General features: G+C 68.4%; 75 protein-coding genes. 44 read left to right on the top strand and 31 right to left on the bottom strand.

The annotated features are described in order from the left end of the window. Positions 1-80 precede the first annotated feature (80 nt). The 4 genes from AAF604_10425 to thiO form a co-directional block, all read right to left on the bottom strand. Positions 81-1550: a S8 family serine peptidase gene (locus AAF604_10425; protein ID MEM7050068.1), complete on the bottom strand. Its 1470-nt coding sequence runs from the start codon at positions 1548-1550 to the stop codon at positions 81-83. Positions 1551-1873: 323 nt separating this feature from the next. After that, positions 1874-3343, bottom strand: coding sequence for a S8 family serine peptidase (locus AAF604_10420; protein ID MEM7050067.1), 1470 nt, complete (start codon positions 3341-3343; stop codon positions 1874-1876). A gap of 176 nt (positions 3344-3519) precedes the next feature. Next, entirely contained in the window at positions 3520-5916 is a 2397-nt protein-coding gene (locus AAF604_10415) for a penicillin acylase family protein (protein ID MEM7050066.1), read from the bottom strand. 202 nt (positions 5917-6118) lie between these two features. Beyond that, a complete protein-coding gene (gene thiO, locus AAF604_10410; GenBank protein ID MEM7050065.1) occupies positions 6119-7219 on the bottom strand; it encodes a glycine oxidase ThiO in 1101 nt (366 codons plus the stop codon). 149 nt (positions 7220-7368) lie between these two features. On the opposite strand from thiO, the gene AAF604_10405 reads away from it, so the two are divergent. The 4 genes from AAF604_10405 (at position 7369) to AAF604_10390 (ending at position 12019) form a co-directional block, all read left to right on the top strand. Further along, entirely contained in the window at positions 7369-8586 is a 1218-nt protein-coding gene (locus AAF604_10405) for a hypothetical protein (GenBank protein ID MEM7050064.1), read from the top strand. A gap of 31 nt (positions 8587-8617) precedes the next feature. Next, a complete protein-coding gene (locus AAF604_10400) occupies positions 8618-9835 on the top strand; it encodes an ATP-grasp domain-containing protein (GenBank protein MEM7050063.1) in 1218 nt (405 codons plus the stop codon). A 229-nt stretch (positions 9836-10064) separates the two neighbouring features. After that, positions 10065-11009, top strand: coding sequence for a LamG-like jellyroll fold domain-containing protein (locus tag AAF604_10395; GenBank protein MEM7050062.1), 945 nt, complete (start codon positions 10065-10067; stop codon positions 11007-11009). 107 nt (positions 11010-11116) lie between these two features. Next, entirely contained in the window at positions 11117-12019 is a 903-nt protein-coding gene (locus AAF604_10390; GenBank protein ID MEM7050061.1) for a hypothetical protein, read from the top strand. 2 nt (positions 12020-12021) lie between these two features. Here AAF604_10390 and AAF604_10385 read toward each other — a convergent pair whose 3' ends face one another. Next, on the bottom strand, positions 12022-13050 hold the full coding sequence (locus tag AAF604_10385) for an FAD binding domain-containing protein (protein MEM7050060.1): 1029 nt from the start codon (positions 13048-13050) through the stop codon (positions 12022-12024). A 78-nt stretch (positions 13051-13128) separates the two neighbouring features. Further along, on the bottom strand, positions 13129-13770 hold the full coding sequence (locus AAF604_10380; GenBank protein MEM7050059.1) for a 2-dehydro-3-deoxyphosphogluconate aldolase: 642 nt from the start codon (positions 13768-13770) through the stop codon (positions 13129-13131). A gap of 54 nt (positions 13771-13824) precedes the next feature. Between AAF604_10380 and AAF604_10375 the strand changes: the two genes are divergently transcribed. The 3 genes from AAF604_10375 (at position 13825) to AAF604_10365 (ending at position 16739) form a co-directional block, all read left to right on the top strand. Beyond that, complete coding sequence (locus tag AAF604_10375) at positions 13825-14517, top strand: PilZ domain-containing protein (GenBank protein MEM7050058.1); 693 nt, start codon at positions 13825-13827, stop codon at positions 14515-14517. A 62-nt stretch (positions 14518-14579) separates the two neighbouring features. Beyond that, the gene (locus tag AAF604_10370) at positions 14580-14843 is read left to right on the top strand and encodes a hypothetical protein (protein MEM7050057.1); all 264 of its coding nucleotides are present in this window, start codon (positions 14580-14582) and stop codon (positions 14841-14843) included. 1059 nt (positions 14844-15902) lie between these two features. Next, on the top strand, positions 15903-16739 hold the full coding sequence (locus tag AAF604_10365) for an alpha/beta fold hydrolase (protein MEM7050056.1): 837 nt from the start codon (positions 15903-15905) through the stop codon (positions 16737-16739). 25 nt (positions 16740-16764) lie between these two features. Here AAF604_10365 and AAF604_10360 read toward each other — a convergent pair whose 3' ends face one another. Continuing rightward, positions 16765-17226 carry a hypothetical protein gene (locus tag AAF604_10360; protein ID MEM7050055.1) on the bottom strand — a complete coding sequence of 154 codons (462 nt, stop codon included), beginning with the start codon at positions 17224-17226 and terminating at the stop codon, positions 16765-16767. Positions 17227-17511: 285 nt separating this feature from the next. Here AAF604_10360 and AAF604_10355 point away from each other — a divergent pair, with 285 nt between their 5' ends. The 9 genes from AAF604_10355 (at position 17512) to AAF604_10315 (ending at position 29004) form a co-directional block, all read left to right on the top strand. Beyond that, a complete protein-coding gene (locus AAF604_10355) occupies positions 17512-18216 on the top strand; it encodes a hypothetical protein (GenBank protein MEM7050054.1) in 705 nt (234 codons plus the stop codon). A 135-nt stretch (positions 18217-18351) separates the two neighbouring features. After that, positions 18352-19740, top strand: a complete 1389-nt coding sequence (mgtE, locus tag AAF604_10350; GenBank protein ID MEM7050053.1) for a magnesium transporter — start codon at positions 18352-18354, stop codon at positions 19738-19740. 7 nt (positions 19741-19747) lie between these two features. Further along, on the top strand, positions 19748-20524 hold the full coding sequence (gene recO / locus AAF604_10345) for a DNA repair protein RecO (protein MEM7050052.1): 777 nt from the start codon (positions 19748-19750) through the stop codon (positions 20522-20524). 48 nt (positions 20525-20572) lie between these two features. Further along, the gene (locus AAF604_10340; protein MEM7050051.1) at positions 20573-21478 is read left to right on the top strand and encodes a glycine--tRNA ligase subunit alpha; all 906 of its coding nucleotides are present in this window, start codon (positions 20573-20575) and stop codon (positions 21476-21478) included. Continuing rightward, entirely contained in the window at positions 21465-23585 is a 2121-nt protein-coding gene (gene glyS / locus AAF604_10335; GenBank protein ID MEM7050050.1) for a glycine--tRNA ligase subunit beta, read from the top strand. The genes AAF604_10340 and glyS overlap by 14 nt, the downstream gene beginning before the upstream one ends. A 125-nt stretch (positions 23586-23710) precedes the next feature. Further along, positions 23711-26413, top strand: coding sequence for a pyruvate, phosphate dikinase (ppdK, locus tag AAF604_10330; protein MEM7050049.1), 2703 nt, complete (start codon positions 23711-23713; stop codon positions 26411-26413). Between the two features lie 20 nt (positions 26414-26433). Next, positions 26434-27159 (top strand): GNAT family N-acetyltransferase, encoded by a 726-nt coding sequence (locus tag AAF604_10325; protein MEM7050048.1) that lies wholly within the window; start codon positions 26434-26436, stop codon positions 27157-27159. Next, positions 27156-28016, top strand: a complete 861-nt coding sequence (locus AAF604_10320) for a class I SAM-dependent methyltransferase (GenBank protein MEM7050047.1) — start codon at positions 27156-27158, stop codon at positions 28014-28016. Before AAF604_10325 ends, AAF604_10320 begins: the two co-directional genes overlap by 4 nt. A 106-nt stretch (positions 28017-28122) precedes the next feature. Next, positions 28123-29004 (top strand): tetratricopeptide repeat protein, encoded by an 882-nt coding sequence (locus AAF604_10315; protein ID MEM7050046.1) that lies wholly within the window; start codon positions 28123-28125, stop codon positions 29002-29004. Between the two features lie 191 nt (positions 29005-29195). Here the strand turns inward: AAF604_10315 and AAF604_10310 are convergent, their stop codons facing one another. Continuing rightward, entirely contained in the window at positions 29196-29366 is a 171-nt protein-coding gene (locus AAF604_10310) for a hypothetical protein (protein ID MEM7050045.1), read from the bottom strand. On the opposite strand from AAF604_10310, the gene AAF604_10305 reads away from it, so the two are divergent. Together AAF604_10305 and AAF604_10300 are read left to right on the top strand one after the other, a co-directional pair. Further along, positions 29334-32018, top strand: coding sequence for a tandem-95 repeat protein (locus AAF604_10305; GenBank protein ID MEM7050044.1), 2685 nt, complete (start codon positions 29334-29336; stop codon positions 32016-32018). The two genes, AAF604_10310 and AAF604_10305, sit on opposite strands and share 33 nt — an antisense overlap. 3 nt (positions 32019-32021) lie before the next feature. Continuing rightward, entirely contained in the window at positions 32022-37649 is a 5628-nt protein-coding gene (locus tag AAF604_10300; GenBank protein MEM7050043.1) for an RHS repeat-associated core domain-containing protein, read from the top strand. Positions 37650-37661: 12 nt separating this feature from the next. Here AAF604_10300 and AAF604_10295 read toward each other — a convergent pair whose 3' ends face one another. Together AAF604_10295 and AAF604_10290 are read right to left on the bottom strand one after the other, a co-directional pair. Next, on the bottom strand, positions 37662-40244 hold the full coding sequence (locus AAF604_10295) for a serine/threonine-protein kinase (GenBank protein ID MEM7050042.1): 2583 nt from the start codon (positions 40242-40244) through the stop codon (positions 37662-37664). Then, a complete protein-coding gene (locus AAF604_10290; GenBank protein ID MEM7050041.1) occupies positions 40244-40786 on the bottom strand; it encodes an ECF-type sigma factor in 543 nt (180 codons plus the stop codon). The genes AAF604_10295 and AAF604_10290 overlap by 1 nt, the downstream gene beginning before the upstream one ends. Before the next feature lie 139 nt (positions 40787-40925). Between AAF604_10290 and mutL the strand changes: the two genes are divergently transcribed. From mutL to AAF604_10250, 8 genes are all read left to right on the top strand, one after another. Then, entirely contained in the window at positions 40926-42794 is a 1869-nt protein-coding gene (gene mutL, locus AAF604_10285) for a DNA mismatch repair endonuclease MutL (protein ID MEM7050040.1), read from the top strand. Further along, positions 42791-43561 (top strand): ribonuclease III, encoded by a 771-nt coding sequence (gene rnc / locus AAF604_10280; GenBank protein ID MEM7050039.1) that lies wholly within the window; start codon positions 42791-42793, stop codon positions 43559-43561. The genes mutL and rnc overlap by 4 nt, the downstream gene beginning before the upstream one ends. A 155-nt stretch (positions 43562-43716) precedes the next feature. Beyond that, on the top strand, positions 43717-44145 hold the full coding sequence (locus tag AAF604_10275; GenBank protein ID MEM7050038.1) for a hypothetical protein: 429 nt from the start codon (positions 43717-43719) through the stop codon (positions 44143-44145). Positions 44146-44157: 12 nt separating this feature from the next. Further along, positions 44158-44574: a hypothetical protein gene (locus AAF604_10270; protein MEM7050037.1), complete on the top strand. Its 417-nt coding sequence runs from the start codon at positions 44158-44160 to the stop codon at positions 44572-44574. Between the two features lie 95 nt (positions 44575-44669). Next, positions 44670-45974, top strand: coding sequence for an asparagine--tRNA ligase (asnS, locus tag AAF604_10265; GenBank protein MEM7050036.1), 1305 nt, complete (start codon positions 44670-44672; stop codon positions 45972-45974). 47 nt (positions 45975-46021) lie between these two features. Beyond that, a complete protein-coding gene (locus AAF604_10260; protein MEM7050035.1) occupies positions 46022-46927 on the top strand; it encodes an EamA family transporter in 906 nt (301 codons plus the stop codon). 167 nt (positions 46928-47094) lie between these two features. After that, positions 47095-49020, top strand: a complete 1926-nt coding sequence (locus AAF604_10255) for an acyl-CoA dehydrogenase family protein (GenBank protein ID MEM7050034.1) — start codon at positions 47095-47097, stop codon at positions 49018-49020. Positions 49021-49162: 142 nt separating this feature from the next. Then, positions 49163-50629 (top strand): NCS1 family nucleobase:cation symporter-1, encoded by a 1467-nt coding sequence (locus AAF604_10250; GenBank protein ID MEM7050033.1) that lies wholly within the window; start codon positions 49163-49165, stop codon positions 50627-50629. 20 nt (positions 50630-50649) lie between these two features. Here the strand turns inward: AAF604_10250 and AAF604_10245 are convergent, their stop codons facing one another. Further along, positions 50650-52281, bottom strand: a complete 1632-nt coding sequence (locus AAF604_10245) for a formate--tetrahydrofolate ligase (protein ID MEM7050032.1) — start codon at positions 52279-52281, stop codon at positions 50650-50652. 114 nt (positions 52282-52395) lie between these two features. Here AAF604_10245 and AAF604_10240 point away from each other — a divergent pair, with 114 nt between their 5' ends. Next, entirely contained in the window at positions 52396-53379 is a 984-nt protein-coding gene (locus tag AAF604_10240; protein ID MEM7050031.1) for an NAD(P)H-quinone oxidoreductase, read from the top strand. A gap of 73 nt (positions 53380-53452) precedes the next feature. On the opposite strand, the gene AAF604_10235 is transcribed toward AAF604_10240, so the two are convergent. The 9 genes from AAF604_10235 to AAF604_10195 all read right to left on the bottom strand — a co-directional run bounded on the left by AAF604_10235 (position 53453) and on the right by AAF604_10195 (position 62772). After that, on the bottom strand, positions 53453-55372 hold the full coding sequence (locus AAF604_10235; protein ID MEM7050030.1) for a PA domain-containing protein: 1920 nt from the start codon (positions 55370-55372) through the stop codon (positions 53453-53455). Then, positions 55362-55841 (bottom strand): hypothetical protein, encoded by a 480-nt coding sequence (locus tag AAF604_10230; GenBank protein ID MEM7050029.1) that lies wholly within the window; start codon positions 55839-55841, stop codon positions 55362-55364. Before AAF604_10230 ends, AAF604_10235 begins: the two co-directional genes overlap by 11 nt. 195 nt (positions 55842-56036) lie before the next feature. Beyond that, the gene (locus tag AAF604_10225; GenBank protein MEM7050028.1) at positions 56037-56732 is read right to left on the bottom strand and encodes a hypothetical protein; all 696 of its coding nucleotides are present in this window, start codon (positions 56730-56732) and stop codon (positions 56037-56039) included. Between the two features lie 174 nt (positions 56733-56906). Then, entirely contained in the window at positions 56907-58328 is a 1422-nt protein-coding gene (locus tag AAF604_10220; protein ID MEM7050027.1) for a carotenoid oxygenase family protein, read from the bottom strand. After that, on the bottom strand, positions 58325-59188 hold the full coding sequence (locus AAF604_10215) for a hypothetical protein (GenBank protein ID MEM7050026.1): 864 nt from the start codon (positions 59186-59188) through the stop codon (positions 58325-58327). Before AAF604_10215 ends, AAF604_10220 begins: the two co-directional genes overlap by 4 nt. A gap of 85 nt (positions 59189-59273) precedes the next feature. Further along, positions 59274-60089, bottom strand: a complete 816-nt coding sequence (locus AAF604_10210; GenBank protein ID MEM7050025.1) for a tryptophan 7-halogenase — start codon at positions 60087-60089, stop codon at positions 59274-59276. Beyond that, positions 60086-61282, bottom strand: coding sequence for a beta-ketoacyl synthase N-terminal-like domain-containing protein (locus AAF604_10205; protein ID MEM7050024.1), 1197 nt, complete (start codon positions 61280-61282; stop codon positions 60086-60088). The genes AAF604_10210 and AAF604_10205 overlap by 4 nt, the downstream gene beginning before the upstream one ends. Beyond that, entirely contained in the window at positions 61279-62490 is a 1212-nt protein-coding gene (locus AAF604_10200; GenBank protein ID MEM7050023.1) for a beta-ketoacyl-[acyl-carrier-protein] synthase family protein, read from the bottom strand. The genes AAF604_10205 and AAF604_10200 overlap by 4 nt, the downstream gene beginning before the upstream one ends. Positions 62491-62496: 6 nt before the next feature. After that, complete coding sequence (locus AAF604_10195) at positions 62497-62772, bottom strand: phosphopantetheine-binding protein (protein ID MEM7050022.1); 276 nt, start codon at positions 62770-62772, stop codon at positions 62497-62499. 318 nt (positions 62773-63090) lie between these two features. On the opposite strand from AAF604_10195, the gene dacB reads away from it, so the two are divergent. After that, complete coding sequence (gene dacB, locus AAF604_10190) at positions 63091-64464, top strand: D-alanyl-D-alanine carboxypeptidase/D-alanyl-D-alanine-endopeptidase (GenBank protein ID MEM7050021.1); 1374 nt, start codon at positions 63091-63093, stop codon at positions 64462-64464. Then, positions 64461-65471 carry a putative sulfate exporter family transporter gene (locus tag AAF604_10185; GenBank protein ID MEM7050020.1) on the top strand — a complete coding sequence of 337 codons (1011 nt, stop codon included), beginning with the start codon at positions 64461-64463 and terminating at the stop codon, positions 65469-65471. Before dacB ends, AAF604_10185 begins: the two co-directional genes overlap by 4 nt. Positions 65472-65531: 60 nt before the next feature. Here the strand turns inward: AAF604_10185 and aroC are convergent, their stop codons facing one another. Further along, positions 65532-66719: a chorismate synthase gene (gene aroC / locus AAF604_10180; protein ID MEM7050019.1), complete on the bottom strand. Its 1188-nt coding sequence runs from the start codon at positions 66717-66719 to the stop codon at positions 65532-65534. Positions 66720-66923: 204 nt separating this feature from the next. Between aroC and AAF604_10175 the strand changes: the two genes are divergently transcribed. Together AAF604_10175 and AAF604_10170 are read left to right on the top strand one after the other, a co-directional pair. Then, on the top strand, positions 66924-67325 hold the full coding sequence (locus AAF604_10175; GenBank protein MEM7050018.1) for a DUF6572 domain-containing protein: 402 nt from the start codon (positions 66924-66926) through the stop codon (positions 67323-67325). A gap of 96 nt (positions 67326-67421) precedes the next feature. Next, complete coding sequence (locus tag AAF604_10170) at positions 67422-68351, top strand: hypothetical protein (protein ID MEM7050017.1); 930 nt, start codon at positions 67422-67424, stop codon at positions 68349-68351. Here AAF604_10170 and AAF604_10165 read toward each other — a convergent pair. Genes AAF604_10165 through AAF604_10155 form a run of 3 tightly spaced genes read right to left on the bottom strand, consistent with a single transcriptional unit; the run spans position 68296 to position 72103 of the window. Then, a complete protein-coding gene (locus tag AAF604_10165; GenBank protein ID MEM7050016.1) occupies positions 68296-70878 on the bottom strand; it encodes a CHAT domain-containing protein in 2583 nt (860 codons plus the stop codon). The two genes, AAF604_10170 and AAF604_10165, sit on opposite strands and share 56 nt — an antisense overlap. Beyond that, positions 70875-71306, bottom strand: a complete 432-nt coding sequence (locus tag AAF604_10160) for a thioesterase family protein (protein MEM7050015.1) — start codon at positions 71304-71306, stop codon at positions 70875-70877. The genes AAF604_10165 and AAF604_10160 overlap by 4 nt, the downstream gene beginning before the upstream one ends. Then, on the bottom strand, positions 71303-72103 hold the full coding sequence (locus tag AAF604_10155) for a glycosyltransferase family 2 protein (protein MEM7050014.1): 801 nt from the start codon (positions 72101-72103) through the stop codon (positions 71303-71305). Before AAF604_10155 ends, AAF604_10160 begins: the two co-directional genes overlap by 4 nt. Positions 72104-72111: 8 nt before the next feature. On the opposite strand from AAF604_10155, the gene AAF604_10150 reads away from it, so the two are divergent. The 7 genes from AAF604_10150 to AAF604_10120 all read left to right on the top strand — a co-directional run bounded on the left by AAF604_10150 (position 72112) and on the right by AAF604_10120 (position 79845). Then, entirely contained in the window at positions 72112-72642 is a 531-nt protein-coding gene (locus tag AAF604_10150; protein ID MEM7050013.1) for a gamma carbonic anhydrase family protein, read from the top strand. 162 nt (positions 72643-72804) lie between these two features. Then, the gene (hisS, locus tag AAF604_10145) at positions 72805-74064 is read left to right on the top strand and encodes a histidine--tRNA ligase (protein MEM7050012.1); all 1260 of its coding nucleotides are present in this window, start codon (positions 72805-72807) and stop codon (positions 74062-74064) included. Then, positions 74057-75139 carry a 3-dehydroquinate synthase family protein gene (locus tag AAF604_10140; GenBank protein ID MEM7050011.1) on the top strand — a complete coding sequence of 361 codons (1083 nt, stop codon included), beginning with the start codon at positions 74057-74059 and terminating at the stop codon, positions 75137-75139. The genes hisS and AAF604_10140 overlap by 8 nt, the downstream gene beginning before the upstream one ends. Positions 75140-75264: 125 nt before the next feature. Continuing rightward, complete coding sequence (locus tag AAF604_10135) at positions 75265-77127, top strand: HD domain-containing phosphohydrolase (protein MEM7050010.1); 1863 nt, start codon at positions 75265-75267, stop codon at positions 77125-77127. A 10-nt stretch (positions 77128-77137) separates the two neighbouring features. Next, a complete protein-coding gene (locus AAF604_10130) occupies positions 77138-77518 on the top strand; it encodes a hypothetical protein (protein MEM7050009.1) in 381 nt (126 codons plus the stop codon). Positions 77519-77599: 81 nt separating this feature from the next. After that, the gene (locus AAF604_10125) at positions 77600-78235 is read left to right on the top strand and encodes a hypothetical protein (GenBank protein ID MEM7050008.1); all 636 of its coding nucleotides are present in this window, start codon (positions 77600-77602) and stop codon (positions 78233-78235) included. 53 nt (positions 78236-78288) lie between these two features. Beyond that, complete coding sequence (locus AAF604_10120; GenBank protein ID MEM7050007.1) at positions 78289-79845, top strand: AbgT family transporter; 1557 nt, start codon at positions 78289-78291, stop codon at positions 79843-79845. Between the two features lie 216 nt (positions 79846-80061). Here the strand turns inward: AAF604_10120 and AAF604_10115 are convergent, their stop codons facing one another. Then, positions 80062-80886 (bottom strand): formate/nitrite transporter family protein, encoded by an 825-nt coding sequence (locus tag AAF604_10115; protein MEM7050006.1) that lies wholly within the window; start codon positions 80884-80886, stop codon positions 80062-80064. Positions 80887-81186: 300 nt separating this feature from the next. Here AAF604_10115 and AAF604_10110 point away from each other — a divergent pair, with 300 nt between their 5' ends. Continuing rightward, positions 81187-82308, top strand: coding sequence for a hypothetical protein (locus AAF604_10110; GenBank protein MEM7050005.1), 1122 nt, complete (start codon positions 81187-81189; stop codon positions 82306-82308). Here the strand turns inward: AAF604_10110 and AAF604_10105 are convergent. The 4 genes from AAF604_10105 to ccsA are packed head-to-tail and all read right to left on the bottom strand — an operon-like array spanning position 82222 to position 86016. Next, positions 82222-82986 (bottom strand): uroporphyrinogen-III synthase, encoded by a 765-nt coding sequence (locus AAF604_10105; GenBank protein MEM7050004.1) that lies wholly within the window; start codon positions 82984-82986, stop codon positions 82222-82224. The two genes, AAF604_10110 and AAF604_10105, sit on opposite strands and share 87 nt — an antisense overlap. Continuing rightward, positions 82983-83930, bottom strand: a complete 948-nt coding sequence (hemC, locus tag AAF604_10100; protein ID MEM7050003.1) for a hydroxymethylbilane synthase — start codon at positions 83928-83930, stop codon at positions 82983-82985. Before hemC ends, AAF604_10105 begins: the two co-directional genes overlap by 4 nt. Then, entirely contained in the window at positions 83917-85179 is a 1263-nt protein-coding gene (gene hemA / locus AAF604_10095; GenBank protein MEM7050002.1) for a glutamyl-tRNA reductase, read from the bottom strand. The genes hemC and hemA overlap by 14 nt, the downstream gene beginning before the upstream one ends. A 15-nt stretch (positions 85180-85194) precedes the next feature. Further along, entirely contained in the window at positions 85195-86016 is an 822-nt protein-coding gene (ccsA, locus tag AAF604_10090) for a cytochrome c biogenesis protein CcsA (GenBank protein MEM7050001.1), read from the bottom strand. Positions 86017-86178: 162 nt separating this feature from the next. Between ccsA and AAF604_10085 the strand changes: the two genes are divergently transcribed. Together AAF604_10085 and AAF604_10080 are read left to right on the top strand one after the other, a co-directional pair. Next, positions 86179-87519, top strand: a complete 1341-nt coding sequence (locus AAF604_10085; GenBank protein MEM7050000.1) for an adenylosuccinate synthase — start codon at positions 86179-86181, stop codon at positions 87517-87519. A 250-nt stretch (positions 87520-87769) separates the two neighbouring features. Next, positions 87770-88345, top strand: coding sequence for a hypothetical protein (locus AAF604_10080; GenBank protein ID MEM7049999.1), 576 nt, complete (start codon positions 87770-87772; stop codon positions 88343-88345). Positions 88346-88427: 82 nt separating this feature from the next. Here the strand turns inward: AAF604_10080 and AAF604_10075 are convergent, their stop codons facing one another. Both AAF604_10075 and AAF604_10070 read right to left on the bottom strand, forming a co-directional pair. Then, the gene (locus AAF604_10075) at positions 88428-89144 is read right to left on the bottom strand and encodes a hypothetical protein (GenBank protein ID MEM7049998.1); all 717 of its coding nucleotides are present in this window, start codon (positions 89142-89144) and stop codon (positions 88428-88430) included. A 1-nt stretch (position 89145) separates the two neighbouring features. Continuing rightward, a complete protein-coding gene (locus AAF604_10070; GenBank protein ID MEM7049997.1) occupies positions 89146-91554 on the bottom strand; it encodes a LysM peptidoglycan-binding domain-containing protein in 2409 nt (802 codons plus the stop codon). 357 nt (positions 91555-91911) lie between these two features. Here AAF604_10070 and AAF604_10065 point away from each other — a divergent pair, with 357 nt between their 5' ends. The 3 genes from AAF604_10065 (at position 91912) to AAF604_10055 (ending at position 95354) form a co-directional block, all read left to right on the top strand. Next, positions 91912-92988 (top strand): hypothetical protein, encoded by a 1077-nt coding sequence (locus AAF604_10065; GenBank protein ID MEM7049996.1) that lies wholly within the window; start codon positions 91912-91914, stop codon positions 92986-92988. 267 nt (positions 92989-93255) lie between these two features. Then, positions 93256-93882, top strand: a complete 627-nt coding sequence (locus tag AAF604_10060) for a hypothetical protein (protein ID MEM7049995.1) — start codon at positions 93256-93258, stop codon at positions 93880-93882. A 182-nt stretch (positions 93883-94064) separates the two neighbouring features. After that, positions 94065-95354, top strand: coding sequence for an alpha/beta hydrolase-fold protein (locus AAF604_10055; GenBank protein ID MEM7049994.1), 1290 nt, complete (start codon positions 94065-94067; stop codon positions 95352-95354). Positions 95355-95629: the final 275 nt, after the last annotated feature.

Below are 95629 nucleotides of genomic sequence, written 5' to 3'. Positions count from 1 at the left end.
GCGGGGGGGGGGGGGCTGGTGTGTTCTCACCCCCCCCCCCCGCCCGCGGCGGCGGGGGGGGGCCCCCTCGACTCGGGGGACTACTCGGTGACCGCCCGGCGGGCGTTCACGCGACCGACTCCGAAGAACTTGTCGAAGCCGGGCTCGCCGATGTCGTCGGCGGTGCGGAAGAGCTGGCGACGGATCTGCCAGCCGCGCAGGCGACCGCCGTGCTGCGAGTCGATCAGCGCCGCCACGCCGGAGGCGTTGGCGGTGGCACCGATCGAGCCGGCGATGGTCACCCAACCGGGCGGATCATCGACGCAGAACTGGATGCCCGGAAGCTGCGTGAAGCGGCTGCACGGTCCCCACACGCCGGTGGTGAAGAAGTCGGCGAAGGGGAACTCGCCACCCGGAGCGGCAATGTCCACCAGGGAGAATCCGAAGTTGTTGAAGTTGCCGAACTCGCCGCTGACGGCGGTTCCGGAGACCACCACGGTGCCGGCCTGGGCCGGCACGATGCGGTCGTTGCCGTCGGCGTCGGCGTCGATGCCCTCGCGGAACGGCGGATTGGGATCGACGCCGGCTTCGGCGAGCACGATGGCGCCGCGCAGCTTGGCCCACAGGACGGCGAGGCGCATCAGGCGGACGGCCCAGCGGTCCTCCGGGTTGTCGAGGGACAGGTGCGGGAAGAAGTGATAGGTGATGGTGACGACGTCGGCCCGAATGGCTCCGGCGTAGAGGATGCCGGCGATCATGCGACCGACGGTGCTCTGCAAGTCCTTGTCGACCACCTTGATGCCGACCAGCGTGGTGTTGGGGGCGACGCAGGCGTGGCCGAGGGCGTTGCAGGCGATGTTGCCGGCCGCCACCGTGCCATGGAAGTGGAGATCGGCGATCGGGTGGGCGTCCGGGAACATGGTCGCCACCAGGTCGTCTTCCTCGGGCACGAAGGACCGGCTGCGCTCGAGATCGACCTTGCCGTCGAGGTCGACGTGGGTGTAGTCGATGCCGGTGTCGATGACCGCGACCGTGACCTCGGGATCGCCGAGGGCACCGGCAGACCAGGCGCCTTCGGCGTCCATCTGCAGGAACGACCAGTTGAAGAAGCCGTAGAAGGCGGCGGCGGTCGGGTCGGTGACGGTGATCGCCTGGTTCGGCCCGGCGGCGCGCTGCATGGCTTCGGCACGCGCCATGATGCCCGCCGACTCGGCGGCGGTGGCGGTGCGAATCTGGGAGGCTGACACCGGTCCGCGGTAGTCGGCCGTGTCGGGCACGATCCAGATGTCCGGGGTTACCGCATCGACGGCTTTGTGGCCCTCCAGGCGGCTCTTGAAGTCGGGGTCGAGGGAGTGGGCCGCCATCAGCCCGATCTCGAGGTGGTTGCGCTGCACCGTGCCTCCGGCCTCCTCGATGATCCGGGTGGCCTCGCCGGCCTTGACGCTACCGGGTTCGAAGATGACCAGGTACTCGTGATCGCTGAGCACTTTGCGGCTGCCAGCGGCATCCGCCGACAGCGGAGTGAGCACCAGGGCCGTGAGCATCAAACAGCAAGCTAACTTCCGAAGCATGAGCTTTCTCCTTACAGGTTGCTCCATTCATCAACGGGGCACAGACCGCCACGTCTGCGTCCATTCGAAAGCATGTAGATACTTCTATGACTTTCTTTAAAGGCATATATGATTGTATGTATAAGTCATATGGAAGTAAAGGCCCTGAGCAGGAAAAGTGCTCATGATTCGCGGATTCGGGCCGGCCGTCGGACCGAACCGGAACTGCGGTTGTGAAGGCGCGAGGATTGCCGCCGAGGCGGTGGCAAAGGGGCCGGCTTCAGGGGGTACCGGCGGGGGAGGGGGCGCCGGTCGGCGCCCCCTCGATGGCACGACGACCGGTGCTACTCGGAAGTGGCCCGTCGGGCGTTGACCCGACCGACGCCGAAGAAGGGATCGACGCCCGGATCGCCGAGGTCGTCGGCGGTGCGGAAGAGCTGGCGGCGAATCTGCCAGCCGCGCAGGCGTCCACCGTGCTGCGAGTCGATCAGCGCCGCCACTCCGGAGGCGTTGGCGGTGGCGGCGATCGAGCCGGCGACGTTGACCCAGCCGGGGGCGTCGTCGACGCAGAAGCGAATCGCCTCGATGGTGGTGAAGGAGCTGCACGGCCCCCAGACGGCGGTGGTGAAGAAGTCGGCGAAGGGGAACTCGCCGCCGGGGGCGGCGATGTCGACCAGCGAGAAGCCGAAGTTGTTGAAGTTACCGAAGGCGTCGGCGACGCTGGTTCCGGAGACCACCACGGCGCCGGCCTGGGCCGGCACGATGCGGTCGTTGCCGTCGGCGTCGGCGTCGATGCCCTCGCGGAACGGCATGTTGGGGTCGACGCCGGCCTCGGCGAGGACGATGGCGCCGCGCAGCCGGGCCCACAGGATGGCCAGCTTCATCAGGCGCACCGCCCAGCGGTCTTCCGGGTTGTCGAGGGAGAGATGGGGGAAAAAGCTGTAGCTGATGTTGACGACGTCCGCCCGGATCGCTCCGGCGTAGAGGATGCCGGCGATCATGCGGCCGACGGTGCTCTGGTAGTCCTTGTCGACCACCTTGATGCCGACCAGGGTGACATTGGGGGCGACGCAGGCGTGGCCAAGGGCGTTGCAGGCGATGTTGCCGGCAGCGACGGTGCCGTGGAAGTTGAGATCGGCCACCGGATGGGCGCCGGGGAAGAGGTCCTCGAGGAGAGCATCGTCTTCGGGGACGAAGGAACGGCTGAGGTCGAGGTCGACCTTGCCGTCGAGGTCGATGTGGGTGTAGTCGATGCCGCTGTCGAGCACGGCCACCTTGACCTCGGGATCCCCGAGATTGCCGGCGGCCCAGGCGGCGGGCAGCTCCATCGGCAAGAAGGACCAGCCCAGGACATCGAAGAAGGCGGCCGCCGTCGGGTCCGTCACGGTGATCGCCTGGTCGGGGCCGGCGGCGCGTCGGAGCGCCTGAAAGCGACCGACGATGTCGGGAGCGTCCGGGGCGGTGATGGTGCGAACCTGGGCAGCCTCGACCGGGCTGCGGAAGCCGGCATCCTCGGGCAGCACCCAGAGGTCCGGCTGGACGGTGGCGACGGTGCGGTGCTCCGCCAGGCGGCTGGCGAAGTCGGGGTCGAAGGAATGGGCCGCCATCAAACCGATTTCGAGGTGGTCGCGCTGCACCGTTCCACCGGCTTCCTCGATCAGGCGCCGGGCCTCGCCGGCCTTGACGGCGCCGGGTTCGAAGACCACCAGATACTCGTGGTCGCTGGCGACCTTGCGGGCGCCGGACGCTTCGCTGGTCAACGGCACCAGCGCGACGAGAACGAGAAGACAACAACACAGGACGTTTCGAAGCATGTTTCTTTTCTCCTTTGAGATGAGTGAATTGCGGCGGTTGTTAAGGCTCGAAGGGAAACTCCGGTATGCCGGAGAGCAGTTGTTTATATAAACTCGTATTTTCGATAATGTGAAGATATGAGACGAAAGTCATCCCTCCCTGGTGGTGAATTCTCATCGCCTTGCGGGAGGAGGCCCTAGCGGGCCGGCTGGAGGGTCAGGGTGTGGGTCGTGGGGCCCGGCAGGAAGGATGTCGGGGTGCCTTCGACCCAAGCACGATTGGAGTCGCCGTAGTGTGGCGACAGGGGATGGCCGCTCTGGCCGCCGGGCATGTGGAAGATGCCCTCTTCCTCGCGCCCCGGGGCCACGGCCATACGCTGGGAAGCACCATAGCCCGGTTGCTGGACGCGCGGCATGTTGAAGTCGCCGGGAAGCTCGGCGACGGGCAGGTCGAGCCAGCGGCCGAGCTGGGGAACTGCGAGACTGATCGGGTGGCGTAGCTGGACGCGATTGAAGTTGCCCCAGGTCACGGCCTCGAGGTCGGCGCCGATCTGACCGTAGTAGGCGACCACCTGGTCGACGCCGGCGAGGAGCTGTGCCTCCCAGGACGAGTATTTCGGATTGAGCAGGTGCTCTGGTCGCTCCGTGACCAGAGCCCACAGCGGACCCTCGCTGCGCGGCAGCGCGTTGAGGTAGGCATAGGACGGATCGAGCTCGGCGCAGGGAGCGGTGAGGAACTGCAGCAGGTCCTGGAGCAGGAACTGGCGGGCCCCGCGCACCAGGCGGTAGGCCCGGGACGAGACCGACGCACGCCCTTCCCAATCCTCGATCAGGCGGCGGAAGTCGCCCCGCGCCGGGTTCTCGGCGAGGGCACCTTCGTCGAGCAGGTCGAGGAAGAGGTTGCGCCAGCGGTCGAGGAAGCGGGCGCTGTCGTCGAGCTGGATGCGCAGCATGTCCTCGACGGTGGCGGTCTCGAGCTCGAATAGACGGTCACGGATCAGGCCAGCGCGGGCGCCGGAGACGTAGCCGCCATCGCCGAGCAGGGCCAGCCAGTCGCCATCCACCAGGCGATTGTTGGCGGTCCACAGACGATGGTCGACGGGATCGACCAGGCGCGGAATCTCGCGGGCGTCGACCAAGCCATCCCAGCCGCGCGAGCCATTGGCCCAGGAGGTCGGCGTCTGGCCGTCGAAGCCGTAGCGCCGCGGCAGGCGGCCGGCGAGGGTCCAGCCGATCTGTCCGGCGGTGTCCGCGACCACGATGTTCTGGGTCGGCAAGCCGGCGCCGTTGGCGATGTCGAGAGCTTCGCTGGTGGAGCGGGCGCTTTCCAACGCGGCGAGCTCGAAGCCCACCGCATCGGGGTGATGAGCGACCCAGGCGAGGGCGCGAGGGTGGCCGTGGACGTCGTCGTCGATCACCGGTCCCCAAACGGTCGACAGCACCTCGAGGCTCTCCTCCTTGCCGCCCTTGGCGCGCAGCACCTCGAGCCGGCGGTCGAAGCGCCGCCAGCCGTCGGGCGTGAGGTAGGAGTCGGGGTCCTCGGGATGGATCTCCAGCAGGACGATGTCGCTGGTGTCGACGCGGCTGTTGGTGAAGCCCCAGGCGACGTGTCCATTGCTACCGATCACCACCAGTGGAGCGCCCGGCAAGGTGCCACCGGTGACCTCGTGGCCGGGCCATTCGAGGCGAGCCCGGTACCAGATGTTGGGGAGCGACAGGGGGAGGTGCATGTCGGTCGCCAGCAGGGCGCCACCGTGAGCGGTGAGGGCGCCGGCGACGGCCCAGTTGTTCGATCCCGGGACGGCGTGGGCGGCGGCGGTATCGAAGCTGCCCGGCGGTGGCGGGCGATGGGCGGCGACGGCGGTGGCCGGCGGCAGTGCCGCCGCCGCCGTCACCTGTCCGAGCAGGGGAGCGTCCCAGCCGTCTCCGGAGGCGGTCAAGAACTGGTAGAGGTCCGGCGTCAGCTCGGTGGAAAGCAAGCTCAGCCCTTCTTCCACCTGAATGCCGAAGCGCTGCAAGAGCTCGAACATGGCGTAGAGCGTCAGCACCGAGTCTTCCGGGCGCCAGGGCTCCGGCCCCTGGCGCAACAGCAGGTACTCGACGGGGCTGGCGTCGAGAGCGTCGAGGCCGGCGTTGACGCCGTCGGCGTAGGCGGTCAGCAGTCGCCGGGTGGAGCCGGGGCTCTGACCGAAGACCTGGGCCGCGAGCTGGCGAAAGCCGTGACGGCGGGCCCGGCGGTCGGCGCCGAAGGTGGCCGGTCCGAAGAGCTCCGAGAGCTCGCCGGCGGCCTGCCGGCGCTGCAGGTCCATCTGGAAGAAGCGCTCCTGGCCGTGGAGGAAGCCGAGGCCATAGGCGAGATCGACGCGGTGGGTGCCGCGCAGCGTCGGCACGCCGAGCTGGTCGCGGTCGATGGTGACCGCGGCCTCGATTCCCGCCACCGTGAGCTCGCCGCTGAGCTGGGGCAGGCTGGCGCGCAGCTGGCCGCGCAGCCAGAAGCCCCCGAGGGTCGCGACGATCAGCAGAGGCAGTCCGAGAATCAGCAGGGCGAGGCCGATCCCTCGCAACCATCGTCCAGCAAGGCTTCGTTTGGCCATGGCACTCACTCTGAAGAAGGGTCTTAAGGAGACGTTAGTTTACATAGACGATTCTGGATATGCAATTCTCTTCAAGTCAAGCTCATAGTGCACCCAGGGTCTCCATTGGGGACTACGGAAACCTCCTCCGAGAGCCGCCGTCGGGCGACAGGGCTGGCTTGGTGGGGGCTGGTCGGTGGGCCCGCCGGGCGTCCCCGACGGTCTAAAAACGGTCCGGGTGGAAGGCGTCGAGGTCGAGCGACGGTGCGCCGTCGAGGAGGAGCTCGGTCATCACCCGGGCGGTGCCGGCGGAGAGCTCGAAGCCGGCGCGGAAGTGGCCGCAGGCCAGGAACAGGTTGTCGCGGCCGGTGAAAGCGCCGAGCAGCGGCAGGCCGTCCGGGCTGCCCGGTCGCAGGCCGGCCCAGGCTGCCGCGAAGGGCAGCGCCTCGAGGCGCGGCGCGATGCGCCGGGCGAGGGCGATGAGGCCGGCGACGCCGGCCGCCGTCGGGCGCGAATCGAAGCCGGCGTCCTCTTCCGTCGAGCCGATCAGGACCTTGCCATCGGGCCGTGGTACGAGGTAGCGCGGACCGGCCCAGACGAGGTGCGAAAAGAGCGGCGACGGCGCCTCGAGGAGCACGATCTGGCCGCGCATGGGACGGCCCGGAAAGGCGGCGCTGCCGGCCGGCAGGAGATGCGGCGACCAGGCCCCGGCGGCGAGCACGAAGCGGTCCGCCGGCAGCGCCCCGGCGGTCGTCTGGGCGGCGGTGATGCGCCCCTGCGATATCTGCCAGCCGGACAGGGCGCAGTGGGTTCGCACCTCGACTCCACGGCGCCGGCAGGCGACGGCGAGGGCCCGAACGTGCCAGGGATTGCGGATCTGGGCTTCGCTGGGATAGCGGTAGGCGAGAGGGAAGCCACCGTCGAGGGCGGGCTCGAGGCTCTGCAGCTCACGATCCGAGACCGACTCCACGGCGACGCCCTGGGCCTGCAGGTCCGCGGCCTCGCGGCGCAGCGCCGGCACCATCTCCTCGTCCAGGGCGACGTGAAAGGAGCCACAGCGACGATAGCCGTTGTCGATGCCGGTCTCCTCCTGGAGGCGAGGCGACCAGTCGGCGATCATCGAGGTACTGAGGGCGCGCAGCCGATCGATCGGGCGGTCGGCGCCGTCGACGCTCGCCGGAGTGAGGATCCCGGCGCCGGCCCAGGAAGCCTCGCCCCCCACCTCGCCTTTGTCGATCAGGGTGACCCGGGCACCGCGGCCGGACAGCTCGTAGGCCAGCGAAAGGCCGATGACTCCACCACCGGCGATCAGGACGTCACTCATGACTCTCCTTCCAGGGATCGACCGTCGATCGGATCCGCGGCGACCCCGAGAGGGGCCTCGGCAGGCTGCGCAGAGTAGCACGCCGTAGGGCGCCCCGGCAGGGCTGCAGGGCGCTGTCGGCGAGAGCATCGTCTTGGTAGAGTCGCGCCATGCGGAAGGTCGTTTTCGTCGCCCCCTTCTTCCTCGAGACGACGCTGCGTTTCGTGCGCGCCGCGGCCCTGCCGGGGGTGCGCCTCGGGTTGGTCAGCCAGCAGCCCCTGGAGCAGCTGCCGGCGGCCGTGCGTCGCCGCCTGGCGGCCCATTGGCGAGTCGACAACGCCCTCGATGCGGAGCAGCTGGTGGGCGCCGTGCGGGGTCTTGGCCGCCAGCTTGGCGGGGTCGATCGACTGCTCGGGGTGCTGGAGCATTTGCAGGTGCCCCTGGCAGAGGTGCGCGAGGCCCTGTCCCTGCCTGGCGTCGGTGTGGCGGTGGCGGAGAACTTTCGCGACAAGAACCGCATGAAGACGGTGCTCGCCGAGGCGGGACTGCCTTGCGCCCGCCATCGGCTGGTGGAGTCGGCCGAAGCGGCGCGCGACTTCGCTCGGCGCACCGGATTTCCGCTGGTCGCCAAGCCGCCCGCCGGCGCCGGCGCCACCGGCACCTTCCGGGCCGACGATGACGCCGCCCTGGAGCAGGTGCTGGGCCTCTGCCGGCCGTCTCCTGCGAGGCCCCTGCTGCTCGAGCAGTTCCTGGTCGGTCGGGAGTACTCCTTCGACAGTGTGGTGATCGCTGGCCAGCCGGTCTGGCATTCGATCTCGCGCTACCTCCCGACCCCCCTGGAAGCGCTACGCAATCCCTGGATCCAGTGGTGCGTCCTGCTGCCGCGGGAGATCGAGGGGCCCGAGTTCGCGGACATCCGCGAGGTCGCCTTCGGCGCGCTTCAGGCCCTCGGCCTGGAAACCGGCCTGAGCCACATGGAGTGGTTCCGCCTCGGCGATGGCCGGGTGGCGGTTTCGGAGGTCGGCGCGCGCCCTCCCGGAGCCCAGATCACACCCTTGACCTCCTACGCCCATGACTTCGATCTCTATCGCGCCTGGGCGCGATTGATGATCTTCGACGAGTTCGAGCCGCCGGTGCGCCGCTTCGCCGCCGGGGCGGCCTTCTTGCGTGGTCAGGGTCGGGGGCGGGTGCATCGCATCGTCGGCCTCGAGCAGTTGCAGCAAGAGCTCGGGCCGCTGGTGGTGGAGAGCCACCTGCCGCGCCCCGGGCAGGCCCCTTCGACCTCCTACGAGGGCGAAGGCTTCGTGATCGTTCGCCACCGTCGAACGGAGGTGGTCGAGCGTGCTCTGCACCGCATCGTTTCGACTCTGCGGGTGGAGCTGAAATGAACCTCGATCGACGAGATGGAAGCGATTTTCCATGAACATCCTGTTCTTCTCTCCCGGCTTTCCGGGAGAAATGCCTTTCTTCACCGCCGCCCTGGCGGAGGTTGGTGCGCGCGTTTACGGCCTCGGGGACCAACCCGCGGCGGCCTTGCCGGAGCGCGCTCGGCATGCCCTTGCGGGCTACCTCCAGGTGCCCGATCTATGGGATGAGGGCGACCTCCTGCGTCGCGTCGGAGAGCTGCACCGGCAGGTCGGCCTGCAGGGCATCGAGTGCTTGTGGGAACCCGGCATGGTGCTGGCGGCGCAGCTGCGCGAAGGGCTCGGGCTGCCCGGCATGACCGTCGCCCAGACGGTGCCCTTCCGCGACAAGGAAGTGATGAAGACGGTCCTCGACCGGGCCGGCATCCGCACTCCCCGCCACTTCAAGGCCACCACCGTTCGCGGCTGTCGCGAGGCGGCGGAGCGGCTCGGTTTCCCGCTCATCCTCAAGCCGATCGCCGGGGCTGGATCGGCCGACACTTACCGCGTCGACGATGTCGGCGAGCTCGAAGAGGCTCTGCCGCGGTTGCAGCACGTCGCGGAGGTCAGTGTCGAAGAGTTCATCGATGGCGAGGAATTCACCTTCGACACCATCACCGCCGGTGGCGAGATCCAGTATTACAACATCGGCTGGTATCGCCCGCGACCCCTGGTGGCTCGCACCGTGCAGTGGATCAGCCCGCAGACGGTGGCCCTGCGCGACGTCCATCGGCCGGACCTCGCCGGCGGACGCCAGATGGGGCAAGCGGTGCTCTCGGCTCTCGGCTTCGAATCCGGCTTCACCCACATGGAGTGGTTCCTCAAGGCCGATGGCGAGGCCGTTTTCGGCGAGATCGGGGCGCGCCCGCCCGGCGCCCGCTCCGTCGAGACGATGAACTACGCCTGCGATATCGACGTCTTTCGCGGTTGGGCCGAGGCGGTCACCGGACGCGCCATGAGCCAGCCGGTGGAGCGGCGCTACAACAGCGTGGTGATCTTCAAGCGCGCCCAGGGAGAGGGGCGGATCCGCCGCATCGAAGGCCTCGCGGGACTGATGTCGCGCTTCGGTGAGCACGTTGTTTCCGTCGACCTGCTGCCGGTGGGGGCGCCGCGGCGCAACTGGAAGCAGTCCTTGCTCTCCGATGGCTGGGTGATGGTGCGCCATCCGGTACTCGGCCGGGCTCTCGAGATCGCCGATCGCTTCGGCACCGATCTCCAGATCTATGCCGGTTAGCAGGCTGCTGAAAAGTCCGCTGTGCGGATTTTCCAGCGCTGCTAGCTGTTTGTTTCAGGGGGCTGAGCGCCCCCTCGCCCGAAAAAGTGCGATTTTTCGGGCTCACCCCATCTCTTGGCTTCGCCGCCGAGCCCTCGCGGGCTCGGAAGCAGATTGCCGATGCCTTTTCCAGCAATCTGCTAGGTCGACGCTGGCGGCGGCGCTGCTGATCGGCCTGCTGTTTTCGGCGGTGCCGGCGGCGTCTCAGGGGTCCGACTATGCCCTGCGCTTTTTCGGCACCGGCGTCGGGCCTCCGGGACAGCAGGACCGGCTGCTGCTGCCGATCGACGACAACCTGCCCGGGGCCGCCAGTGAGCCGACCGACGTCGGTGGTGGCAGCTTCACTCTCGAGCTGTGGCTGCGCGGTCGCCTGGCGGACAATCCCACCGGTAATGCCGGCGGCGATATTGAGCTCTTCGACTATTCCTGGATCGAGGGCAACATCATCCTCGACCGCGATGTCTGGTGCGGCACCGCCAACGCCTTCGGCGTCAGCCTGGCCGGTGGCCTGGTGCGCTTCGGCGCCGACTCCGGCGACACCGGCTGCTGCAACGACACCATCGAGGGCAGCGTCAACGTGCTCGACGACGCCTGGCATCACGTCGCCGTGGTGCGCGATGCATCGGTCGGTGATCTCGCCATCTATGTCGACGGCGTCGAGGACTTTCGCGGCTCGGCGGGTCTGTCGACGGTCGACCTCTCCTATCCCGATGGCGGAGTGCCGGTGACCGGCGATTGCAACACCGGTCAGCGCACGCCCTACGGTTGGTACCTGGTGGTGGCGGCGGAGAAGCACGACGCCGGCTCCGCCTACCCCTCCTTTGCCGGTTGGGTGGATGAGCTGCGCATTTGGGACGTGGCCCGCCCCGGAGTGGCGATCGCGGCGGACCGCTTCGCGGTGCTGCCGGCCGCAACACCCGGTCTGGTCGGGTCCTATCGCTTCGAAGAGGGCAGCGGCACCGTCGTCAGGGACAGCAGCGGCCGGGGCTCGGCCGATGGCGAGCTGGTCGCCGGGACTGCCGGCAACGGCGAGTGGGTGAGCGGTCCCGGGGAGACGGCGCCGCTGGTGGCACCGTTGTTCGCCGACGGCTTCGAGTCGGGCAATCTCTCCGCCTGGTCGGCGGTGGTGCCCTGAAGGCCGCCGGCGCCCGGCTGTCGGTGGCGCCGTGGCGTCCGCCGGGGCTCGCGACCATCGGCGCCTGACCGCATCCAAAGACCACCCCTCCGGCGAAAGGGAGAGGTATGAAGAGACGGATCATCTTCTGCCTCGCCCTGGCCTTGTCGACCTTCGGCTGTGCCAGCTCCGCCATCCCGGCCTGGCCCGAGGACGACGACGCTTTGTCTTCAGGGCGCGATCTGCTCGAGCGCTCCGTGGCCGCCCATAGGGGTGACGTCTTCGCCGACTTGCAGGACCTGAGCGTGTCCTACGACGGGCGTTGGGGAAGGATCGTGCCGCGGCTCCAGCCGGTCTTGGTCGACCGGGGTTTTCGGGCCTCCTCGCAGGAGCGCTATCTCTTGCCCAGCGGCACCGTTTTCCAGCTCCACACTGGGCCACAAGGCGAGAAGACCGTGTTGCGCCGGCCGGACGATGTGTTGGTGAGCTATGCCGGCACCGCCGTGCCCGAGGTCGACGAGGAGCGCCAGGCGGCCTCGGCACTGGTCGCCGACGCCTATCTGATGATGATTACCGGTCCTTCCTATTTCCTGAGACCGGCGGCCGAGATCCGGAGCCTTCCCGCGGCGGTCGAGGACGGCCAGCGCTTCCTGCGCCTGAGAGCCCGCCTGCGCCCGGGCTTCGGCCTTTCGCCGGAGGACCGCGCAGTGCTGTGGATCGATCCGGAGACTTTCCTGCTGAGGCGGGTGGAGTTCTCGATCGAGGGCTTGGAAAGCACTCGCGGCGCCGAAGTCGACGTGACCTTTTCCGGCCACCGCGAAATGCACGGCAAGGTCTGGCCGACGCGCTTCGTCGAGCGCGTTCGGCGGCCGGTGTCGGTCTTCGCCCATCGCTGGAGCTTGGTCGGCTTGGACGTCGACCGCGGTCTGACCCTCGACGATCTGGCTCCGACGGCGATCACGGAGGTGGCGAAAGCCCCGGCTGGGGCGCCCTTGGTGGCGGTCTCCGACCGCCGGAGGACGGATCGATGAGCTCAGACCAGACGATGCTTCGGCGTTTGTCGCTCGGTGGGCAGGCCGACGCATTCGCGCAGCGCCGCCTCGACATACTTCTGGACCACCGCGCCGCGCCATTGGGCCTGGAAGTCGGTGTTGTCCATCGGAGTCGCGTTGCGCCGCGCCAGGGCCGCCGCGGCGGCGAGTACCTCGGCCGTTGCCGGCTCGCCGCGCAGCGCCTCGACGCTGGCCTCGGCCGCGACCGGCAAGGAAGCGACGGCGCCGAGGAAGATGCGGGCATCGCGGATGGTGCCATCGTCTTCGACATCGAGCGCGGCACCGACGGAGAGCACCGCGAAGTCGATCGAACCCCGTCGGCGAAGCTTCCAGAAGGCCGACCGCCAGCGCGCGGATTCCCGCGGTATCCGTATGGCCGTCACCAGCTCCTCCGGGGTCTTGGCGAGGTATTCCATCCCGTCGTCCCGGAATAGGCCTTCGACCGCCACCTGGCGTTCGCCCTGCGGTCCGACGACCGTCAACTGAGCGCCGAGGGCGGCGAGCATGGGGGCCGAGTCGGAGGCGCTGTGAGCCCAGCAGCGCGGCGAGCTCGGCGCCACCCAGCAGGTGCTGCCGGCCTCCTTCATGCAGTAGTCGATGGAGCGGCGCCACTCCTCCGTTTGGTTGTAGTAGGTGCAGCGCGTGTCGACGCAGAGATTGCCCCCCAGCGTTCCCATATTGCGTAGCGGCGGGGACGAGATCGAGGCCACCGCCCGGGCCAGAGCCGGGAAGCGGTGACGCACTTCGGTGTCGGTCTCAATCGTCGAGAGCGTGGTGTTGGCGCCGATCGTGAGGTCGCCGTTCGAGCGGATTCCGGTGAGGTCCGCGATGCCGGCGAGGGAAATCACCACATCGGCCCGCTGATGGCGGCGCTTCATGTTGGGCCACAGATCCGTGCCTCCGGCCACCGGCCGGGCGCGCCCTTCGCAGGCGCCTTCGGCCGCCAGCATGGCCACCGCCTCGGAAACGCTGGCGGCGCGGCGGAGCTGAAACTTGGGCAGTCGAAGCATCGCGGAAGGATCCTCGAGATGATGGTGTGACTTCAGCCTATCGCCAATCCTCGGCCGGAACCAGCTCGGTCGCAGCGCTCAGGCCGGCGGCGGCGCTGGCCGGGCGGCGAGAATTCGTTCAGCCCGCGCTTCGATCGCCGACCAGCGCCCAGCGGCCATGTCGCCAGCGTCGAACAGCGAGGCGACGAAACCGGCCGCCCAGGCGCCGGCGTCGAGCCAGCGGGCGAAATCGTGCTCGTCGACGCCATTGGTCGGAACCACCTTGAGGAAGGGCAGCGGACCGAGCACCGAGCGCAGCCACACTGGACCGCCGGCGGGACAGGGAAAGAGCTTGATCAGCGGAGCGCCGAAGTGATGAGCCTGGAGCATCTCCGTCGGCGTATGGGCTCCCGGCAAGGCGGCGACTCCCAGCTCGGCGGCGCAGCCGATGACCGTCTCATCGACCACCGGCGAGACCACGAAGCGGGCGCCGGCGTCGACGGCGCGACGGGCTTGCTCCGGATCGAGCACGGTGCCGGCTCCGACCACCGCGCCGGGGCGCTGCGAAAAATCGCGGATCAGCTCGTAGACGCCGGGGGTCGTGAGGGTGAACTCCAGAATCCGAAAACCGCCGCGATAGGCCGCTTCCATGGCCTCGGCGGCTTGCCCTTGGTCACCCCAACGCAGAATCGCGGTGGCCCGCTCGCGGCTCAGCAACTCGACGAACCGTTGGCTCTCCATGGTGCCAGTATAGAGCCATCCGGCAGTGCCCTTGTCGTGCTAAGTTTCGAGTTCATGAAGAGCTCGCAAGACCGCCGCGGTAGTCGTCGCTTCGAGGTCGCGGGAGTCCGCGGCCGGATGGAGGCGAAGGTGGCGGCGCGGGTGCTCAATCTCAGCCTCACCGGCATGTCGATCGAGACCGACGAGCCGCTGGTGGTGGGCAAGCCCTGTCAAGTCGAGCTGCACCACGAAGATCTCACCTTCGAGGCCGTCGGTACGGTGGTGTGGAGTCGCCCCCGGGAGCTGCCCGTCGAACCGCCACCCCCCGAGGTGCCGCCACGGAGCCGCGGCCCGTTCCACGCCGAGACCACCACCGTTTACGAAGCCGGCGTGCGATTCGACTCCGAGACCGCGGCCTTGGAAACGCTGCTCGGATCCTCGGCGGTGATCCTGTTCGAAGAGGATGGCCTCGCCGCCGAGCTGTCGTCGGAACGCCATCAGCGCGACTGCCGGTTGGTCGAGCTCGGCCCCGAGCGGCTGGTGGTGGTGGCCGCCGAAGGGCCTGCCGCCGAGCGCGTCCTGCTCACCCTCGAGGTCGATGGCGATTCTGTGCGATTGCCCGGGCGAGTTCAGGGCCAGCGCGAGATCGCGAGCCCGTCCGGCGGCTCCGCCACGCGAGTCGAGATCGCCCTCGAAGAGATCGAGCCGGCGGCGCGCCTCGCCCTGCAAAAGTTGATCGACGACCAGCTCTACGAGGACGAGCCCTGAGCCCGCCGAGCGGCTTCGAAGGCAGCGAATACGAGCCGGTCCAGGCCGGCGACGGTCTCGCCGTGCTCTCCTGGGTCTGCTTCGTCGCCGCCCTCGGCGCCCGCTGCCTCAGTGGCTGGGTGCCCGACGTCGGCCTGCCGCGAACCTTCGTACCCGCCCTCACCACTCCCGCCCTCGCCCTCCTCGGCGTCGTCGTCTCCGCCCTCGGCCTCCGCTTCGGCCGCCGCCGCTCCGCCTTGGTAAGGGTAGGACTATTCCTCAACGCCGCCGTCCTGCTCCTCAGCGGCCTAGCGGCCCTGATCTTCGTCTGGATCCTGGGGCGGTGATCGCGTGAAGAGACGGGCTGCCTGCGGAACCACCCCGGTGCGACGCGCCCAGAGCGCCCAGAAGGCGATGTCACGAAACAGAAGGCTGGCGGCATTCCGCCAGGTCCACGAGGCGGCGGTCGCGCCACGGAGGACGGAGGCGCCGAGCCGGTCGCGAGCCGCACAACACAAGCGGGCGGCCGAGGTAACCGCCGTTCTGAGCCTTGCTGATCAATGGGTGTCGGCTGCGCGACTTGAGATGGGAATGCGAAGACGTCCACGATCCTCACGCCAAGCGCGTGCAGCCGAGGTGCTTGCCGGTCAGAAGATTGCTGATCAGCGAGCGGCAGGGTGCTACCCAGCGCCCTGCCTCCGAGCGCGAAGGCGCGAGGCGGCTGCGATGCCGCCGAGGACGGCGGTGCCCTGGATTAGGTTGCAGGTGTGGGGACTGAGCGTTGCTGGTCAGCGAGCGGCAGGGTGCTACTCAGCGCCCTGCCTCCGAGCGCGAAGGCGCGAGGCGGCGGCTTTGCCGCCGAGGACGGGGGTGAGCCCGCACGACATGTGCGTGCGGGCGAGGGGGGCGCCCGAGGTCTCGGAGGCGCTGATCGCAGCAGGGAGTCGTCTGCTAGTCAGCAGGCGACTTCCGAGCGCCGAGGCGCGAGGCGGCGTCCGTTGGACGCCGAGGACGGGGGTGAAGGCGCGCGACATGCGCGCGCGCCTGAGGGGGGCGCCCAGCCCCCCTGAAACGAACGGAGCGGCCGCGTCGGAGCGCCGTCGCCCCCGGTGCTCCGACGCGGTACAGCCCCTGAACCGTGGACGGTTCGCTCGATTCCGCCAACGTGGCCCCGCGGGATCCAGCTCGCCGCTCGCAGGGCGAGCGGCGAAGAAGTCGGGCTGCCGATCCATCCCCATGGTGCGCTCGGAAGCCGGAGGCGTGACTTGATTCTTCAGCAAGGTCGTAAATGGTGGAGGAGCGAGCCTGGGCAGGTCGGCCGCGATTCCCGGCGGAGCCGGCTCGCAGATCGCCGGCTTCGGGCCTCGACGAGGGGCCGGAAAGGCCTGGGCGCGCTGGTCCTGCTGATGCTTCTCCAAGGCGGTTGCATCAGCCACTACATCATTCATCCGCGGCAACTGCCGCAAGATCTCGAAGCCTGGCAGGAAGAGCGCGAGGTGGCGGGCCTGATCATGCGCTTCGAGTGGGTCCTGCCGGCGGGCGAGGGCCCCTTGCCGACGGTGATCGTCCATCCCGAGGCCAACCACTTCGCCGACGAGATGCGCGGCATTCTCTACAGTCTGGCGCAGCGCGGCTACGCCGCCGTGGCGGCCGACTACCGTCGCGCCAACGGCGAAACGCTGTTTACCTGGAAGCGTCCGGAGGACGCGCGGGCGGTCTACGAGATCGTTCGTCAGCATCCGCGGGTGGATGGCGACCGATTGGGCTGGATGGGCTACTCCCAGGGCGGCATCTACAGCCTACTGATCGCCGCCCGTACCCCGGCAGCGGCGGTCGTGGCCTACTATCCGGTGACGGATTTCGAGACCTGGCTCGAAGACGCCGAAGGCCGTGGCCTGCGGCGCTTGGTGTTTCGCGCCATTCGTCGCTACTTCCGCAAGAAGAGCGGCGCCGAGTCGGAAGAGGAGTATCGCCGGCTGTTACGTCAGGCTTCGCCCTACCACCAGGCCGAGTCGATCACCGCGCCGGTGCTCCTGATCCACGGCGCCCGCGACCGCTCGGCGCGACTCTCCGAGTCCCGGCGTCTGGCGGAGCGCCTACGGGAGCTCGATCGCGAGGTTCGGCTGGTGGTGCTCGACGATGCCGGTCACGTGTTCAATTTTCGCAACCAGGACAAAGCGGCGCGGGCCTGGCAGGAGGCGACCGCCTGGCTCGATCGCCACCTGCGGGGCGAGGCCCCCTGATCGCGCCGTCCAGCCCGCGGCGGCCTCAGCCCTCGCGATGACCGCGCTCGGAGCGAGTCAGCCGGCGCAGCTCCGTGTCGAGGGCTTCTTCGACCAGGTTCTGAATCTGATCGAGGTCGACCGGTCCTGGATCGCGGCTGGCGCGCAGGGCCTGGTCGACGAGGGCACGAACCCGGCCGAGCTCGTGACGGCGTTCCGTCGACTCGGCCGCGACCCGCTGATCGACCAGACGCTCGAGCTCCAGGCTGTCGAGGTCGCGACCGCCGTAGAGGCGGGCGAAAAAGCGCTCGGGGGGATGGTCGAGGGCTGCGAGCAGATCGAGGACCCAGGAGACCTCGAGACCCGGTGGCCCCGGGCCGAGGGCGGCCGTCAGGCGTCCTGGGGGCCAACCGAGGCGCTGCTCGATCGCTTCCGGCGTCACCTCCGCTTCCTGCATCAGATCGCGGAGAAGGTCACACCAGCGTTCAATGGCGCCCTTCGAGCTCATCAGGAGATCATATCGAACGACCGGACGGACCTTTCTCGTCCAGGCTGCCGCGGTGTGATGGTCGGTTACCCGATCCCTCGCACCGCCGAGGGCTGCTCCCGGCGAGCAGGGATTCGATGGCGCCGAGCGCGGTGGATCACTCGCCATCGGGGGGCTCTGTGCGGCCGGGCTGGATTCTTCCGTCGATCTGACCGAAAATGACCTCCATCGGCGCTGCAGCCAGCGGGGGAGACCGGCGGTCGAGGTCTCTGTTTTTGATCAACTTCTGATTGCCGAGGGACCTCGATGACCTTCATTTTCGGAACGCTTTTCGTCTGCGCCATGCTGGCGGTATTCATCGGCGGGATCATGATCCTGATCGCCGCCTTCCGTCAGAGCGTGCTGTGGGGGCTCGGCACGCTGATCGTGCCCTTCGTCGGCCTGATCTTCGTCATCTTGCATTGGCAGGAGGCCAAGCGCGGCTTCCTCCTGACCCTCGGCGGCTACGCGGTTCTCTTCCTCTCGATCTTCGTCATCGGCGGCATGAGTAGCACCATGACGCCCGACGAGCAGGTGGTGACCTTCCCGGACGACAGCCCGCTGTCGGATCAGTTCGAAGCGCCGCCCCCCCGGGCCCGCGAGCCGGAAGTCGCGGAGCCGGTGGAGGTCGACGACGAGCCGGTCGACTTCGAAGAGATCATGGAGGAGGTCGAGGCGGTCAGCGACGAAGAAGCGGCGGCCGAGCCGATCGAGGCCCAGAGCCGGCTCGAGCGCCGTCCTTATGTGGCCCAGGCGGCCCCCGCCCGGCCAACGGTCCTGAGCCCCGATCGCTGGGGTGAGCTGGTGGGGCGGCGCATCGACGTCGTGCAGCGCAGCGGCCAGTTGGTGCAGGGAGTGACCTTGCTGGCGGTGCATTCGGATCGCCTGACCCTGCGTCGCAAGCTCGGCGGCGGCACGATGGATTTCGATCTCCCACGGCGCAAGATCGAGGAGATCCGTCCCGCTCGCTAGCAACTCGTCGGCGGGTCTCGAGGGGGTCGCCTTCGGGGAAATCGAGGCATCCTCGTAAGTCTATTTTTTGTAACATCTTAGAGGGGGTGATCGGAGGTCTCGAAGGGACCCCTCCTGTGCTACGATTCCGCCCCTATGGACGCGATCGACGTGCGCCGGAACCAGGTGCTGACGGACACTTTGCGCCGCTTTGTGCGGCGAGGGGCTCGCTCGAGTATCAGCAAGCTCCTCGCCAAGGTGCGTCCGGAGGACCTCGGCGGACTGCTGCGGGGGCTGACGCCGGGCGAGCGCCTGGCCGTTTTCCGGATCGCGGTGGCGGATTTTCCGGACAGTACCGGCTCGGTCTTGACCGAGATGGAGCCGCACCTGCGGACCGAGCTCCTCGAGCGCCTCGAGCCCGGCGAAGTGGCCGGCGTGCTCGAGCTCCTGGCGGTCGACGATGCGGTCTCGGTGGTCGAGTCGCTGCCCTCGGAGGTCAAAGACCGGGTGCTGGCGATCGTCGATCTCAAGGGCGTCACCGAGGTGCAGTCGCAGCTCACCTACGAGGACGATTCGGCCGGCCGCATCATGACCCGGGAGTTCTTCTCCCTGCCGGAGTCGACGCTGGTGCGCGAGGCGATCGCCACCATCCAAGACCAGGGGGAGGAGATCGAGATGATCTTCTACCTCTACGTGGTCGATCTCGAAGGCCTGTTGGTCGGGGTGACGTCGCTGCGCCAGATCCTGCTGTCGCCGCCGGACAAAAGCCTGCGGGACATCGCCCAGCGCGACATGATCAAGGTCGACACCACGACCGACCAGGAAGAGGTGGCGCAGCTGGCGGCGCGTTACGACCTGCTGGCGATTCCGGTGGTCGACGAGCACAACAAGCTGCTCGGCATCGTCACCGTCGACGACATCGTCGACATCGTCAAGGAAGAGGCGACGGAAGACTTCTTCAAGATGGTCGGCACCAACGAGGACGAGCTCCTCTACCAGGAGCGCGCCTGGCGCCTGGCCGGCATCCGCCTGCCTTGGCTGCTGATCAACCTGGTCGGGCTGCTGCTCACCGGAATTCTCTTCGAGCATTTCCAGGTGCGCTTCCAGGAGGCTCTGTTCCTGCTCACTTTCGTGCCCGTGATCATGGGCATGGGCGGCAACATCGGCACCCAGACCTCGACCATCACGGTGCGCGGCCTGGCGACCGGCCAGCTACGCTTCGGGGATCGCCGCATCGGCGCCTTTCTGTGGAGCCAGGTTCGCGTCGGTGCGCTCCTCGGCTTGGCGACGGCGGCGCTGGTGGCGATCGCCGCCGCGGCGCTCGAAAGCGGCAATGTCTACTATGCGATCGTGGTCAGCGTGTCGCTGTTCATGGCGATTCTAGTGGCCTCCTTCAACGGCGCCATCATCCCGGTGCTGTTCGAGAAGTTCGGCATCGACCCGGCGGTGGCCGCCGGCCCCTTGGTCACCACCAGCAACGACATCACCGGCATCTTGATCTACTTCGGCTTTGCCGGCCTGCTGATCGAGTTCCTCATCCGCTGACCGTCGAATGGCCTTCGAGCGCGACGAGGCGCTGCTCCTCGAGGTGATCGATCTCCAGGACAGTGACCGCATCGTCGCCTTCTTGAGTCGCCAGCACGGCCAGAAACGGGGGGTCGCGAAAGGGGCGCGGCGGCCCCACAGCCGCTTCGCCGGCCAACTGCAACCGCTGGCCAAGGCACGGATCGACTGGCGCGAGAAGGAGGGCCGAGACCTGGTGCGTATCTCGGATGTCGACGTGCTGCGGCCGGTCGACCTTTCGGGTGACCTCGAAGGCTTGCTGGTGGGCAGCTACCTCGCCGATCACCTGCTCGAGTTCGTGCAGGAGAACGAGCCTGGAGACCTCTGGTTTCGGCTTCTGGACAGCACCGTCGAAGCCCTGCTCGATGGGGTGGACCGGGATCTCGCGGCGCGATACTTTGAGACCTGGGTCTTGCGCCTCTCGGGAATCTTTCCGGAGCCTCGAGAGTGCCCGCAGTGTGGTCGAGGATTGGCCAGCGAAGGCGTGGTCCTGCCGCCCGACGGCGACAGCTTCGTCTGTCGACGGTGTAGCGATCGCGGCCTACGCATTGCGCCGGAAGTGTTGGAATTCGTGATCCGATCGGGCCGTCGGGCGCTCGGCGCACTGGCCAAAGAACCGCCATCGCGGGACACTCTGCGACTCGTCGAGCAAATCTGTGCTCAAATTCGCCGACAGTTCCTGCAGCGCGAGCTGCGCAGCTACGAGGTGATTCAGCAGACCTTGGGCGCGGGGCGCGCCTTCGGGCGCTTCGATGGCGCTCGCTGAGGACCTGTCCCGGCGGGGTGGAGACAACCAGGACTGAGGATTTTCGACATGCAGACTTTTCAGGAGTTGATCCTTCGCCTTTCGGACTTCTGGGCCGAACAGGGCTGCGTCTTGCAGCAGCCCTACGACCTCGAGGTCGGGGCCGGCACGATGCATCCGGACACCTTTCTGCGGGTGCTCGGCCCGGAGCCCTGGCGGGTGGCCTATGTCCAGCCGTCGCGGCGGCCGGCGGACGGGCGCTACGGCGACAACCCCTTCCGTCTCGCCAAGCACTATCAGTTCCAGGTGATCCTGAAGCCCAATCCCAAGGACATCCAGGAGCTCTACGTGCGCAGCCTCGAGGCCATGGGCATCGATCTCTCGGTGCACGACCTGCGCTTCGAGGAGGACAACTGGGAGGCGCCGACCCTCGGTGCTTGGGGGGTCGGTTGGCAGGTGATGCTCGACGGCATGGAGATCACCCAGTTCACCTACTTTCAACAGGCCGGAGGTCTCGAGCTCGATCCGATCAGCGCCGAGATCACCTACGGCCTCGAGCGCATCACCATGTTCCTCGGCCTGTCGCGGTCGATCTACGACATCGGCTGGGTGCCCGACGGGGTGCGCTACGGCCAGGTGCGCCATCAGGACGAGGTGGAGTTTTCGAAGTACTACTTCGAGGTCGCCGACGTCGACTTCCTGACCCAGCAGCTCGACGGCCAGGAGCGCGAGGCGCAACGCTGCCTCGAGGCGGGACTGGTGCTGCCGGCCTATGAGTGCGCCCTCAAGTGCTCGCATCTGTTCAACGTGCTCGATGCCCGTGGCGCCGTCTCGGTGACCGAACGGGTCGCCCTGATCAAGCGGGTGCGTCGCCTGGCGGTGGCCTGCGCCCGCGAATATGTCGACAGCCGGGAGCGGCTGGGTTACCCGCTGCTGGCCAGCGGCGACGAGGAGGTGAATCATGCCGAAGGGTGAGTACCTGCTCGAAGTGCGAGCCGAGGAGATTCCCGCTCGCATGCTGGCGCCGGCCGTGGCGACCCTGCGGGATCAGGTGGTGGCCGCCCTCGAACAGCGTGAGCTGGCGCCGCGGGAGGCGGTCGTCGGATTCACGCCGCGGCGCCTGCTGCTGGTGCTCAAGGGGCTGCCGGAGCGCGAAGAGGACCGCGAAGAGCAGGTGGTCGGGCCGCCGTCGAGGGTCGCCTTCGACGACGACGGCAACCCGACGCCGGCAGCTCTCGGTTTCGCCAAACGCTGCGGCGTCGAGGCCGAGGCCCTGGAGCGGGTCGTCACCGACAAGGGTGAGTACGTCGGCACCCTGGTGCGGACCGTCGGGATGGCGACCGGCGAAGTTCTCTCGGAGCTGGTGCCGCGCGTCCTCGCCGCCCTGCCCTGGCCGAAGAGCATGCGCTGGGGCAGTGGGGAAGGGCCCTGGGTGCGGCCGGTCCACGGCATCGTGTCGCTGTTTGCCGGCGAGGTGGTGCCTTTCCAGCTTTTCGACGTCGCCGCCGGCGACCAGACCGTCGGCCATCCGGTCCTGTCCCCCGGCCTGTTCACCGTCAAAGGCGCCGCCGACTACCGTCGCAAGCTGCAGCGCAAAGGCATCGAGGTGTTGCCGGAAGCGCGGCGCGAGACGCTGGTGACGGCGATGCGTGAGCGCGCCGTCGAGCTCGGCGGGGAGCTGGTCGAAGACGATGAGCTGATCGACAAGCTGACCGCCATCTGCGAGATCCCCGGGGTGATGGAGGGTTCTTTCTCGGAGGATTATCTGGCGCTGCCGCGGGAGGTCCTGATCGCCAGCTTGAAGGATCACCAGAGCGCACTGACGGTGGAGGAGCCGGGTGCGGGGGAGCGGCCCCTGTTGCCGGTCTATCTGACCGTCATGGATCGGCCCGACGATCCCGCCGGCCGGGTGCGGGCCGGCAACGAGTGGGTGGTGGCGGCGCGCCTCGCCGACGCCCGTTTCTTCGTCGACGAGGACGGCAAGCAGAGCCTCGCCGAACGTGCCGAATCCCTCGATCGGCTCACCTTTCACGAGCGCCTCGGCACCTACGCCGACAAGAGCGAGCGCATCGCCGGCCTGGTGCGGATGCTCTGCGAGCAGCTCGAATGGCCCCAGGAGATGGAGCCGGGGCTCGCCGCCGCGGCGTTGCTGAAGGCCGATCTGACCAGCGAGATGGTCAAGGAATTCACCTCCCTGCAGGGCATCATGGGCGGCCTCTACGCGCGCCAGGAGGAGGCCGACGAGGCGGTCTGGCAGGCGATCTACGACCAGTACTTGCCGGCGTCGACGGACGATGCCATTCCGCGCGGCCGGATCGGCAAGCTCACCGCACTGGCGGACCGCATCGACACTCTGGTGGGCATTTTCGGTCTCGGCCTGGTGCCGACCGGCAGCCGCGATCCCTTCGGTCTGCGGCGCGCTGCCCAGGGGGCGGTGCGGATTACCCTCGAAGGTGGCCTGCCGCTCGATCTCGACCTGGTGGCGGCGCGGGCGGCGCTGCTCTATGGCGATCGCCTGGAGCGCAGCGGCGAGGAGCTGCTCGCCGATCTGCGGCCTTTCCTCCACGATCGCACCCGCCACCTGCTGGGCCTCCAGGGCTACGCCTACGACGAGGTCGAGGCGGCGCTGGCGGTCGGTGGAACGGACCTGCCCGATCTGCAGTCGCGGGTCGATGCTCTCCACCGGGTGCGTCAGGAGGAGGGTTTCCTGTCGGTGGTGCTGGCCGCCAAGCGGATCGCCAACATCGTGCGCGACCATTCCGAGTACGAGCTCGAGGGCGAGGCCCTGGTGGAGGATGCCGAGAAGGATCTCTTCGCCGCCTACGAGCGCCTGCGCTCGCAGATCGAAGAGGCCGCGGCAGCCGGTGAATACGAGCGCGGCCTGCGCCACATCGCCGACCTCGCCGAGGTCCTCGACCGTTTCTTCGTCGAGGTCCTGGTGATGGACGAGGATCGCAATCGGCGGCGCAACCGCATCGCTCTGCTGCAGGGCATTCACCGCTTGCTTTCGCGCATCGCCCGCTTGACCGAGGTGGTGGTGGATCGCGCTGAGCACCGTTCGCGCTTCGCCGGCGACGCCTGAGGGGCCGGGCGACCCGGCCGAGGCAGCTTCTCGGGCTGGCCCGCAGGTCGGGCTAGAATTTCGGCGAGCACGAGCTGGCGAAAAACAGAGGCCGCGGGCCGGCCGCAACGGACTGGAGGGCAGAGTTGACCGACACCCAATACGTCTACTCGTTCGGTGGTGGAACCGCCCAGGGTTCGGCAGAGCAGAAGCAGCTCCTCGGCGGCAAGGGTGCCAACCTGGCGGAGATGAGCCGCCTCGGAATTCCGGTGCCGCCAGGATTCACCCTCACCACCGAGGCCTGCCTCTACTTCCAGGACCACGACGGCAGCTACCCTGCAGGCCTCGAGGCGCAGGTCGACGATCACCTCGCCCGGCTTCAGGAGCTCCAGGGTCGGCGCTTCGGCGGCGATGCCGATCCGCTGCTCCTTTCGGTACGCTCCGGGGCGCCCATCTCGATGCCGGGAATGATGGACACGGTGCTCAATCTGGGCCTCAATCGCCAGGTGGTGGCGGCGCTCGAGGCCGCCGGCAGCGATCCGCGCTTCGTGCGCGATGCCTACCGGCGTCTGCTGACCATGTACGGCGACGTGGTGATGGGCGTGCCCCACCGCGAGTTCGAGAGCATCCTCGGCGCCGCCCGCCAGCGCGAGGCGGTCGAAGACGATTCGGCGCTCTCGGCGAGCGCCCTCGGCGAGGTCATCGCGGCCTTCGAAGAGCTGATCGAGGGGCACGCCGGCCGGCCCTTCCCGCAGGACCCCCGGGAGCAGCTCTGGGGCGGCATCCGTGCCGTCTTCGAGAGCTGGGACAACCAGAGGGCGCGCGACTACCGGCGCCTCAACGGCATTCCGAGCACCATGGGAACGGGGGTCAACGTCCAGGCGATGGTGTTCGGCAATCGCGGCGACGACTGCGCCACCGGGGTCGCCTTCACCCGCAACCCGGCCTCCGGTGAGCCCGGTCTCTACGGCGAGTTCCTGGTCAACGCTCAGGGTGAGGATGTGGTCGCCGGGATTCGCACGCCGCGCCCCATCCGGCCCGCCGAGGGAGACGGCATGGCCGCCCTTTTTGGGCCGGCGACGGCTCAGCTCGAGGAGGTCTGCGGGGTGCTGGAAGAGCACTATCGGGAGATGCAGGACGTCGAGTTCACGATCGAGGACGGCCGCCTTTACATGCTGCAGACGCGCACCGGCAAGCGCACCGGCTCGGCCGCGGTGCGCATCGCCGTCGACATGGTGCGGGAGGGCCGGATCGACGCCACCACCGCCCTCGAACGGGTCGAGCCGGACCACCTCGAACAGATGTTGGCGCCGGACTTCGATCCCGCCGACAAGGCGGCGGCGGTAGCCGCCGGCCGCCTGTTGGCGAAGGGCTTGCCGGCGGGGCCCGGAGCGGCCAGCGGGCGCATCGCCCTCAACGCCGAGCGGGCCTCCGAGATGGCCGTCGCGGGTCCGGTTCTGCTGGTGCGCGAAGAGACTTCGCCGGAAGACATCGTCGGCATGCACGCCTCCGCCGGCATCGTCACCTCGCGCGGTGGCATGACCTCCCACGCGGCGGTGGTGGCGCGCGGCATGGGCAAACCCTGCATCGTCGGTGCCGGAGATCTGCACGTCGACGAGGCGAGCGGCGAGGTGCGAGTGGCGGGACAGACGTGGCGCGAAGGCGACGCCCTTTCGATCGACGGCTCGACCGGCGAAGTGCTCGCCGGTGCCCTCGCGCCGCAGGAGTCGGAGGTGCTCGCGGCGCTCACCGGCGAAGGTCCGCCGACGGCTGCTTCGCACGCCTTCCAGCAGGTCCTCGACTGGGCCGACGGGGCGCGCCGCATGCGGGTGCGGGCCAATGCCGACACCCCCGAGGATGCCCGCCGGGCGCGTTCCTTCGGCGCCCAGGGCATCGGCCTCTGCCGTACCGAGCACATGTTCTTCGAGGAGGATCGCATTCCGCGCGTGCGGCGCATGATCCTGGCGGCGACGGCGGCTGAGCGTCAGGCGCCCCTGGCCGAGCTGTTGCCGGTCCAGCAGGGCGATTTCGAGGGCATCTTCGAGGCCATGGACGGCCTGCCGGTGACGGTACGCTTGCTCGATCCGCCGCTCCACGAGTTCTTGCCCCACGGCGACAAGGCGCTCGCCGAGCTCGCCGCCGAGATGGGTATCTCGGCCAGCGAGGTGGCGGAAAAAGCGGAGTCCCTGCGCGAGCTCAACCCGATGCTTGGTCACCGCGGCTGTCGCCTCGGCGTGACCGCGCCGGAGATCTACGACATGCAGGCCGAGGCCATCGTGCGGGCTGCCTGCGCCCGGCGCCGAGCCGGCGGCGACGTGCGGGCCGAGATCATGATTCCGCTGGCTGGCACCGCCGAAGAGCTGCAGCGCCTGCGCCAGCGCATCGCCGCCACCATCGAGCGGGTGCAGGCCGAGGAAGGGGTCTCGACGGAGATTCTGATCGGCACCATGATCGAGGTGCCGCGGGCCGCCCTGGTGGCCGAGGAAGTGGCGGCCCACGCCGACTTCTTCTCCTTCGGCACCAACGACCTGACCCAGATGACCTTCGGCTTTTCGCGCGACGACGTCGGCTCCTTCTTGCCGGAGTACATCGAGCAAGGCGTCTTGCCCTACGATCCCTTCGCCCGCATCGACGAAGCCGGCGTCGGCAGTTTGGTGCGCGCCGCCTGCGAGGGCGGTCGGCGCGCCAAGGAGCATCTCCACCTCGGGGTCTGCGGCGAGCACGGCGGCGAACCCCATTCGATCGCCTTCTTCGAATCGGTGGGTCTCGACTACGTCTCCTGCTCGCCCTACCGGGTGCCGATCGCCCGGCTGGCGGCGGCGCGGGCGGCGCTCCGCCGCGAGGCCTGACCCGGGATGGTCGTCGCACGATGAACGCCGGCCTCGCCGAGGTTCTGGCGGCGCGCATTCCGGACCAGCCACGCTGGGTCGATCTGCGCGGTCTGCTGCTGTCCGGCAGTGGCGAGATCTTCGTCTCGCCGGATCACGAGAGCGCCGCCGTGCTTTCCCGCTCTCTGCGCTTCATCGCCCTTTGGGGGCCGCCTTCGCGCCGCCAGCTCGAGGCCGCCATCGCGGCGGCGGCGGCGGGCGAGCTCGATGTCCTGGTCGACGACGGCAGCGCGCCGCAGGTGGCGCCTTGGCTGCCTGGCTGGGAGCGCGTCGGGGCGATTCTGCACCGAGCTGGGCCGACCGTCGCGGCGGCGGCGGTTCCCGAGGCGATTGCCACCGTCGATCTCGACCGCACCACCGGCTGCGACTTGAGCGGCTGGGAAAGCCCCGAGCGGCAGGAGATCGAGTGGACCCTGGCCCACGGCCGGCCGGCCGCCGGGGTCGTCGTCGAGTCTCGTCTGGTGGCCTACTGTGCCGCGGCGGTCGAGACCGAGAGCCTGTGGGACGTCTCCGTCGCGACCCGTCCGGAGCATCGGCGCCGAGGCCTGGCGGCGGCCTGTTTCCACCACCTGAAGAGCCGCCTGGAGGGCAAGCAGCCGGTGTGGGGCTCCCGTGCCGACAACCTCGCCTCGCGGCGCCTGGCCGCACGGCTGGGGTTCGTTCCGGACAGCACCATGACCGCCTTCCTGCGCCCGGAGGGCCCGTGAGTCCGGCCCGCGAAGAGCCGTCCACGGGCGCCACCGGCAGTGCCAAAGAGCGCCTCGACCGTTTTTGGGACGCCAGCCGGAGCTATTACGAGCAGGCGGCGGCGAGCAACCCCGAAGCGTCGCCGGAACGGCAGCTCCTGTTCTCCCACCTGGCGTCCGGCGATCGCGTGCTCGACCTCGGCAGCGGATCCTGCGAGAACGCCCTCTGGCTGCCCGAGGACACCCGCTACTGGGGCACCGACGTCTCCACCGCCGCCCTGCTGATGGCGGGGGAGAAGAGCCGCCCCGGCGGCCGGGTGCGCAGCGACGGCGAGTCGTTGCCCTTCGCCGACGGCGCCTTCGATGCGGTGCTCTCGACCTGGGCCCTGGAGCACTTTCACGAGCCCGGCCGCACCCTGCTCGAGGCGGCGCGGGTGGTGCGCCCCGGCGGCCTGATGCTGATCGTCGGCTCGGCCTGGGACCTGCCCTACGATCTGCCGCCGAGCCTGAGCCCGGCCCGGCGCGTGGCCATCGCCCTGCGCCGTCTGCTGCGCCAGGTTCGGTCCCTGGTCGGTGGACCTCACGTCTTCGAAGTGGTGGCCGAGCCGCTGGTTCTCTCGGAGGGCTACGTGCCCGATGCCGATGCCGTGCACGTCGCCCAGTCCTGGCGGCTGCAGCGCTTCCTCGAAGCCGCCGGCCTGGAGATCGTCGAGATGCGCTGTCTCGCCCATCGCCCCGATCCCAGCGGTCCCCGCGGTTGGCTGCGGGCGGCTTTGCGGCGCGTGCCCTGGTGGCGCCGGGGCTGGGGCGCCACCCTGTTCATCGCGCGCCGCGGCGACCACTTGATTCGGCCGCCCTACCGGCTGCTGCCGCTGTGAGCCGCGCCGGAGATTGAACAATCCCAGCCGCCGCCGCGTATCTCGCCTCAGAAACCGCTCGACACGGCAACCTTCCTGCTGCTTCCTTCCGACTAGGAGCGAACTCATGAATCGTCACCTCTTCGTCGTCCTCGTCTGCTCCCTCCTGATCATCGTGGGTTCCCTCCAAGGGCAATCCGGGAGCTCGGCGGCCGACGCCGCCGCCTTGTTGGCGGAAGAGAAGTGGGAAGCCGCTGCCGCCGCCTTCACGGCCCTCGCCGATGGCGACCCGAAGGACGGCAGCGCTTGGTTCGGATTGGCCCAGGCGCGCCACGGGGCGGGCGACCTGAAGGCCGCCTTGGCGGCTTACGACAAGGCTCAGGAAGCCGGCTTCGCCGCCGGCCGAGTGCTGTTCCACCGCGCCCGTGCACTGGCTGCCCAGGGGCAGGCCGCGGCAGCGGTGCGCCAGCTCGAAGCCCTCGCCGACGCCGGCGCCAAGATCGCCGGTGCCGTCTCCGCCGACGCCGATCTCGCCAAGCTCGCCGGCCGCGATGACTATGCGCGAGCCTTGGCCCGGCTCACCCCCTGCTCCGATCCGCCCTATCGCCAGTTCGACTTCTGGCTCGGCGAGTGGGACGTCATCAACCAGGGCACCGGCGCCAAGGGAGCGATCAACCGCATTACCGCCGTGCACGGCGGCTGCTCCCTGCACGAGGACTACGAAAACGGTGCTTTCGAGGGCTCCTCCCTGAACGCCTACGATCAGGGCAGCGGCAAGTGGTACCAGACCTGGATGGACAATCAGGGCACCGTGCTGCGCTTGAGCGGCGGAATGGTCGGTGGCTCCATGCAGCTCTCCTCGGCGAGTGACAGCTCGCCCGTCAACCGCATCACCTGGACCCCCAACGACGACGGCAGCGTGCGCCAGCACTGGGAAACCTCCACCGACGGCGGCAAGACCTGGAATACCGCCTTCGACGGCCTCTACGTCAAGCGCTCGCAGCCGTAGTCCTCGCTGGCTGTTCGCTCCATCCACCGTGATGGGGTTTTTCTCCCGATCCCGCTATCTGGCGCGGTAGGGCCCGGCGGCCGTTTCCTGCTGCCGCGTCCTCCGCCTCAGGGAGGAGTCGACCTCCCTGATTCCAGCGATCGGGAGGACACGTGCTTCACAGACCAGCTTCGTATCGCCGCCGGAAATCTTCACGCCGGAATATCCAACTTCTCGTCATCGCGCTGACCGGTTTGGCGGTGAGCGCTGTGGCCGAGGCGCAGTCGCAGTGTGTAGCGCGAGTTCCGCAACCGCAGGCCGACGTTTTTCAGCTCAGCTCCGTCGAGGGGGTGCTCCTCGACGTGCTGGGCAACGACAGCCATAGCGGCGGATTGCCAATGACCGTGAGCCTGGATTCGGTGTCGAATCCGGCCGGCGGCAGCGTCGTGCGCAATGCCGACAACACGTTCACCTATCAGCGGGCCTCCGACTACATCGGCAACTTCAGGTTCACCTACTCGGTTTCCGATGGCGTTCACACGGTGTCCGGCATTCCCGTCCTGGTCGAGCTCTTCGACTCGACCTCGCTGCCGAACGAGTATGCGCCGATCGCCCTCGACGACAGCTTCGTCGTGCCGGCGGGGCAGCCGTCCTTCAGCCTCACCGGTGCGGCCCTTTTGGCCAACGACAGCGATCCCGATCCCGACCAAACGGCCCTGTTGTGGGTCGATCCGCTGACCCTCGTCCCGCCACAGCGGGGGCTCCTCGAGGTCACCGCGACGAATCCGGCGACCGGGGGAGTCGACAACCTGCTGTACACCCCGAATTCGGACTTCTTTGCCCTTGGGTGGGATGAGTTCGGCTATGAAGCGGTCGATCCCGACGGCCATCGGGGCTCCGCGACGGTGCGTCTGTTCCTGGCCGGCTGGCAGCCTCCGAACACGCCGCCGACGGCCCAAGATCACCTCATCGTCGTGCCGCAGGCGACCCGTACCTTCGTGCCCTGGGCGGAGTTTCTCGCCGGTGCCGAGGACGTCGATGGCGATTGGCTCGAAGTCGAAATCCTCTCTCAGCCGGATCCGGCGGACACGCGCCAGTGGTTCGTCGACGATGCCGGGGTCGTCTGGCAGCCGCGGGTGCAGCCGGTGTTTCGCGGCCAGACCTCCTTCGACTACCGCCTGTTCGATGGCACCGACTACTCGGCCCCGGCCACCGTGACCTTCGATGTTCAGGAGATCACCGATCCGCCGATGGCCGGCTACGACGGGCCGTTCGATGTTCCCAAGGACGGTCGGCTGTTCATTCGCTTCGAGGTCGGCGCCGTTGGCGAGCCCAATCTCTTCGGCAATGACCGCAGCCAGGTCCCCGATGCTCCGCTGCTGCCGATCAATCTCGCCTTCGGCGAGCCAGACCACGGCCGGCTCGACTTCTGCTGCAACGCGGCGGGCTTCTGGTACATCCCGGACGACGGCTACGAAGGCTTCGACAGCTTCTGGTACACGGTCGGCGATATCAACTTCCGCTCGGCGACGGCCAAGGTGCGTTTGAATGTGGTCGCCGGAGCGGTGGACCCGCCGCCGACCCAGGCTCGCAACGATTTCCTCGAAGTCCGCACCCTCGGCACCACCGCCTTCCTGTGGTCCGACCTGCTGGCCAACGACTCGGGGACCAACCTGCTTTTCTCGCAGCTCATCCCCGACGCTCCCAATCCGCTGCCCTTGACCTACGGCCAGGTCGAGCTGCTCTCGCCCGGCCACGATCTCGGCGGCGGCCTGCCGCCGGCGGACTACGACGGTGCATTGGTCTACACCCAGACGGTGCAGCCACCGGACATCGACGAGCTCGATGTCGTCGGTTACCGCGCTGCCCGCGGCGACGACCCTTCGACCTCCGATGCATTCGCCTTCTTCAGTTGGGGACAGTCTCCCAACTACATCGCCTACAACGACTTGGTGACCACCGCCGAGGGCCGAGCGACGGACATCGTCTTCAACCATCTTCTCGCCAACGACGAGCTCAGCAGCTATGCCGGGGCGAGCCCGGTGATCGATCCTGTTTTCCTGTCGCGGCCTCGCTTCGGCGAGATCTCGAATGTCGGGCACTTTGCCGGCGTGATCTACCGCCCGCCTCCGGGCTTCGTCGGAGCCGACTCGTTCACTTACTGGGTCTTCGACCAGAGCCTGCAGGCACCGCGGGTGGCGGCTCGGGTGGTGGTGGTGGTCGAGCCGGGCGCGCCGCTGCCTTCTTATGATCGGGCCTGGACCTATCAAGCGGCGGCTCTCGAGATCGACGCCCTGGCCAACGACAGCGATCCCCAGGGCGATGAGTTGCGCTACGTCGCCGTCACCCAGCCGACCTCGGGGCAGGTGTCGATCGTCGGCGCTGGCTCGGCGGCACGGTTGCTCTACGTTCCGGACCCGGGCTACGTCGGCGTCGTCACCTTCGGCTACACGGTCGCCGATCCCGATGGCAACCAGTCGTCCAATGCCGTCGAAGTCGAAGTGGTACCGAACGACCTGCCGCTGCCGATGGCGACGGTTTTCTGCGACGGTTTGCGCTGCCGCCTCGATGGCAGCGCTTCGAGCGACGACCTCGGCCTACTGAGCTACGAATGGCAGGTCGGTGCCGGGCCCGTATCGTCGCCCTACCAGGGCGAGTCGGTGTTGATCGACCTGGCGGCCGACGGGGTCTACCAAGTCGTCCTGACGGTGGCCGATGTCGGTGGGCGGACGGCCCAGGCCGTCACCACCTTCACGGCCGCGAGCGATCAGGCCGGGGCGACTCCAATTGCCGGCTTCACGTACGACTGCTCGAACGGTCCGACCTGCACCTTCGATGCTTCGACCTCCGTCGACGACGTCGAGATCACCCTCTTTCAGTGGGACTTCGGGGGTCTCGAGCAGAGGATTGGGCCGCAGCAGACCTATACCTTTCCGACCTCCCACGGCAGCTACACCGTGACCCTTGCGGTGCGCGACAGCTCGCAGCAGATCTCTACCCATGCGGTCACCGTATCGCCCGCTCCGGAGCAATAGACCATGCCGAGAATCCAGTCCAGCAGCTTGTTCAAACCTCTCTTCGCTGTTGTCTCTTCGCTCCTCCTGACCTTCGCGGCGGGAGCCATGGAGCCCAACCAGTGGGTCCTCGAAGGGGAGACCCTCGGGCGCGGCTACGACCCCTCGAAGTACTTCGCCACCGGCGCCGTCGACGACATCAACACCTTCAACGGCAATCTCACCTTCACCCTGCCGGTGGGGCAGCGGTATGCCCTGCGGGAGGGATTTTCCTACGGTCTCTCGCTGGTCTACAACGCCAATGCTTGGGATTTCGATCAGGTCCGAGATCCTCGGCCTGCGGATCCTGACGACTGCAGTCAGGTGCACAACGTCGCCATGCCGATGCTCGACGCCAACGCCGGCATGGGTTGGAAGCTGACCCTGGGGGAGCTCTATCCGCCCTATCGGCCGACCCCCGAGTTTCGCACCACCAGCACCCGCAACCCCAACAAGAGCGATGCTTGGCTGTTTGTCGGGCCGGACGGGCGCAAGCGCTCCTTTGGACCGGCCATCCACCCGGCCGGCAATCCACCTTCGGTCCCGGTGGATGACGACGTCGGATACGCCTCCGATGGCTCCTTCTACCGCTTCCGCAAGACCAGCTCGGTGACGGCGGCGGTGGACAGCCCGGACGGAGTGACCTATATCTTCACCAACTTCGTGCCCTCGGCGGACGAAGGCGCCGGCCGCTGGCGCCTCACCACCCTGCGGGATCTGCACAACAACTGGCTCCGCATCGACTACTCGGCCGACGAGAACACCTGGACCCTCAGGGACAGCATCGGTCGTAGCCATCGGGTCGAGCTGTCGGATGATCCAGCGGTCGCCGGAGCGCAGTATCCCCGGGTGGTGGAAAGTGCCCATCTGGCGGGAACCGCAGGCAACCAGAGCCTCGAGTACTCGTTTGTCTACGAGCTCGCCTCGGTGGCGCGGCCAGAGAGTCACAGCGCCGATTTTTCGCCCTGGGTCGGTGCGGCTCACGACACGGCGCTCCTCACTGGAATGATCCTACCGTCGGCCACCGCCGGGGGAGATCTCTCGAGCCGCGAGGCCTACGCCTTTGGTTACTACGCGGGATACGCCGGTGGCTACACTCATCCCCAGCCCTATCCGGGGCGGCAGGGCATGCTCGCCGTGGCTCAGCTTCCCACCGGTGGGGTTCAGGGCTACGAGTATCAGAAGTACACATTTCCCAACGAGGCCCGACTCGACGGTAGCGGCTCCACCTGTGGACCCTTCCGACCGGGCTGCAACAACCGCCCGGCTCCCACCAACACGTCGTTGGGGGTATTGCGCAAGACCCACTGGGATCCGGTGACCCACGCGGTCGGTGACGTCTTCCAGAATCCCACTGCCGAGTGGCACTATCGCCAGGCGCTCACTTTCAACTCGTTCCAGGGGCAGTGTGGGCCGAACTACCAGGACAGTCGGACCTTCTTGTTCTCGCCGGAAGCCAAGGGCACCGGGCTGGGTTGGGTGGTGTCGGTCTTTTACTACGGCCAGTGGCTCCATTCGTTGCCGGGCAGCAATGCCGACGAAGACTGGTTGGCGGCTGACTTCGGCTTGCCCTTCACCAAGGCTCTGACCAGCGCCGATGGCGGGGTCGAGGCGGCGCTCTACCCCGAGGAGGGCAAGCTGTTTCTCTCGCAGGAAATCTGGGAGTGCAGCGCGCAGTTCGACCGCGAGGCCTTCGACGATCGCCGAGAGTCGCTCGTCAACAGCCCTCACTGCACCAAAGCCAAAGCCGACTACGTGCGCTACTCGGCGGACCGGGCGAGCGATCCCAGTGGTTGGCCGGTGGCGCTGTACTTCGATCAGAACCGGCGCGCCGTGGCGCGTCGCTCGGTGAGCTTCACGAACGGCCAGCCGCAGAGCAAGGTCCACACCTCGATGCGCGACTGGGATGGCCTGGGGCACTTTCGCACCACCGTGACGGCGGGCAACTGGAACCGTTCCGGCGCCGTCTTTTCGACGGCCAACCCAAGCCAGTGGCCGACGCGGGTCGAAACGACGGCCTACAACCTGGCTGCCGGATCAGTCGACGTCGGTGACCCTCCGGATCATATGCCGTCTGGCAACGAGCCCTGGCTGCTCAACCTGGCGCCCTATTCGACGACCCAAGAAACGGTCGAATTCAATCGCGACGATGGCAATGATCCGGGTCACTTCATCGAGCGGGTGCGCACCGACTCCTGCACCGACGAGCTGGGTCAGGTGGTCGGCCGGCGGACGCGCCGGGACGTCAAGGTGGTGGCGCTGGGCAGCCGGCGTCCGGATCAGCCGATCGCCGAACCGGACGAAGGGTCGGCGGATCTTCTGATGCGGTTCGAGTTCGACGCTGCAGGCCAGCTTGTCCGGGAGCGCCTCTATGGCGGTGATTTCGACGCCGGCTCGAGCTCGGGAGTGCCCGATGGTTGTGGAGAACCGGCGGCTGTCGAGCCGGCCTTCCAGCGGCGCCACGAATACGAGCATGGCGTGCGTCAGATCACCTGGATCGAGGATCCTTGCCTCAGTGGACCGGATCAGGATGTCCTGCGGGTGCTGCATCGGCCAGCAATCGATCGCGCAACCGGCTTGGTTTCCCTGAGCCGGGACGCTGCCGGCTTGACTACCACGGCGGCTTACGACCGTCTTGGTCGCATGACCTGGCTCCGTGGCCCAGGACAGGATCATGGCGACCGCACGATCTTCCAGTATCTGCGCTATGGCGGCAACCAGGCCGGAGACTCGCCGGCGAAGGGAGTCGTCAAGCAAGGCGATCCGGAGAGCCGCGCCAGTGGCACCGAAAGTCAGATCCAGCTCACCGGATTCGGCCAGCCCTACAAGGAGCTCAGTCGCCGGGCCGGGCCCGACGCCTGGTCCGAGGTGCGACGCACCTACTACCGCGCTGGTCAGCCGCTACTGGTGTCGACCCAGTTCCCACGCGGACTGGCGGGGGGACCGCCGGGAAACACGCGAACCGACTACGATGGTCTCGGTCGGGTGAGCAAGATCAATCATCCGGACGACGAACCGAGCGGGGTTAGGCGCCAGACCTTCATCGACTGGCTGGGGCAGCGGCGCAAGACCGAACGCTGGTGGGTGCAGAGCGCCTTTCCTTCACAGTCCGGTCCGGGACGCAGCGAGACCCGTCGCGCGACGGTCTACGATCCCTTTGGGCGTACCGCTCGAGTCGAAGAGCCGTCCCAGCCCGGCTCCGATGCTCTCCAACGATCGGACTACTACTACGGTGTCGATGGCTCGCTGGCGGTGGTGGTGCAGCCGGGAACGCGGCGGCGAGTATTCAACTACGATGGCGCCGGCTTCCTGAACTTCGAAGAGCATCCAGAAATCGAGGGGAGGGTGATCTTCCGCCAGCACAACGCTTTGGGCAAGCCGGCGGAACGCCAGCATCGCGTCGGCGGCGCGCTCGTGGAGCGCCAGGGTTTTCTCTTCGATCGCTTGGGGCGGGTGATTCAAGCCCGCGACCTGATGGCGGATCGGCCCCTCTCGGAGTCGATCTTCGATCCCTCGAACGGCCGCCTGCTCGCCACCAAGCGTCACAACTGGATTCCCGAGGATCCCGCCCTTCCGGATGGGGATCAGATCGATGTGGTGGTCACCAAGACGTTCCGCTACGAGGCGGCCACCGGACGGCTGGCGGCGGAGCAGTTGCGCAGCACCAGCGGAATCTCGTTCCTCACCGAGTACGAGTACGACTCCATCGGACGCATCACTCGATTGCACTATCCAACCTGTTTCTCGGGAGCTTCATGCCGCGACGTGGCGCCGGAGCGGGCGGTGGAGATGCGCTATGAGCGGGGCCGTGTCCTGGCAGTCGATGCCGAGCGTCGGGTCGCCGGGGCCTGGGTTTTCGAGCCTGTGGTGAGTGCGGTTTCGTACCACGCCAATGGGCTCATCGACACCGTGGCCTCGGCAAACCAGGTGACTTGGGTGCAGGAGATCCCGCCCCAGCATCTGGCGAGGCCGCATCGGATCTACACCGCGGGCGCCCGCGGCTCGACCGGTGGTCACCAGGACGATTGGGACTCGGGCATCTTCCAGTACGACATGGCGGGCAATCCGAGCGTCATTGGGAGTGATCGCTTCGCCTACGACGGCGTCGGCCGATCGCAGGCCGCCGAGGTCGTCCATCCAACCTCTTCGGGCGCCACGGCGACCGCGGTCGAGTCTTACCAGTACGATCGCTTCGGCAACCTGACGGCGGTCACCGGAGGACCGAGCCCTGGAACCTTCCCGGTGGACACTATGAGCCACCGCTTGCGCGGCGGGAGATACGATGCGCAGGGAAATCTCCTGACCTTCGGCGGCTCGACCTTCACCTTCGATCCCCTCGGCACCGTGACCACCCAGCGTGGTCTCGGAGTCAATCAGCGCTATCTCTACGATGCCAGCGGCGAGAGGGTGGCGGTGCTCGATGCTCTCGGGCCCGACGGACCGCAGGAGCGCTGGTCCTTGCGCGGGGCCAGCAATGGCGTGCTGCGCCAGGTCGAGCGCACCCGCGACGGCTGGCGACTCCGCAAGGACTTTGTGCGTGGCGGTGATCGCCTGTTGGCTTCGATCTCCGATCCCGGGGGGGCGAGTGAGGAGGTGCGGTTTTTCCATCCGGATCATCTCGGTAGTCCGCGCCTGATCACTGATGAAAGTGCTGGTGACAACGTCGTCGCCTACCATGAGTACATGCCCTTTGGTTGGGAGGTCACCGATCCGAACCAGGACGATGAGCCCTTCCAGTTCACCGGCCATGAGCGGGATCGCAACTTTGTCGATCCCGATCCGACGGTGACCGATCGCAACGACGACCTCGACTACATGCATGCGCGTTACTACAGCCCGTGGATGCGCCGGTTCCTTTCGGTGGACGCGGTGTTGGGGAAGGTGGGAAATCCACTGAGTTGGAATCGGTATTCGTACGTGGGGAATAGTCCGCTGGGTGCGGTGGATCCCGATGGCAACGAAACCCTCGAGCTGAGTCGGGGATCGAACGGCTTGGATTTTGATCCTCGACAATTCAGAACGAACCAGGAGGCGATCGAACATCAGGTGAAGCTCGACAAGGAGAAAAGGGCTGCTGCCGAATCCCGGGGATACGGAGGTGAATCGGCAACGACGCCTGCCGAGGAGGTCCTCTCTGAGATCGCTTCACCAGAGGTCGTCGCGGTCAACGAGTTTCAGTTGGATGCTGTCGAGGTGTTGGGAATAGCCATTGCCGCACAGCTTCTCGCGCCAGTGTCAGTCGCTACCCAGTCGGCGAAAGTCGCTGAAGCGGCGAGCGCAACCAAGGCCGGAAACCTCGTTGGAGGAGCATTCAAGGCCTACATCTCGGGCGCTGGCGAGCGGTTTCGCGAAGGCCTGATAGGCGCTCTCATGACCGCGGCCGCTTCCGATGTTGGGACGGAGGGAGCGATTGACCTGAACTTCGTTGACATTCTCAAGAGCGCCGGTCTGGCAGCGGTGGTTCCGGAGAAAGAAGGCACGAAGTTGAACGCCGCCGTGGGGGGCGCGATCCAGGGATTCGAGACTGCTCTCGAATTTGTAAGACTGCAGGATCAAAACCTGCCTTCGGATTGCACTGATCCCGACTCACGAGCGGTCACGTGTAGTAACTGAGGGCGGCAGCGCTCAACGTCCGAAGTTCGTCCCCGTCGCTTCGCCCGCCACCACCTGCCGCCAGTGCTCGATCTCTCTGCTCAGGTTGGGGCGTTGATCGAGCTCGGCGGTGACCAGATCGGCGAGGCTCTGATGCATCAGGGCCTCGCCTTTTTCCTTGCGGCCCAGGCAGTGGTGGGTGTAGCCCAGCAGCCAGCGGGTCTTGATCTGCAGGAAGTTGATGTCGGTCATCACCCGGCCGAGGATGTCGCCGGCTTCGACCAGTAGCGGCTCGGCTTCGGCGCAGCGGCCTGCGTCGGCCAATGCCTGAGCGAGAAAGACCAGCGGATAGGTGAGGTTGTAGGAGCCGGCCTCGACCTTCCGGCGGGCGCCGGCGAGGGCGCGCTCGAAGGGGGCGATGGCGGCCCGGCTCTTGCCTTGCCGCCAAAGGGCATCGCCGAGGCCGGCGTCGGTGACCGCCTGCAGCAGGTGGTCGTCGAGGCCGAGGCCTTGCTGCATCTCGCGAGACTGGCGAAAGGCTTGCTCGGCACCGGCGAGGTCCGCGCGTTGGATGAAGCTGGCGCCGAGATCGTTGAGGGTCCAGGCCATCTGCTGATGCTGCTTTCCGAAGAGCCGCTGCTGGTCGGCGAGCAGCTCCTCGAGCAGTCGGTGACTTGGTCCTTCGGGCGCTCGGTCTCCGGTCATCGCAATCTGAGCCGCAAGGAGCCGGCGGCCATCGAATACTTCCGGGTGGAGGGGGCCATGGGCGCGGGTCGACAGCTCGATGGCGCGGCGGGCGAGATCGCCGGCGCCTTCCATCTCGCCGCGGTAAAGGGCCACCGAGGCCTGCTCGCGGTAGATCGTGGCCGCCAGAGCGGGGTGGGCGTCGGGATTGGGCGCCAGAGACTCGAGGGCTGCTGCGAGCTGATCGGCGGCGGCATCGAGGTCGCCGGCGATGCCGGCACTGCGGGCTTGCAAGGCGAGCGCTTGGGCTCGTTTCAACGGGGCGCCTTCGGGGATGAGCCGGAGGGCTTGGGCGGCGTGCTGGCGCGCCGCTTCGTAGTTGCCTTCGATCCACTCGAGGCGCCCGAGGAGGAGCAGCGTGTCGACCGAGGCGGTGTCGTCGGAGGCTTCCTCGGCGACGGTGAGGAAGCGCCGTGCCTCGGGCAAGACCGAGAGCTCGAGGTAAGCCTTGCCGATGGCCTGGGAGAGGGCTTCCTGGACCTCCGAAGGGTGCTCCGCGGCGTCACCCTGCCAGCGGGCCGCGCCGCGGTCGAGGAGCTCCCGAGCGGTGACGTCGCGGCCCTGATGAAAGGCCGGCTCGGCGCCTTCGAAGAGGCCGCCCAGGAAGTGCACCACCTGTTGGGCGGTAGCGGCCTCGGCGGCGGTGCGGTCGCGTTCGTGCGCCAATCGGTTGGCAGCGATGGCCATGCTGCCGGCGAAGGACGCCAGCAACCCGAGGAAGAGCAGGGCAGCGGCGGTGGCCCACCGGTGGCGGGCGACGAATCGCCGGAACAAGTAGCCGAAGGTGGGGGCTCGCGCCAGGATCGGTTGCTTGTCGAGGTGGCGGTCGAGGTCATCGGCGAGCTGACCGGCAGAGGGGTAGCGCTGTTCCGGCTCTGGAGCGAGGGCTTTGGCGACGATGGTGTCGAGGTCTCCCCGGAGCTCCGCCGGCGCCAGGCTGGCGGTGGCTTTCCCGGCCAGTCGGCTGGCGGTGGTTGCCTTCGGCTCTTCGTCTAGTCGTCCGATGGCGCCTTGCGGCAGGCGGCCAGTGAGCAGCTCGCAGAGGACGAGACCGAGGGAGTAGACGTCACTCGCCGTGCTGACCTCTCGACCCCGGACCTGTTCCGGGCTGGCGTACCGCGGGGTCATCGGAGCGGACCCGGTGTGTGTCAGCCGCTGGGCGTCGTCCTCCGCCGTCAGGCGGGCGATGCCGAAGTCGAGGAGCACCGGCTGCTGGTCATTCCGGACCAGGATGTTCGAGGGCTTGAGATCCCGGTGGATGACCAGATTGCGGTGCGCGAAGTCGACGGCTCGACAGACCTTGCCGAAGAGCCTGAGCCTTGCGGTGCGACTCGGTTGCTGGCGCCGGCACCACTGATCCAAGGGCTCTCCGGCGACGTGCTCGAGGACGAGGAAGGGCAGGCCCTGGGGTGTCAGGCCGACGTCGTAGAGGCGGGCGATGGCGGGATGCTCGAGGCGCGCCAGAATCTGGCATTCGGCGCGAAAACGCTCGCGGGCGACGGGTGCGAGGAGGGCTTGCTTGGAGACCTTGATCGCCACCTTGCGCTGGTAAGAGTGGTCGTCCCGAAAAGCCTCGAAGACCAACGCGGCGGCGCCCTCGCCGAGGATTCTCCCGAGGCGCCAGGGCCCGACGTGGTCGCCGGCGGCCAAGGGAGGCGGCAGCTCGAGGTCGAGGCCGGCGGTGGGATCGAGCAGGGGATGGCTGTGGGCGTCGAGGGCGAGAAGAGACTCGACCTGCTGGCGGAGCTCTGGGTCGTCGGCGCAAGAGGAGTCGAGAATCTCCTGCCGTTGCCGGGGGTCGCAGGGCAGGCAAGCCTGCAGGATCTGGTCGGCGCGGCGCCAGCGCTCGAGATCTCGGGGGAGCGGGCTCATCACGCTTCTCCCAGGGCGCTGTCCGGAGCGGATTGGAGAAGCTTGGCCAGCCAGGCCCGCGCCGCGCGCCACTCGCGGCTGACGGTCGCTGTCGAGATTCCGAGGGCGGGAGCGGCCTCCTCGATGGTCATGCCGGCGAACAGGCGCAGCTCGACCAGCCGAGCCTTGCGGCCATCGAAGCCTTCGAGGCGGCGGAGGGCGAGGTCGAGGTCGAGGACTTCGGGCAGCCCCGGAAAGTCGAGGGCGTGGCCTTCCGCCAGGGTCACCCGCTGGCGTTCCCCACCGCGCTTCTGGTAGCCCCGGTGGCGGGCCCAGTCGACCAGCACGCGGCGCATGGCGCGGGCGGCGGTGCGCAGGAAGTGGTGACGGTCTCGCCAGGTGATTCCCTGGTCGACCAGGGCCATGTAGGCCTCGTGGACCAGATCGGTGGCCTGCAGGGTGTGCTCGCGTCGCTCGCCCTGCAGGCGGTACTGGGCCAAGCGCCGGAGCTGGCCGTAGGTCTCTTGAAACAGGCGGTCGGTGTTGTCGTCGGGTGCAGTCAATGGTCCTCCAGGTCAAGACGACTGTCAGGGCGTCGAGAAGCGCCCGCAATGGTCAGCAGTGCTCGCGAGTCGAAGCAAGGTTTAGATGAGTATCGGGGTAGGGGGCGATGCGAAGGAGCTCGCGGTAAGATCCGGCGTCATGCCCAAGATTCGTTTGCTGTCCGACCACCTGGTCAGCCAGATTGCGGCCGGGGAGGTGGTGGAGCGTCCGGCGTCGGTGGTCAAGGAGCTGGTGGAGAACTCCCTCGACGCCCAGGCGCGGGAGGTGCGCATCGAGCTCGAGGCGGGTGGCAAACGGCGCATTCTGGTGGCCGACGATGGCATCGGCATGGGGCGCGACGACGCTCTGCTGGCCTTCGATCGCCACGCCACCAGCAAGATCGACAGCTTCGAAGACCTGCAGCAGGTGGCGACGCTGGGCTTCCGGGGTGAGGCTTTGGCCTCCATCGCGGCCGTTGCCCGGGTCGAGCTGACCACCGCCGAGGAGCCCGGGGACGGCCATCGGGTGCGCATCGAGGGTGGTCGCATCAAGGTGGCGGAGCCGGCCGCCCGGGCGCGCGGCACGACCCTCGAGATCGCCTCTTTGTTCTTCAATGTGCCGGCGCGGCGCAAGTTCCTCAAGGCGCCGGCGACGGAGCTGCGGCGGGTGGTCGAGGTGGTGCAGGGCTATGCCCTCGCCCGGCCGGACGTGAAGTTCTCGCTGCAGCACCAGGGGCGCGCTCTGCTCGAGGCGCCGCCGGTCAAGAACAGCAGCACCTTGGAGGGCGCTCGTGAGCGCATCGCCCAGGTCTTCGGACGCCCCTTCGCCGGTGAGCTGACGCCGTTGCCGGCCGGCGCCGACGGCATCGAGGGGTTGGTGGGCAAGGCGTCGACTTCCCGCGGTCGGCGCCTCTTCGTGTTCGTCAATCGGCGCCTGATTCGGGATCGCTCGGTGCTGGCGACCTTTTACCGCGCCGTCCGCGACGAGTGGAAGAACGAGGACTACCCGTCCCTCTTCCTGTTCCTCGACGTCCCGCCGGAGGACGTCGACGTCAACGTCCACCCCCAAAAGGCCGAGGTGCGGTTCCGCGAGCTGTCGGTGCTCGACCGTCTCTACGGACGGCTGCGCGAGGGGTTGGCGGCGGCTCGCGGCGAGGAGGCGGCGCCGCTGCGTTCGCCGGTTCGACCGCCGGCACCGGCGGCCTGGCAGGGGCTCGGCGAGCGCCCGCGGGTGGCGCCGGGCGGGGCGAAGGGCGTCTGGCCTCCCCAGGAGGACTGGAAAGTGCGCCGGGCCGATGGCGTGGCCGCGCCGCCGGCCCCCTACGGCGAGGGAACGAAAGCATCCCCGGGGCCGCCGGCGGCGAACGCCGAAGAGCGTTTGGCCACCCCCAGCTACACCCCGGAAAAGCGTCCGGTGGTACCCCTCTCCGGCCGCTCCGGTGAGGAACGCCCCTTTCGCCTCCTCGGCCAGTACAAGGGCACGCTCATCCTGCTCGAGGGTCCCGACGGCCTCTACCTGATCGATCAGCACGTCGCCCACGAGCGCATCCTCTACGAGCGCCTCAAGCTGGCGATGGAACGGGAGTCGACCCCCAGCCAGGCGCTGTTGACGCCTCCGGTGCTCGAGCTCTCGCCGGCGGAAGATCTGCGCCTCGGCGAGATGCAGCCGGGTCTCGAGGGGTGCGGATTCGAGGTCGCCCGCCTCTCCGGGCGTAGCGCCGCCTTGGCGGCGGTTCCGGCGGTGCTGTCGCCGGACGAGGCCGAGGACCTGCTGCGCACCCTGCTCGGGGAGAGCGACGAAGGCGGCACCGGGCCGGAGGCTCTGCGTCGCCGGATCCTCGAAGCGCTGGCAGCGAGCCGGGCGTGCAAAGCGGCGGTCAAGATGCATCACCCCCTGTCGGCCACCGAGATGGAAGCCTTGGTGGCGGAGCTCTTTGTCTGCGAGAATCCATACGCCTGCCCTCACGGCCGGCCGGTTGTTCTGGAGATGACCGACTCGGATCTCGAGCGGCGTTTCAAGAGGCGATGAGAACCGACGATGATCTTTCCGGGACCGATGCCGTCACTCGCCCCCCTCGCGAGGAGGCGCGGGTGAGGTTCGGTCGCCGCTTGAGCCCGCTCGAGGAGCAGCTCGGCTATCGCTTCCGCCAGCCGGAGCTGATCGAGCTGGCGATCACCCATCGCTCCCACGCCAACGAGCGCGGCTTCTCGGGCAATTACGAGCGTCTCGAGTTCCTGGGCGATGCCGTCCTCGGCATGGTGACCGCCGACTGGCTCTATCGCACTCTGCCGGACGTTCCCGAGGGTGAGCTCTCCAAGCTCAAGAGCTACCTGGTGTCGCGGCCGGTGCTGGCGCGCCGGGCGCGCTTCCTCGGCCTCGGCGAGCTGATGCGACTGGGAGTCGGTGAGGAACGCTCCGGAGGCCGTTCGAAGGACTCCCTTCTGGCCGACTGCATGGAAGCGGTTCTCGGCGCGATTTACCTCGATGGTGGCCTCGAGCCGGTGGCGCGATTGATTCGCGAGCTGCTCGAAGACGCCATGCGCTTCCGCCGCGACCGTGCCCTGATCGACGCCAAGACGCGGCTTCAGGAGCTCGCCCAGGCGGAGGGTTGGGCCCTGCCCGACTACCGCCTGATCGAAGAGACGGGCCCCGACCACTCGAAGACCTTCACCTTCGAATGCCGCCTCAACGGCGATCGCGTCGGCGTCGGCTCCGGTCGGAGCAAGAAGGTCGCCGAGCAGGCCGCCGCGGCCGCCGCCCTCGAGATCATCGAGGGTCCCCACGCCCTCTCCTAGGGCTCCTTCCTTCGATGACCGAATGTAAGTAGGTACATCGCTGTGCCGAATGCGGTGCTCATCACGAGCACCCGTCGGCCGGCGCCGTGGTGATTCTCGGGGATCCACCCCGAGGCCGGGCTCGGCCTCACCAACTCCTCGAAGGAGAGACCACGATGGAGACTGATCGGAATCGTCCGACTCGCCCTCCCGGCCAGGCTTTGCTGATTCTTGTCCTGGTCCTGGCGTTGGGCTCATGGGCCTCTGTGGCCACCGCCCGCCCGCTGACCGATAGCTGTTCGGTGTTTTGCGCTGCCGAGGTCGATGCCTGTCTCGATGATGTCGACACCGACTATGCGCTCGCCGTTCCGGGGTGCCACACCAGCTATCAAGGCTGCCTGGACCAGGGCATCTTCACGCCGCAGCGCTGCCAGCAGGATCGGGACCAGTGTCTCGAAGACGCGATGACCGAGAAAGAGGGCGGCGAGCTCTTCTGCGACAGCGTCCTGCTGATGTGTGAAGAAGACGAGTGCCCCGGTGGCGGTGGACCGGGCGGTGGCGGTGGTGGTGGTGGTGCCGGTGAAGACGACATCGAAGATTGCTGAGGACGAACGCCCATGAATGCGAAGCTCAAGACTCTCTCCGTTTCCGCTCCGACGGGACTGGCCCTCGCCCTTCTCGTGCTCCTCGGTAGCTGGGGAACCAACGCCGAAGCTCGGCCCTTGACCAATAGCTGCTCGGTGTTCTGCGCTGCCGAGGCGGACGCCTGCTACTCGTTCCTCGATCAGGGCCATGCTCAGACGGTGGCGGGCTGCCATACCGGCTACCAGGGCTGTATCGACAACAACTTTCCGCAGTCGGACTGCGAGATGGTGCGTGAGCAGTGCCTCACCGACGCTCAGGACTCCTTCGAAGGGGGCGAGCTGTTCTGTGAAGCGGTGCTCGAAATCTGCGAAGAAGAGCAGTGCGGTAACGACAGCGACGGTGCCGGCAACGGCGGCGGCGACGCGCGGGATCGCATCGACGTCTGCTGAGGGACGGGCCTGACACTGGCCCTTTCCGGGCTCTCCCGGGAAGGGCCGCGGCTCGTCTTGCGCCCTGCCGGAGAGGCCCATAGAATCCCTCTCTTATGGCTGACCGACTCCCCACTCCGAGTATTCGATCCCTCGCCGATTTCGATGGCCAGCACGTCTATCTGCGTGGCTGGATTCAGAAGAAGCGGTCGAGCGGCAAGATTGGCTTTCTCCAGATCCGCGACGGCAGCGGCGTGGTGCAGTGTGTTGCCAGCAAGGCCGATCTCTCGGACTCCGGTTGGGAAGACGTGGTGGCTTCGACTCAGGAGTCGACGGTCGAGCTGCGTGGCAGGGTCAAGGCCGACCCGCGGGCGCCCGGGGGGGTCGAGGTTCAGCTCACCGATTTTTCGGTGCTGCAGATCAGCGAGCCCTTTCCGATCACCCCCAAGGAGCACGGCACCGCCTTCCTGATGGAGCATCGCCACCTCTGGCTGCGCTCCAGCAAGCAGCGCGCCGTGCTGCGTGTGCGCAGCGAGGTCTGCCAGGCGATTCGTGACTTCTTCTACCGGCGCGAGTTCACGCTCATCGACTCGCCGATCCTGACGCCGGCGGCTTGCGAGGGCACCTCGACCCTCTTCGAGACCGACTACTTCGGCGACCAGGCCTTCCTCAGCCAGTCGGGGCAGCTCTACCTCGAGCCCGCCGCCGCCGCCCTCGGCAAGGTCTACTGTTTCGGACCGACCTTTCGGGCCGAGAAGTCGAAGACCCGCCGCCATCTGATGGAGTTTTGGATGGTCGAGCCGGAGGTCGCCTTCCTCGAGTTCGATGGCCTCTGCGAGCTCGCCGAGGAGTTCGTCTGTGAGCTCGTCGGGCGAGTGCTCGAGCGCTGTCAGGAAGATCTCGAGGTGCTGGAGCGGGACCCCGCCGCCCTCGAACGCATCATTCCGCCGTTCCCGCGCATCACCTACCGCGAAGCTCTCGAGATCCTGCGCAAGCAGGGCCACGAGCTCGAGTTCGGCGACGATTTCGGTGGCGACGACGAAACCGTTCTCGCCAACCACTTCGACCGTCCGGTGATGGTGAGTCGCTTCCCGACGGTGATGAAGGCGTTTTATATGGAGCCCGACCCGGAGGATCCGGAAGTGGTGCTGGGTCTCGACCTGCTCGCTCCTGAAGGCTACGGCGAGATCATCGGCGGCAGTCAGCGTATCCACGATCACGACCTGCTGCTCGAGCGCATTCAGCAGCACGACCTGCCCGTCGAGGCCTTCCAGTGGTACCTCGACGTCCGCAAGTACGGTGGCTTCCCCCATTCCGGCTTCGGTATGGGAATCGAGCGTTTCGTTGCCTGGATGTGCGGAGTCCCTCACCTTCGTGAGACAATTCCGTATCCTCGAATGCTCTACCGCATTTATCCGTAGCCGCCGCACGACCCGACGATTCGCGGCCGGTTTCTCTGGGGGAGGCCATGAATCGACTGGCGGTCGCGGTGTTGGTGTTGATCTGGGGGACCACCTGGGCGGCGATCCGCATCGGCCTCGAGGGCACGCCCCCCTTTACCGGCGTGGCGCTGCGCTTCGCTCTTGCGGGAGCTGTCCTGCTGGCGATGGTGCCGCTGTTCCGCGTTCGCCTCGGCCAGAGTCGTCGCGAGGTCGCCCTGTGGGCCCTCAACGGCCTGCTCTCTTTCTCCCTCTCCTACGGCATCGTCTACTGGGCCGAGCAGCGCATCTCGTCCGGCCTGGCCGCTGTCCTGTTCGCGACTTTTCCGCTGTTCGTCGCCGCCTTCAGTCACTTCTGGCTGCCCGGTGAGCGCCTGACGGCGCGCTCCCTGAGCGGCACCCTGATCGGCTTCGCTGGGGTGGCGGTGATCTTCTCCGAGGACCTCAGCCGCCTCGCCGAGCCGGTCGGCGAGGTCGGCGCCTTGGGTGGCGGGATCGCGGCGGCGGCCGGCCTGTTCCTGGTCTCGCCGCTGGTCTCGGCCTTCGCCAATGTCGCCACCAAACGCTGGGGGAAGGGCCTCCATCCGCTCTCCATCACGGCGGTGCCGATGCTGCTGACCGGTGCCGTGATGGGCACCCTGGCGGCCCTCGTCGAGGGCGATCGGGAAATGATCTGGGACGTCTCGTCGGTGGGCGCCATCCTCTACCTGGCGATCTTCGGCTCGGCGGTGACCTTTTCGGTCTACTTCTGGCTTCTCGGCCGCATGCCGGCGACTCGTCTCTCCCTGATCACCTATGCGGTGCCGGTGGTGGCGGTGGTCACCGGCACCCTGTTTCTCGAAGAAACCCTGACCGTTCGGGTGGGAATCGGGGCGGCTTTGGTGATCCTCGGGGTGGCCCTGGCGGTGTGGAAGAAAGAGGACGAACGTTCGTAATTGCCGGCCCGCGGCAAGGAAATTCGATCCAGACCCACAGCGAACTCGGGGATCGTTCGAGAAGCCCTTTGGCTCCTGAGTTTTTGACCAGGTCGCCGACTCTGCTAGACTAATTGCCGAGACGCGGCATAAGGGCCGAAGGATTCACCAGCACAGGGGGTTTCGCCATGGCAGAGAAGAAGCGCATTCAGGTCAGCGAAGCGGAGTCGATGGAGGTTGCCGAAGCTTCGCGGGAGAAAGAGTGGAAGCAGCCCAGCTTCATGCGAGAGCTGTTTCTCGGCAACTTTCGCCTCGACTTGATCCACCCCTTCCCGCTGCCGCGCAATGACGACGAGGAGCGCCCCGAGTTCCGCGCCTTCTACCAGGCGATTCGCGAGTTCCTGCGCGACGAGGTCGATGCCGTCGAGATCGACGCCACCGGCGAGTATCCGGAGAGCGTCGTCGATGGTCTGCGCAAGCTCGGCGCCTTCGGGATGAAGATTCCCAAGGAGTACGGCGGCCTCGGCTTCACGTCGGCCGAGTACCAGAAGGTGATGCGCCTGCTGGGCAGCGTCGACGGCAACCTCTCGGCCCTGCTCTCGGCGCACCAGTCGATCGGCGTGCCCCAGCCGCTCAAGCTCTTCGGCAGTGACGCGCTGAAGAAGAAGTACCTGCCGCGTTGTGCCAAGGGCGAGATTTCGGCCTTCGCCCTCACCGAGTCTCAGGTGGGTTCCGATCCGGCCCGCATGACCACCACCGCGGTCAAGGACAACAACGGCGACTACATCATCAGCGGTGAGAAGCTGTGGTGCACCAACGGCACCCTCGCCAAGCTGCTGGTGGTGATGGCGACGGACCCGGCGACTCGCAAGATCAGCGCCTTCGTGGTCGAGACCGCCTGGGAAGGCGTCAAGATCGAGCATCGCTGTCACTTCATGGGTCTGCGCGCTCTGGCCAATGCCGTGATCAGCTTCAAGGACGTGCGGGTGCCGGCCGAGAACCTGATCGGCGCCGAGGGCCGCGGTCTCAAGATCGCCCTCACCACCCTCAACGATGGTCGTCTGTCGATCCCCAACGGCTCCGTCGGCACCGCCAAGGCCTGTCTCGAAATCTGCCGCACCTTCGCCGCCGAGCGCGAGCAGTGGGGTAAGCCGATCGGCAAGCACGAGGCCATCGCCCACAAGCTCGCCGACATGGCTTCCTACACCTATGCCATGGAGTCGGTGGCCGCTTTGGCGACGGAGATGGCCGACCGCGGCGGTTACGACATCCGCCTCGAAGCTGCCGCCGCCAAGGAATGGAACACCTTCCACACCTGGCGCATCGTCGACGAGACGATGCAGATCCGCGGTGGTCGCGGCTACGAGACCGAGAAGTCCCTGATCGCCCGCGGTGAGGAGGCGGCCGGTGTCGAGCGGGTGATGCGTGACTACCGCATCAACAAGATCTTCGAGGGTTCGAGCGAGATCATGCATCTCTTCATGGCCCGCGAGGCGGTGGACAAGCACCTGCAGGTCGCCGGTGACTTGATCGATCCCAAGAAGAGCGTCGCCGAGAAAGCGGCGGCATTGCCCAACATGGGCGCCTTCTACGGCACCTGGTACCCGACCCGTTGGCTGGGCTGGGGCCACTACCCGCGCTACGAGGAGTTCGGCCGCCTCGCCGGCCACCTGCGCTTCGTCGAGCGCAGCTCGCGCAAGCTCGCCCGCCAGGTCTTCCACGGCATGGTGGTGCACCAGGCCAAGCTGCAGAACAAGCAGGCCTTCCTGTTCCGCCTGGTCGACATCGCCAACGAGCTCTTCGCGATGGCGGCGTCGGTGTGCCGGGCCCAGGCCCTGTCGCAGCAGGCGAGCCGCGATGCACGCAACGCCATCGAGCTGGCGGATCTCTTCTGCCGCACCTCGCGGCGCCAGATCAAGCAGCTCTTCCGCGACCTGTGGTCGAACGACGATAGCCGCAAGTACTCGGTCGCCATGCGGGTGCTGAAGGGCCATCACAAGTGGATCGAGGAAGGCATCATTCGCTTCCGCGAGCGCCAGGAGCTGGAGGCCAAGAAGGCGCGCTCCGCGGCCAAGCCGCGGCTGGCGCCGGTGAAGGCCGAGAAAGCCGGCTAGGGCCGGCACAGCGGTCGATTGAAAAGGGCGGGCCTCGAGCCCGCCCTTTTTGCGTCTCGGCGAGCTCTCAGGGCGCCGAGGACGCAGACGAGGCTGGTACGCTCCGGCGGTTACTCTGCTGAGATCGAGGCCGGGAGGGCCTATGGACCGCGAGGGAATCGAGAGCTCGCCGTTGTACAACGCCGACCTGGCGCCAGTGCCGCCGGCGGGTCGAACCTGGAGCTGGTGGAACTTCGCCGCCCTGTGGGTGGGGATGGCGGTCTGCATTCCGACCTACACGATGGCCGCCGGGCTCATCTCCCAAGGCATGACCTGGCGCCAGGCGCTGGCGACCATCGCCCTCGGCAACCTGGTGGTGTTGGTGCCGATGGTGGCCAATGCCCATGCCGGTACCCGCTACGGGATTCCGTTTCCGGTGCTGCTGCGCGCCTCCTTCGGCACTCTCGGGGCCAATGTCCCGGCGCTGATGCGGGCGCTGGTCGCCTGCGGCTGGTTCGGGATCCAGACCTGGATCGGCGGCTCGGCGATCTACAGCCTACTGGCCGTGCTCTTCGAATTCACCCCGGCGGGGGTGGCGGAAGCCCTGCCCATCGTCGGCATCTCGGCCGGGCAACTGGCCTGCTTCCTGTTGTTCTGGGCGCTCAACATCGCCATCATCTTGCGCGGCATCGAGAGCATCAAGCGTCTCGAAGTCTTCGCCGCGCCGGTGCTACTGCTGATCAGCCTCGGTCTGCTCGCCTGGGCGGTGCGGGTAGGGGGCGGCCTGGGCTCTCTGTTGAGTCGCATGGACGCGGTCCACAGCGAGGCTCCGCCGAGCGACTTCTGGCGCTTGTTCTGGCCCAACTTGACGGCGATGGTGGGTTTCTGGGCGACGCTGTCGCTCAACATCCCCGACTTCTCGCGTTTCGCCCGCCGCCAGCGCGATCAGTTCGTTGGCCAGCTCGTCGGACTGCCGACCACCATGACACTGTTCGCCTTTGTCGGCGTCGCCGTCACCGGTGCCACGGTGCTGGCCTTCGGCGAAGCGATCTGGGATCCGGTGCTGCTACTCGCCAGATTCGAGGGCTGGGCGGTGGTTCTCGCGCTCCTCGGGCTCACCCTGGCGACCCTCTCGACCAACATCGCCGCCAACGTGGTGTCGCCGGCCAACGACTTCTCGAACCTCGCACCGCGGCGCATCGACTTCAAGACCGGTGGCTTGATCACCGGCGGCTTGGGTATCGCCATCATGCCCTGGCGCCTGTTCAATGACCTCGGGGCCTACATCTTCACCTGGCTGATCGGCTATGGCGCTCTCCTCGGCTCCATCGCCGGCGTCATGCTGGTGGACTATTTCCTGCTGCGCCGGTGCCGCCTGGAGGTGGAAGGGCTCTACCGGCCCGATGGGCCCTACAGCTTTCGCCGCGGCTTCAACGGCCGCGCCTTGCTGGCGATGGCTCTGGGAATCCTGCCGAATCTCCCGGGTTTCCTCGCCCAGGCGACCCACGGCGCCATCGCCGTGGCGCCCTTCTGGTCCGGCCTCTACACCCACGGCTGGTTCGTCAGCCTGGGGACGGCCGGTGTGATCTATGCGCTGCTGTCCTTCTCAGGGGGCCGTCAGGCCCCCTGAATCGACTTCAACTACCGCACTTAACGCAAGTTTCGGATCTCGCCGTCGACCAGGTCGATGTGGTGCGCCTGGGGCACCTTGGCGAGGCCCGGCATGCGCAGGATGTTGCCGAGCAGCGGAATCACGAAGCCGGCGCCGGCGGCGGCGACGACGCTGCCGACGGTGATCTCGAACCCTTCTGGCCGGCCGGCCAGGGCGGGGTTGTCGGAGAGCGACGCCGGCGTCTTGGCGACGCATAGGGGCAGGTTCGAGAGGCCGACATTCTCGATCCGCCGCAGGTCTTTCTCGGCCTTCGGCGTGTAGTTGACCGCCGAGGCACCGTAGATGCGCTGGGCGACCGTCTCCATCTTCTCCTTGATCGGCTGGTCGACTTCGTAGAGCGGGCGATGGGGCTGGCGGTGGGATTCGGCGTGGGCCACCACCAGGGCGGCGAGGTCGGCGGCGCCGACACCGCCCTGGCCGAAGTGATCGGACACCGCGAAGGGCGTTCCCATCTCGGCGCAGGCGCGCTCGACGACGGCGATCTCGTCCTCGGTGTCGTCGCCGAACTGATTGAGGGCGACCACCGGCTCGTAGCCGAACTGGCGGGCGTTCTCGATGTGCTTTTGGAGGTTGGGGATGCCGGCGGCGACCGCCGCCGGGTCGTTGTCGCCGCTGCCGCTGCCGTGGTGGCGGAGAGCGCGAACGGTGGCGACCAGCACCACCACCGCCGGGTCGAGGCCGGCGGAGCGGCACTTGATGTCGAAGAACTTCTCGCCCCCGAGGTCGAAGCCGAAGCCCGCTTCGGTCACCACCCAGTCGGAGTTGGCGAGGGCCATTTTGGTGGCCAGCACCGAGTTGCAGCCGTGGGCGATGTTGGCGAAGGGGCCGCCGTGGATGAAGGCCGGCACGCCCTCGATGGTCTGCACCAGGTTGGGCATCAGGGCGTCCTTCAGCACCACCATCATCGAGCCCACCGCCTTGAGGTCGGCGGCGGTCACCGGGTCGCCGTCGCGGTTGACTGCCACCTGCAGTCGGGAGAGCCGTGCCCGCAGGTCCTCTTCACCTTCGGATAGGCACAGCACCGCCATCACCTCCGAGGCCGGAGTGATGTCGAAGCCGTTCTCCCGCGGGACCCCCTGCATCGGGCCGCCGAGGCCGACGATGACGTTGCGCAGGGCGCGATCGTTGAGGTCGACAACCCGCCGCCAGGAAATCTGGCGGACGTCGATGCCGAGCTCGTTGCCGTGGTGCAGGTGGTTGTCGAGGAGGGCCGCCAGCAGGTTGTTGGCCGCCGAGATGGCGTGGAAGTCGCCGGTGAAGTGGAGGTTGATGTCGGCTTCCGGAATCACGATCGAGCGGCCGCCGCCGGTGGCGCCGCCCTTCATGCCGAAGGTCGGTCCGAGGGACGGCTCGCGCAGCGCGAGGGCAGCCTGCTGGCCGATGTGGGCGAGCCCCTGGGCGAGGCCGATGGAAGTGGTGGTCTTGCCTTCGCCGGCCTTGGTCGGCGTGATCGCCGACACCAGGACCAGCTTGCCCTGGGGGCGGTCGCTGTCGAGGGCGTCGAGCTGGACCTTGGCCTTCTCGGTGCCGTACGGGATGACATTCTGACGGTCGATTCCGAGATGATCGGCGAGCCCTTCGATGGTGCGCAGACGGTCTTTCCCTTGCATACTCTCCCTGTCTCCCTTGTCGGCCGGATCGGCAACCACCGAGCCCTATGGCGGTCCTTGTTCTCGCGATGTGGTGTGATGTTTCGTAGGACGTGAGTGTATCCTGAGCGCGTCATGCTTGCAGTGCTTCCGACCCGCAATCCCGAGACGCCGTGGCCCTTCCTCGGCGACCTCGCCGATCCCCTGCCGGCCCGTGGCGAGGTGCTGGTGGAGGTGCGCGCCGCCGGCCTCAACCGCGCCGATCTGTTGCAGCTGCGCGGACTCTACCCGCCGCCGCCCGGCGAGAGCGAAGTACCCGGGCTCGAGTGTGCCGGCGTGATCGCGGACCTCGGGGAAGAGGTCGAGGGCTGGCGGGTGGGGGATCGCGTCATGGCCCTGCTCGCCGGTGGCGGTCACGGTGAGCTGGTGACCGTCCCCCAAGGGCAGCTCATGCCGCTACCGAATGGCTGGAGCTTCGTCCAGGGAGCGGCGGTCCCGGAGGCGGCGCTGACGGCCTGGACCAACCTGGTGGAGGAGGGGCGCATGTCGAGTGGCGAAGCGGTCGCCATCACCGGCGCCAACGGCGGTGTCGGCAGCTTTGCGGTGCAGCTCGCGTCAGCCCTCGGAGCAAGGGTGCTGGCCGTCGGTCGGCGTGCCGCGGCGCTCGAGCCGTTGCGCGATCTGGGCGCCACCGTCACGGTGCCGATGGCTTCCGACCTGCCGGCGGCGCTGCGCCGCGCCAATGGCGGCGAGGGCCTCGATCTGGTGATGGATCTGGTCGGCGGCGAATGGCTGCCGCGGCTGCTGCTGGCCCTCAAGACCGGCGGACGCCTGGTGCTGGTGGGGATCACGGCGGGACGCACGGCGGAGATTCCTCTCGATGTCGTTCTGCGCCGCCGGCTACGGATCGTCGGATCCGTTCTGCGACCGCGGCCGCGGGAAGAGAAGGCACGCCTGGTGGCCGCCTTCCACGCCGTCGCCGAGCCCTGGCTCGAGGACGGTACCTTGCAGCCGGTGGTCGACCGGGTGCTGCCCTTCGCCGAGATCGCCACCGCCTACCAGGCGCTCGCCGCGGGTGGCGTTGAGGGCAAGGTCATCGTCGAGATTTCGCCCCACTGAAGCGAAATCGGTCCGGACCCGGCGCGGGGCCAGGTCCGGACCTGGTCGGACCCTCACGAGTCCTGGCCGATCCCTACTGGCAGATCTCCCACTTGCCTTCGAAGATCCCGATCGAAGACAGCGGCTGCTTGTCCTTCCAGCGCCCGGCGATGGATCCCACCGCGGCGTTGCTGCCGAAGGGCACGATCTTGGCTTCGAAGCTGCCAAAGTCGACGCTACCGCTGTTCGACTCCTTGTAGTTGCCGGAGAAGAAGAAGTCCGGGTCGGGAGCGTTGCCGTCATAGATGATGCCGCTGATGATGCCGCTGGTGGTGCTGGTCGGCGTCAGCGTGCCGATGATCTTGTAGACGATGGCACCGCTCGAATCGTAGAGATAGCCTCCCATGCTGCCGAAGGAGAGGCTGTCCGGCTGATTCCAGGACCCCTTGCTGGGACCGTCGTTGCAGGTGAAGCAGGCGGAGGTGTCGAAGGCGTCGCAGGTCGCCGAGCAGGCCAGCGCGCCGCCGTCGAAGCCTTGGCTGCGGCAGGTCTGCCCGAAGAGGTCCGTGCCGTCGCACTTCTCGATGCCCTCGCGGAGGTTGTTGCCACAGGTCTGCAGCAGCATCCAACCGATGTCGTGCATCGCCATCGGCGTCAGGTCGAGATCGTCCGTCAGATCGCCGGTGGCGAAGGGCTCCATGGTCAGGTTGGGGAAGGTGCTGGTGTCCCAGTGAGAGATCGAGGAGCCCGGCTGAACCGGATCCGGCGAGAACATCTTGACGTTGCCGTCTTCGTCGGCGCCGGCGAGCTGGCTCTGATCGATGCCGACGTTTCCGGTGACGCCCGGCAGGTTGGCCTTGATCAGGTTGCCGTCGTCGAGGGTGATGCGCACCGACGGGATGCCGATGCCGGGGTCGGTGCCACCGAGTCCCGGCGGCGGGCAGCCGGCGACATTGTCGGCGATGATCACTGCCGTTGCTCCGGCGGCTTCGGCGTTGACCACCTTCTGGGTGAAGGCGCAGCTACCGCGATCGATCAAGGCGATGTTGCCGGCGGTGAAGCCGACCAGCGCCTCACAGCCGTCGCTGGTGGTGCCGACGCCATCGTTGACCAGCTCGAGGGTGCCGCTGACTCCCGGGCTCGCCAACGGCGGACCGAAGCTCGCCGTGCCGACGGCATAGGAGCCGGCGATGCCCGCCGGTGCCGAAATCTGCAGACCGGCGGCGCCGCTATCGAGAATCAGCGGCGCGAACATGTTGACCTGCGGGCCGTCCCACACCAGGCCGCAGCAGTTGACCGCCGAGGTCATCCGCTGGGCGTTGGTCATCTGATCCCAGAACAAGCCCTGGTCGTTGTCGAACAGGAAGCGATCGAAGATCGAAGGGAAGAACGGCGGGCCGATGTACTGACCGGTGGACTCGTCGGTGAAGCTGGCGAAGCCGATGCCGTGACCGATTTCGTGGGTGACGGTGGCGACGAAGTCGATGTCGGTGCCGTTGTTGTGGTCGAGGCCGTAGTACCAGTTGGTGCCCGCCAAGCAGTTGGGATTGTTATCGATATCGGAGTTGAAGAACGCCACCAGGTCATCGGCGTTGGTGCCCGGCGCGCCGGGCGCCAGGTCGCTCCCCGCCAGCTTGTTGGCGAGAGCCACCGGATACCAGGTGTTGGTGAACGGGGCGTTGGCGAAGTTGGCGAAGATCTGGATCGTGCCAGCCGCTCCCAGCACCGCCGAGGAGGCGTCGCAGTTGAGCGGAGGATTGCTCGCCTGGACCCGAATCTCGATCGTGCTGTCGAGGGTCGCGGCCCACAGGCCGGCGGCGTACTGGAAGGCATTCAGGCGCTGCTGGCCGAGGGTGGTACCGGGGTTGCCGCCCACCGGCACGGCCGGCGTCGGGTCGTTGAAGCCGACGCCCGGCGGGTCGACGTTGACGATAGTGACGGTGGCCGCCGCCAGCGGCAGCGCGACGAGGGTCAGGAGCAGGGCGGCGAGGAATGAACGGCAGCTACTCGACATCGCTCACCTCCTGGCCCTCGAGGTGGTCGTGGGCTTCCTGCAGCGAGTCGACGCACAGGCCGTGGATCCCGCCATCGGCCTCGACGCGCGCCGTCGACAGACTCAGAAAACGTCCCTGCAGATCGAGGCTGACGCTGCCATCGGCCCGCTTGACGGAGCTTAGACCGACCGCCGAGCGGCTCAGCATGGCGCGCTCTTTGGTCCCCAGTCGACGCGATTCTTCGGGCGCCACCGGACGCACTTTTCCGGTCTGCGGGTCGATCGCGACCTTGAGGGCCTCGAGATCGAGATTCTCGGGATCGACACCGGTGCCGGGAGCGTGGATCACGGCCACCCGGGCCATCACCTCGGCGTAGCTCGGTGGGCTGTCCTGCGATGTTTGATTTTGCGGGGTGACGGCCTGGGCTCCCAGGGCGAGAGCGCCGAAGCAGGCCGCGGCGACAAAAATCCAGCGGAGATGACGCGCCATCTTGCTTCCTCCTCATCAACGAGTGGTTCGGAGGGAGGAAGCGGCGGAGTCCTCCCGAATTCAGTCTTCGGGCCGAGCGGAGTCGGCCCGAAGGGCCCCTTTCAATAGGTGCTGGTGCATGTTAGCACTCGGAATGTCCGGCAGTACAGGGAATACTGCCAGAGGCCTGGCCGGGCTCGGCGATGACGGGCCCGGCTATTCCTCCTCGGCGTCGCTTTGGATCGAGAGGAAGGGCAGCCAGCGGCCGAGTACCTGGACATCCTGGACGTCCTTCAGCACCTGCCAGCGGGAGCGCAGCAGGTGCTCCGCCGCGTGCTGGCCGACGCCGTGATCGAGGGCCTCGGCGGCGAGCACGATGACGGCGCCCCGAGTGTCGCCGTTCGGCGCCCAGCGCTCGGCGCGCAGAAAGGCTTCGGCCGCCTCTCGCGACTGTCCGAGGGCGGCGCGGTTGTAGCCCAAGTGCTCGAGGACGTGAAACCGCAGATTGGCCGGCGAATCGTCGTCGAGGTGCTGCAGGATGCCCTCGAGGACGGGAATCGCCTGCTGGATGAAGAGACGACCGCCGTCGCGCCAGAGGGCGGCCGCCAGGCGGAAGCGCAAGGCGGCGCGGGCGGTCCGTTCCAAGGGACCCTCGGCGTTCAGCCGGCGATCGTGCTCGAGGGCGAAGAGAACCGCGGCGGCGGCGGGCCTGCCCTCCGCTTCGTAGGTCTCGGCGGCGATGAACAAGGGGCGGTCGTCGCGATCCGGCTCGTCGTAGACCAGCAGCTGCCGGTAGAGAGATCTCGGATCTTCGTCTCCGAGGTCGAGGAGAGCTCCCGGGCTGTCGCCCTGGAGAGTGGTGATCAAGCTCTGCGCCAGCGCCAGGACCCGGACCCTCGCCCCAAATTCCATCGCAACGTCCCCCCAGAGAATGAATCGATATCGAATCCTTCTCTGGTGCTGTTGCGTTATGCGGTGAAAAGGGTAGGTCTCGGAGACGAAAACAAACCTGCCGAGGGGGACGCCCGAGGCAGGGCTATCGGGCGCTACCTTGTCGGCCGAGGCGCTGGGCGCGGCGCGGGGCAGTCAGGCTGAGCTGGCGGCGAAGGTCCCGTGGAAGCAGGCGGTGATGGCGGCCGGCAGGGTCAGGCGATGGCGGGGACCGGCGGCGACCTCGCCAGCGTCGAAAAACAGCATCTCCGAGCGGCGCGCCGCCAGATCGAAGAGGTGGCAGATGATCAGGCCTTCGCCGGGGCGCCCGGGGCGGCCGGCGAAGATCGGCTCGCTGGCCAGGACCTGGCCGGCGGGGCAGGTCCACAGATCTTGGCCTTCGTCACTCCAGCGCAGATGGCAGAGCTGATCGAAGAACTTGGCGCCTGGTCGCGCGCGCTCCGAGATGCCGAGGAACCAGAAGTCGTCGTAGTCGCGGTCGGCGAGGCGGCTGTCGAAAGCGGGAAAGTCCGGCGCCGAGTCGTAGGGTAGGCGGCGCTCCTCGAGCAAGCGCGACGCTTCCGGGTCGACTACGAAACGAGTTGGCCGGCCGGCGGCGACGGTGGCATAGAGGGACGGCAGGGGCTGGTACTGCTCGTAGGCCGGCTCATCGAGCTCGAGGACGTCGATGAACAAGAGCCCGTCGGCCTCGAAGCTGTGGATGTGGTGCAGGCAGGCACGGCCGGCGATGTCGAGGCGTGCGGTCTCGGCTCCCGACTCACGGTCGACCACCAGCAACTGGCTGCCGAGATCGGGCTGCCAGGAGAGGCTGTCGAGGACGGCACGGCCGTCGTTCATCAGCGAGGCGACGTCGAGCAGATGAGGGTTGACGTAGAAAGTCGCGAAGCGCCGGCTGAGGCCGAAGTCGTGGATCGAGCAGGGATAGGGCAGTCCAATCCGGCGGCGCGACAGCAGCTCACCATCGGCGGCGAAGCGGTAGAGGTTGAGGAGGGGCCGCCGGGCGGCGTAGGAAAGGCCGAAGTTGAACATTTCGCCGCTCTCGGGATCGATGCAGGGATGGGCCGAGAGGGGGCTGATGGCGTTGAGACGACCTCCGAAGGTGTGCTCGCCGCGGGTTTCCAGGGTCACCGGATCGAGGGACCAGGGCAGGCCCTGCTCGCCGAAGGCCAGCAGCGTGCCGGAGAAAGGGACGGCGCTGACGTTGACCGGCGATTCGAGACCGAGGCCGCGGCGCAGGCGATCGCCTTCGAAGGCGGTGCCAAAGGTGCGGTAGAGGGCCCTCCCGGCGGCCGCCTCGTCCTGGCGCTTGGTGCTGGCGACGAAGCGACGGGTGAAGCGCTGGCGGCCTTGCCCGAGGGTCAGGGCGGAGACGATGCCGTCGCCGTCGAGCCAGTGGCGATAGGCCAGCTCGCCCTTGCGGAAGGCACCCGGTCCGTTGAAGTAGCAGGTGCCGTCGAGCCAGTCGGGGAGGGTCGTGGCCGGCGCCTCGAGCTCGCAGGTTCCCTCCCAAGGGTCGAGCTCGAAGAGCACCTCGAGGGGAGCTGCGGCCTGGGTCACGAAGCCTGTTCCAGCAGGCCGGCGCGGCGGGCCGTCGGAAAGACGTCGAGCACCGCCGGGTCGAAGGACCAGGTCCAGCGGTCGGTGTCGGCGGCCGCCTGCGACCAGCGCTGCCTGATGGCGTCCGGGTCGAACTCGAGGGCCGCCGGGTCGATGGCCTCGACGAAGGCCCGGTTGTGGAGCACCGCCGGCTCGGCGAGCACCACCGCGGCGACGCGGGCGTAGACCAGGCGCGCCAGCTCGTCGAGGTTTTCGAGCTGCTGCTGCAACACCCGGCGGGCCTGGGGGACGTCCACGCCGACTTCATAGAAGGTCTTCTCGGCGGCCGCCAGGGTGCCGAGCTGGGTGAAGTCGAAGCACAGCGGCTCGGCCGGCGGCGCGACGTGCTCCTTCTTCCACTGAAAGTAGTCGCTGAGCAGCTGCTGGATACCGCGGTTGAGGGGGCCGAGGCGCGAGAAGGCCTTGAGATACGACACCGCGAAGCGGCGGTCCGTGAACAGATCGTTGATGAAGGGAAAGACATAGAAGCCGAAGTAGACGGACAGCTCCCAGCCGTATTTGAGGGAGAACACCTCGGCATCGCCGAGGGCGTCGTAGCTCAGGGCATAGGACGGCTCGTAGGCCGAGTAGGAGGCCCGCATGAGCTGCTCGTAGAGACGCACCTTGGCGGCCAGCTCGTCGTCGTCCTCGGTCTCGATGGCATCGACGATCAGAGTGTTGTAGATGGCGATCAGGTCGCTTCCGGGGCTGTAGAGGGGGTCCGAGAAGCGGCCCGACACGCCGGCCATGGCCCAGCGATCGCGGCTGATGGTCTGGGCGCAGTCGTGGGAGAAGTCGCGCAAGCCGGCGGCGTCGAGCACTCGGCGCTGCGGCAGGTCGCGGGCGAAGAGGGGGAACTCGCGGCAGATCCACTCGGTGGCCTTGTCGACCGAAAAGACCTCGTCTTCATCGACCAGGGAGCGGTCGTAGACCAGGCCGAGGCTGGTCTTGCCCTGCAGCGGAATGACCCAGAACCAGAAGCCCTCGCCCCATGAAATGGTTGGTGGCGAGCCAAAAGGGCAGGTGACCGGTCTGTCGCCGGCTGGCCCGCTGGCGCTGCTGGCGGCGGCTCTGGTCGCTCAGCTTTTCGATGTCGACCAGGCCATCGACCCACCAGAAGTAGGCGCCGTGGTGGATGGGATTGTCGCGCTGGAGCTGGCGGCGGTTGGCCACGAAGCGCATCCGGCCGGTGGTGTCGACCACCCAGTCGGCGGTCACCCGGTGATCCCGGCCGGCGGCCGAGTAGGTCACCGGGTGAGGTCCGGGGCCCTCGAGGGGGGCCTTGATGCGTCGCGCCCCGAGCTGATGGGTGAAGCGCTCGCTGCGGCCGTTGCGCTCGAGCAGGGCGCCCTCGAAGGCGTTGCGATCGAGCTGGTAGCTGGCGATATTGGAGAACGGTCGGATGTAGGCCTGGGAGTAATCCTCGAAGGCGTCGTTGGGCCGGTCGCCGCTCTTCCAATAGAAACGTAGGTTGTACTTCATGAAGTGCTCGTGGAAGAGCAGCTCTTCGAGATCGAGGACCTTCGAGAAGTAATAGCCGGCGAGCTGAACCGACGATTCACCGACCTTCTGCTGCGGCGCCGGCAGCTCGTCGAGGTACTCGAGCAGCAGAATGCGTCGCTCGGTTTCGAGCAGTAGATGGCGCGCCAGGGTCTGGCCGGCGAGGCCGCCGCCGAGGATGACGACGTCGTAGTGGTCGTTGGGCTGGGCTGCGGTGCTCATGTGGCTCTCCCCAGAATCAGGGCGTAGTGGTTGCCGTCGAAGCCGGCAGCGGTGATCAGCAGGTTCTCGGGACGGTCGAGAGCACGGGCGGTGGATGGCACGTCGAGGCCCGCCATCGCGTCCGTCGTCCCCGGGGTGCCGGGAAGCTGCCCCGTGCGCAGGGTCTCGAGGGCGGCAACGGCCTGGAGACCGCCGGAGGCGCCGAGGCACTCGCCGACCAAGGCCTTGATCGCCGTCACCGGGACTCTCGCTCCGAAGATGCGGGCCAGGGCGTCTGCCTCGCACTGGTCCCCCGGTCGCCAGCCGCTGGCGCCGCCGAAGACGGCGGCGATGTCGCCGGCGGCCAGGCCGGCCTCCTCGAGGGCGAGTCCGATGGCGCGGGTGGCCGTCGCGACGGCGCGCTCCGCGTGTTCACCGCGGGAGGCGTCGAAGGCATTGCCCTGACCGCGGACCTCGGCCAACGGCGCGGCGCCTCGGCGACCGGCGGCGGCGCCTTCCTCGAGCACCAGGAAGGCGGCGCCTTCGCCGAGGAGGAAACCCTCGCCGGTGTCCGAGAAGGGCCGAGGGGCGCCGTCGTCGGCGACCTGCCCGGCGCGGGTGAAGCCGAAGCTGGCCTCGAAGGAGAGCTCCTCGGCGCCGCCCGCCAACAGAGACCGGGAGCGGCCGCGGCGGATGCGGTCGGCGCCGTAGCCGATGGCCTGCAGGCCGGCCATCGGGCCGCCGGTGAGGGTGGCGTTGATCCCCGGCAGCCGGTGCCAGATGGCCGCCTGACCGGCGGCGGCGTTGATCACGCTGTTGGCGAAATCGAGCGGCTTGACGTACTGCGGTCCGGCTTCGAGGCAGCGGCGATCGAACTCCGAAATGGTGCGGATGCTGCCGAACATGGTGCCGAGCACCAGGCCGAGACCTTCGCGGGCACCATTGTCACCCCAGGTGCCGGCATCGAGGGCCTTTTGGACGCCACAGGTGGCCAGGCGGGAGGTGCGATCGAGGGCGCGCAGGTTGCCCGGCCCGAGGTGCTCCCGAGGCGAGAAGTCGGCGATCGGGAAGGCGTCCGCCCGCGGCAGGCGATCACAGTCGAAGTGGTCGACGGGACCCTGCCCGGAACGCCCTTCGCAAAGCGCCTGGTGAAAGGACGCAGGGGTGTCGCCGAGGCTGCTGACCAGGCCGGCGGAGGTGACGACGACGGTCATGACGGCACCCGCCGGAAGACCACCGAGGCATTGTTGCCGCCGAAGGCCGAGGCGTTGTTGAGGGCGACCGGCACCGGCAGCTCGCGGGCGACGTTGGGGACACAGTCGAGGTCGCACTCCGGGTCGGGCTCTTCGAAGTTGATGGTCGGCGGAATCTTGCCGTCGGCCACCGCCAGCGCACAGACCGCCGCCTCCATCGCCGAGGCCGCCCCCATGGTGTGGCCCAGCATCGACTTCACCGAGCTCACCGGAATGGTGCGACCGAGTTCGCCGAAAGCTTGGTGGACGGCGAGCGTTTCGAGGCGGTCATTGGTCGGCGTTCCGGTGCCGTGGGCGCTGATGTAGGCGACCTCCTCGGGCGCCGTCCGGGCGTCCTCGAGGGCCCGTTCCATGGCGGCCGCTGCGCCGTCGCCGGCGGGGTGGGCGGCGGTCATGTGATGGGCGTCGCAGGACAGCCCGTAGCCGGCGACCTGGGCGTAGATGCGGGCGCCGCGGGCGCGCGCCGCGGCCAGCGGCTCGAGCACCAGGAGGGTGGCCCCTTCCCCCGGAATCATTCCCTGACGATGGCGGTCGAAGGGGCGGCAGACGTCCGGAGCGACGGCGCCGAGGCGGGCGAAGCCGGTGAAGGTCATGCGCGAGAAGGCGTCGGCCCCGCCGGCCAGCATGAGGTCGGCGCGGCCACCCAGCAGGGCGTCGTAGGCGAAGCCGATGGCGTAGTTGCCGGCGGCGCAGGCGGCGGGCAACATGGTGTTGAGACCGACGAAGTCGACCGCCGCCGCCACTTGACCGGCGATGACGTGGCTGGGATACCGCGCCATCAGCTCGCCGGCCTCGCGGTCGAGGTCGTCGGCGACGAAGCGATCGTTGAAGGCTTCGATCTCCCGCGGCTCGCCGGAGGTCGTGCCCATGGCGACGCCGGCACGCTCCGGCTGCCAGTCGCCGGCGCTCAGGCCGGCGTCGGCGAGAGCCAGCCGAGCGGCGGCGACGGCGAGCTGGGAAGCGCGTCCCCAGGTCGGGTCGGCGCCGTGCTCCCTGGGGTCGAAGTCCTTGACCTCGCCGCCGTTGTGGACGCGGTAGGCGGAGGTGTCGATAGCAGTGACCGGCGCGATGCCCGATTCCCCGGCGAGCAGGCGGCTCCAGAACTCGGCGTGGCCGATTCCGACCGGACTGACGACGCCGATTCCCGTGACGACGATGGAGTCGGCCATGATGCCTCAGGCCACTTCGGCGCGGGAGTTCTTCTCCTCCAACATTGTTGCAACCAGCTCGACGGCCTGCGGCATGGTCTGGACGGTCTTGATGCGTTCGTCGAGATCGGGGGCAGCGAGGCGGAACTCGTAGTCGAGATCGACTCCGATCTCGAGGAGGGAGAGGGAGTCGAGACTGAGGTCGTCGAAGAAGTGGGCGCTGTCGGCGATGTCGCCCGGATCGAGGTCCGCGACCGTGGCGATGATCTCCTTGATCTTGCTGCGAATCTCTTCTCGATTCATCAGAGGCCTCCTGGAAAAGAATAAAACCTCCGTCAGGGCCGGAGGAAATTGTCCGTGATCAGCTCACACCCCTATAGGAGGGATCTGGGGGATTATGTTTCCCAGCGTGAACAGAAAAGACGCTTCGGAGTTTATACGCACCTTGCCGGCATCTCCGAACCTGGTCGTGACAGCTCTGTCAGGAGTGCCGCGACGGAACGGGATGCGCTTTTGACGCGCCGCACCCGACTTCCTCTTAATACGCACCTGGCCGGCTTCCCCGGACATGGTCCTCAGGGCTGTGCCAAGAGCGCCGTGACCGAATAGGATGCGTCCGTGATGCACAGTCTTCGGGTCCCGCTGCTGGTGGTTCTCTTGCTCTCGCCGGTGCCTGCCGCGCAGGCACAGGAGCCGATTCGCGGCTACCTTGCGATGGTCGGTGATCAGGTGGTCGCGGCTCGGGGCGAGGACATGCTGTTCGTCCCGGCATCGGTTCAAAAGCTGGTGGTGGCGGCTGCGTGTTTGCACTATCTCGGACCAGATTACCGCATCGAGACGCCGGTTCTGGCGGACGGTCCGGTGGTCGACGGAGCTCTCGAAGGAGATCTGGTGGTGGTGGCGATGGCCGACCCGAGCTGGAGCCGGCGCTGGAGCGACAACGCTCCCCTCGACTCGCTGCTGCCGGACCTTCGCCGCCGTGGAGTGCGGCGGGTGCGTGGCGATCTGGTGCTCGATGTGACGCGCTTTCCTGGCCGCGCCGCGCCGGTGGATCGGCCGCTGTCCGAATCGGCCTTCGCTTTCGCCGCACCGACCTCGGCCCTGGCGGTGGAGGAGAACGTGCTCGAGGTCGAGATCGCTCCCGGGCCCCGGCCCGGTGAGGCCGGCCGCATCACCGGGCCGGAGGGCTATCGCTGGATCAATCGCATTCGCACCGTCGGCGCCGAGCGCCACGGGCGCGGCACGGTGGATTTCGTACCCCGCTGGGGCACCCGCGAGGTCTTGGTGGAGGGCGAGTACCCGGTCAGCGAACCCGCCTACACGGTGCAGCTTGCCGAGCCGGCCCCATTGCTGCGGGCCGGGGAGGTGCTGCGCTCGCTGCTCGCCGATGGCGGCATCGTCGTCGAGGGCGAAGTCCGGACAGGATCGGGCGTGGCACCCCGCACCGGCCGTACCCTGACGGTGATCTCGTCGCCACCGCTGCGCCGTTTGCTCGAGCCGGTCCTGAGCGACAGTCACAACTGGTATTCCGACATGCTGCTGCGGCATTTGGCCGTCGCCCGCAGCGGAGAAGGGCGCTTCGCAGCTGGCCTCGGGGTGCTCGACGAATTCTGGCAGGAGGTGCTGGAAGTGCCCGCCGGCAGCGCTCTAGGAGTCGATGGCTCGGGTCTCGCCAAAACCACCTTGGTGACGCCGCGGGCGATCGTTCGACTGCTCGCCCACGCCGCTGGGCAGCCCTGGTTCGAGCACTTTCGCGGCGCCCTGGCGTCTCCTGGTGAGGGCACGCTGGAAGGTTGGAAGGGGCCGCGAATCTCGGCCAAGACCGGCACCCTGCGCCACACCCACGGATTGGCCGGTTACCTGCCGCGGAGCTCCAGCCAGCCGGTGATCTTCGCCTACTTCCTCAATCATCATCGGGCCGGCAAGGGCTCTGCTTGGGGCGAGATGGGGCGCGCCCTGGAGGATTGGCGACGCCAGCCGACGCCCAAGCCATGAAGCGTCTGGTTCCAGGGCTGCTGCTGGCGTCGGCGATCGCCCTCGTCGCCTTCGGACTCCACGCCATGCTGCCCACCGCCGTCGGCCGGGCCGTCGGGGCGGTGGTGTTGGCGGTGCTCCTCGGATTGATCGTCGGCCAGGCGGTGCCCACCGGCGAAGCCCTGGCCCCGGGTCTGCGCTTCGCCTTCCAGACCCTCTTGCGCCTTGCGATCGTGCTGTTGGGAGTTCGCCTGTCCTTTGCCCAAGTGGCGGCCATCGGGGGCCGTGCGGTCCTACTGATCTTGGTCCTGATGGCCCTGGCCCTGGGAGTGGCCCACGGTCTCGGTCGGTGGTCGCGCATCTCGCCGCGCCTCGCCAGCCTGATCGGCGTCGGCACGGCGGTTTGTGGCAACTCGGCGATTGCGGCGGTGGCGCCGGTGATCGCCGCCCGCGACGAGGAGGTCAGCTTCGCCGTCGCCACCAACACCCTGTTCGGCACCCTGGCGGTCTTCCTCTATCCCATGCTGGCGGTGCTTCTGGGCCTCGACGCGGTCGCCTACGGCACCTGGGCCGGGGTGGCCGTCAACGACACCTCCCAGGTGGTGGCGGCGGGCTTTGCCCACTCGCCGGAGGCGGGCGAGGTGGCGACCGCCGTCAAGCTCACCCGCAACGCCCTGATGGGGTTTGTGATCCTGATGATGGGCTGGCTGTACCGCACCGGTGGCGCTGGAATTCCCCTCGGTCGCCGCTTGCGGCAGTCGGTTCCGCCCTTCGTCCTCGGTTTCCTCGCCATGGCGGCGCTGCGCACCGTCGGTGCCTTCGATCTGCTCTCCGCGGCCACCGGCATCGACTGGGTCGCGGTTCTGTCGACCGCTTCCCGCTGGTTGATTCTGATCGCCTTGGCGGCGGTCGGGGCCAGCACCCGGTTGGCGAATCTACGCCGCGCCGGCTGGCGACCCCTGGCCGTCGGCCTGGCCGCCGCCGTCGCCACCTCTCTGGTGGCGCTTCTCTGGATTCAGAGCTTCTGAGGGAGGCGCCTGGAGCTCCCTCGAGGAAGCTTCAGGTGGCTGTAGAAGTCTCCGACGGCTTCAGCCGTCCGCCCGAGGCCAGCTCTGCTGGCGCTCGAGGGTGGCGGCGTGGTGGTCCTTCATCTCGGCGAGGGAGTCGCCGCCGAGCTTCTCGATCAGGGCGTCGGCGAGCACCAGCGCGACCATCGCCTCGGCCACCACACCGGCAGCCGGCAAGGCGGTGACATCGCTGCGCTCGTACTGCGACTTGTGGACCTCGAGGCTGTCGAGGTCGATGCTCGGCAGGCCCGTGCGCAGGGTGGCGATGGGCTTCTTGTAGGCCGTCACGATGACGTCGGCGCCGTTGGTGATGCCGCCTTCGGTGCCGCCGGCCCGATTGGTGGGGCGCTGCCACCGACCGTCCGGCGTGCGTTCGATGGCGTCGTGGGCCTGGCTGCCGGGACCGGCGCTGGCGGCCAGGGCGGAGCCGATCTCCACTCCCTTGACGGCCGGCACGGACATCACCGCCTGCGCCAGGCGGCCGTCGAGCTTTTCGTTCCACTGTACGTGGGAGCCGAGGCCGAGGGGGACGTTGTGGGCGATCACCGTGACCGCGCCACCGAGGGTGTCGCCGTCCTCTTTGGCCTGGTCGACGAGGGCCACCATCGCGGCTTCGAGGTGGCGGTCGATGGCGCGTAGGGGAGAGCTCTCGTCGACGGCGCAGATCTCCTCCCAGGTCGGCGTCGGTCGGTCGGCGCCGACGCTGCCGAGGGAACGCACGCCACTGCGGATCTCGACTCCGAACTCGGCCAGCAGCATGCGCGCGAAGCAGCCCGCCGCGACTCGCCCGGCGGTTTCCCGCGCCGAAGCCCGCTCGAGCACGTCACGCAGGTCGCGGCGGTCGTACTTCAATCCGCCGGCGAGGTCGACGTGGCCCGGCCGGGGGGCCTTCAGGCGCCGCACCTCGGACATGTGCGGATCGGTCGGGCCGGGGTTCATGATCGTCTGCCAGTTCTTCCAGTCGCGGTTCTCGATCCACAGGGCCAGCGGTGAGCCGAGGGTTTCGCCATTGCGCACCCCGCCGCGGATCTCGGCGCGATCGGCCTCGATCTTCATCCGCCGGCCGCGGCCGTAGCCGTGCATGCGGCGCTTCATGTCGCGCTCGAGGAGGGCGAAATCCACCGGCACACCAGCCGGCAAGCCGGTGAGGAGGACGGTGAGGCCGGGACCGTGGCTTTCGCCGCCGGTGGTGAGCTGGAGTCGTCGCATGGGGCGGAACGATATCAGCGCCAAGGGCCTAGCAGGTTGCTGAAAACCTCATCGGCAACCTGCTTGCGGTCCCGAGAGGGCTGGGCGCCCCCGGCCCGGCGGCGAAGCCGTGAGACGGGGCCGCCCTGGACCGGGTGAGCGAGATCTCCGACTTCTCGGGTCGCCTGCTGGGATACGATCGCGCCGTCGCTGGAGGAGGATGTCGTGAGTGATTCGAAAACGCCGGAAGCAGAGCAGGAATTCGAAGCCCGCGGGGTCGAGAACCCGCGCATCATCGATCTTCTCGCCTTCGAGGAGGAGCGCGGCGAAGTCGTGCTCTCGATTCTCGAGGGACGGCCCTGGGCGCTGGACTCCCACGCTCAGCTCGAGCAGCTCGAGGACAAGCTCAACAGCTACTTCAACTACGTCCTCGATGGCTTTCTCGCCAAGGAGTATCCAGACTACGAAGACCTGCCGGTCTGCATCCGCCTCGACTGTGTCGCTGCACCGGGCGAAGCCGAGAGACCTTTCTTGGAAGCCGCGACGCGCTTTTGCGCCGCCGAGGGGCTGCGCTTCGAAGTTCGAGTGGTGGACGACCCCTTCGCTCGCCGCGGCGACTGGGAGTAGTCACCGAAATCCACCGGAGCTCCGGGCACCGGCCTGTGTTTGTGTGTTAGAATTTTCTTAGTTAGTGTCTTTTTACATCGAGGCCTGGAGGATGTCGTGCAGGAGTATTCGGACCCTCGCAAATCCCGCATCGTGGTGCTGGAAGATCGCGCTTCCATCGTCGCTCCATTGCCCCTACGTCTCGATGGTCACGACGGCGCGACCTATTGGACGCAGCGCTTCCGCAGCCTCGAGGAGGCTTTCGGGGGCTTGTTCGACGATCTGCCAGCGGCCTGGGTGATCGATGCCGCGAGCCAGCCGGAGCGCACCGGGGTCGAGCTGCTGTCGACCTTGACCGCCTTTTCGGTGCACGCGCCGGTGCTGTTGCTGGGGGTGGATCGCCATCGCATCGCCGGCTGGACCGCCCTGGCACCAGCAGTGCGGGTGGCGGAAGGCCCGCCGGGAACCGCCCTCGCCGATCTGTTGTCGAGCCGGGGAGACGATGCCGGCCGCTATCGGGTGGTCGACTTCCTGGTCTTGGTTCACGCCGCCCAGGCCAGTTTGCGCATGACCTTGCGGGCCGGTGGCGTCGAAGGGGTCCTCGATGTCGATCAGGGACGGCTCGAGGCGGTGCGCTCCGGCGGGCAGGAGGGCCGTCGGGCGCTGCGCGCTCTCGCCATGATGCCGGTCAGCCACTGCCTCTTCGACACCTCCGAACGGGAGCGGTCCGAGCCGACCGCCGTCGTCCTCGAGGATGCTCTCGAGTTCCTCGCCTTCGAAGGCTTGGCGGAGGAGCTGATCGACCAGCAGCGTCGGGCCGCGGCGCAGCGCGGCGATTCTTCGCGGGACGGCTACGAGCACGCCTTCGCGACCGCCGTCGGCGCCGAGATCGCCAACGACCTCGGCGGCGCCGAGCAGGCCTTTCGGGAAGCCCTCGACTGGTTGCCGCGGGACCGGTCGGCGCAGGCCGGGCTCGAGCGAGTGCGCGCCCTCAGGGAGGGGCGTCCGGCGCTGGCGAAGGATCGCGAGAGCCCTGGAGAAGAATGAACCGGGCCCAATCCGCCAGTGGCCGCTGTTGGCGCAGCTCGCGCAGGGCGGCGCCGTAGGCTTTGGGCACATTGCGCTGCTCGAGGAGGGCGCGATAGAAGCCGTCGGCGAGCTGCCGGGCGACCTGCGGGTCCGGCGGCGAAAGATGGAAGATCACCCAGGCGGCGCCGCGTCGTGCGAAGAGGCCGCCGAGGCCGTATTCACCGCTGTCTTCCGAAGGCTGCCAGGCGGGCAGCGCGAGATTTCCTAAGAAGGCGAAACGCAAGCGGCCGGGGAGGCTCTCGGCGAGCGACATGGGACGGTCCGGGAGCAGCAAAAGGGAAGCTCCCGGCGCCGCCCGCTCGAAGCGCCCTCGGCCTTCGAAATGGAGGGCGCCGGCTTGCGGTAGCGCCCGGGCGACGGCGTCGCCGGTGGCGTCGTCGCTCGTGAGCAGGGTGGCGGCGGGCAAGCTACGCTGGAAGAAAGCGGCGGCGTAGCGCTCGTCCTCGCCGTCGCCGCGGCGGGCGAGGACCATCAGCGGGGGACCTCCCGGGCTGGCCGGTGGCGGTGCCAGGCCGACCGGCCGGAGGGCGACGACGGTGTGGTCTGCGAGCCAGCCGTCGCCGGCTCCGAGGGCCGCCAGCGGGACCCGCTGCAGGACGCCGTGGAGGGCGAAGGTGGTGATCTCCGGCAGGCTTTCCGGAGCCGCCGGCACGAGCGCTTCGGCGAGCGGGGCGGTGAGGTCGCGCCAGGCGATGGTGTCCTCGTCGCGGCGGGCGAGGAAGGCGTCGCCCTCGCGCAGCAGGCGCACCAGCTCGCTGCGCAGTAACGGCGTGCGCCGCTCGAGAACCGCGTCCTGGTCACCCTGACGGCGCAGCAGGAGAACTTCCTCCGGCAGCGCGACGGCTCGGAACTGCACCGGCTGGCGAGTCGCCGGCGCCCGGGGCGGACAGGGTCCCCCGCGGTCTCGGCAAGCGGCGCGATGGCGTTCGCCGACGGTGAGGTTGTCGAGGCGCTCGAGAAATCCCCAAGCGGCGGGAAGCTGACCGAGCTCGACGGCGAGGCGGGCGGCGCGGGCGAAATCGTCCGCTCGCCAGGCGGGATCCTCGACCGTCGCGCTGTCCCGGGCGGCGGCTTCATAGCGTTCGAGGGCCGCCGCGAAGGCCTGCATGGCGGTGCGCGGATCGGCTTCGGCGCGCAGCGCCTGGGCGACGCAGCTCAGGGCCCGGGCGACGTTGGTGGGGCGAGTCGCGACGGTGATTCGCTGACAGTGCTCGAGGCTCTTGCCGGTACGCCCTTCGGAGAGGGCCTGCAGGCCGGCGATCAGCAGGATCTCGTCCCGCAGGCGCTGGCCTCGCCGTCCCGCCGTCTCGAGCAGCCGCCGGGCGCGCTCGAGCAGAGGACCGGCGTCGCGGCCGAGACGCAGCTGGATGCGGGCCAAGGCCAGTACCAGCTCAGTGGCGCGCACCGGGGCGGCGTCCGTCGAGAGACCCCCGAGGGCGCGGCTCAGGCGGCGCTCGGCGGCGCGTAGATCGTGATCGTCGGCATCCGGATTGAGGGCGATGAGAGTGCCGAGCTGGCCTTGGGCGCGGAGCTGCATGGTGGCGTTGCAGGGCGATCGATCGCAGGCCGCCAGGGCCTCTTCGAGCAGCGCCTGAGCCTCCCGAAACCCACCGATTGCGGCCTGCAGGGAAGCCCGGGCGGTCGCCGCACCGACCCGCCCTGGATGGGCGACGCGGGCCCCTCGCTGCTCCGCCTGGCGGAGCAGGGGAAGGGCGCGAGAGGGTTTGTGGAGCTCGAGGAGGGCGGCCTCGAGGGCCGCATCGGACCCCAGGCCGCTGGCCTCCGGCAGGTCGAGCCAAGCGGGCAGGCGAGTGCTTCTCTGGCGGGCGCGGGCGAGCTCGTCGGCTTGGCGCAGGGCGGTGATGGCGGCGAGCTCGAAGCGCACCGCGAGGGCGGGATAACGGAGGTCGCGGGCCTCCCGCGCCGAGGCGTCGTAGTCCTCCAGCATGGCTTCGAGGCCGTCGCTGCCGTGGGCGGCGGGGATGACCCTCAGCCGGCGTTCGAGGTCTTCGTGGATGCCGTCCTCGCGGCGGAACTGAACCTCGCGGCAGGGCAGCTCGTACTCGCGACCGCTGCGCCGCTCGACGAGCCGGCCGCAGACCGCCAGCGAGCCGTCCGGCAGGCCCGTCGGGACCGGATCATCGAAGCACAGAGTGCTTCCCATGGTCGCCGCCGGGATGGCATAGCCGCGCCCGGCGGTGCGATCGCCGAAGACCAGCAGGCCCTCCCACTCACCGCCTGCCAGCTCCGCCGGCAGGTCGAAGCAGAAGCCGAGGCTGCGGCGGCCGATCGACCACGGCACCAGGCCGCCGCCATTCTCCTCGAGGACCTCCCGGTGTCCGCGGACGGTGATCTCGACATCGAGCTCCTGGGGTCCCCGCTGGCAGGCCGCGGTGAGCAGGAGAAGGCCGAGAAGGAGCCCGGGAAGGGCGGCGACGGAGGGGCGACGGACGGCCCGCGGTCCGCGGCGCAGTGCAGCGGTCACGGGGCTCCGGTGAGACGAGCGAAGGGCTCTCGCAGAGGCTCTGGGGTGCGGCAGGGACGTCCGCTCGCGGCCTCTACCCAAAGGTGATCGGTACGCCCGGTGGCCAGTAGGGCGTCCGCTCGCTCGACCCGATAGGAGAAGGCCAAGGCGCGGCTCGCCAGGCGTTCGAGGGCACAGCTCACGCTGATGCGATCCCCGTAGCGCGCCGCCTGCCGGTACTTGACCTCGACGCCGGTGACCATCAGCAGATAACCGAGTTTTTCGATCTCGGCGTAGTGCCAGCCGGTGGTGGCACAGAGGCCGGTGCGGGCGAGCTCGAACCAGACGATGTAGTTGGCGTGGTGCACGACGCCCATCTGGTCGGTCTCGGCATAGCGCACCTCGACGTCGACCCGGTGGACGGTGGGTCGAGCCGTGGCGCTGCTCATCGCGATCCCCGGCTGTAGCGCAGCACGGTCCACAGGATCTTGTAGCCAGCCATCACCGTGCCCTTGACGGTGCCGGTGATTTTCGACACCCCGACCCGCTTGCGATAGCGCACCGGAACTTCGGCGACGGTGAGGCGGTGGCGGAGGGCCTTGACCTGCATTTCGGCGGTCCAGCCGAAGTTGGGATCTTCCATCGCCAAGCGCTCGAGGGCGGACCAGCGGATCGCCCGGAAGGGGCCGAGATCGGTGTAGCGGTGGCCGTAGAGCAGGCGGATCAGCCAGCAGGCCACCAGATTGCCGGCGCGGGCCTGGGGCAGCAAGGCCCCGGGCTCGCGCCGGCCGAGGGTGCGGGAGCCGATCACCAGGTCAGCTTCGCCGGCGAGGATCGGTGCGACGACCGCCGGTAGCTCGTCCGGATGGTCCGAGTAGTCGCCGTCGAGAAAGACGACGATGTCCGGCGGCTGGTGATGGCGCAGATAGTCGAGGCCGGCGAGGCAGGCGCTGCCGTAACCCGGGCGCTCGGCAGGCACCACGACGGCACCGCCTTGGCGAGCGACCTGCGCCGTGCCGTCGGTGGAGCCGTTGTCCGCCACCACGATGCGGCGGACCCCTGCTCCGCCCGTATCTGCATCGCCCGCAGCCGGGTTCGCTCCCAGGGCGGTGAGATCCGCCAGCACTCGGGGCAGGGAGGCCTCTTCGTTGAGGGCGGGAATGACGACGTCGACGGTGGCCGGCACGGCGCCGATTCTATGCCAGGCGGTTGCCCCCTGGACTCCTTCCGAATCGCCTGCCATCATCCGCCATCATGCCGATTTATCCCTACGGCGACCAGCGGCCGCGGCTCGGGGCTCGCGCCTTCGTCGCTCCCAGCGCGGAGGTGATGGGCGACGTCGAGGCCGGGGACGACGTGTCCTTCTGGTTTCAGACGGTGGTGCGCGGCGATGTCCATGCGATCCGCATCGGCAGCGGCACCAACCTCCAGGATGGCGTCATCGTCCACGTCAGCCATCGCACCCATCCGACCCATCTGGGCCGGGGAGTGGTGGTCGGCCACGGCGCCATCCTGCACGGTTGCACCATCGAGGACGGGGCGCTGATCGGAATCGGAGCGCGGATTCTCGACGGCGCCGTGGTCGAGGCCGGCGCGCAGATCGGCGCCGGCGCCCTGGTGGCTCCCGGCCATCGCATTCCGGCGGGCATGCTGGCCCTCGGTGTGCCGGCCCGGGTGGTGCGACCCCTGCGACCCGATGAGAGTGCCCAGATCGTCGAGATCCGGGAGCGCTACATCGCCCTCAAGGAGCGTTACCGCGACCTCCCCGGCGTCGAGCCCCGGTGAGACCCTCGGGGGCGATTCCCCGGCGCCCTTCGAGGCCCGACGGGCAGACCCCGCCGGGCGCTATCGAGGCGGCCTCGGCGCCTGTACAATCGCGGCTCGCGGCCGCCATCGCTGGTGGCCGGCCCGGCCGATGAAGCCTCGAAGAGGGCGGAGAGCATCACCATGGGACAGGGGTTGAAGACGGTCAAAGGAACGCGCGATCTGCTGCCCGCCGAAACCGGCATCTGGGCCGCCGTGGAGGCGGTGGCACGGCGAGTCTTCGCGAGCTACGGCTTCGGTGAGATCCGCACGCCGGTGCTCGAGAGCACCGAGCTCTTCGTGCGCGGCGTCGGCGAGTCGACGGACATCGTCGGCAAGGAGATGTACACCTTCGCCGACAAGAAGGGGCGCAGCGTCACTCTGCGCCCGGAGAGCACCGCCGCCGTCGCCCGCGCCTTCATCGAGCACGGCATGGCGTCGTGGCCGTCGCCGGTGCGGCTGTTCTACCTCGGCCCGCAGTTCCGCTACGAGCGGCCACAGCGAGGCCGCTACCGCCAGTTCCACCAGCTCGGTGCCGAGGTCCTCGGGGACGAGGGACCGACGTCCGATGCGGAGGTCCTGCTGCTGCTGCTGCGCTTTCTCGGTGAGCTCGGATTTCGCGACCTCGAGGTGCTGCTCAACACGGTCGGCGACGCCGCCTCGAGGCAGGCCTACGGCGAGGCCCTGCGTGCCTATCTCGAGCCCTACCGCGACCGCCTGGGGGAGGACAGCCGGCGGCGGCTGGTGAGCAACCCGCTGCGCATCCTCGACACCAAGGTGCCGGCCGAGCGCGAGCTGTTGGCCGACGCGCCGGCCCTCGGCGACTGCCTTTCGCCGGCGGCCCGCGATCACTTCGACGAGCTGCGTCGCCTGCTCGACCGCTTCGCCATCGGCTACTGCCTCGACGATCGCCTGGTGCGTGGCCTCGACTACTACACCAAGACCGTCTTCGAGATCGTCTCCGGTGAGCTCGGGGCTCAGAATGCGGTTTGCGGCGGTGGCCGCTACGACCGCCTGATCTCCGACCTCGGCGGTCCGGAAGTGCCGGGGATCGGCTTCGCCATCGGTCTCGATCGCCTGGTCGACATCCTGCCTCAGAAGTTTCGTCAGCGCGCCGCCGGAGGGCAGCCGGTGGTGGTGGCGGCCCTCGGCGAGGTCGCTCCGGAGCACGCCATCGCCGCCGCCGAGGCGCTGCGCGGCGCCGGCGTCGCGGCAGTCGCAGAGCTGGTGTCCCGTTCCGTCAAGGCGACCCTCAAGCGGGCCGACAAGAAGGGTGCCCGGCACGTCGTGTTGATCGGTGAAGAGGAGGTCGAGGCCGGCGTCGTCACCTGGAAGGATCTCAGTCGCGGCGAGCAGCGCCGGCTGGCGATCGCGGTTCTGCCGGCGGAGATCGGTGGTGCTTGACGCCAACTCGACCCGCATCGTGGTCGGGCGAGGTGAGCTCGAGCGGGGCGCCGAAGTCCTCGGCGATTGGCTGCACGGACGCACCGTCTTCGTGGTGTCCTCGCCGCGGGTGCGGGCCCTCCACGGCGGCCGCTTGCGCTGGCTCGACCGGGTCGCTGCCCGGCGCCATGACCTCGAGGTACCGGAGGGCGAGGCGGCCAAGACGGTGGCGGTCGCCGAGGGGCTGTGGAATCGCATGCTCGAGGTCGGTGGCAAGCGCGATAGCCGGCTGCTCGCCTTCGGCGGCGGCAGCGTCGGCGATCTCGGCGGATTCGTCGCCGGCTCCTTCCTCCGCGGTATCGAGTTCGCCCAGCTGCCAACCACCTTGCTGGCCCAGGTCGATGCCGCCCTCGGCGGCAAGACCGGCGTCGACCTCGCCGGCGGCAAGAACACCGTCGGAGTGTTCCATCACCCCTTCGCCGTGCTGAGCGATGTCGAGGTGTTGTCGACGCTGCCGCCGGCAGAGCTGCGCTCGGGGCTGGTCGAGGTGGTGAAGATGGCCTTCCTGCTCGATCTCGACCTGCTGGCGCGGGTCGAGCGCGATCTGCCGGCCCTGCTCGCCGGGGAGGCGAGTGCCCTCCTTCCGGTGGTGCAGGCCGCGGCGGACGCCAAGATGGCGGTGGTGCGAGACGATCCGCGCGAGGGCGACCGGCGCCGCCTGTTGAATTTCGGCCACACCTTGGGGCATGCCCTCGAAGCCGCCCTCGGCTACCGCACCCTGCGCCATGGTGAAGCGGTCGCCTACGGCATGCTCTTCGCGCTGCGCCTGGCCGAACGTCGCGGCCTCGACGGCGCCGCGGCCGACCGTTTGCGGCAGCTGCTGGCCGCCTTCGAGCTGCCGCCGCTGCCCGGCGGCGGACGTTTGGTGGCGCGCGATCTGGTGCGCCGCATGGGGCGCGACAAGAAAGCCGTCGAGGCCGGCCTGGTGTGGGTCTTGCCGGCGGCCCTCGGCGCCGGCCAGTGTGTCGCCGACGTCAGCCCTCGGGAAGTCGAGGCGGAGCTCGCTGCCTTCCTCGCCGCAGGATCTCGGGGCTGATTCGGTGTTGTTCGGGAAGCCATTCTGCTAGAAGGATTTGCGTGCCGGCAGGGTGCCCTCGCTGAGCTATAATCGAGTCCCATGAAGGTCCTTTTCGGTCGGCCATCGATTACAGGCCGGCGGCGATGAGCGACACCCGCGGATCGGCGAAGCGTCGCTTCAAGCTCGAGCACGTGCTGTTTCTGGCGCTGCTGCTGTCGGGCAGCATCCCGCTGCTCCTCAACAGCGTCTGGCTGATGCGCCAGAACCGCGGCATGCTGGAGTCCCAGGAGCGCGTCGCGCTGGCCTCCTCCGGTCAGCTCCTGTCGCAGCGCATCGACTCCTTTCTGGACGGCTTCCGGCGGCAGCTGGTACAGCTCGGGGAGGGCTTGCTGGCGGCCGAAGGTCAGCCCGGCGACGAGCCCCTGCGCCAGGCCTGGGTGCGCAGCTATCTGCGCTCGGTGGCGGAAAGCCGCCGCGAGATCCTGGCGATCCGCGTGCTGGACGCTCGTGGCGTCGGGCCGACGGTCGAGCCGCGCGATCTTCCGGCCGGCGCCGAGGACGCCCTGCGGGCCGCCTACCGGCGCGCCCGTCAGGGCACCGGAGAGGTCTACGAGGTGGTCCGTCTGCCCGGCCAAGACGTGCCGGTGACGGTGCTGGCGGTGCCCATCCGGCGGGACGCCGGAGAACCTCGCTTGGTGGTCGAGGCGCTCCTCGAGCTCAGTCCCCTGAACGAGGTCTACGGCGAGCCGGCGGGCGAGCCCGCCGGCGGCGATGGCCTCGCCGGCCAGAGTGTCTTTCTGATCGGCAAGTCCGGCGAAGTGCTGTGGTCGCGCGGTGCCAGCGCCGAGGTCGAACGGGCGTTGGTCGAGTCGCGGCCGGTGGTCACCTTCTGGGATCGTCCCCTGGCCCAGTCGTCCCAGTACTCGGCCGAGGTGCAGGGCAAGCGGCGCGAGATTCTGGTGCGGATGAGCCCGATCGACGAAGCCGGCTGGGTGCTGGTGGCCCAGCGCCCGCTGGCGCGGGCCTTCGACGAGATCGACCGCATGGTGCTGCGCACCGCCGTTTCGTCGCTGGTCCTGGCCCTGCTGGCGCTGTTCTTCGCCGGGCTCTTCGCGCGCCGCTTCGGACCGCCGATCGAACGCCTGGCGGAGGCCACCGGCGAGATCGCCTCGGGCCGTTTCGACGAGCGCGTCCCGGTGGCGGGGCTGTCCCTCGAGATGCGCGACCTGGGCGAAGACTTCAATCGCATGGCGGAGCACGTCGAGTCCCACGTCGCTCGCCTGCGCCGTGCCGCCGAGGCCAACCGCGAGCTGTTCATCGGTACCTTGCGGGCTTTGACGGCGGCGATCGATGCCAAGGATCCCTACACCCGCGGCCACTCCGAGCGGGTCGCCGCCGTCAGCCGGGTGATCGCGGCCCGCCTCGGTCTCTCCGAGGAGCAGCAGCAGTCGGTGTGGATCTCGGCCCTGGTTCACGATGTCGGCAAGATCGGCATCGACGATCGGATTCTGAAGAAGGGCGATGTGCTCACCGAGGCGGAGTTCGAGGAGATGAAGCGTCACCCGGTGATCGGGGCCGAGATCATGGAGTCGATCGAGCCCTTGCGCAACTCGCTGCCGGCGATCCGCTGGCATCACGAGTGCTGGAACGGCCGCGGCTACCCGGACGGTCTGCGCGGCGAGGGCATTCCGCTCGAGGCGCGTATCGTCTCGGTGGCCGACACCTTCGACGCCATCACCACCAATCGGCCCTATCAAGAGGCCTACACCCTGGAGTTCGCGGTCGAGACCATCACGCGCTTGGCCGGGTCACGATTCGATGCCAAAATCGTCACCGCCTTCTTGAAGGCCTACGAGTCGGGGGAGATCGCCGTTTCGCCGGCGGCCCGTGCGGCCACCGAGGACGAGGTCGGCGGCGCACCGCAGGAAGAAGTCGAGTTGATCTCGAGAGTTTGGCAGCGGGACGAGATCGACGAAGCCGAAGAAACCGTTGCTGCCATTTCCTGAGGAACCGCCCTTGCCTTTCGAATTCACCCTCGCCAACCTCCTCGCCGACACGGACCGCACCGTGGGCGTTTTGTTTCTCGACGACAGCGGCGAGACCGTCGACCTGGCCTGTGCCGACTACAGTCCTTACGACATGAAGGTGGTGGCGGCCTACCTCGGCATCTATCTCCGTCAGGTGCGCTCGACCGTCGACAGCGCCGCCGCCGGGGAGCTGGCCAGCATCCACATTTCGCGCTTCGGTCTCGAAACCCTGGTGCAGCTACTGCCGGACGGCTATGCCCTTGCCCTGGTTCAGCGGCCACCGGTGGTACTGGCTCAGGCGCGGCGGGCCCTCGAGCGGGCCGCCGACGAGATTCGCCGCGAGGTCTTCGCGGCGCCCCAGGGCGCCTGAGCCCTCCTTGCCACGCCCCGGCGGCGCCGCCATGAGATCCATCCTTCGAGACCCCCGCCGTCGGGCCCGGGGCCGGTAGCCGTGAGCGTCCGCTGGCTGCAGCTTCAGGGAGTGCTGCTCTTCGGTTTCATTCCCCTGGTGTTGTTCCTCTTCGTGAGTCATCCCGAACCGCTCGCCGCCAGCCTGGTGGCGGGCGTGGTCTTGATGCTCGGTCACCGCTTTCTGGCGCGTCCCTACATGCGACGGGCGGCGCCCCGGAAGTGTCTGTGGTGCAACCGGGGCCTGACCTCCGAGAACCCAACGGACGACATCGAGGTGCTCGCCCTGCAAGCCGGTGGAGGAGCCGTCGAGGCGCGCTTCTGCCGCCGTCACCGGCCCTCGGGCGAGCGCTTCTTCCGCTTCGTCGAGGCCTGGCGGTGGCCCCTGAGGCTGGGCATCTTCGTGCCCTTGCTGTTCCTCCTCGGCAGCCTGGCGGTGGCTGCGGCTGGCGGCCCTGCTCCCGTCGAAGAAGCCACCGGCGTGTTCCGACTGGTGGTCGGCCTGACCGTCCAGACGGCCGCCCTCGGGCCCTTTCTGGGGCGCCTTTCGGCGTCTCCCGTGAGCGTGCCGTTTCCGGTTCACAACTTCTTCTTGCTCGGTGTCGCGGCCCTCCTCTGGGTGTTTCGCATCATCGGTCTATGGTGGATCGTGGCGGGCTCGAGGGCGCTTCTTTTCTGAAACCGAGAGAGCCATCGACGGCAAGCGGTCGATTGAGCTATCCTCTTGGCACCATGTCAGATAAGAAATCCGCCAAGCCCGCGGCGCGGTCGTCGCGGCTCGACCGTGTCCTGAACTGGATCGAGGTTGTCGGCAACAAGCTGCCCGATCCCGCGCTGCTCTTCGTCTTTGGTCTGATCGCCGTCTGGCTCGCTTCCTGGTTGCTGTCCGGGGTCCGTTTCGACGACATCGACCCGCGCACCGGCGAAGCGATCATCATCAACAATCAGCTCACCGGGACGGCGCTGGCCACCTTCTTGTCGGGCATGGTGCAGACCTTCACCGGATTCCATCCCCTCGGGGTGGTGCTGGTGGCGCTCTTGGGTGTCGGTGTCGCCGAGCACACCGGCTTCATCAACGCCGGCCTCAAGGGGCTGCTGAGCTTCACCCCCAAGGCTCTCCTGACCCCCATGCTGATTCTCGTCGCCTGCGTCAGCCACACCGCCGCCGACGCCGGCTACGTCCTGGTGATTCCCCTCGGGGGCGTGATCTTCTACGCCGCCGGGCGCCACCCTCTGGCCGGCATCGCCGCCGCCTTCGCGGGGGTCTCCGGGGGCTTCAGCGCCAACTTCATTCCCTCCGGGATCGATCCCTTGCTCCAGGGCTTGACCCAGGCGGCGGCTCAGATCATCGATCCGGCGCGTGAGGTCAATCCGTTGTGCAACTGGTGGTTCACCTCCGCATCGACGGCCCTGGTGGTCTTCGTCGGCTGGTTTCTCACCGACAAGGTGGTCGAGCCGCGCCTGTCGTCGACTCCCGTCGAGCTCGAAGAGGGGGAAGAGATTCCTCAGCTCGAGTCCCTCGAATCGAATGAGCGCCGCGGACTCTGGATCGCCCTGGCGAGCGTTGCCGTCGCCGGCATCCTGCTGATCATCGCCACCGTGCCGTCGGATTCCCCGATGCGGGCCCCGAACGGCGAGATCACCGCCTTCGCGGCGCCCTTGATGCAATCCATCGTGCCGCTGATCTTCCTCTTCTTCCTGCTGCCGGGTGTGGTCTACGGCTACGCTGCCGGCACCATTTCGGGCAGTCGCGACATCATCCAGGGGATGAGCAAGGCGATGGGGACGATGAGCTACTACATCGTCATGGCCTTCTTTGCCGCCCTCTTCATCGCGGCCTTCGGATCCTCGAACATCGGCGCCTTGATCGCCCTCAAGGGGGCTTCCTTCCTGCAGGCCCTGGGGCTGCCCGGACAGGTCACCATCGTCGGCATCATCCTGCTCGCTGCGGTGGTCAACCTGCTGGTCGGCTCGGCGTCTGCCAAGTGGGCGCTGCTGGCGCCGATCTTCGTGCCCATGCTGATGCAGCTCGGTATTTCGCCGGAGCTCACCCAGGCGGCCTACCGGGTGGGTGACTCGACCACCAACATCATCACCCCGCTGATGCCCTACTTCCCCCTGGTGGTGGTGTTCGCTCAGCGCTACGTCAAGAAGACCGGCATCGGGACCCTGGTCTCGATGATGCTGCCTTACTCCGTGGTCTTTTTGATCATCTGGACGGTCTTCCTGATCGTCTACTGGGGCCTCGGACTGCCTCTCGGTCTGCAGGCGCCCTACACCTATCCCTGATCCTCGATCCGGGGTCTTCCCCCAGGGAGGAGAGCTCTCGAGCCCGCCGGTCGGCGGGCTCGAGCCTTTTCTGGCCTGCGGATTGGGGTGCGCTGGACCTTGCGCCCCCAGATCTGGTGAGCAGCTCGGCCTCGCGTCATCGACGCTGGACCGGCTCCATCGAAGAGGAGTCCGCCCGCCCTGCAGGAAGCCGCGGAGCGACTCCTCGGCTTTCCGTCAGGGATCGGTGCTGGGGCGCGGTGCGGTCGAGTCGGCCGCCACGGCGAAGAGCCCGGCCGCCAGGGCACTGCCGAGCAGATTGCCGGCGGCGATCAGAATCCAAGGGGTCTGGAGGCTCGCCAGGTGAGCGCCCTCGAGGCCGTAGAGCAGAAGGAAGTCGGGCGTGGCGCTGGCTTGGGCGAAGAGGGCGAAGGGCACCACCAGGAGGTGGCTGGCGAGCAGCGAGAAGCCCACCAGAACCAGTGGGATGGTGGCGAAGAGGGAGCCGGCGATGCGATCGACCGGGCGTTCCCCGTTGCAGAAGTACTCGCGGGCGCCGAACACCAAGGCGCCGGCGATGGTGGCGCGAAGCAGTACCGCTTCAACGGTGAGATCGGCCTGCACCTCGGCGAGGCGGAGGAGGGCGGCGGCAAATCCCTCGAAGAGGGCGAGGCGCAGGGCGAGGGCGAGGGAGACCGCCACCACCAGGGCACCCATGGCGTTGCCCACCAGCACCGCCGCGAGCTCTCCCAGAGAGGTTTCGCCTCGGGCTGACGAGAGGCCGAAGAATCGCCCACCGCAGGCCATGCCGAGGAGCAGACATCCGGCGAAGGCGAGGGCGGCGAGCAGGCGCGCGACCCCGAGGGGAAGAATCCAAGGCGCGACGGAGAGAATCCAGGCGGCGAGCAGGGTGCCAGCGGCGAGCAGGGCGCCACCGAGCAGAGCTTCTGGCAGGGTCGCCGTCAGTACCCGCCGGTCACCGACGAGGCGCCGCAAGATCGGCCGGAAGGTCCTGATGGATTGAGGTGATTCTGCAGCACGCGAGGGGAACGGATCGATCATGATAAACCTCCAACGAAGAAGAAACGCGCCCCGATAGGGCGAAGACTCACCGATCCGGGAAATTTCCGGCGTCCATACTCATGTGGTCACTGGGAGTATGTCATGAATTTTGAACAAATGCTCATCCGAAAGCGTTTCGAAAGCCAAAAGAGGAACTATCGAGTCGGCGGCATCGTCCTCTAGGATGGCGCTCTATAGAGGCCAAGTCCCTTTTTTTGAGGGCGCTAGGCGGTCATCGCCGGAGAATCGGAAGTTCCATCGGTGGCCGTCCCGAAACGGTAATTTCTGCACGCCTTGCCGATGGCTGTAGGAAATACGACGGCGGAGGACGAATCGTTGCGCAATCAGCCCTTGCTGACCTCGGTGACCCGGATCTGGGATCTCGCCGACGGTGACTTCGACACCGCCGGACTGCCCGAGTCCGAGTGGGAGACCGGCGATTACGTGATCGGCGAGTGTGTGTCACCGCCGGGACCGAAGGCGGCGGTCGAGCTGGTCGGTGGTCGGCAGGTCGACGTGTTCGACGGCGACCGCATCGTCGGCGCCTTGGGGGCCCGGCACTCGCTGCTCGAGGCGGTGGGCGACTGGACTCTGGTGGGGCCCGATCAACGCATGGATCTGTTGGCCAGTGGCGGGGTCATCGGTCGTCTGTCGTCGCGCGCCGTGCGGCGGCGTCCTCAAGTCGCCTTGAGCTACCGCGGCCACGTCTTCCGCGATGGCTGGAAGGTTCGAATGCGGGACTTCATCACCCGCTATGCCGACGGCGCACCGGCGACGCCGCCCTTCGTGTTGATCGCCGGCTCGTCCTGGGCCGGCGGGCGGGCGGAAGTAGCCCAAACGGTGGTTCGCAGCCTCGGCCGTGCCGGTGAGCGGGTGGTCGCTCTGCGCTTGACCGGCGTCGGTCGCCATCGCGATGTCCTGGCGCTGCGCGATGCCGGGGCGGTGGCGAGCTTCGACATGGTCGATGTCGGCCTGCCCTCGACGGTTTGTCCGGCCGGCGAGTATCGGGTCGCCCTCGAAGGGCTGTTGCAGAAGCTCGGCGAGTGGAATCCGACGGTGGTGGTGGCCGATGTCGGACCGTCGCCCCACGAGCCCTACAACACCGGCCTCGCCATCGATCGTCTCGGTGGAGCTCTGCGGGCGACGGTGTTGTGCGCCAACGACGCCTACGCGGTGGTCGGGCTGGTGCAGTCCTTTGGCCTGGCGCCGACCCTGGTGACCGGCCCGGCGACCTACACCAGCGCTGGCATCTCCCTGGTCGAGAAGCTCACCGAGATCCAGGCCTTCAACGTCCTCGACCGGCGCACCGCCGGAGAGCTGCTGACGGTGCTGCGCTCAGCCCTGGGGGCGGAAGGCTGCGAGGGCGGCGACCAGGCCGTCGACGGTGGCGCGGTCGGCCTCGACGGTGGGCGCGACCCCTAGACGACGCAGGGCTCGGCTGGTCACCGGGCCGATGCTGGCGGCGAGCAGCGAAGGCCGTCGGCTCGGCCAACGGGAACCGAAGAGACCGCGAAAGTTCTGTGCGATGCGTGGGCTGGTGAAGGTCACCCAGCCGAGAGGTCCGTCACCGAAGAGCTGCCGGGCCCGGTCGGCGCTGTCCGGCGGGATGATTTTTCGATAGGCCTCGACCTTGGTCAGGCGGCCCGCATGGGCCTCCAAGGCGGCGGCGATGGCAGGGCGCGCATCGGCGGCTTGGGGCAAGACCACGGACGCCCCGGCGACCTCGGGCGCCAGCTCCTCACCGAGGCTGACGGCGTCGGCGCGAGTCGCCTGGAAGGCGACCGGATAACCGCGTTCCTCGACATGTCGTGCTGTGGCGGCGCCGACCACCGCGATCGCCGGCCGTCGCGCGGGTGTGGCGGGCAAGCGGTCGAGGAGGGCGTCGACGGCGTTGCGCGACGTGAACACCCACCAATCGAAGGTGCCTTGGGCGGCCTGTTGTGCGGTCTCTGCGAGGAGCTCCGGCTGGCGTGGCGGCACCACTTCGATGAGCGGCAGGAGGTGCGGCTCGGCGCCGGCCCGTCGCAGCGCCTGGGCGAGCTCCGGCGCTTGATGGAGCGCCCGCGTGATCACCACGCGGCGCCCAGCGAGGGGTTTCAAGGAGCCCGTTCCAGGCGCTCGAGCACGCTGTCGGCGCCCTGGCGTCGCATCGCCGCGACGCAGTCGCTCGCCACCTCGTCGGGATCTAGGCCGCGGGCCTCGCCGTCAGCGCTGTGGCGGCCGTCGGGAGTTGCCAGTCGGTCCCGCAGGTGCAGCTCGCCGTCGGCGCTTGCCGTAGCCCACGCTGCCAGCGGCAGTGTGCAGTCGCCGCCGAAGGCCACCACCACGGCCCGTTCGGCCCGCGAGCAGCGGGCGGTGACCGGATCGTCGAGGTGGGCGCACCAGTGGGCCGCCGGCGAGCCGGCGACGGCTTCCAGGGCGAGGGTGCCTTGGCCCGGGGCCGGTAACAGCACCTGCGGATCGATGGCATGAATGTGAGTCCCGGAGACGCCGAGGCGGTGGAGGCCGGCGGCGGCCAGGATGACGCCGTCGACGTTCGGCTCTCGGCCCTTGCGTAGGCGGGTGTCGACGTTGCCGCGCACCGGAACCACCTCGAGGTCCGGCCGTCGGCGCAGAATCTGCGACCGGCGTCGCAGGGAGCCGGTGAGCAAACGCGATCCCGGCGCCAGGCCGTCGAGGTCGCTGGACAGTTCGCTCACCAGCACGTCGCGCGGGTCGGCCCGGGGCGGGTAAGCGACCACCGCGAGGCCCGCCGGCAGGGTGACCGGCAGGTCTTTGAGGCTGTGAACGGCGAAGTCGAGGTCGCCGCCGAGCAGACCGGCCTCGAGATCCTCCGTGAACAGCCCCTTGCCGCCGACGGCGGCGAGGTCGCCGCGCCAGCGATCGCCGCGGGTCACCATCGGCACCAGCTCGACCTCGAGGCCCGGAACCCGGGACTCCAAGGCCCGGGCGACCTGGCCCGACTGGGCCAGGGCGAGGGCGCTCTTGCGGGTTCCGAGGCGCAGCGGCCGTGACGGTCGAGGGGTGGATTCAGTCGTCGCCATCGAGACGGAAGAGCTCGCGCACCAGGTCGAGGTCCGGCAAAGCCCCGGGACCGCCCTTGCCGCGCAGATGGGCGCTCGGGTTGTGCAGGATCTTTCGCACCAGCGAACGGGTCAGCCGATCGAGGTCCTCGTGGAGCTCCCTGGGAAAGCGTTGGCGGGCACCTTCCAACTCGCGCTGCCGGATCGCCTCCGCCTGTTTCTGGAGGCGTGCCACCAGCGGCTCCGCTGCGAGCGAGCGGAACCAGTTGAGAAACTGCTCGAGCTCCTCGCGCACCAGCTCTTCGACCTGGGGCACCTCCTCGCGGCGCCGCTTGAGGTTGCGCTGGATGAGGGTGTCGAGAGAGTCGATGGTGTGCAGAAAGATGTTCTCGCGACGGCCGAGGGCCGGGTCGATATTGCGCGGCACCCCGAGGTCGATCAGGAGGAGCGGACGGTGGCGTCGATGGGTGAAGTCGGAGCTGCGCAGCAGCGCTTCGTCGGAGGACGTCGTGGCGACCACCAGATCACATTCGGCGGAGCGCGCCGCGAGGTCGCCGAAGGGCACCGGCACCACTTGCGGGATCTCCTCCTGAAGCCGTTCGCTGCGGGTCGCGGTGCGGTTGGCGATCTGCACCGATCGAGCGCCCTTTTCGATCAGGCTGTGGCACACCAGGCGAGCCGTCTCTCCAGCCCCGAGGACCAGGATGCGGAGATCCTCCAGGCGGTGAAAGATATTGCGGGCGAGCTCGACCACCGAGTAGCCGAGGGAGACGGATCCGGAGGCGATGCGGGTCTCGGCTCGCGCCCGGCGGCCGGCGCGGGAAGCGCAGAGCTGGAGCTTGCCGAGGAGGGGGCCGGCGGCCCCCACGGAGCTCGCCAGTTGGGCGGCGCTCTTCACCTGGCCGAGAATTTCCGGCTCGCCGAGAACCATCGACTCGAGACCGCTGGCGACCCGCAAGAGGTGGGTGGCGGCTTCATCGCCGCCCTTGACGTAGAGGTGGCCGGGCTGCTCGAGGAGGGGATTGCGGCGGATGAACACCAGGTCGAGGGCGGTACGGTAGGCGGTCTCCGGGTGTCGCGCCACCACATAGGCCTCGGTGCGGTTGCAGGTCGACAGCAGGCAGGCCTCGGCGATCTCCTCGCGAGCCAACAGGTGAACCAGCGTTTCGGTGGCCTCTTCCTTGTCGTAGCTGACCTTCTCGCGCAGATCGATCGGCGAAGTCCGATGATCCGTGCCAACGAGCAGAAACGGGAGATCCGGAGGGTTCATCACGGGGCGGAGTTCCTAGAGGGCGCCGTGGAAATCGACCATGAACATGCGAACCGCCAGCAGCGTGCCGAGAATGGCGGTGAAACCGATCAGGCTGGCCACCGCCAGATGGCGGCCCTGCCAGCGGCCCGAGCGGCGCAACAGCAGGACTCCACCGTAGAACAGCCAGACGGCGATGGTGGCGAGGATCTGGGGGTCCGCCAGCCAGCCCTGGCCGCGACGCTCCGCCCAGAAGACTCCCAGGCCGATGGCGCCGGCCAGCGACGCGAAACCGATCTTGGTGGCGCCGGCCAGCATGTTGCCGAGGGTCTCGAGGGGCGGCAGCTTGCCGAAGAAGGTGGTGAAGCGGCCGGCCTTGAGGTCGCGATAGAGCATCAGGAAGAGGAAGCCGTAGCCGGCGGCGACGACGAAGGCGGCGTAGCCGAGCAAGGCGAGGGTGACGTGCAAGCCGAACAGAGGATCGTGGAAGAGCTCACGGTTCGGGGGCGGCGAATCGCGCAGCAGGGAGGCCAGTAGCTGGAACAGGAAGGCCAACGACACCAGCCAGAAGCCGGTGGCCTTTTCGCGGCTCCGCCACTCGACGAAGAGGTAGACGGCGGCGACCGCCAGGGCGATCAGGGACAGCACCTGGGAGACGGTGACCGCCGGAAGCTGGCGCCAGCGGGCGGTCAGCACCACCAGGGCTGCCAGGTGGAGGAACAAGGTGGCCCGCAGCCAGGGAGCGGCCAACCGACCGGAGCGCCCGGGATCGGAGAAGAACAGATCGCCGTAGGCCACCGTGGCGATCAGGTAGGCCACCGGGAGCAGGACGTTGGAAGCTTCGAGAAACAGTTGCATGGCCGGGGTGCCGAGCCCGTGATCGCGGGCTCCGGAGGGCCCGTGGAGGGCATTGCGCGAACCGATCGAATGCTAGCAGAAACTCGCCTTGGCGCTGCTCGTCACCTCCTGCTACGATCCTCGTTTCGGTTCGCGGATGGTGGCAAGAGACGAGGAGTGTTCATGGCCAATCTGGTGATTATCGGGATGCAGTGGGGCGACGAGGGCAAGGGCAAGATCGTCGACCTGATCTGCCCCGCCTTCGATGCCGTCGCCCGTTTTCAGGGCGGCCACAATGCCGGCCACACGGTGAAGTTCGGCGACCAGCACTTCTCCCTCCACCTGATTCCTTCGGGCATTCTCCATCCCGAGATGCGCTGTGTCCTGGGTAGCGGCATGGTGATCGCTCCGGACGCCTTCCTCAGCGAGCGCGACGGTTTGCGCGCCGGCGGCATCGACGACCGCGACCGGCTCTTCCTGTCGAGTCGCGCGACGGTCTTGCTGCCTTGCCACGCCGCCCTCGACCAGGCCCGCGAGCGGGCCCGCGGGGATGCCGCCATCGGCACCACCTCGCGCGGCATCGGGCCGGCCTACGAGAGTCGGGCCGGGCGTTACGGATTGCGCCTGGTCGATCTGCTGGCGCCGGACCTCGAGGAGCGCCTCGATCGGCTGGTGGGCATGGTGGGCGGACACCTGGCGGCGGCCGGCGGTGACGAGCGCCTCGAGGTCGCCCCTCTGCTCGAGCAATGCCGCCGCTGGGCCGACGAGCTGGCGCCGGCGATCTGTGACACCGAAGCTCTGCTGGCGGGGTGGTTGGCCGCGGGCAAGGGATTGCTCTTCGAAGGCGCCCAGGGAACCCTCCTCGATCGCGACCACGGCACCTATCCGTTCGTCACCAGCTCGAACTGCACCACCGGTGGGGCCGCCGTCGGCGCCGGCGTGCCGCCGACCCGCATCGATGGTGCCGTCGGCATCCTGAAGGCCTACAGCACGCGGGTCGGGGCCGGTCCCTTCGTCACCGAGCTGCACGACGAAGCGGGCGAGTTTCTGCGCTCGCGGGGCAACGAGTTCGGCACCACCACCGGCCGGCCGCGGCGCTGCGGCTGGCTCGATTTGGTGGCCGGCCGCTTCAGCCAGCGCCTCAACGGCATCGATGCCATCGCCCTCACCAAGCTCGACGTGCTCGACGATCTCGACGAGATCAAGGTCTGCACCGCCTACCGCATCGACGGCCGGGAGACCCAGGAGTTTCCGGCGTCGTTGCACGATCTCGAGCGTGCCGAGCCGGTCTACCGCTCGCTGCCGGGGTGGCGCCAGGGGACGGTCGGTGCCCTCGAGCGCCGCCAGCTGCCAGCGGCGGCGCAGGCTTACATCGAGTTCATCGAGGGCGAGATCGGTGCAACTGTCGATCTCATCTCCACCGGACCTCGGCGGGAAGAGACCATCGTGTCGACGGAGGGTCCGTTGGCGGCGCTGCTCGGCGACCGGCTCGAGGGCGTTCTCGCGGAGCGCTCGGCTGGATAGCAGACGGCTGCTCGTCACGGAGTGATTTCAGGCGCCTGCCTCGCCTACGCGGTCGGGCGACGCAGATATCGTTCGCCTCGCCGCCGGCCGGCACCCCCGTCCAGGGCGGCCCCGTCCAGGGCGGCCCCGTCCAGGGCGGCCCCGTCCAGGGCGGCCCCGTCCAGGGCAAGCCCGACCTCGGCGCCTCTGCTGCCGCCTCAGCCTCATGCGGGGCTCCCCGACGGGAGCGTCGTGGAATAGAATTGTCGCCATGAATCTATTGAATGCTGGGCTCACTGCCGGTGGTCTGCGCCTGCCGGCTCTCACCGTTTGCCTGTTGACGTTGGCCTGCGCCGTGCCGGGCCAGGCCGAGCGCTTCGAGCTGGTCTTCGATGTTCCCCAGCCGCGGGGCTTCAGCCTGATGCAGGGCCGTCTCGAGATTGCCGGCGGCGCCGGCGGCCGTACGGATGGCTCCGACCGCCAGTACGAAGGGGTGGTGGAGAAGGTGGACCTCCGCCTCGAGGAGGGTGGCAAGAGCGTACTCTTCGCCTCCTCCGAGCCGATGGCATCGAGTGTCGTCCTGACCTCGTCTCGCGCCGGCGACCGGGTCACCATCGAGGCCCAGCTCGCCTATCTCACCTTGTCCGGAATGCAGATGCAGAAGGTTCGCCTGGAGTTTGGCCTGGCGGCCGGCGAGCTGCGCGGCATCTCCCTCGACCGGCTTGCGACGGTCCTGCCGCGGGCCGGCCGCGAAGTCACCGTCGAAGCCACCGTCAGCAACACCCAGGCGCCTCGGCGTTTGCGCCGCGGACGTGGCTCTGGGCCTCTCGCCCTGCGTCCTCTCTGAGGTCGCCGAGGCGCACCGGTGCGCCGGTGCGCGACCGTCGCATCATTCATCGGCAGCCCGACCGGCGCTTCAGCTCACTTCGCTAGGACCATGACTGCGTCGTACCTTCCCTCGGGGACGACCGCTCGTCGGCGGATCCGGGGACGAGCTCGGGCTGGCGGAGGAACAGCGGACGGTCGGTGAAGTTCTCGAAGCTGTCGAAACCGTCGGTCCGCCGGATCTGCTCGAAGGCGGCACTCGGACCGCTGCCGTTCAGCAGTCCCTGGCGAGCCGTGATCAGCCAGAAGTAAGGTGCCAGCTCCTCGAACAGCAGGGGGGCGAGGTTCTCCCCCTGGTCGAGATGCTGGCGGCATTGGCGGACCAGGCTGCCGTGACTCGGTTCTCCGGCGTAGCTGTCTTCCTGGCCGCTGGTGTAGATGAGCTGGGCGCCACAGTGGTGGGCCAGGACCTGGTGGAGGGCGAGCACCAGGCGGCGCCGCTCTCCCGGGGAGGCTTGCGAGCCGATCGGGGATTCCCAGCCATCGACGCCCAGCAGGTCGGGGCCCGGCGACCAGACGGTGAGCCGAGCCAGGGCCCCGGTCATCCACAGGCGGCGGGTGACCACGTCGTGGCGACGCAGGAAGTCGAGGGCTCCTTCGGGACCCGCGAACTCGAGGCGCCGCGGGATGTCACGGCGCGGGTTGCTGACCTCGATGCCGACCGCCGGCAGCTGGCCGCCGAGGCGTCCGATCAGCAGCGGGGCCAAGGTACTGAGCGGCGTGATGGTCTCGAAGAAGGCGAAGGTCGGGTGGTACGGCACTTCAGCTCACCCACCCGGCGTTGCTTTGGGTCTCGATGCCGCGCGAAGTCAAGAAGCCCTGCAAGTCCGGCGACAGGACGTCGACGAAGAAGGTCAGGCGAGCCCCCTCCCGGGCGGCGAAGCGCAGCACCTCGTCGGTCAGCTCGACGAGCTTGCGCCAGCCGGCGTCGGCCACCTTGCGGGCGCCCCGCTGGCCCGCCAGCACGGTGGCGTAGAGGCGCTCTTCGCCGAGCCGGGCGGCGACGTCGATCTCCGAGGCCTGATGGCCGCCGGTGACCTCGACCGGTTGGCCGAAGTAGGTGATGCGTGCACCGCGGGCCTGGAGGTGAGCGGCGACCTGCCCTTCGCGCAGGTGGCCGAGGGCGCCGCCGAACAGGGCCCGGGCGCGGCGCAGGTCGCCGACCTCGAGGGCGGTCAGCAGGGCGTCGCGGGCCCCCTCGAGGCTGGCCTGCAGGCGGGCCGCGCCGGGAACTCCCTGGCGGGCGAGGCCGGCGACCACTTCGATGACGTCGTCCATGGCCTCGCGAAAGCGCCCAAGGCCGTCGCCGGCCCCTTGCGTCTCGAGGGCTTCGAGCATCGGCACCGGCGCATCACGTTGAGACCAGATGCCGGTGGGAGCGCCGACCAGGGCGGCGATGGCGTAGTTGATGAAGCCTTCTACTCGCGAGCTGCTGGCGGCGCGGGTGAGCCAGGCTCCGATCGCCGGCGAGGCGACCTCTACGTCGAGTACCTGGCCGCTCCAAGCCACCACCGAGCGGGCGATCTCCGGCGCTCGCGGTGCCGTGGCCGCGCCGGCCAGGCCGCTGAGCAGAGCGCGACCCGGCTGCAGCGGCACGCGCGGCACCCCCAGGGAGCGGTCGAGGTGACGTGCCGCCGCCTCGCCGAGGGCGGCGGTCAGTCCGGCCGGCGTGTTGCGGAGGCTGGCGTTGAGCAGGACTGTTCCTCCCTGATGCGAAGCATAGGCCACCGGGGCGCCTTGCAGGAGGGTCGAGTTGACGAAGGCCAGGCGCGCCGGCGTCGGCCAACGACCGGCCCGCGCCAGGGCGATCAAACGCTGCAGAACGGCCGCGTCCACAAACCTCCCGTGGGTCCTTTGCAGCAGGCGTTCGAGACCGCGGGGGTCGGTTTCCGCCAGTTGCCGGGCCTGGCGGACGGGTCCCTCGTCGAGGGCCCGCTGAAGACCGACGTCGCCCTCGCCGACGGTGACCCCGGCCGGCCGACCGCTCTCTGCCCTCGGGACGACGTGCTGGCTGCTCACCGGTGGGTTGCCGGGGGCGGCCGGTCCCGGGCTCGTCGGTACCGTCACCACACTTTTTGCCGGCGGCTGAAACGGCGGTGCCGTCGGGGAGCGGAGCGCCGCCTCCCCGGAGGATCCCGGCGCGAGGAGCGGAACCGGCGTCTGAGGTCCGGGGGCCGCTTCTCCCCGCAGGCCACTGAGGGCGACCGTCGCTGCTGGTGCGGAGGCTAGGGGCGGCGGCGTCCAGGTCCCCGGGGGCAGGGCCGGGGGATCGATCTTGATCGCTCCCGGATTGCCGGGTGGAAGTCCGGCCGCGGTGGGGATGGGCCCCGAGGTGACGCCGATCGAGGGCTGGGCGGTTGGCGGGCCGCCGGCGATGGGGGCGTTGGGCCCGACGCCGCCGGGAATCGGGCCGGAGGTCACTCCCACCGAGGGCTGCGCCCGCGGCGCGCCCGCCGTCGGGTTGGCACTCGGCCCTCCCGCCGTCGGCGTGCCCGCCGGGAGCGGTCCCGAGGTGACGCCGATCGAGGGCCGGGCCGTTGGCTGGCCGCCGGCGAGGGGAGCGTTGGGGCCGCCGCCGGTGCCTTGCGAGCCGCCGGGAGAGGGCACCGCTGGGGACGTCACCCCGACCGAAGGGCGAGCCTGGGGAGCTCCCGGCTCGCCCGGAGACAGCGGTGTGGAGGGCGCGCCGGGATTGCCGCCGACCGGGGGGGACGGAGTGCCGCCGCCGGGAGCGGTGGGACTCGGTGGGGCACCGTTGTTCGGCACCGGGCCGGAGGTCACTCCCGTCGGATTGGTCGAGCTGACGGGGCCGGTCGGAGGGCTAGCGGTCGGTGCGCCTGGCGGCGGTGAGGCGGTGTTCTGATGACCGCCATTCGCTGCCGAACCGGGCAGGGCACCGCCGCGCGGACTCCGTTGGGGCCCGGGACCGAGGCTGCCGTCGGCGATGTCGACCCGCGCCGTGGTCGTCGGTGAGGGCAGGGCGAGGCGCTGACCCGCCACCAGCGGCGTGGAGTCCGAAAGCTGGGGGTTGGCGCGCAGCAGGCTCGCCGAGGTGGTGCCGTTCTGGGCGGCGATATCCGCCAGCGTTTGGCCGGCTTGCACGGTGACCGAGAGGGTTGCCGCCGGAATGGCGTTGGAGGAAGAAGGGTTGGCGCCGACGGGCTGGACCATGGCCGAGGCCTCCGGGTGTCATCGCGGGGTTTGTCGCCGATCCAGCCGTCCACGGCACGAGAAGCTTGCCATCGGGAGGTGGCCGTGACTGGACCACCGAACTCTCCGCGTCCAGCTTCATCGGCTGGCGAGAGAGCTCGAGCTCCCAACCTTCAGGGAACGGCCGCGAAGGGTGGGTGGCGGAGATAAACTAGTTTATTGAAATTTTTCTATAAAAGCAATGCGATGGCTGCGTTTTTTCACTCTTGGAAAGGTATGCAGGAATTGACACGAGCGACTGGATTCGATAGACATGCGCACCTGAGTTTCGCTCTACAGCCTGAGGGAGGGGGGATCCCGACTGGAGAGGAGCGATTGATGTTGAGACCAGAACGGAAGTCTTCGACGGTGGCCGCCAGGCCCTCTCGCCGCGAAGTGGATCCTTTCGATATCGTGCCGGCGCTCTTGCAGGCCGGTGAATTGTGCTGTCTGGCGGAGCGTGGTGTCCTCGCCCCGTCGGATCGCAGCCCGCTGTCCGCCATCGCCGAGCTCGCCACCGAGTTCTGCGCCGAAGAACGAGCCCTCGCCCTCGCCTCGCTGCAGAGAAAGGGGCTGCTGCCCGGTGGCGACGTTTTGCGGACCTTTGGTAGCGCCAGTGGTGGGGCCGTCCACGGTCGCGAGCTGCTGCGCGCCCTGGCGATCATCGCCCGACCCGAGGGCCGCTTGCGGATGGGCCTACGAAACGATGGCCGGGCGACCAGCACGGTGCAGCTCTATCTCGCCGGTGACGAGGCGGCGGTCGGCGAAGTCGTGGTGCTGCCGGCCCGTGAATCCCGGACGCGCGGGGTCGCGCTGCGGGTGGGGCCGCCGATCCGGCGGACCGCCCTGGTGTCGGCCCTTCACCAGAACCTCGCCAGCGAGGTGCCCGCGGCGCCCGAGTCCGCCGTCGCCCTGTGGCCCGCGATCGTCGAGTGGCTGGTGGCTCTGTGGCCCCTCGAAGATCGGCTGGCAAGAGCTCGCGAGGGTGGGGAAGTGGTGGCCTTGGCTCGGCGGCGCGCCCTCGCCCGCCTGACGGAAGCCCTCGGCGACGCCGGCCGCGGTCGCCAGGTGCTCGAGGGCCTCTGTGCGAGTGGGGTCCTCGATGCCGCGGACGGCAAAGTGCGACTCAGCCGCACCTATCGCCCTTGGGCCGAAGCCTTGCTCTCGGGGTGCGGGGTCGAGCTCGAGGCGAGTCGTTTCGGCGCCACGCCGGAGCAGGATCGGCGAGATCATCTGCTCTTCCTCGGTGCCTCGGACAACCGCGTGCTCTGCCGGACCGTTCCGCGACCGGAGCTGATGGCCGAGGGCATGCTGCCGGAAGGTGACATCGGAGACGAAGGCTGTCTTCTGCTGACCCACCTCGCCGGCGATCTGCTGGCCGCTCGTCTGCGTCAGCTCGTCATCGGCGACCCTTAGTCGCTGCGCCAATCCCCGCTTCGTCCCCGGGGCCCCTGAAGGGGCCCCCGGCGAGGGTGCCCGGCCGAGGGGCGCCCGGCCGAGGGGCGCCCTGAATGGGGTCGGTGGCTTCTGCCGGTGCGCCCGGATCGTTACTCGGGGGCCCTTGGCAGACGGCCCCGCGAGGCGTCGGCAGCGCAGGATGCAGCTCACTCCTGACAGAAGACGTATTGCCATCTTCATATTTTTGATATAGTTATATTCATATTGACGTTGGGAGGCCCAGCGATGAATTCTCCGAGGATCACTGGTCGTTCACCGGCGGCACCGGGCCTGGTGTCCTGGAGCGCCGAGGTGAGTCGTGCCGCGGAGAAGTCGGTCCATCATCCGGCGGCGACGGTCTTCGAAGCGGCGCCGAGCTACGGCATCTTCGAGCTTCTCGATCCCACCCGCGGCGCGAGCCAGCCACTGTCCGGCTTCTGGGCGCGCTTCCCGCAGCGGCCGACGGGTCCGTCCTTCCGCGTCTTGCAGCTCGACGCCGCGCCGCCGCTGTTCGCCGAAGTGGGGTTGCCGGCGCCGCAGCCGGACGCCGTCGAGGCCGGTACCGACGCGGGTCAGGAAGCGGACCCGCGCGAGTCCTTCTTCCGCCTCCTCGGCTTCGATTCGGACCGCGCCCAGCGCCTGGCTCGGCGCCACGGCCTGGTGCCGACCCTCGCCGATCAGGGGCCGCGCCTGAGCCAGCAGGCTCGCGCTCTCGCGGCCCGTGAATCGGACTCCGGCCGCTGGCTCACCCATCTCGAGACGGATCGCACCGACGATCAGCGCATGCCGTTCCTGCGCTCCCTCGCCTTCCTGCGCGCCCTCGGGCATCGCTGGAACGACGGCCTGCGGGCTCTGCGTCGACTCCTGCCTTAGGCGCAGGAACTGGACCTCGGGGAGCAGATCCGAAAGCGTCGCTCAAAACTCTGTTCGGAACGGATTCACAGAACCTTCACAACTCCTTGCAAGTGCAACAGGACTTTGTCCGCTGCACCGCGTAGCATCCGGGCGCTTTGCCGTCGGTGATCCGGCTCGGCGGCTTTTGTGAGGGCCTGTCGATGAGAGTCAGCACCTTTCTGGTCGTGATCTTTGCAGCCGGCGTCTCCCTGTCTGCGTTCGCCGATCCTCCGAAGGCGAGCCAAGGGGTAGCTCCGGCGACACCTCTGACCTTCGCAGAGCGTCACGTCCTGGCATCCCAGGCCTTGGGCGAGGAGCGGTACGTCGATGTGCGACTGCCGGCCAGCTACCGCCAGAGTGCCCCGGCTCGCTCCTATCCGGTGATCTTCGTGCTCGATGGCGAGCTGATCTTCGAGACTGTCGCGGCGGTCGCCGATCACCTCGCGGCGGTCGGACGCATGCCCGAGGCGGTCGTCGTGGGCGTGCCCAATCACACCGGCGATCGCTTGGGAATGTCGCCCAGGTTTCTCGGCCGAGACGGCAAGCCAAGTGGATTTGGCGGTCGAGAAGATCAGTATCTCCAGTTTCTGGAAGGGGAGTTGGTTCCCTATCTGGCCTCGAGCTTTCGCCTCGCCGACTTTCGCCTGGTGTTCGGCGTCTCCCCGACGGCGGCCTTTGCCCTGCACAGCTTTTGGCGCTCGCCGGAGCTGTTCCAGGTCCATGTCGCGATGGTGGCCGGAGGCAGCCTGGACAAGCTCTATCCCGAGGCCGGTTTGTTGGCCGACGCTCTGGTGGGAGCTCTCGAGCAGAAGCCAGATCGTCGGGCGTGGCTGTATCTGAGCTCGGCGGAATCGAACTTCCGGGCGCGCGAGGAGATCGGTACCGCCCTGGAGAGTTTCGAGAAGCGCCTTCAACCGTTCCTGGCCAAGGGCCTGGTTTTCCAGGCCGAGGTCGTCCCTGGTGCGGCCTACGCCACGGTGTTGCCGGCGGTGACCTCGGCGCTGAATCTGATCTTCCCGCCGGAGGAGTGGGATCCGCGCTATGTGTCTTTTCTCGATGGGGATGCTGCCGCGCTGGCCAATCTCGAGGCCCACTTCGACGCCCTCTCGGCTCGCTATGGATTTCCCGTCGTTCCGCTCGGAGATCGCTTCTTCAGCGTCAACTGCCTGCGCGGCCTCGCCTCGAGGTTGGACCGCCAGGGACGGTCCGAAGAGGCGCTCCAGGTGCTCCGCCGTTGGGTGGATCTCTATCCCTCGGACCCGCGTTCTTACCTCCATCTCGCCTTCGCCCTCGAGGCCTCGCAGCCGACCCAAGCTCTGACCGTCGGTCGGCAAGGGCTCGAGGTCGCCAGAAGAACGGCGAGCTCGGACTCGGACCGCTACGAAGATCACTTGCGATCCCTCGAAGAGAGCATCCTGAGCCGAAAGTCCGGCGCCTCGGCGGAGCCCTGATCTCCAGCGGGCCGAGTGGCTCTCCGAATGGCTGGCTCCAGCCGCGGCGGCCGCACGACCTGAACGCTCGATCCTGCTAGCAGGTTGCGGAAAAAGTCATCGGCAACCTGCGACTGAGCCCGGGAGGGCTCGGCGCCCCCGGCTCGGGGGGGGGCAGGCCCCCCCCGCGGGGGAGGTGGGCCCAAAAACCGGCGGGTTGGGGCGGGGCGGGGCGCGGTGTAAGGGGGGCGGTGGCCCCCACGGGAAAAAACGGGTGCCCCGGGGGGAAAGTAGCG

The organism is Acidobacteriota bacterium, from assembly GCA_039028635.1.
GTDB lineage: Bacteria > Acidobacteriota > Thermoanaerobaculia > Multivoradales > JBCCEF01 > JBCCEF01.
This window is presented reverse-complemented; position numbering and strand designations above follow the sequence as displayed.

Bases quoted from the DNA above. Each gene is read 5' to 3' on its own strand.
- AAF604_10255 (MEM7050034.1), top strand. From the start codon at position 47,095: ATGGCAGAGAAGAAGCGCATTCAGGTCAGCGAAGCGGAGTCGATGGAG.
- AAF604_10225 (MEM7050028.1), bottom strand. From the start codon at position 56,732: ATGGAATTTGGGGCGAGGGTCCGGGTCCTGGCGCTGGCGCAGAGCTTG.
- AAF604_10380 (MEM7050059.1), bottom strand. From the start codon at position 13,770: ATGGAGAGCCAACGGTTCGTCGAGTTGCTGAGCCGCGAGCGGGCCACC.
- hemC (MEM7050003.1), bottom strand. From the start codon at position 83,930: ATGGCGACGACTGAATCCACCCCTCGACCGTCACGGCCGCTGCGCCTC.
- AAF604_10210 (MEM7050025.1), bottom strand. From the start codon at position 60,089: ATGAGCACCGCAGCCCAGCCCAACGACCACTACGACGTCGTCATCCTC.
- AAF604_10230 (MEM7050029.1), bottom strand. From the start codon at position 55,841: ATGGCGCGTCATCTCCGCTGGATTTTTGTCGCCGCGGCCTGCTTCGGC.
- AAF604_10415 (MEM7050066.1), bottom strand. From the start codon at position 5,916: ATGGCCAAACGAAGCCTTGCTGGACGATGGTTGCGAGGGATCGGCCTC.
- AAF604_10340 (MEM7050051.1), top strand. From the start codon at position 20,573: ATGCAGACTTTTCAGGAGTTGATCCTTCGCCTTTCGGACTTCTGGGCC.
- AAF604_10390 (MEM7050061.1), top strand. From the start codon at position 11,117: ATGAAGAGACGGATCATCTTCTGCCTCGCCCTGGCCTTGTCGACCTTC.
- AAF604_10055 (MEM7049994.1), top strand. From the start codon at position 94,065: ATGAGAGTCAGCACCTTTCTGGTCGTGATCTTTGCAGCCGGCGTCTCC.
- AAF604_10195 (MEM7050022.1), bottom strand. From the start codon at position 62,772: ATGAATCGAGAAGAGATTCGCAGCAAGATCAAGGAGATCATCGCCACG.
- AAF604_10310 (MEM7050045.1), bottom strand. From the start codon at position 29,366: ATGGCTGTCGTTGCCCAGCACGTCGAGGAGCACCCCCTCGACGGAGCT.
- AAF604_10060 (MEM7049995.1), top strand. From the start codon at position 93,256: ATGAATTCTCCGAGGATCACTGGTCGTTCACCGGCGGCACCGGGCCTG.
- AAF604_10240 (MEM7050031.1), top strand. From the start codon at position 52,396: ATGCTTGCAGTGCTTCCGACCCGCAATCCCGAGACGCCGTGGCCCTTC.
- AAF604_10235 (MEM7050030.1), bottom strand. From the start codon at position 55,372: ATGTCGAGTAGCTGCCGTTCATTCCTCGCCGCCCTGCTCCTGACCCTC.
- AAF604_10355 (MEM7050054.1), top strand. From the start codon at position 17,512: ATGACCTTCATTTTCGGAACGCTTTTCGTCTGCGCCATGCTGGCGGTA.
- AAF604_10120 (MEM7050007.1), top strand. From the start codon at position 78,289: ATGTCAGATAAGAAATCCGCCAAGCCCGCGGCGCGGTCGTCGCGGCTC.
- AAF604_10080 (MEM7049999.1), top strand. From the start codon at position 87,770: ATGAATCTATTGAATGCTGGGCTCACTGCCGGTGGTCTGCGCCTGCCG.
- AAF604_10425 (MEM7050068.1), bottom strand. From the start codon at position 1,550: ATGCTTCGGAAGTTAGCTTGCTGTTTGATGCTCACGGCCCTGGTGCTC.
- AAF604_10420 (MEM7050067.1), bottom strand. From the start codon at position 3,343: ATGCTTCGAAACGTCCTGTGTTGTTGTCTTCTCGTTCTCGTCGCGCTG.
- hemA (MEM7050002.1), bottom strand. From the start codon at position 85,179: ATGAACCCTCCGGATCTCCCGTTTCTGCTCGTTGGCACGGATCATCGG.
- AAF604_10070 (MEM7049997.1), bottom strand. From the start codon at position 91,554: ATGGTCCAGCCCGTCGGCGCCAACCCTTCTTCCTCCAACGCCATTCCG.
- AAF604_10325 (MEM7050048.1), top strand. From the start codon at position 26,434: ATGAACGCCGGCCTCGCCGAGGTTCTGGCGGCGCGCATTCCGGACCAG.
- AAF604_10300 (MEM7050043.1), top strand. From the start codon at position 32,022: ATGCCGAGAATCCAGTCCAGCAGCTTGTTCAAACCTCTCTTCGCTGTT.
- recO (MEM7050052.1), top strand. From the start codon at position 19,748: ATGGCCTTCGAGCGCGACGAGGCGCTGCTCCTCGAGGTGATCGATCTC.
- dacB (MEM7050021.1), top strand. From the start codon at position 63,091: ATGCACAGTCTTCGGGTCCCGCTGCTGGTGGTTCTCTTGCTCTCGCCG.
- AAF604_10185 (MEM7050020.1), top strand. From the start codon at position 64,461: ATGAAGCGTCTGGTTCCAGGGCTGCTGCTGGCGTCGGCGATCGCCCTC.
- AAF604_10405 (MEM7050064.1), top strand. From the start codon at position 7,369: ATGCGGAAGGTCGTTTTCGTCGCCCCCTTCTTCCTCGAGACGACGCTG.
- AAF604_10365 (MEM7050056.1), top strand. From the start codon at position 15,903: ATGCTTCTCCAAGGCGGTTGCATCAGCCACTACATCATTCATCCGCGG.
- AAF604_10065 (MEM7049996.1), top strand. From the start codon at position 91,912: ATGTTGAGACCAGAACGGAAGTCTTCGACGGTGGCCGCCAGGCCCTCT.
- AAF604_10400 (MEM7050063.1), top strand. From the start codon at position 8,618: ATGAACATCCTGTTCTTCTCTCCCGGCTTTCCGGGAGAAATGCCTTTC.
- AAF604_10115 (MEM7050006.1), bottom strand. From the start codon at position 80,886: ATGATCGATCCGTTCCCCTCGCGTGCTGCAGAATCACCTCAATCCATC.
- AAF604_10250 (MEM7050033.1), top strand. From the start codon at position 49,163: ATGGACCGCGAGGGAATCGAGAGCTCGCCGTTGTACAACGCCGACCTG.
- AAF604_10360 (MEM7050055.1), bottom strand. From the start codon at position 17,226: ATGAGCTCGAAGGGCGCCATTGAACGCTGGTGTGACCTTCTCCGCGAT.
- thiO (MEM7050065.1), bottom strand. From the start codon at position 7,219: ATGAGTGACGTCCTGATCGCCGGTGGTGGAGTCATCGGCCTTTCGCTG.
- aroC (MEM7050019.1), bottom strand. From the start codon at position 66,719: ATGCGACGACTCCAGCTCACCACCGGCGGCGAAAGCCACGGTCCCGGC.
- glyS (MEM7050050.1), top strand. From the start codon at position 21,465: ATGCCGAAGGGTGAGTACCTGCTCGAAGTGCGAGCCGAGGAGATTCCC.
- AAF604_10200 (MEM7050023.1), bottom strand. From the start codon at position 62,490: ATGGCCGACTCCATCGTCGTCACGGGAATCGGCGTCGTCAGTCCGGTC.
- AAF604_10295 (MEM7050042.1), bottom strand. From the start codon at position 40,244: ATGAGCCCGCTCCCCCGAGATCTCGAGCGCTGGCGCCGCGCCGACCAG.
- rnc (MEM7050039.1), top strand. From the start codon at position 42,791: ATGAGAACCGACGATGATCTTTCCGGGACCGATGCCGTCACTCGCCCC.
- AAF604_10205 (MEM7050024.1), bottom strand. From the start codon at position 61,282: ATGACCGTCGTCGTCACCTCCGCCGGCCTGGTCAGCAGCCTCGGCGAC.
- hisS (MEM7050012.1), top strand. From the start codon at position 72,805: ATGGGACAGGGGTTGAAGACGGTCAAAGGAACGCGCGATCTGCTGCCC.
- AAF604_10260 (MEM7050035.1), top strand. From the start codon at position 46,022: ATGAATCGACTGGCGGTCGCGGTGTTGGTGTTGATCTGGGGGACCACC.
- AAF604_10315 (MEM7050046.1), top strand. From the start codon at position 28,123: ATGAATCGTCACCTCTTCGTCGTCCTCGTCTGCTCCCTCCTGATCATC.
- AAF604_10150 (MEM7050013.1), top strand. From the start codon at position 72,112: ATGCCGATTTATCCCTACGGCGACCAGCGGCCGCGGCTCGGGGCTCGC.
- AAF604_10275 (MEM7050038.1), top strand. From the start codon at position 43,717: ATGGAGACTGATCGGAATCGTCCGACTCGCCCTCCCGGCCAGGCTTTG.
- AAF604_10160 (MEM7050015.1), bottom strand. From the start codon at position 71,306: ATGAGCAGCGCCACGGCTCGACCCACCGTCCACCGGGTCGACGTCGAG.
- ccsA (MEM7050001.1), bottom strand. From the start codon at position 86,016: ATGCAACTGTTTCTCGAAGCTTCCAACGTCCTGCTCCCGGTGGCCTAC.
- asnS (MEM7050036.1), top strand. From the start codon at position 44,670: ATGGCTGACCGACTCCCCACTCCGAGTATTCGATCCCTCGCCGATTTC.
- AAF604_10155 (MEM7050014.1), bottom strand. From the start codon at position 72,103: ATGATGGCAGGCGATTCGGAAGGAGTCCAGGGGGCAACCGCCTGGCAT.
- AAF604_10110 (MEM7050005.1), top strand. From the start codon at position 81,187: ATGGCTGTAGGAAATACGACGGCGGAGGACGAATCGTTGCGCAATCAG.
- AAF604_10135 (MEM7050010.1), top strand. From the start codon at position 75,265: ATGAGCGACACCCGCGGATCGGCGAAGCGTCGCTTCAAGCTCGAGCAC.
- AAF604_10375 (MEM7050058.1), top strand. From the start codon at position 13,825: ATGAAGAGCTCGCAAGACCGCCGCGGTAGTCGTCGCTTCGAGGTCGCG.
- mutL (MEM7050040.1), top strand. From the start codon at position 40,926: ATGCCCAAGATTCGTTTGCTGTCCGACCACCTGGTCAGCCAGATTGCG.
- AAF604_10085 (MEM7050000.1), top strand. From the start codon at position 86,179: ATGGCCAATCTGGTGATTATCGGGATGCAGTGGGGCGACGAGGGCAAG.
- mgtE (MEM7050053.1), top strand. From the start codon at position 18,352: ATGGACGCGATCGACGTGCGCCGGAACCAGGTGCTGACGGACACTTTG.
- AAF604_10270 (MEM7050037.1), top strand. From the start codon at position 44,158: ATGAATGCGAAGCTCAAGACTCTCTCCGTTTCCGCTCCGACGGGACTG.
- AAF604_10385 (MEM7050060.1), bottom strand. From the start codon at position 13,050: ATGCTTCGACTGCCCAAGTTTCAGCTCCGCCGCGCCGCCAGCGTTTCC.
- AAF604_10245 (MEM7050032.1), bottom strand. From the start codon at position 52,281: ATGCAAGGGAAAGACCGTCTGCGCACCATCGAAGGGCTCGCCGATCAT.